Origin of the sequence: Brevundimonas basaltis (assembly GCF_014202075.1) — a bacterium.
Lineage (GTDB): Bacteria > Pseudomonadota > Alphaproteobacteria > Caulobacterales > Caulobacteraceae > Brevundimonas > Brevundimonas basaltis.
This window is the reverse complement of sequence record NZ_JACHFZ010000004.1, coordinates 223,150-333,669: the sequence shown is the minus strand read 5'-3', so window position 1 is coordinate 333,669 and position 110,520 is coordinate 223,150. Positions and strand designations below refer to the sequence as shown.

The following is a 110,520-nucleotide window of genomic DNA, read 5'->3' as shown; positions in this document are numbered from 1 at the left end:
GTATCAATGCGGTCAAGGCCGGCGATACGGGCGAGGCGCCGCGGGCGGAGATGCGGCGGCTGGCGGCGGCGCTGGTCGGGGCCGGGGCCGAGGTGGTCATCGCCGGCTGCACCGAGGTGCCGTTGCTGCTGGAGTCGGGCGACGTGTCGGTCCCGCTGGTGGATTCGGCCGAGGTGCTGGCGGCGGCGTGCGTGAAGGCGTGCGTTTGAGCGCGTGACGGAGCGCTTGCGGGCGGGCGCGGCGCGCGGCAGTGATGCCGGGTGAACAGACAGTCCCTCATCATCGATTGCGACCCCGGCGTGGACGACGCCGTGGGCTTGATGCTGGCCTTCGGCTCGCCGGAGCTGGAGTTGCTGGCGATCACCGCCGTGGGCGGCAATGTGCCCGTCGAGAAGACGGCGCGGAACGCGCGGATGCTGCGCCAGATCGCCGGGCGCGAGGACGTGCCGGTATTCATGGGAGCGGCGCGTCCGCTGCGGCGCGAGCCGGCGGGGGCTGGAGAGTTTCACGGGGCCGAGGGACTGGGCGACCTGACCCCGTTCGAGCCGGAGGCTCCGTGCGCGGAGGGGCATGCGGCCGACGCCATCGTCGCGTTGGTCATGGCGCGGCCGGAGCGGTCGGTGGCGCTGGCCGTGATGGGGCCGCTGACCAATGTGGCGCTGGCGCTGCGGCGGGAGCCGGGACTGGCGGAGCGGCTGGGGCCGGTGGCGGTGATGGGCGGGGCCCGCGCCGAGGGCGGCAACATCACGGCATCGGCGGAATTCAACATCTGGGCCGATCCGGAGGCGGCGGCCGAGGTGCTGGCCAGCGGCTGCGACGTGGTGCTGTTCGGGCTGGACGCGACGCATCAGGTGCGGGCGACGGAACAGCGGATCGCCGCGCTGGAGGCGATCGGCACGGCGCGGGCGGACACATCGGCGGCGATGATGCGCTTTTCGCAGCGGATCGAGCGCAAGATCGTCGGCTGGGACGCGCCGCCGGTGCATGATCCCTGCCCCGTGGCGTGGCTGCTCAAGCCAGGCCTGTTCGAACTGGCGCCGTGCCGGATCGCGGTGGAGACGGAGAGCGAGCTGACGCGGGGGCATACGGCGGTGGAGTTCCGCGAGGCCGTGGCCGGGAGGCTGCCGCATCGCTGGGCGACGACGGCGGATGCGGACGGGGTGTTCGCGCTGATCGGGGAGGCCTGCGCGTGAGGATCACTGTCATCGGCTCGATCAATCTCGATATCGTGGCCTCGGCGCCGAAGCTGCCGCGGGCGGGCGAAACGGTGACGGGGGCGGCGCTGGCGCGGCATCCGGGCGGCAAGGGGGCCAATCAGGCGCTGGCGGCGCGGCGGCTGGGGGCCGAGGTCTGTCTGATGGGGCGGGTCGGGGACGACGCCATGGCCGGGGAGGCGCTGGCCCTGCTGGACGTCGGCGGCGTGGATCTGTCGGCGGTCGAGATCGATCCGACGGCGCCGACCGGCGTGGCCCTGATCGCCGTCGATCCCGGGGGCGAGAACCAGATCGTGGTGGCGGCGGGAGCCAATCATCTGGTCACCCCCGAACAGCTGCCGGCGCGGATCGAGGGGCCGCTGATCGCCCAACTGGAGCTGCCGGTCGAGACGGTGGAAGCGGCGGTGGGCCGGGCCACGGACTTCGTCTGCGTCAACCTGGCCCCGGCGGCGCCGGTGTCGGACCAGTTGTTGCGGCGGGCCGATCTGATCGTCGTCAACGAGACCGAGGCGGCTTTCTACGGTGATCTGCTGCACCACGGCGGCGGCCGGGTGGTGGTGACCAAGGGCGCCAAGGGGGCGACCATGTACCAGCGCGGCGTGCAGATGGCGTGGGCCACGCCGCCCCACGTAACAGCGGTGGACGCCACGGGTGCGGGCGACACCTTCGTGGGGGCCATCACCGTGGCCCTGCTGGAGGGGATGGAGCCGGAGGCGGCGCTGACGTTCGCCTGTGCGGCCGGGGCGCTGGCGGCGACGAAGGCCGGGGCGCAGCCGTCCCTGCCGACGCGGGCCGAGGTCGAGGCGATCATTACAGGGCTGTAACTATCTCTCCCCCGATCGGCTGATAGGGTCACGGTTCCTGTTCAGACCTGATCCTTGGGGGATCCACGCCATGACCCGCACCGCCGCGCTTCTGGGGGCCTCGCTGCTGGCCTTCGCCCCGCTGGCCTCCGGGCCCGCCTTCGCCCAGACCGATCCGGCGTCGATCGTCGTGCCGCCGCTGGAATACACCCACCGGGAGCTGGCCAACGGGCTGGACGTCTACGCCATGCCGGACCCGAGCGCGGGCACGGTGACGGTGACCCTGTGGTACGACGTCGGCGGCAAGGACGATCCGGAAGGCCGCTCGGGCTTCGCCCACCTGTTCGAACACATCCTGAGCCGCAAGACGGTCAATCTGCCATACGGCCAGATCTCGACCATGGTCGAGAATGCGGGCGGCAGCCGCAACGCCTCGACCGGGCAGGATTTCACCAACTACTACGAGACGGTGCCGCCGCAGTATCTGGAGACGATGCTGTGGACCCATGCCGAGCGGATGGCGCGGCCGGTGGTCGACCAGGAGGTGTTCGACACCGAGCGTTCGATCGTCCAGGAGGAGCTGCGCCAGCGGGTTCTCGCCCCGCCCTACGGCCGCTTCCAGCGCTTCGTGATCGGCGACAACAGTTACGACGAAAGCATCTACCGGCGCAGCGTGATCGGCTCGCTGGAGGAGTTGAACTCGGCGCGGATAGAGGACGCGCGGGCCTTCCACGAGGCCTATTACCGTCCGGCCACGGCGACGATGATCGTGTCGGGCAATTTCGATCCGGCTGAGCTGGACCGGCTGGTCGACCAGTATTTCGCCGACATCCGCAATCCGGACCGCCCGGTGCCGGTGTTCGACCGGCCGGTGGAGACGCCGCGCACGGCGCCGCGTCTGGTCGACGCCTATGCGCCGAACGTACCTCTGCCGGCGGTCGGGGTGATCTATCCGGGCGTCCCGGCCAACCATCCGGACTCGTCGGCGCTGGAGGTGATGTCGGGAATCCTGTCCCGCGGCGACAGTTCCCGGCTGCACCAGGCGCTGGTCTATCGCACCCAGCTGGCCGCCAACGCCGGACTGGGCGTGGGCAGCAACGAGGAGGACGGCGTCATCGTGGCCACGGCGACCGTGGCGCGGGGCAAGGCCATGGCCGACGTCGAGGCGGCCCTGCACGCTGAACTGGCGCGGATGCGCGACGAGCCGGTGACGGCGGCGGAACTGGCCGAGGCCAAGATGGAGATTGTGGCCAGCGAGCTGCGCCAGCGCGAGACGGCCTCGGGCCGGGCCTTCATCCTCGGTCGGGCCATCGTCAGCGAGAACGATCCAGGGGCGCCGGACCGAAACCTGGCCGCCGTGCAGGCGGTGACGGCGGCGGACGTGCAGCGCGTGGCGCGGACGTATCTGAACGATCAGGCGCGGGTGTCGCTGCGCTATCAGGACGAGAGCGCGCGGCCGGAGGGCGTGCCGGAGGACAGCTGGCGCAATCCGGCCCCGGTCCCGACCTTCGTCACCGTGCCGCCGGCGATCCTGCCGCCGAACGAACTGCTGCCCGAAGGCCAGCGCATGGCGCCGCCGGCGCTGGGCGAGGCGCGGGCCATGGCGACGCCGCAGGTGGTCGAGCGCCGGCTGCCGAACGGCCTCAGGGTCATCGCGGCGAAGTCGACCGACCTGCCGATCATGAACGCGCGGCTGGTCATCGCCGGCGGCGCGGCGGCCGATCCGGAGGACCGGGCCGGTCTGGCCTCGATGACGGCCAATCTGGCGTCGCAGGGCGCCGGGGGTCGCTCGGCCCCGGAGATCGCCCGGACGTTGGAGGCGCTGGGCGCCAATGTCGGGGGCGGCGCCGACGCCGACGGCACGACCCTGTTCGTTTCCGCGCCGATCGCCTCGGCCGATGCGGTGGCCGAGGTGGTCGCCGACATCGTCATGTCGCCGGCCTTCGCGACCGAGGAGTTGGAGAGGGCCCGGACCCAGACGATCAACGGCCTGACCGTCAACCTGCGTCAGCCCGGGCCGCTGGCCTCGCTGGTTCTGAACCGGTTGGCCTATGGCGGCAGCGCTTACGGCCGCCCGTCAAGCGGTACGCCGGAGAGCGTGGCGCGTCTGACCCGGGACGATGTGGCCGGGTTCCACGAGCGCTGGTGGCGGCCGGACAACGCCACCCTGATCGTCACCGGCGGCATGGATCCCGAGGCGGCCTTCGCCTTCGCAGAGTCGATGTTCGATGGATGGACGGCCCCGGGCGGAGCCGTTCCGGCGTTGCCCGTGCGGGCGGGCGCCGTCCTGCCGCCGCGCGTGGTGGTGGTCGACCTGCCGGGCGCCGGTCAGGCGGCGGTGACGGCGGGGGTGCGCGGACCGCGCCGCTCGGACGACGCCTGGTATCCGCTGGCGGTGGCCAACAGCATCATGGGCTCGGGTCAGAACGGCCACCTGTTCCAGGAAATCCGGGCCAAGCGGGGCCTGTCCTACGGGGCCTATTCGTCGCTGGGGGCGCGGGTCGACGGCGGCCTGCTGAGCGCCACCACCCAGACCAAGAACGAGAGCGCCGCCGAGGTGGTCGGTCTGGTGCTGGCCGAGTTCGACCGGCTGCGCACCGAGGCCGTGCCGGACCAGGAGGTCACCGACCGGGAGACCTATCTGACCGGGGGCTTCTCGCGCTCGCTGGAGACCACCGGGGGGCTGGGCGGAGTGCTGGCCGACGCGGTGACCTACGGCCTGCCGCTGGGCGAGATCGAGGCCTATCCGGGCAAGATCCGCGCGACAACGCCGGAGACCCTGATGGCGGCGGCGCAGGCGGTCAGTTCGGAACAGGCCTATGTCGTGGTGGTCGGTCAGGCCGAGATGTTCATCGACGACCTGAGGGCGGCGCATCCGGACGTGGTGGTGATTCCGGCCGCGGAGCTGGACTTGAACAGCGCGACGCTGGGGCTTTCTTCCCCCGGAGCGTAGAGCGACGGGGAGCGGGACCACCAAGCGTTGGAGGGGGGCGGACCTAGACATTGGTGGACGGGGTTGGCCCCCTCCACCGCTTCGCGGTCCCCCTCCCCCAGCGGGGGAGGACTTAGTTCCTCCGGAACGCCGCGATGGCGTCGACGGTCTTCTTCACCTGCGCCTCGATGGCCGCCCAGTCGCCGGCCCTGACCGCCGCGTCGGTGATCAGCTTTGAGCCCATCCCGGCGGCGACGATGCCGGAGCCGAACCATTTGCCGATCGAGTCCTCGTCGGGGTCGACGCCGCCGGTGGGCATGATTTTCGTCCACGGCATGGGGCCGAGCACCGCCTTGACGAAGTCGGGACCGCCGACGCTGGCGCCGGGGAAGAGTTTGACGATGTCGCAGCCCAGTTCGTGGGCCTGGCCGATCTCGGTGACCGAACCGCAGCCGGGGAAATAGGCCGTTATGCGCCGGTTGCAGACGCGGGCCACCTCGGGGACGAGGCAGGGACTGACCACGAAGCGGGCACCGCGATTGAGGAACTGGGCGGCGGTCGGGGCGTCGATGACCGAGCCGATGCCCAGGATGATGTCGGGGTCGGTCGTCTGCAGTTCGCGGGCGAGGTCGCCAAACAGATCGACGGCGAAGTCGCCGCGGTTGGTGAACTCGATGGCCTTGGCGCCGCCGCGGGCGCAGGCGCGGATGATCTCAAGGCAAACGTCCGGATCGGCGTGATAGAAGACGGGGGCGACGCCCTGGGCCTCGAGGGCGGTGAGGACGGCGAGGCGGTCGTGACGCATGGGAGGCTCCGGGTTCGATCCTGACTGGAACCCCCGGGCGGGAGCGTCAAGAGAGCGGGACTTCAATCCGTGTGAACGGTTGACGGAACCGAACCGGCCCGCCGGCGCTTCTTCCGGCCATGATCGCCACCTTGTCGACACTTTTGCTGAGCCTGGCGCCGCAGGACGCGCCGGCTGCGGCGCCCCCGACCGAGCCCGACATCAGCCTGTCAATCACGGCGCGGGCCGACGAGGTGCGCTGGCGGCAGGTGGGCAGCGTATCGGTGCGGGCGTGGAGCGAGCCCGACGGCGCCGTCATCGAAGAGAATTTGAGCACCGGACTGCCGCGGCCGATTCCCGGTCAGCGGACGTTCCGCGATGTCGAATGGCGGCTGCGGGGAGAGGCGACCATCGCCGCTCCGACGCCGCAGATTGAAGTCGAGGCCGGCCCGGCCCCGGACACACCCGAGGGAGACCCAGAATGAAGTTGTTGTTGACGGGCGGCGCCGCCGCCGCGCTGTTGTTCGCCGCCAGCGGAGCCGCGGCCCAGTCGAGCGCGCCGTCGCAGGTCCCGCCGGTCGAGCCGGTCTCGAGCCAGTCCTATTCCGCTCCGAGTGATCCGTCGGCTGAGCCCGACGTGCTGCTGGACGTGCCCAATCTGTCGGTCGAGGAGATCACCGTCGAGGTCGAAAACCTCGAGGCGAGGCTCAATCTCGAGGCCCGGCTGGCCAATCTGCTGCACCTGAACGCCGGGGTCGACGTGTCGATCGACAAGGTCAAGATCACCATCAAGGGCGTCGAGGCCCAGGTTCTGCTCAAGGTCCGCCTCGACAATGTGAAGGAGATTATCGACCGCACCCTGACCACGATCGACCGCAATCCCGAGATCCTCGAGCGGCTGCTGACGACTGTCGACAACACGGTCGATACGGTTGGCGGGGTCGCCAACACCACGCTTCAGCCCGGCGGGGTGGTCGACAATACGGTCGGCACGGTCGGTCAGGTGGCCGGACAGGCGACGCGGCGCTAGGCGTCAACAAGCCGGTGACGCGGATCGGGCGTCGCCTCGGGCGAGGCCGACGATCCGCGTCACCATCGCGCTGTTCGCTTCGAACAGCGGATCCAGCACGGTGAAGTGGTTGAGGCCTGCGAGGGCGTCGTAGCGGGTGTCGACGCCCTTCGATCCCCAGAGCTCGGCCATCATTTTCGACTGGCGGCGGAATTCGGAGCTCTCGTCGGCGCCGACGAGGCAGTCGAGGATCGTGCCTCCGGGGGTAGAGCCGTCGGGGACGGGCCAGTGGATGGGCGACAGGGCGGCGGCCTCGGCGGCGTCGAGGCGCAGGGCGACGTTGAGCGAAGTCGGGATCAGGGGGGCGAGGTCGAAGACGCCGCTGATGGCGATGGCGGCGGAGGCGCGGGCCTCGGACAGCATGCAGGCCGCCATATGGCCGCCGGCGGAATGGCCGAGGACCACGGGGCGTCTTCCGCCGTTGCGATCGCGGACCAGGTCGACGGCAGCACGGACCTGTTTGAGGATGGTCCCGAGGCGGACGGCGGGGGCGAGGTCGTAGGAGGGGACGGCGAGGCTGACGCCATGGGCCAGGAGCGCCGGGGCAAGGCCGGAGAACCATCCCTTGTCCAGCGCCTGCCAGTAGCCGCCGTGCAGGAAGACAACGACGGGGGCGTCATCTCCGGCGGAGAACAGGTCCATGACCTCGCGCTCGCCGGGACCATAGGCGATCTCCGTCGGCGGATGGGCGACGCGGGCGGCGTCGGCGGTTTCGCGCCAACGCTGCATCACCGCCGGATGGTCGGGCACGCGGGCGCGGTTGTTGTATGCGGCTTCGAGATCCAAGGGCTTCGCTTGGGGCTTGGGGCTTGGGGCTTGGGGCTTGGGGCTTGGGAATTCGGGATCGGGTTGCGTCGGTGGTGGCTGGCTCGCGGTCGAACTAAGCCCTAAGACCTAAGCCCTAAGACCTCGAATCCGGAGCCGCCGCCATGATGACCGCCATCTTCGTCTTCATCAAATGCGAGCTGGGCCACGCCAACGACGTGGCGGCCGATGTAGTGGACAATGTCGAACACGTCTCGGAGGTCTATTCGACCTCGGGCCAGTACGACCTGCTGGCCAAGTTCCAGCTGCCCAAGGAAATGGACATCGGGACGTTCGTGACGAAGTCGGTGCAGACGCGGGCGCACATTCGCGACACCTTCACGGTGATCACCTTCTCGCCGTTCCTGCCGACGAAGTGAGCGTCGGCTGACGCTACGTCAGCGCTGAATCGCTGCTATCGTCCGGGGACGGAGGCGCGAATGACCGATCTGGAGACCTTCCGCGCGGAGACGCGGACGTGGCTGGAGGCGAACTGCCCGGCCGAATGCCGCGGGCCGGTGAAGAGCGACGAGGACCGGGTGTGGGGCGGGCGCAACGCCGTCTATCCCACGCCGGCGCACAAGACCTGGCTGGAACGGATGGGCGCGCGTGGCTGGACCGCGCCGGAGTGGCCCACCGAATACGGCGGCGGCGGGCTGAGCCGGGAACAGGCCAAGGTGCTGGCCTCGGAGATGCGCCGCATCGACGCCCAGGCGCCGCTGGCCAGTTTCGGCGTGTGGATGCTGGGGCCGGCGCTGCTGCAGTTCGGCACCGAGGAACAGAAGCAGCGCTTCCTGCCGGAGATCGTGCGGGGCGAGATCCGCTGGTGCCAGGGCTATTCCGAGCCGGGCGCGGGGTCGGACCTGGCCTCGATCCAGACCCGGGCCGAGGACCGCGGCGACCACTGGATCGTCAACGGCCAGAAGGTGTGGACCTCCTACGCCGACAAGGCGGATTGGATCTTCTGTCTGGTGCGCACCGACCCGGAGGCGCCCAAGCATCTGGGCATTTCCTTCGTGCTGTTCGACATGGCGACCAAGGGGGTCAGCACGCGGCCGATCACGCTGATCTCGGGCAAGAGCCCGTTCTGCGAGACCTTCTTCGACGACGTCCGGGTGGAGAAGGAAAACCTCGTCGGGACGCTGAACCGCGGCTGGGACGTGGCCAAGGCGCTGCTGGCGCATGAGCGGACCATGATCGGGGCCATGGGCGAGGTCGGCGGCGGGCGGCCGCTGGGCCAGGTGGCGACGGACTCGCTCGGGCTGGACGACGACGGGCGGCTGGACGAACCGATGCTCCGTGGACGGATCGCCGAACTGGAGGTCGACGCGGCGGCGTTCCGGCTGGCGATGGAGCGAACCGGCGACCTGCACAAGGCGGGGCAGGCGCATCCGGCCATCGCCTCGATGCTGAAATACTACGGGTCCGAACTGAACAAGCGGCGGCACGAGCTGCTGATGGCGGCGGGCGGTTCGGACGCGCTGGAGTGGGAGGGCGAGCGATCGCGCGACGGCGCCACGGCCCGCGACTGGCTGCGGACCAAGGCCAATTCCATCGAGGGCGGGACCTCGGAGGTCCAACTCAACATCATCGCCAAACATCTGCTGCAGCTGCCGGGGGCCTGACGAATGCCGCTGATCCTGACCGAAGAGCAGGCGATGCTGAAGGCGGCCGCGGACGGCTTCCTGAGCGAACACGCGCCGATCGCGCATCTGCGGAAGCTGCGGGACAGCCGCGACGCCGATGGGGTGTCGCGCGACCTGTGGCGGGCGTTCGGGGAGATGGGGTTCGCGGGGGTGGTGATCCCCGAGGCGCACGGCGGCTCGGGCCTCGGCGCGGTCGAGGCCGGGGTGGTGGCCGAGGCGCTGGGGCGGACGTTGACGCCGTCGCCCTTCATGGGCTCGGGGGTGCTGGCGGCGACGGTGCTGAAGGGCGGGTCGGGCGAGCAGCAGGCGGCCTGGCTGCCCCGGATCGCGGCGGGCGAGGCGATCGTTTCGCTGGCCGTGGACGAGGGGCCGAAGCATGCGCCGGCGCGGATGACGACCATGGCCGAGCGGTCGGGCAATGGCTTCAGGCTGAACGGGGCCAAGGGTTTCGTGCTCGACGGCCATGTGGCGGACGCGCTGATCGTTGCGGCACGGACGGACGAGGGGATCGGCCTGTTCCTGATCGATCCGTCCACGGACGGTGTCGCCGTCGAGCGAACGGTTATGGTCGATGCGCATAATGCGGCGCGGGTGACGCTGACCGATGTCGAGGTCGACGCCGACGCCCTGATCGGGTCGGTCGAGGGCGGCGAAGCGCTGCTGGAGGGGGCGCTGAATCTGGGCCGGGCCTGCGCGGCGGCGTCGCTGACCGGAGCGGGGGATCAGGCCTTCCAGACCACGCTGGAGTATCTGCGGACGCGCAAACAGTTCGGCAAGCTGATCGGCGAGTTCCAGGCCCTGCAGCACCGGGCGGCGCATCTGTTCAGCGAGATCGAGATCGCCCGGGCGGCGACGATGGGGGCGCTGCAGGCGCTGGACGCCGGCAAGGAGAGCGCGCCGCTGGCCGTCTCGGTGGCCAAGGCCAAGGCCGGGCGTGTGGCCGAGCTGGCGGTGCAGGAGGCGGTGCAGATGCACGGCGGCGTCGGCATGACCGACGATTTCGACGTCGGCCTGTTCATGAAGCGGGTGCGGGTGCTGAACGAACTGCTGGGCGACGCCGGGTTCCATCAGGAACGGATGGCGCGCGCGCAGGGATTCTAGCCCCGATCCTTCTCCCGCAGGGCGAGAAGGGTTAAGTCAGGGGCACGGGAGACGACGCACCATGACCACTCGCGCCAACGCGCCTGCCTATATGCCGGGGTTCGGCAATCATTTCTCGACCGAGGCCGTGGCCGGGGCTCTGCCCGAGGGGCGGAATTCGCCGCAGCGGGCGCCGATGGGGCTGTATGCGGAACAGCTGTCGGGGACGGCGTTCACCGCCCCGCGGACCGAGAACCGGCGGTCGTGGCTGTACCGGCTGAGACCGTCGGCGCAGCACCCGGCCTACAAGCCGTTCGATCAGGGAAGGGTGCGCTCGGGGCCGTTCCATGAGGCGCCGCCGTCGCCGAACCGGATGCGTTGGGATCCGCTGCCGATGCCGAAGCAGCCGACCGACTGGGTCGAGGGGCTGGTCACCTATGGGGGCAACGGCGATCCGGAGACACTGTCGGGGACCGGTATCCATCTGTACGCCGCCAACCGGTCTATGGTCGACCGGGTGTTTTACTGCGCCGACGGGGAGTTGCTGATCGTCCCGCAGGCGGGACAACAGGTTTTTGTCACGGAGATGGGACGGGTCGACGCACGGCCCGGCGAGGTCGTCCTGATCCCGCGGGGGGTGCGCTTCCGGGTCGAGTGCGACGGCGAGATCCGCGGCTATGTCTGCGAGAACTACGGGGCGCTGTTCCGCCTGCCGGACCTCGGGCCGATCGGCTCCAACGGCCTGGCCAATCCGCGCGATTTCGAGACACCGGTGGCGGCCTTCGAGGACGTCGACCGACCGACGGAGTGCGTGCAGAAATTCGGCGGGCGGCTGTACGCGACGACCTTCGATCACAGCCCGCTGGACGTGGTCGGCTGGCACGGCAACTACGCGCCCTGCAAGTACGACACGGCGAAATTCAATACGATCGGGACGGTCAGTTTCGACCATCCGGACCCGTCGATCTTCACGGTCCTGACCTCGCCCAGCGAGACGCCGGGGACGGCCAACTGCGATTTCGTGATCTTCCCGCCGCGCTGGATGGTGGCCGAGGACACCTTCCGCCCGCCGTGGTTCCACCGGAATGTGATGAGCGAGTTCATGGGGCTGGTGATCGGCGAATACGACGCCAAGGAGGGCGGGTTCGCGCCGGGCGGGGCCAGCCTGCACAACTGCATGAGCGGGCACGGGCCGGACCAGGCCAGCTACGACAAGGCGGTGGTGGCGGACCTCAAACCGGTGAAGATCGAGAACACCCTGGCCTTCATGTTCGAGACACGCATGCCGATCCGCACCACGCAATGGGCGCAAACCAGCCCGACCATGCAGCTGGACTACGACGACGTCTGGACCGGATTTGAAAAGGGCCGCGTAAAATGAAGCGTTTGATGATCATTGCGGCCCTTCTGGCCGCCGCGTGCCAACCGCTGCCGGCGGACGACAGCCCCACTGGTCCGGCGGAGCGGCCTGCGGATCGGGTCGTGGACGAGGTCGGTACGACCGACGTGCCGCCGCCGGTCCGGGTCCCGGAAAACGCCGCAGCTGCAGACTGCCTGGCCAGGGGCGGCAAGATGCTGCCGCAGGGGCGGATGCAGACGCTACAGTGCGTGATCTCCTATTCGGACGGCGGAACCCGCTGCACCGACGGCGATCAGTGCCAGGGCAGCTGCCGGATTCCGGACGCGGCCGCGGCACCGCGTGCAGGGGCAGCCGCGGTTGGCCAGTGCCAGCCGACCAGCAGCGCATTCGGCTGCTACACCACGGTCGAGGACGGCAAGGCCCAAGCCACGATCTGCGTCGACTGACGGGATGCATCCGGCTTCCGGCGGCGGCGGTCCCGCGACATGACCCTGGCCGAGACCAGCGGCCTGCTGGCGCTGAACCTTATCCTGTCGCTGGCGGCCATGGCCGGGCTGTGGGCGCTGTCGCGGCGCTGGACGGGGATCGGCTTCATCGACGCGGCCTGGCCGACGACGATGGCGGCGCTGGCGGGGGCGAGCTTTCTGCTCACCGACGGCGACCCGGTGCGCAAGGGCCTGCTGCTGTGGCTGGTGGTGATCTGGGCCGCGCCGCAGGCATGGCGTCGGCTGTCCGGCGGGGCGCGGCGCGAGGCTGACGGACGCTACAGCGCCGTGGCCCGCCGGGTCGCGACGGAGCGGGGCTGGAGCCGGGACAGGACTGAACTGCTGCTGTTCTTTCTGCCGCAGGGGGCGCTGGCATGGCTGGTGGCCCTGCCGGTGCAATTGGGTCCGGTCGCGTTTTCACCGGCGGTCGGCTGGCTCGGCTGGGCCGGGGCGGTGCTGGCGGTGGCGGGGATCGGCCTGGAGGGCGTGGGCAGCCTGAAGACCCATTCGCCGCTCGCGGCCGCTCCGGCCGGGAGGGTGCGCCGCTGGCTGAGGCGGCCGGAATACCTCGGTGATCTCGCCGTTTGGTGGGGTCTGTTCCTGATCGCCGCCGAAACTGGACCGGGGCGGGCCTCGCTCATGGGCCCGATCTTCCTGACGTTCGTACTGGCTCACTGGGCGCAGACGGAAAACCCCCGCCGCGAGCGCGACGGGGGCTGACCGTTCGAAGGTTCACGCGGGCGTCATGAGCGCCTGCGGTCGTCCGTCTTACTGACCCGGGTTCGCCATCGACGGCGAGGTGTTCGGGGTGTTCTCGGTGGTCAGGCCGCCGTCAGCGTTGCCGGCTTGCTGTTCGATGCGGTCGGCTTCGGCGTTGAGGGCGGTTTCCTCGGCCTCGGTCGGGGCGGCGGCGGCCTGTTCTTCCAGGGCGTCGGCCTTCTCCTCGGCGGCATTGTCGGCCGGGCTGTTGCAGGCGGCGAGGCCGGCCATGGCGAAGGTGGCGGCGGCGGCGATGATCAGTTTACGCATGGGTATGGCTTCCTTCCACAGTGGAGCCTCCATAACGCCGTCCCTCACGATGGGTTCACGCCCCCGTGATAGTTTTTTTGGAATTGGTCATCCGGCCTCGGCGAAGGCCACCCGGGCCGCGCCCAGAAGGGCCGCGTGTTTGTGCAGGATGACGTGGGTCGGAATGGCCGCCATGTAATCGGTGAACCGGCCCTTGCGCTCGAACCGCTCGCGGAAGGGGCTGGCCTGAAGGAAGGGCAGGATGCGCGGGGCGATGCCGCCGGCGATATAGACACCGCCGCGTGCGCCGGTGGTCAGGGCGATGTCGCCGGCCACGGCCCCGAGGATGGCGCAGAATCGGGCGAGGGTGGCGCCGCACGGACTGCGCGGATCGGCCATCGCCGCGTCGGTGATCTCGGCCGGGTCGTCGATATGGCTCTCGCGGCCGTCGATCTCGGCCAGGGCGCGGTGCATGTTGAGCAGGCCGGGGCCGCAGATCAGCCGCTCGATCGAAACGCGGTCGTAGCGGCGGCGCAGGATGCGCAGGATCTCGTCCTCGACCGGATCGCCGGGCGCGAAACAGGCGTGGCCGCCCTCGGACGGCATGGCCATTTCGTTGCCGTGGAAATCCCTGATCAGGGCCGAGACGCCGAAGCCGGTGCCGGGCCCAAGCACGGCGATGGCGGAGGCCGGGTCGCCCTCCCCGGGGCCGCCGAGCGACGCCAGCTCGTCACGGGGTACGACCGGCGCGCCCCAGGCGAGAGCCTCGAAATCGTTGATCAGGCGCACGGGATTGAGCCCAAGCGCGCCGAGCTCCGCTTCCGACACGCGCCAGGGCGAGTTGGTCAGGTCGATGGCGCCGTCGGTGACCGGGCCGGCGACGGCGATGACGCCGGAGGTGGGCTTGACCGCGCAGCCGTCGATGAAGGCCTTCACGCCGCCGAGGAAGGTCGGATGGTCCGCGCCCTTGAAGCTCTGGTGGTGTTCGAGCACCGGCTTGCCGTCGGCCATGTGGGCGATGGCGAAGCGGGCGTTGGTGCCGCCCACGTCTCCGACCAGCAGCGTCTTGTCCCAGGCGATGGTCATTGGGAGGTCTCCCTGTCGTTGGCCGCGCGGCGGCTTTCTGTCTGAGGGAGCGTCATGCATCGACCGCCCGGTCGAGGACATTCGGATCCGGCTGGGTGTCGCTCCAGGTGGCGCCGCCGCCGGCGGGGGCGGCGAAGCAGACGGAGGCGCCTTCCTCGGCCGTCGAGACGACGTGGCGGAAGGCGCCGAACAGTTCGCGGCCATAGCCCCACGACGAACCGCTGGCATGGTCGGGCGAGCGGCTCGCGGGCGCGCGGCTCGACAGGTCGACGCCGACCGTGGTCAGAACGCCCGCCTCGGGATCGAGGCGGATGATGTCGCCGTCCTGAACACGCGAGAGCAGACCACCAGCCAGGGCTTCGGGCGACACGTGGATGGCGGCGGGGGTCTTGCCGGAGGCGCCGGACATGCGGCCGTCGGTGACGAAGGCGACCTTGAAACCCTTGTCCTGCAGCACGCCCAGCGCCGGCGACAGGCTGTGCAGTTCGGGCATGCCGTTGGCCTTGGGGCCCTGGAAGCGCAGCACCACGATGACGTCGCGGTCGAGCCTGCCGTCCTTGAAGGCCTGCAGGGCGTCTTCCTGGGTTTCGAAAACGGCGGCGGGGGCCTCGACGATGCGGTTTTCCGGCTTGACGGCGGACACCTTGATGACGGCGCGGCCCAGATCGCCCTGGACGAGGCGCAGGCCGCCTTCGCGGTCGAACGGGTCGGAGGCGGGGCGGAGAATATCCGTGTCCAGACTGTCCACGACGCCGTCGCGCCAGACCAGTTCGCCGTCGACCAGCGACGGCTCCTGGAAATAGTGGTGGATGCCGGGGCCCATGATGGTCTGCACGTCGGCGTGGATGTTGCCGGCGTTCGCCAGCTCGCGGGCCACGAAGGCGACGCCGCCGGCGGCCTGGAAGGCGTTCACATCGGCCGAGCCGTTGGGATAGACGCGGGCCAGCAGCGGGGTGACCGAACTGAGCTGGTCCATGTCGGTCCAGTCGATCAGCACTCCGGCCGAGCGGGCCATGGCGACCAGATGGATGGCGTGATTGGTCGAGCCGCCGGTGGCCAGCAGGGCGACGATCATGTTGACGATGGACTTCTCGTCGATGACGTCGGCCATCCGACCCTGACCGGTGCGGGCCAGTTCGACGGCGCGCTTCGCCGCCGCCGCCGTCAGGGCGTCGCGCAGGCCGGTCTCTGGGTGGACGAAGGCGGTCGAGGGCATGTGCAGCCCGGCTATTTCCATCATCATCTGATTGGAGTTGGCGGTGCCGTAGAAGGTGCAGGTGCCTGGCGAATGATAGCTGCCGATCTCGCTCTCCAGCAGCTCGGCCCGCCCGATCCTGTTCTGGGCGTAGAGGGCGCGTACCCGGGCCTTCTCCGCGTTCGGTATGCCTGACGGCATGGGCCCCGCCGGGGCGAAGATCACCGGCAGGTGGCCGAAGGCCAGCGAGCCCATGAACAGGCCGGGAACGATCTTGTCGCAGACGCCGAGGCAGATGACCGAGTCGAAGGCGTCATGGGTCAGGGCGACGCCGGTGGACATGGCGATGACGTCGCGGCTGAACAGCGACAGCTCCATGCCGGGGCGGCCCTGAGTGACGCCGTCGCACATGGCGGGGGTTCCGCCGGCGACCTGGGCGGTGGCCCCGGCCTCGCGCGCGGCCTCGCGGATCACGGCGGGGAAGCGTTCAAACGGCTGATGGGCCGAGAGCATGTCATTGTAGGCGGTGACGATGCCGATGTTGGGCTGTTTGCCGCCCATGGCGGTCAGCTTGTCGGCGACGGTCTGGCCGGCGAAGGCGTGGGCCCAGTTGGCGCAGGAAAGTTTGGCCCGGGCGACGCCGTGGTCGCGGGCGGCGTCCATGCGGCGCAGATAGTCGGCGCGGGTCTCGCGCGACCGCTCGACGATGCGGGCGGTGACCTCGGCGACGACGGGATTGAGTTTGGGCATCAGGCCTTCTCCGTCCAGATGACTTCGAGCGGCACATTGTTGGCCAGCAGGGCGGCGATGGGCTGGACGGCCGGATCGCCCGCGGCCTCGCGCTCGAACACCGCCCGCTTCTTCGCGCCGGTGAGGGCGAGGACGACGCGGCGCGCGGCCATCACATACGGCAGGTTGATCGACAGGCGTTCAAGGGACGGGGCGCGGCCGTTGCGGCCGGCGGGGACGCCCAGAACGGTCGGCGGCAGGGTCGGGGTGAGCAGGGTTTTCAGGGTCGGACTATCGGGGAACATCGAACAGATATGGCCATCCTCCCCCATGCCGAGAAGAACCGCGTCGAGACGGGGCGCTACCGCCGCCAGGGCGTGGGCGGCGAGGGCGGCGGCGCGGTCGACCGTCACGGCGGGCCGGTAGAGGGGCACGAAGCGCGCGGCGGCGGCGGGGCCGGTCATAAGGGTGCGCCGGATCAGGGCGGCGTTGGACTCGGGCGAGGACTCGGGAACGTAGCGTTCGTCGATGAGGGTGACGGCCACCCTCGACCAGTCGAGCGGCGCGGCGGCCATGCGGGCGTAGATGGGCGAGGGCGTCGAGCCGCCCGATCCCGCGAAAACGGCCTTGCCGGTTTCGGCGAGGGCGTCGGCCAGCGCGGCAGTCAGGCGGGCGGCGCAGGCCTCGGCCCAACCGGCGGAATCGGTGAAGGTCTCAATCTCAGGCATCGCCGGAATTCCAGGCCCGACCGGTGCGGGAAAGCAGATAGTCGGCCTCCGGAGGGCCCCAGGTGCCCGCTGCATAGTCGTGCGGCTTGAAGGCCGCGCCCCGCCAGGCCTCGGAGACTTCGTCGACCCATTTCCAGGCTTGCTCGGCCTCGTCGCGGCGGACGAACAGGGTGGAGTCGCCGTGAAGCGCGTCGAGCAGGAGGCGCTCGTAGGCGATACGGCGGCGCGGCGGGCTGGCCGACTTGTCGTTCTGGCCCCATGACAGGGACATCTGGATCGGCTGAAGGCGCATGCGCTGATCCAGCCCGGGCCTCTTGTTCATCACCGACAGGGAGATGTCTTCCTCGGGCTGGAGCGCGATGACCAGACGATTGGCCTGGACGGCGCCCGGATCTCCCCCGTGGAAGATGGAGTGGGGCACCGGCTTGAACTGGATGACGATCTCGGTGCGCTTCTCGGGCAGGCGTTTGCCGGTGCGCATGAAGAAGGGGACCCCGGCCCAGCGCCAATTGTCGATGTCGGCGCGGACGGCGATGAAGGTCTCGGTGTCGGAATCCTCGCCGCGCTCCTCGTCATAGCCGGCGACGGATTTCCCCTCGACGGTTCCGGCGACGTACTGGCCGCGCACCGTGACCCGCCCGGCCTCCTCATGGGTGACCGGGCGAAGGCTGCGCAGGACCTTGACCTTCTCGTTGCGGACCGAGTCCGGATCGAGGTCGGACGGGGGCTCCATGGCCACGAGGCAGAGCAGCTGGAGCATGTGGTTCTGGAGCATGTCACGCAACGCTCCGTACTCGTCGTAATAGGGCCAGCGGTCGCCGACTCCGACGGTCTCGCCGACCGTGATCTGGACGTGGTCGATCGACAGGTTGTTCCATAGCGGCTCGAAGATGGTGTTGCCGAAGCGCAGGGCGATGAGGTTCTGGACCGTCTCCTTGCCGAGGTAGTGGTCGATGCGGAACACCTGAGGCTCGGAGAAGGCGTCGGCCACGGCATCGTCGATCTCGCGGAAGGTCTCGAGGTCGCGGCCGACCGGCTTCTCCAGCACGACCCGGTCATCCGCCTCGGCCAGACCGGCGGCCCGCATGGCGGTGACGATGCGGGCGTAGAGCGACGGTGAGACGGCGAGGAAGGAGGTGCAGGCGCCGTCGCCGACCTTGTCCTTGAGCGGCTTCAGGCTCTCGGCCGAGGTGGCGTCGACGGCGAGGTAGTCGAGCCGGGCGGCCATGCGGTCCCAGGATGCGGTGGACCAGGCCTCGTCGGCTTTGGCCTTCGCCTCGACCGACTGCCGGACCTTGGCGACATACTCTTCGCGGGTCTCATCCGAGCGGGCCGCGCCAATGACCTTCAGGCCGTCGGGCAGCAGACCGTCGTGCTCGAGAAAATAGAGCGAGGGCAGGAGCATCCTCATCGCGAGGTCGCCGCCTCCGCCGAACAGCACCAGAGCCGCCATACGCTCTCCTCAGGTTCAGGTCCCCGCTTGACCGGGATCTGGTCTGGCCGCTTCCGCCCGCCGCGCCAAGACGTCGAGGACGTCCTGAAACACCATGTGACGGGCGCGCAGCAACACCAGCAGATGGTAGATCAAATCCGCGGCCTCGGAGGCGAGTTCCGAGTCTGGTCCGGCGGCGCCGGCCAGAGCCGTCTCGACGCCCTCCTCGCCAACCTTCTGGGCGGCGCGCTTTGGACCCTCGGCGAGGAGGCGGGCGGTCCAGCTTTCGGCCGGGTCGGCGGCGGCGCGGGCGGCAATGGTCTGCTCCAGCCGGGCGAGGCGGCCGAGACCGGGCGCGTCCTCGTCGCCGAAACAGCTGACGCGGTTCAGGTGACAGGCGTTTCCGACCGGGCGGACCTTGAGCACCAGGGTGTCGGCGTCACAGTCGGGGGTCATGGAGACGACATTCAGGCGGTCGCCCGAGGTTTCGCCCTTGCGCCAGCGGCCGCCGCGCGAACGGGAGAAGAAGGTGGCCTCGCCGGACGCGAGGGTCTCGTCGAGGGCGGCGCGGTCCATCCAGGCGAGGGTGAGCACCTGCAGCGTGGCGGCGTCCTGGACGACGACGGGGAGCAGGCCGTCGCCCTTGGCGAAGTCGAGGATGGCGGGATCGAAATCCCCCCCGACGGGGGAGGACTGGTTGGGATCGATCATGGTCTCACCTCAACGCCGGAATCGGCCAGGAAGGTCTTGAGTTCGGGGATGGCGAGCACGCCGCTGTGGAAGACGCTGGCGGCAAGGGCGCCGGAAACGCCGGCCTGTTCGAAGACGCCGAGGAAATGCGAGGCCGCGCCCGCGCCGCCCGAGGCGACCAGCGGAATGGTCAGCCGCGCCCGGGCTGCGCTCAACTGGTCGATGTCATAGCCGTTGCGCACGCCGTCCTCGTCCATGCAGTTGAGCACGATCTCGCCGGCGCCGAGGGCCTGGGCTTCGACGATCCAGTCGAGGGTGCGGCGGCCGGAGCCGCGGCTGGCGGTCGGGTCGCCGGTGTACTGGTGCACGAGCCAATCGTCGCCGGACCGTTTTGAATCGACGCCGACGACCACGCACTGCGCCCCGAAGCGGTCCGCCATGTCGGAGATCAACTCGGGGCGTTCGAGGGCCGGAGAGTTGATCGAGACCTTGTCGGCGCCGTTGTCGAGACAGCGGCGGGCCTGTTCGACCGAGCGGATGCCGCCGGCGACGCTGAACGGAATGTCGAGCAGTCTCGCGATGTCGCGAACCCATCCGTAGTCGAGGGTGCGGCCCTCCGGGCTGGCGGTGATGTCGTAGAAGACCAGTTCGTCGGCGCCCTGATCGCGATAGCGGGCGGCGAGATCGGCGGCGTCGCCCATGTCGACGTGGCCTTCGAAGCGCACGCCCTTGACCACGCGACCGTCCTTGACGTCGAGACAGGGAATAATGCGGCGCGCCGTCATGAGCGGGCGGTTTCCAGCGCCTGCTTGAGTGTGAAGCGGCCTTCGTAGAGGGCGCGGCCGACGATGGCGCCGGACGCGCCCACCGAGCGGGCGCCGGTCAGGTCGGTCAGATCGGCGACGCCGCCCGAAGCCTGCAGCCACAGATCGGGGCGGCGCTGGTGAATCTCGGCCAGCAGGTCGAGGTTGGGGCCGGTAAGGGCGCCGTCGCGGCCCACGTCGGTGACCAGCAGGTGTCTGGCCGATCCGGGCGGGTAGCGATCCAGCGCCGACCACAGATCGATGTCCGCGGCCTCGGTCCAACCCTTCAGGGCGGGGATCCAGCGGTCGCCGTCGGCCTTTACGTCGATGGCCAGGGTGATGCAGTCGGGGCCGAACCGCTCGAGCCAGGTGGAGACGACGTCCGGGTCAGAGACAGCGAGCGAGCCGACGACGACGCGGCGGACCCCGGCGTCGAGCAGGTTCTGGATGTCGTCGGCCGAGCGGACGCCGCCGCCAGACTGGATGCGGATGTCGATGGCGGCGGCCAGCTCGCCGATCAGGGCGTGCTGGACCGCCCGGCCGGCTTCGGCGCCGTCCAGGTCGACGATGTGCGCCCAGGTCGCGCCGGCGGCGCGGAAAGCGGCGAGCCGGGCGGCGGGGGCATCATCATAGCGGGTCACGGCGTCGAACCGCCCATGCATCAGGCGGACGCAGACGCCGTCCTTCAGGTCGATGGCCGGGTAGACGATCATGCGGGCAGTTCCAGAAAATTCTTGAGGATGCGGGCGCCGGCGGCGGCCGAGCGTTCAGGGTGGAATTGGCAACCCCAGCGGTTGGCCCGGCGGACCACCGCGGGAACCGGGCCGCCGTAGTCGGCGCGGGCGAGCGTGGCGTCGCCATCGGGGCAGGCGTAGCTGTGCACGAAATAGGCCCAGGCCTCATCGCCGACCCCATCGAGGAGCGGGTCGGGCCGGACGGTCGAAAGCCGCGACCAACCCATGTGCGGGATCGGCCGGTCGGGACCGGGCTCCAGCCGATGAACCACGCCCGGGATCAGACCGAGCAGGGGCGTGCCGCTCCCTTCCTCGCTGTGTTCGAACAGCAGTTGCTGGCCGAGGCAGACGCCGAGCAGGGGGCGCGCGAAAGCGCGGATCGGCGCGACGAGGCCGAGGTCCGACAGCCGGGCCATGGCGTAGCCGGCGGCGCCGACGCCGGGAAGGATCAACCGGTCGGCGTCCGCGATTTCGCCGGGATCGGCGTTCAGGCGGACGGTCGCGCCGAGTCGCTCCAAGGCGAACTGGACCGAGGCGACATTGCCCGCGCCGTAGGAGACGACGGTGACTGCGGTCATTGGTCCTCCCCCGTCGGGGGAGGGGGACCGTCCGAAGGATGGTGGAGGGGGCGCGAAGGACGAGCGGTGCGTGGGGCGGGCCCCCTCCACCGCTTCGCGGTCCCCCTCCCCCTGTGGGGGAGGAATGCCATCACAGCATCCCCTTGGTGCTGGGCACGGCGTCGCCCTCGACGCGAATGGCCTGACGCAGGGCGCGGCCGAAGGCCTTGTACACGGCCTCGGTCTTGTGGTGGTCGTCGTCGCCGGTGACCGAGACGTGGATGGCCGCCCCGAGGTGCTCTGCCAGCGAGCGGAAGACGTGGGCCGTCAGGTCGGTGCGGTAGTCGCCGATGAAGGGCGTGCCGAAGCTCCCGTCAAACACCGGGTAGGGACGGCCGGACAGGTCGATGGACACCGTCGCATTGGCCTCGTCCATGGGCAGGACGAAGCCGTAGCGGGCGATGCCGCGCCGCTCGCCGAGCGCCTGTTTCAGGGCCTGACCGAGAGCGATGGCCGAGTCCTCGATGGTGTGGTGCGGGTCGGTGTGCAGGTCGCCCTCGCACGACAGGCGCAGGGAGAAGCCGCCGTGGGCCGCGACCTGCTCCAGCATGTGGTCGAAGAAGCCGACGCCAGTGTGGATCGCGACCGGACCGGGGGCGTCGAGGTCGACGGCGCAGACTATGCGGGTCTCCCGGGTGTCCCGCACCGCCAACCCGGTGCGGGACGGGCGGGCCGGCGCCGTAGCGAGACCAAGGGCGGTCAGCAGGCGGTCGTTGACCTCGACCCGGGCGGCCACCGGCAGACGCAGGCGCTCTCCGGCCCGTTCCGCCGCGACGCCATAGCGCGCCAGGGCTGCCAGAACGGCGTCGGGATCGGCCGGACGGACCATGATGACGGGACCGAGGCCGGGCTCGACGGCCATTTCACGGCCGAGCGCCTTGATCAGCCGTTCGCGCTCGCGGCGGACGCCGGCGAGACGCCCGGCGCTTTCCATCATCCGCGACGGATCGAGCGCCTGCTGAGCCAGCCGCACCGAAGTTTCGGGCAGGGCGTAGGGCTCAAGCAGGGCGGACAGGCGGGCCAGCGTCGTCGGCTGCCCCAGGGCGGCGCCCACACGCGCGCCGGCAAGACCATACGCCAGAGACAGGCTGCGCAGAACGATCAGATTGGGGTTGGCGGGGATGACGGTGGCGGCTGACTCTCTGTCAGAGAACTCGGCCATGCCTTCGTCCACAACCAGCAGGGTCGGGTTCAGGCGCGCCGCCATTTCTCCGACGGCTTCGGGGGAACCGAGCGCGCGGACGATGGTGGCGGCGGGCGTCGCGTCGGGGGCCGGGGCGGCGTAGAGGGCAGCGAGCGCGCGATAGGGCTCAGCGTCGGGGGCCTCGACAGACTGTCTCTCGCGCGCCGCCAGCCGAAACACGAGCTCGAGCCCGTGGGTCAGGCCGCGCACCGGCAGGACATGGTCCGTCGGCACGCCGTAGACCTCGGCCATGCGTGCGGCGAGGGCGCGGGGTTCGGCCGGATAGCAGTCGAGACCGTCGTTGCCGGAGACGAGTGGTGCGAACGGGGCGGGGAGGTTGCTCAGGGTCATGCGCCGCTCCTCAGATCGGCCGCGCGGGCGTGAGCCTCCAGCCCCTCCATGCGGGCGAGGGCGGCGGCGACGGGGGCGAGGGCGCCAGCGCCGGCTTCGGTAACCGACTGAACCGACATCGAGGTCATGAAACTGGCGGTGGTGATGCCGCCGATGGTGCGGGCGGCGCCGTCGGTGGGCAGGACGTGGCTGGGCCCGGCGGCGTAGTCGCCCAGGGTCTCGGCGGCGAATGCGCCGACGAAGATCGCGCCGGCGGCGCTGATGCGGTTGACCAGACCGTCCGCGTCGACCGTCTGCAGGGCGAGGTGTTCGGGGCCGTAGAGATTGGCTACCTCACAGGCCTCGGCCATGTCGCGGACGCGGATGGCGCGGGCGGCGGCGAGGGAGGCGCGGGCGATGTCGGCGCGGGGCAGGGTTTCGAGCTGGCGCTCGACCCCGGCGCGGATGGCGTCGATGTTGGCGCGGCTCTCGGAGACGAGGATGACCTGGGCGTCGGCGTCGTGCTCGGCCTGGCTGAGCAGGTCGGCGGCGGCGATCTCCGGGTCGGCGTCGCGGTCAGCGATGACCATCAGCTCGGACGGGCCGGCGGGCATGTCGACAGCGGGACCGCCTGGCAGGGCGGCAGCCTGTTTCTTGGCCTCGGCGACCCAGGCGTTGCCGGGGCCGAACAGCTTGTCGACCGGCGCGATCTCGCCGTCCTCGAAAGCGGCACCGAAGGTCAGGGCGGCGATGGCCTGGGCGCCGCCGATGAGCCAGAGAGCATTTAGCCCGGCCTCGCCCGCTGCGTAGATCATGGCGGGGTGAACGCCGCCGTCCCGGGCCGGCGGGGTGACCACGACGCGTTCGCCGACCCCGGCCACGGCGGCCGGTATGGCCTGCATCAACAGGGAGGAGAACAGGGGCGCCGTGCCGCCGGGGACGTAGAGGCCGGCGGCGCGGATCGGCCGCCAGACGAGGCGGGAGCGGACGCCCGGCGTGGTCTCTATCCACGGCGAGTCCTCGGGCCGGGTGGCCTGATGGAAGACGCGAACGTTGTCGGCGGCGATGCGCAGGGCGCGGGTGGCCGTCGGCGGCAGGGCGTCGCGGGCGGCCGCGACCGCGTCCGGGGTAACGGCGATGCGGCGCGGCGCAAAACCGTCGAGCTTCACGGCCCAGTCGGTGACGGCGGCGCCGCCGCGCGCCCGGACGTCGTCGAAGATGTCGCGCACCCCCCCGCCGACGCGGGTCCCGGTGCGACGCGACGGACGGGCGAGAGCTTCGCGGCGGCTGGCGGCGTCGAGGGTGGTCCAATCGATCAGGCGCATCACATCATCTTCTCGATAGGAAGGACCAGAATGGCCGAGGCGCCCGCGGCCTTGAGCTTCTCCAGCGTCTCCCAGAAGACGGCCTCCTGACAGACGGCGTGGACGGCGACGGCGTCGTCGCGGCCGGACAGGGGCATGACCGTAGGCGAGCCGGCGCCGGGCAGGATGGCGGTGATCTGGTCCAGCGCCGAGCGGGGGGCGTTGAGCATGACGTATTTGGCGCCCTGCGAGGACACCACGCCGGCCATGCGCTCGATGATGCTGTCGAGGAGGTGTTGCAGGCCCGGTTCGGGGGCGACCGGCGATTTGATCAGCACAGCCTGACTTTCGAGCACGGTCTCACGGGCGCCGAGGCCGTTGGCCTCGAGCGTGGCGCCGGTGGAGACGAGATCGCAGATCGCCGAGGCCAGCTTGAGACGGGGGGCGACCTCGACGGCGCCGCGCATGGTGACGATGTCGGCGCGGACGTTCCGCTCGTCGAGGAAGCGACGCAGGATCCGGGGGTAGGAGGTGGCGATGCGCAGGCCGTCGAGCGAGGCCGGGCCGTCGTAGGCCAGGGTCGGGGGGACGGCGATCTTCAGGGTGCAGCGGCCGAAGCCGAGCGGCATGATCACCCCGGCGACCGGGCCGCCGTTGCGCGCCTCCTCGAGCACGTTCTCGCCGACGATGCCCAGATCGCAGACGCCGTCGGCAACGAAGGTCGGGATGTCGTCGTCGCGCACCCGCAGCAGGTCGATCGGATAATTCTCGACCCGATAGAGCAGGTCGTTGTTGCCCTTGACCACGCGCAGGCCGGCGTCGCGGACGAGGTCGAGGCTGCGGTCGGCCAGACGGCCGGATTTCTGGACGGCGATGCGAAGCCGCCCCTGAACGGTGCTCATGATTTTGCTCAGTCTTTGAGGCGGTCCAGCACGAGGCGGTAGCCCTGGTGCGGCATTTCCTTGAGGAAGCGGGCGACCCGCACGACCGTGGTCGGGCTGGCCTGGGCCTCGGCGGCGATGTCCCGATACGAGCGGCCCCCGGCGTCCAGCAGGCGGGCGACCTCCCATCGCTCGGCGAAGGCGCGCACCTCGGCCGGGGTGCACAGGTCGGCGAGGAAGGCGTCGACCTCGTCACGCGACTTCAGCGACAGCAGGGCGTCGTAGAGAGCGACGCGGCTGCGCGCCGTGGCGGCGGCGTTGCGGGGGAGGGTGTCAGTCATGACCGTTCCACTATGCTGTAACAGTGGAACGGTCAAGGGGCTCTCGACCCTCGCCCCTCGCCCCTCTATCTGCATCCCATGAGCAAGGTTCTGATCATCGGCGCGGGACACGCGGGCGGGACGGCGGCGGCCTTGCTGCGCCAGTACGGGCACGAGGGGCCGATCGTGCTCGCGGGCGAGGAGCCGGCGCCGCCCTATCAGCGGCCGCCGCTGTCGAAGGCGTGGCTGAAGGGCGAGGCCGATCTGGAGGCGCTGTTGCTGCGCCCGGAGAGTTTCTACGCTGAACAGGAGATCGAACTGCGGCTCGGCGTGACGGCCAGGGCGATAGACCCCGCAGCCAAGACCGTGACGTTCGCGAACGGGACGGTCGAGACCTACGACGCCCTGATCCTGGCCACCGGATCGACGGCGCGGAAGCTGAGCCTTCCAGGGGCCAACCGGCCGGATCTGCTGGAGCTGCGCACGCTGGCCGATGCGGAGCGGCTGAAGGCGGCGCTGGGGCCGGGGAAGCGGCTGGCGGTGGTCGGCGGCGGCTATGTCGGGCTGGAGGCGGCGGCCTCGGCGCGGGCGCTGGGGGCTGAAGCCGTCATCATCGAGCGGATGGACCGGGTGCTGGCGCGCGTGGCGTCGGAGGCCCTGTCGGATTTCTTCACCCGCTATCACCGGGAGCACGGCGTCGAGGTGCTGACCTCGGCCGAGGTGACGGCCTTCGAGGACGGCGGGGTGCGGTTGGGCGATGGGCGGCTGATCGAGGCGGAGGCGGTGCTGGTCGGGGTGGGCGCCCAGGCCTGCGATCAGCTGGCCCGATCGGCGGGCCTGACCTGCGAAAACGGCGTGATCGTCGATGAGGCGGCGCGGACTTCGGACGCGTCCATCTGGGCCGTCGGCGACGTGACCTTCCGGCCGATCCCGGCGCATGGCGGGCTGAGGCAGCGGCTCGAGAGCGTCCCCAATGCGCTGGAGCAGGCCAAACAGGCGGCGGCGTCCATCGCCGGGCGGCCAGCGCCGGCGCCTGAGGTCCCGTGGTTCTGGTCGGATCAGTATGACGTCAAGCTGCAGATCGCCGGCCTGCCGGCGGGGGCCGACCGACAGGTGCTGCGCGGCGATCCGGCGGCGGGGTCGTTCGCAGTCTTCCATCTGGCGGGAGAGCGGATCGTCTGCGTCGAGGCGGTCAACGCCCCCGCCGAGTTCATGGCCGGTCGGCAGATGATCGGCCGGGGGACAGCCGTGAATCCGTGCCGGCTGGCCGATCCGGCGGTGACAATGAAGGCGGTGGCGGCGGGTTAGGCCTCGACGCGGGCGGACCCTATGTCGTGACCGCCGTCAAGGCCGGCGCCGTGCCCTTCGCGGGCGCGGGAATGTTTGAGGCGTTTCACGGACAGGCCGGCGTCGATGGCATGCTGGACCGGTCGGTCTCGGATCCGCGCATCGCGGGAATCTTCGCGGCGACGGACATGGTCCGGCTGCGCCGGACGCTGAAGGAGCAGTTCTGCTATCTGCTGAATGGTCCGTGCGCCTATACGGGCCGGTCGATGCGGGACGCCCACGCCGATATCGGCCTGCAGCCCGCCGACATGGGCGCGCTGGTCGAGCATCTGCAGGCCGCGATGGACGAGGAGGGCGTGCCCTTCCACACCCAGAACCGGTTCCTGGCAAAGCTGGCGCCGATGCGGCGGGACGTCGTCACCCGCTGACATCTCGGAGGTCGGGGCCGGCCCCGGAGAGCTAGTAAACGTCGCGGCGGTAGCGGCCGGTCTCCGACAGCTCCAGCACCCGTTCGGCGCCGAGTGCGGCTTCAAGCGCCGCGTGGACCCCGGCCGACATGCCTTCGAGACTGCCGCAGACGAGGATGACGGCGCCCCGGTCGATCCAGGCGGCGAGTTCGTCCGCGTTCTGTTCGATCAATTTCTGGACGTAGCGACCGTCGCCGGGATCACGCGAGAAGGCACGGTCGAGGCGGGTCAGTTCGCCAGAAGCGAGTGCGGTTCGAAGCTCCGCGTCGAGGAAGGCGTCGTGGGCCGAGGTGCGCTCCCCGAACATCAGCCAGGCGCCGCCGTGCGCCGCGCCGGCCCGGGCGCGCCAGTGGGCGCGGAGGCCGGCCAGGCCGGTGCCGTTGCCGACCAGGATCAGCGGCGTCTCCGGCGGCGGGCCGTGGAAGCTGCGATTGGTGCGGACGCGCATGTCGACCGGCTCACCAAGGGCGAGGTCGCGCGTCAGCCAGCCGGAGGCGAGGCCGGGCGAGCCGTCCGGCCGTGTCATCAGACGGACGATGAACTCGACCCGGCCGTCGGAGGGCAGGGAGGCGACAGAGTACTCCCGGCTGCCGGAGGAGGGCGCGCCGGGCAGGCCGATCTCGGCGATGTCGCCGGCGACCCAGTCCGGCGTGTGCCCGACCGGCTCGAAAGCCAGCAGCCACGCCGCGCCGCCGGGGCTGCCGGGGTTGAGATGTTTGCGGTGCACCAGACGCCAGCGGTCGAAAGCCGGCGGGGTCCAGTCGGCCTGCACGGCGTGGCCGGTGACCACGCCCAGCTGGTGCTGCCAGTGGCGGATGGCGCCGGGGTCGCTGTTGTCGACCTCGACCCTGTCGAACAGGGGCGTCGCGCCCGAGCGCTGGAGCCAGCTGTCGAGCGCCCGGCCGAAACCGCAGAAGTCGGCGTAGGTGCGGTCGCCGAGGGCGAGCAGGGCGAAGGACAGGCCAGCGAGGTCGGCGGGCGCGGTCATGTATTGGCGGGAGAACCACGAGACGGCGTCCGGCCCGTCGCCCTCGCCAGTGGTCGAGGCGATGATCAGCACCCGCCCAGCGGCCCTGAGCTGCGCCGGCTCGAGATCGCCGAGCGGAACGACGCGGGCGGGAACGCCGGCTTCCGACAGGCTGGAGGCGGTCATCCAGGCCAGTTCCTCGGCCTGGCCGGTCTGGCTGGCGAAGGCGACGAGCAGGGCGTTCGCATCCCCGGCCGGAACGAGGGCGGCGGCCTGCTCCCGGGCGGAGCGGCGGGACTGCTCGCGGCGCCAGGCGACGACCGCGACGATCAGCATCCAGAGCACCACGGCGGCGGCAGCCCACAGCCAGCGGATCGGATCGGCGGTCACGCGCCCTCTGACAACATGGCGGAGAAGGCGGGGGTGACGGTCTCGGTCAGGCCGCTCTCGCCGCGTACGACGAAGGCGGCGGCGATGTTCATGGCCTCGGCGAAGGCCGGACCTTCCTCGGCGCCCATGACGGTCAGGGCCGTGGCCATGGCGTCGGCGTACATGGCCGTCTCGGCGAGGACGGTGACCGAGGCGACGCCGTTGTCGACCGGACGGCCGGTGCGACCGTCGAGGGTGTGGCTGTAGCGCTTGCCATAGACCTCGTAGTTTCTGACCCAATCGCCCGAGGTGGCTACGGCCATGTCGAAGAGGGCGGCGACGGTGCGGGGGCCGGGGGCGCCGGGCGCCTGTTGCAGGTCGGTCCACCACGGACGGGCGTCAGGCTTGACCCCGGCGCCACGCAGTTCGCCGCCGATCTCGACCAGATGGTGGGTCGCGTCCATCGAGGTCAGCCGCTCCGAGACCTTGTCGACGGCGTGGCCCTTGGCGATGCCCGACAAGTCGAGCTTGACCCCGCCGAGCTGCTGGACCGCCCGTGCGTCGCGGTTGAGGCGCAGCCGACCCCAGCCGGACAGGGCCCTGGCGGCGGCGATCTCCTCCTCGAAGGGGACGGTGTACCCCTTGCCGAAGGCGTCCAGCGGGCGCGGCCCGGGCGGGCCGAAGCCCCACAGGTTGACCAGGGCGCCGAGGGTCGGATCGACCGCCCCATTGGTGTCGTCCGCGAGATCGAGGGCGGCGTTGAGCAGGGTCCAGAACGGCTCGGACACGGCCCAGAAGCCGGGCGGCGCGGCGTTGAGGCGCGACAGTTCCGAGCGCGGCTCCCAATGGCTGAACAGCAGGATGATCCGGTTCAGCTCGTCCTCGATGGCCGACTGGAAGGCGGCGCGGGTGACGCCGGGCGGCGGCACGAGGCGCACCGCCCAGGTCGTGCCCATGGTCTCGCCGGCGAAATCCCAGATGAAGTCCTGGGGCGGGCGGACCGGGACCCTGCCATGGGTCGGGATCAGCACCCGGTTGGCCGCGCGTGGTCCTGCCTCGCCGATCACCACGGGCGGCGGGCCGGACCGGTTCGGTGCGGAAGGGTTGTCGGTCAGGGGAGGACTTCCATGACGGCGACGTACTGGGCGCTGGCGGCGATGGTCGCGCCCTCGGCCGGGGTGCGGACCGTGGCGTTGAGCCAGTACATGCCGGGCTCGGGCCAGGCGACGGTGAAGGCGCCGTCGGCCCCGGTGGTGACGGTCATCTCGTCCGGATTGTCGCGGTAGCGCGTGCCGCCGCGGGCGATTGTGACCTCGACGTCGGAAGCGGCGGCTCCGTCGATCGACAGCTTGAACGTCGCCGCCTCGCCCGCCGCCAGGTCGTTCGGGTGGGTGATCGGGATCAGCGCCAGGCCGTCGGCCGGGTTGGTGAAGACGCTGTCGGTCGGTGCGCCGAGGGTGACGAAGGTCTCGATCCGGTTCGAGGTGCGGGTGGCGACCACATCGGTGGCCCCGGCCGGGATGGCGCCGGGGAATTCCGCGACCTGGCCGCGCCAGCGCTTCTCTTCGCCGTCGAGTTTGTAGGTGGCTGTGACGCCGCTCGAGACATTGGCGACCTTCCAGGTGCCGGGCTGGGTCAGGTGCAGGTCGAAGGTCGAGCGGTAGCGCGACCGCATCATGTTCTCGGCCTGGGCGGTCGAGCCGTCCGGGGCGGTGATGACGAGACCCGCAAGGTTCATCGCGGCGTGATCGGGAATGAAGACGCCGTTGGACATGCCGGCGTCGAAGCCGACCCAGGCGTCCGCGCCGGACAGCACGGTTGCGGTTGGGGCCAGCCAGGCGCGGTGAGCCTGGGCCGACATCGGCAGGGCAAGGGCCGCGACGGCCGCGATCAGGGCGAGGGATTTCTTCATGGCGACGATCCTTAGCGGGTGACGGCGACGCTGACGGCGCCGAGTTCACTGGAGCCCGAGGCCCGGGCGGTGTTGGCGGCGCCCCAGCGGAAGGGCACGCGGACCGTCTCGCGGCCGCCGAGTTCGCGGGCCGCCTCGACGACCATCACATAGTCGCCGGCGGGCAGGCTGGAGAGGCGCGCGCCGGGAATGCTGACGGTGTGACGGCCCGGGGCCTTGGTGGCGCTGGAGACGCCGTCGGCGGGCAGGGTCATCGAGCGGCCGCCGCGACGCCACCAGGTGCGCATGTCCTTGAGCCAGTCCTTGCCCTCGGCGACGTTTGAGACCTCGTACCAGACGGCGAGGGTGCGGACGGCGGTGCTGTCCGGCCGCTCGATCCACACCGCGACATAGGGGCGATGGTAGGCGGCGACCGACAGGCGCGGGATTTCGACCGAAACATTGATGTCGGCGGCGAGGGCGGGCCCGGCGACGGAACCGGCAAGGGCGGTGGCGGCGAGGGTGAGCTTACGCATGGAACACTCGGGCGGGATCAGTGGATGAAGAGCAGGGCGATGAGAACGGGGATCAGCAGGCCAAGACCGAGCAATGGCCAGGTCGAGGGGCGCTGGCGCGCGTGCATCCAGGTCAGGGCGAAGCCGGTGGCCGCGAAGACGATGCAGGCGACGGCGAAGACGTCGATGAACCAGTACCAGACCGGGCCGGTGTCGCGGCCCTTGTGCAGGTCGTTGAGCCAGGCGATCCAGCCGCGCGTGGTGCGTTCGCGCAGGGCCTCGCCGGTGGCCCGGTCGATGGTCAGCCAGCCGTCGCCGCCGGGCTCGGGCAGGGAGACGTAGATTTCCTCGGCGGTGGTCTCGGTGGGTCGGCCGGCGATCCGAACCTCGAGCGACCCAGAAGCCCAGCGGGCGACGGCGTCGGGGACCGGGTCGGTCGTCTCGTCGGGGAAGGCCGTCAGCCGCTCCAGCAACGGAGCGGGCAAGGTCGCGGTCCGCTCGACCGTGACCGGCTCTGCGGGGATGTCGGCGGCGTGGTTCAGGGTGATGCCGGTGACCGCGAACAGCAGCAGGCCGATCAGGCTCAGCGCGGCCGAAATCCAGTGCCACTGGTGCAGCTGTTTCAGCCAGAACGACCGTCTGGGGTTCAGGGCCTTGGGAGGCCGGGCGGGCGGGGCGGCGTCGGTCACCTCCGGCTTGTGCCGAACTTGCGAACGGTTTGCAATAGCGGTGGCGCCGGAGTCAGCGCGTCAGTCGGACGCCCACGCTGAGGGTTCGGGGCGGACCGTAGCCGGCGACGCCCGTGCCGGCCTCGGCCACCTCGACCTCCGCATCGAACAGGTTACGGGCGGCCAGCCAGGCGGTGGCCGAGGGCGTCAGACTCCAGTCGGCGCGAAGATCGACGGTGGCGGAGGCGGCGAGCACGCGGCTGTTCAGGTCGTCGTCGAAGCGGCGGCTTTCCCAACGTAGATCGGCGGCGAGGACCAGGCGGTCGAGGGGGCGCCAGTCCAGTCCGGCGACAGCGCTCCAGATCGGGGCCTGGGCGGGACGCAGGCCGGTCAACTGCGGGGCTGTAGCGCCGCCGTCGACCCGGGCGTCGGTTGCGGAGAGGGCGGCCCGGAGCGACAGGACCGGGGACAGGTCGAAGCGCCCGTCGATCTCCAGCCCGGTCGCCTCGATGGTCCCGGCGTTCATCCGCTGGCGCAGCACCCCGCCAGCCGGGACGAAGCCGGCGCGGGGAAAGACGCCGGGACCCTGGCCGATGGTGACGTTGACGATGGCGTCGTCGATCCGGTTCCAGAAGGCCGTGGCGGCCAGGGCGGCGCGGTCGCCGGTCCACGCCCAGCCGGTCTCGATCCCGGCGAGACGTTCCGGCTCCAGGGCGGCGTTGGCCTCGGTGATGTCGTTGCCGACGCGGAACGGGCGGTGCAGTTCGTTGAGGGTGGCGGGGCGGAAGCCGCTGTAGGCGGCGAGGCGCAGGGCCTGTCCGGCGGCGATCTCGTGGCGGACGGCGAGGCGGGCGCTGACCACCTCGTCCGATCGGTCGGGATCGCCTTCGTCGAGCGTCGGCAGGCCGGTGGCGAGATCGCGTTCAAGGCGGCGTCCCTCGCTGGTCGACCAGGCGTCCCAGCGCAGGCCGCCCGCGGCCAGCCACGAGCCGGAGCGCCAGGAGCCTTCCGCATAGACGCCCACAACCGAATTCTCGCCACCGGCGACGCGGCTTCGGGTGAAGCCGGCGCCAAGATTGCGAAAACGCTCGCGGGTCTCGCCCTCGTTGAAGCGGGCGTCTGCGCCCAGCTCCCATTCGAGGCGGGCGTCGCCGCGCGAGCTGACCCCGCGCACGGCGGCGTTGGCGCCCCAGCCGGTGGCCGGGGTCTCGTCCTGCGAGGCGGCGGGGCGGGCGGAAGACCGGTCGTCCGCCACGGCGACGAAGGTGTTGGACAGATCGCTCTCGCGTCGCCAGGTCTGAAGCCGCCAGCCGGGGCGTTCGGCACGCGGTCGAAGCGCGGCGGTCGCCGACAGGACGGCGCCGCTTGCCGAGGCGCGGCTGTTCTCCACGCCCGAGCCCCGCTCTTCCTCGAAAGCGGCGGCGCGGACGGACAGGGCGGCCTCGCCCAGCGGAACGTCGGCGCGCAGGGCGGCGGCGCGGACCTTCAGATCCAGAGGCTGGTCGGCGGCGCCGGCGTCGCGGCCACGCACGGGGACGTAGCCCTCGCTGGTCTCGTAGAGGCCTGAGGCGACGAGGCGGACGGGGCCGAAGTCTGTCACGCCGGACGCGCCGACGCGGGCGCCGCCGCGTTCCGAAACCGAGGCGTCCAGCACCGATCCCTGATCTCGTTCGCGCAGCTGGATGACCCCAGTCAGGGCTCCCGCACCGTAGGAGCCCGCGCCCGAGCCACGGATGAGGTCGAGGCCGGACAGGCTCTCGGTCGGAACCTGCGACCAGATCACCCAGCCGCCGAACGGATCGTTCAGAGGCACGCCGTCGAGGGTGACAAGCGTGCGGCCGGCGCCCGATGGCGCGATGGCGCGCAGGGATATCCCCTGCGTCGTCGGATTGGCTGCGAGGCTGGAGGTGCGGCGGAACAGGGAGACGGCGGGCACGGTCGCCAGGGCCTCGTCCAGGCGCTTCTGGTCTCGCAGGTCGGCGTCGTCGAGGCGGATGACGGAGAAGGCGGCCTCGCCGGCGGCGGGCGGCAGGCGAGCGCCGGTGACGACGACTTCGGGGAGGTCGGGCGGAACGTCCTGGATCATCCGGCCGAAGCGCGCAGACGCTCGATAAGCTCCGCCGCGAACTGCGACAGGGTGTCGTCCCTCGCGCCCATGACGACGATGCGGTCGCCGGGGCGGGCCAGTTCGATCAGGCGGTCGCCGCACGCCTCGCGCGTCGGGAGGGCTTCGGCGGCCCGGCCGGCGGCGCGCACGCCCGCGGCGATATCCTCGCTGCCGACGCTGCGGTCGGTGGTGCCGCCGAAGTATACGGGCTCGGGCATGAGCAGGACATCGTCGGCGCGGAGCAGGCCGGCGAAACCGTCGACGAACTCGCGCTTCATCAGCTTCAACGGGCCGAAGCCGTGCGGCTGGAACAGGACCAACAGGCGGCCGTCGAAGGCGTGCAGCGTCTTCAGGCTGGCGGCGATCTTGTCCGGGTTGTGGGCGAAGTCGTCGATGACGGTGACGCCGCTGGCCGTGCCGACCAGCTCCATCCGGCGTCGAATGCCGGAGAAGGTCTGGAGCGCCGCGACCGCCTGCTCGAGCGGGACGCCGACGGCGCCGACGGCGGCGAGGGCGGCGAGGGCGTTGGCGACATTGTGAGCGCCGGGGACCGGCAGGTTGGCCGAAAGAACTGTCCCAGAGGCGCGTTCGGTCAGCTGGAACTTCATTCCCGTCGGCAGCGGTTCGAGGTCGTGGGCGGACAGGTCGGCGGTCTCGTTTCCGAGGGCGAAGGTGACGACCGCGTCGCCGCGCCCCGCCTCGACCATCTGCTGGGCCAAGGCCGCTGTTTCAGCGTTGTCGAGATTGAGTACGGCGGTCGTCGCGCGGCCAGTGAAGCCGCCGAACAGGTCGCGCAGCTCCTCCATCGACTTGTGATCGAGCGAGATGTTGGAGACGACGGCGACGGTCGGGTCGTAGCGGGCGATGGAGCCGTCGGATTCGTCGACCTCGGAGACGAACAGGTCGCGCCCGCCGATCAGGGCGCTGGCGAAGGGGTGGTCGGCGTCAGCGAAATTCTTCATCACCGCACCGTTCATGACGGTCGGATCGCGGCCCGCCTGATGCAGGATCCACGCGATCATGCCGGTGATGGTCGACTTGCCGCTGGTGCCGGCGACGCCGATCGAGGTCGGGGCGGCGTTGAAGATCTGGCTGAGCAGTTCGGGCCGGGTGACGATGCGGGCGCCGCCGCGGCGGGCGGCGCCAATGTCGGGGACGGTGTCCTCGACGGCCCCGGTGGCGACGACGATCTGCTCGGGGCGGGTGACGCCGGATCCGTCCTGCGGATGCAGGGTGACGCCGTGGGCCTCCAGCCAGGCGAATTTCTCCGGTGTGCGGCCCTGATCGCGGGAGCGGTCGGAACCCTCGATGCGGTTCCCTTGCGCCTGCACGATCATCGCCAGCGGCAACATGCCGGAGCCGCCGATGCCGCAGAAGAAATAGTCGTTCGCCATGACGGTTGAGTAGTGGCAGGAGGCGGGAAGGGGAAGGGATTGGTTCACGCGCCCGGCGCAGACTATGAAGGGGGCGCACACTTCCGGGGACGCGTTTTGAAAATCGGCATCGTCAACGCCAGTTCGCGCTTCAGCCGGGAGCGGGCGGACGCCGTGCATGACTGGTTCGCGGCGAATGTTCCCGACGGCGCGGTCAAGGTCGTGTTCCACCCGGCCAGCTTCGGCAAGCATGGCCATTTCGGCGGCGACGACGCCAGCCGGGCGGCGGCCTTCGTCGAATACGCCAACGATCCGCGGCTGGACGCGGTGTGGTTCGCGCGGGGCGGTTACGGCTCGTGCCGGATCGCCGAGGCGGTGCTGCCGCAGCTCACCGACGTCGCGAGGAACAAGCGGTATCTCGGCTATTCCGACGCCGGGACCCTGCTGGCCGGGCTTTACAAGGCGGGTTTTCCGCAGGTGGCGCACGGGCCGATGGCCTCCGACGCGGTTCGCAATGACGCGACGGCGTGGCGGGCGCTGAACTGGCTGAAGCGGGGCGATCCGGCGTCGTGGGAGCCGTCCCTGAATGATGACCCGCGCCCGGCGGTGGCCTTCAACCTGAGCATCCTCGACGCCTTGGTCGGAACGGCGCTGGAGCCGGACCTGACCGGCCATGTGCTGATGCTGGAGGATGTGTCGGAGCCGCTGTACCGGGTTGACCGGATGATGTTCCACCTGACCGGCCAGGCCTCGATCCGCAAGGTGGCGGGTATCCGGCTGGGGCGGGTGTCGGACATTGTTGAGAACGACCCGGACTTCGGTCTGACCCCGGAGGAAATCGTCCGCTACTGGTGCCAGCGCTCGGGCATCCCCTACCTCGGCGCGGCCGACATCGGCCACGACCGCGAGAACAAGGTGGTGCCTTTCGGCGAGCGGTAGGGCCGCGACAGCGACGACGCTGGCGCCGGGGCGGGCGGCGCGCCATGTTCGAAGCGCATGAACCGTCGCAACCTCCTGATCCGGGCCGTGGGACTGGCCGCCGTCGTCGGCGGAGCCTGGTGGGCGCGCGAGACGCTGTTCTGGCCCGCGCCGGATCTGACCTTCGGCGAAGACGGGGCCACGCCCTGGCTGCCTTATGCACGGCAGGCCAATGTGCCGACGGTAAAACTGAGGGTCGAGGGACGCGAGGTCATCGCCCTGATTGACACCGGCGCCCAGTATTCCGTCATCGACCGGCGGCTGGTCGAGGCCCTGCCGCCGCAGCGGCGCTCGATCTTCGACATGCCGCTGATCGCCTATGGCGTCGGCGGCGGCAGCCAGATGGGGCGGGGCACGACGGTAGAGGCGAACCTGCCGGGTCTGGCCATCGGCAAGCTGAGGGCGGCGATCCTCGACCTGGGGCCGTTGGCCTCGGAAGAGGGGCTGAACACCCCGCTGATCCTCGGCCGCGACGTGCTGGAACATCTGGTGCTGGCGTTGGATCCGGCGCGGCGGCATGTGCGGCTGATCGCCCGCGACGCCTTCGTTCGCCCGCCCGATCTGGCTCCGGCCGAGGTGCGCCGCTCGGGCGGCGGCCTGATCGCCGAGGTCACGGTCGAGGGGGTGGTCGTCAAGGCGGTGGTCGACACCGGCGCCTCGTCCCTGCTGGCTCTCGACACGGCGACGGCGCAGGCGGCCGGCCTGCTGGACGGCCGTCCGCGGGAGAGCGGGACCAGTCTCGTCCTCGGGGGCGCCATGCAGGCGGCCGTGCTGGAAGCGCGCACGGTGACCTTCGCCGATCACCTGTACCGGCGGGTCCGGGTCGGCGTCTTCGACCAGCCGCCTCTGCCGAATTTCCCCGGGGCCCTCGTCGGGATGGAGGCGTTCGCCGGCCGCCGGGTGGCGCTCGATCTCGGGGCCGGTACCCTGCACCTGTCGCAGCCGCTCGACCTGACCGTCGGCTGAGCGTCAGAGCCCCGCGAAGGTGTCGCAGGCGGCCGGGTCGCCGGACTGGTAGCCGCGCCGCAGCCATTCCACGCGTTGCGCCGAGGAGCCGTGGGTGAAGCCCTCGGGGACCACACGGCCGCCCTGCCGGCGTTGCAGGGTATCGTCGCCGATGGCGGCGGCGGTGCGCATGCCTTCCTCGAGGTCTCCCGCCTCCAGCGCCACTGCGCCGTTGGAGACCGCCGCGGCGTTGGCGGCCCAGACGCCGGCGTAGCAGTCGGCCTGCAGCTCCAGGGCGACCGAATAGCGGTTGGCTTCGGCCTGGCCAGCGGCGCGCTGCTGGGCCCGCCGCACCTGCTGCGATGCGCCGGTCAAGGTCTGGACGTGGTGGCCGTATTCATGGGCGATGACGTAGGCGCGGGCGAAGTCGGCGGCCGAGGCGCCGAGTTGCGTCTCCATCTGCCGCCAGAACGAGAGGTCGAGATAAACGCTCTGGTCGCTGGGGCAGTAGAACGGCCCCATGGCGGCCTGGCCGAAGCCGCAGCCGGTCGATGTGCCTTGTTCGTAGAGGATGACGGTCGGCGGCTGATAGCCCTGAAGCCGGGTCATCCAGACGTCGTCGACGTTGGTGCCGATCACGTCGACGAAGGCGCCGGCCTGGTCCTCCGGGCTGCCTTGCGCGCCCTGCTCCGCGCTGCCGACGCCGCCGAGCTGGCTGGTGATCTGCTGGGTGGTTGAGGGGTCGATGCCGAAGAGGAAGTAGCCGATGGCCGCGAGGACCAGGGCGCCGATGCCGCCGCCCGCGATGCCCACACCACCTATGCCGCGGCGATCCTCGATGTTGCCGCCGCGTCGTCCGCCCTGCCAGCGCATGATCGGTTCCCTCGCCCCTCGGATTGAAGCCAAGCCGTAACGCGGCGCTCAGGGAAGGGATGCAGGCGAAGGGCCGCTAGCGGGCCGGGCGGTCGAGCCAGGCGTCAACTTGTTCGACGCCGGCGGTCGTGTCGCGGCGGCGTGCCGTGGCGGATTCCCGCAGCGCGCGCTCTTCCTCGGGCGATCGCAGCGCCCGGTACGGCGGCGGCAGGGCGAGGTCGGTCTGACGGGCGGCCTCGATCTCCAGCCGGCTCAGTCGCGTCTCGACCTCCAATCGCCGCGTGAAGGCCTCGCGCTGGTCCGCCCGGGCGCGCAGGCGGTCGATTTCCTGATGATGCTGGTCCGCCTGATAGCGAGGCGGATCGACGCCGGGTCCGACGTGCGGCGGCGCCACCTGGGCCTGCGCCGAAGCGGCGACCGCCGTGAAGGCGAGCGCCATAAGGGTCAGCCGTCGGATCATGCCTCCACGATGGGCCGTGACCGCATCGCCAGCAAGCGGAGCCGCAACTCCCGCCGCCCACGGCCGTTGTCGTGCTGACCCCCGAGACCGAGAGAGGCGCCGCCATGGAGCAGGCACTGTCCGGAACAGCCGTCGCCGCCCTAGCCACCGACGGCGTGGAGCAGGTGGAGCTGCGGCCAAACGCAATCCGCCGGCGAATGCCCGCGCCCGACCGCCAACTGAGGAGTTCCGACATGACCCGGCCTACCCCCGAAGATCCCGGCTACAGCCGTGATGAAGACCTCGAGGATACCCGTATCAAGGATCGGCCCGCCGAGGCCGATCTGGACGGTGACGCAGAGGCGGCGGCGGTGAAGCCGATCACCGTCTCGCCCGACCCGGACGATTCCGACGAGCGCTAGAGCGACCACACCCGGGTGCGTTTGACAGCGTCGTCTTCGAGTTCGCGCGTGGTCGGCACCGCGTATTCGGCCAGCAGATCGAGGCCGGATTTCGGGAAGTAGGTCCTGAGCGGATCGCCGACGAGGACGCGGGTTCCCCGGCTTGCGGCCGTCGTCAGCCATGCGAGGACCCGTCCGGCCATCGGTTGCTCATAGAAGACGTCGCCGGCGCAGATGACATCGACATCCGGCGGCGGGGCGTCGAGCAGATCGGCGTCTGTGAAGTCGAGTGCGACGGCGTTGGCTTCGGCGTTGAGGCTGACGGCGGCGGCGCAGAACGGGTCGATGTCGGCGCACAGGACAGAGGCGGCTCCGGCCTTCATCGCCGCGATCCCGACCAGGCCCGAGCCGGCGGCGAAGTCGAGCACCCGTCTGCCAGCGGCCTCGGCCGGGTTGTCCAGGAGCCAGCGCGCCAGCCCCTGCCCGCCCGCCCAGCCGAAGGCCCAGAAGGGCGGGGGCAGGCCGATCTCGCCGAGTTCCTCCTCCGTCAGCCGCCAGAGAGGGGTGATCTCGTCGGCCAGCCAGAGCGAAATCTCCGGCGCATGGGGGACGGGCTGGAGGCGGGTGTGGGCGAGGACGAAGGCGGCGGGGTCGTGGATCACGCGCGGCTGCTGGCCGATCGAAGCACCTCCATATAACCGCCGGCCACCTCCATCCGTTCGCCCTGCGGCTTGCCGCGGACCGCTCTGTGCAGGGCCGGCAGTTTCCAGCAGGGGACGTGCATGAAGAGGTGGTGCTCGGCGTGGAAATTGACCCAGTAGGGGGCGATGAAGGCGCGTTCCCACCACGCGGCGCGGGTGGTGCGGGCGGCCCTGAACGCGTCGGAAGCCGAGCCCGCGACGCAGGCGTGCTCGGCGATGTTGCGCAGACGGGTGACCATCGGGAACCACGTCGCCAGCGGCAGCAGCCAGAGCGCGAAATACGCCCACCAGACGTCGGCCAGGACCGCCGCCGTCAGCAGGCCGGCGTTGACCAGCAGGAAGGGGGCGACGCTCCGGCCCGTGACCGCCGCGCCTTCGGCCATGTCCTCGTCCCGGTCGCTTCGGAAGGCTCTGAAGAGATAGAGGATCCGCTGTTTGAAGAAGGTCTGGCCGGTCAGGTCGCGGACGATCTTGCGGCGCAGCGAGGCGCGGGTGACCGGGAAGGGGGCGGACAGGACGAGATCCGGATCCTCGACCTGCTGGGCGTATTTGTGGTGGCTGAGGTGGTAGGGCCGGTAGAGGGCCAGGGAGGCCCCGACGGGAACGGCGCACAGCCAGTGGCCGAGGAAGTCGTTGAGGCGGCGGTCGGGCGACAGGCCCCCGTGCGCCGCCTCGTGCATCAGGATGGCGAGGCCCAGCTGGCGCGTGCCGATGACGGCGACGCAGAGCGGGATCAGGATCGGCCACAGCACCCCGGCGCCGGCGGCGATCAGGATCACGCCCCAGCAGTGAAGCACCAGCAGCGGTCCGGCCCAGGCGCGGCGCGTCTGGAACGGCGCCCATTCCTCGGGGGTGAACAGATCGGCGGGTCGGGCGCGGGGCGCGGCGGGCATGGTCGCAGGATACGCCCGTCGCGCGAGGCTGCAACGCCGGCCGGCCTTGTCGCGACATCCTGACAAAAAGTCAGGTTGACATGACAAACACGCGGTGTAAGGTAAGCCTGACATCTCGTCAGGAGGACTTGTCATGCTGGATCTTGGAAAATCGAACTCGTCGGCGCACCGGCGCTATGTCGTTCGCACTTTGGCGTTCATGAGCGGCTATGTGGCGATCAATGTCGCCGCCATCTTCGGGGCCTTCGACGACATCGGCTCGCCGGTCGCCGCGTGGCTGCTGGCCCTGGCGGTTTCGGCCCCGGTGGTCGGCCAGATCTGGGCCACCCTGGCGCTGATGAATGAGTCGGACGAGTTCGTTCGGGCCCTGACCGCCAAACAGTTCATCCTGGCGGCGGGCGCGGCCATGGCCATCGCCAGCGTCTGGGGGTTCGGCGAGAGCTACGCCGGCGCCTATCACATTCCCGCCTGGATCATCTATCCGCTGTTTTGGGCCTGCTTCGGCGTCATCGCGCCCTTCGTCAGGAGCAGCCGATGAAGAACCGGCTGAAGCTGCTGCGCGTCGAGCGCGGCTGGACCCAGGAACAACTCGGTCAGGCGCTGGGCGTGTCCCGGCAGGCCGTGAATGCGCTGGAGACCGAGAAACACGATCCGTCTTTGGACCTCGCTTACCGGATCGCCGTGCTGTTCGCGCGGCCGGTGGAAGACATTTTCGACAACCCTCACGCCTGATCGATTCAGGACCTGCCAAAGGACATATCCCATGCTCCAACTTCGTCACTCCGTGGCGCGTTCGACCTTGCGCGCAGTTTGCCTCGCCTCTGCGTCATTATGGGTCGTAGGCTCCGGGGCCCTGACTGTCCGGGCCGAGGCGGCGCCGGTCCCGGTCGTTCAGGGCGCCTTCGCGTCGGACCGGCTGTCGGTCGAGGTCGTGGGCGACGGCCCCGACGTCGTCCTGATCCCGGGCCTGGCTTCGTCGCGGGAGGTGTGGCGGGCCGAGGCGGATCGGTTGCAGCCGACGCACCGCGTGCATCTGGTTCAGCTGGCCGGGTTCGCGGGCGCGCCGTGGACGCATGGCGACGGGCCGTTCGTTGAGCCGGTGGTCGGGGACCTGGCGCGCTACATCCGTGAGGCGGGGCTGGAGCGGCCGGCGGTGATCGGCCATTCGATGGGCGGGCTGAGCGCCCTGCTGCTGGCGCAGGGACATCCGGGTCTGGTCGGCAAGGTGATGAGCGTCGACAGCCTGCCCTTCTTCAGCGCCATGTTCGGGCCGCAGGTGACGCCGGAGAGCGCCCGGCCGTTCGCGGCCCAGGCGGCGGCGGGGATCCTCTCGGCGGACGAGGCCGGCTTCCGGACCCATCAGGCGCAGGGCGCGATCGGCCTGGCCCGCGATCCGGCGACGCGCGAGGCCATCGTCGACTGGTCGATGGCCACCGACCGGCGGGCGATGGCGACCGCCATGAGCGAGGTGATGACCACCGACGCCCGGCCGGGACTGGCGGCGATGACCACGCCGGTGTGGGCGGTCTACGCCTCGGACGCCGACGGCGGCGCGCCGGCGGCAATGGCCGACGCCGTGTGGGGCCGGGAGTATGCGGCCCTGCCGGGCGTCAGACTGATCCGCGTCGACGACGCCCGGCATTTCATCATGGCCGATCGGCCGGAGCGCTTCGCCGAACTGGTGGATCAGTTCCTGGCGGACTGAGCCGCCGGGGCCGCGGTCGGCGTCACGTCTCCGGTCCGGGTCGGCTGGCCGCCGAACTCCCCGGCATAGGCGGTGGCGAGCATCGACCGGAACGCGGTGGCGGGAACGGCGATCTCATAACCCCCTTCGGCATAGGAGCCGACCTGGTAGGGGCCGATCAGGAAGGTCAGGCCGGCCGCCTTGCCGGGGGCGTCGCCAGGGGTCAGGACGAAGGGGGTCGTCGCCACGCGCGGACAGGCGAACGGCTTGCTGTCGAAGGTGATCAAGGCGCCGTCGGGCACGCGGGCGCGCTTGGCGCTGTTGAGGGCGGAGCACAGGGCCTGGTCGAGCGCGGTCAGGTCAGCGCCTTTGCGGAACAGGTCGGCAAGGCCGATCTGGCGCTTCAACGCCTTGTCCCAGAGGATGCCGCTGGTCAGGGTGTTGGGGTGGGCGCCGCCCGAATAGTCGAACGACGTCCGCTTCAGGCTGAACAGCTTGGGCGTTTCCGCGGCGGCCTCGAGGGTGATGATGTTTTCGTATTTCGGGCGGTCGGTGGGGGCCCCGGCCTCGGTCAGCTCGCCCTGCGCCCCCTCGGCGAACTGGCGCAGCTTGCGCACCTCGTCGGCATAGAGGCGGGCGTGCAGGTCGGGGTGGGCCTTGAGCGCGTCGGGCAGGGTCAGCTTCACGTCAGCGTACTGCGTCTTCGCCTCATAGCCCGGAGGGGCGGCGGCGTCGGCCGGGGTGACGAGGGCCTCGGCGTCCGACGGGGCCGCCGGCGCCTTCGGCTCGTCCCGGTCGCGGTTGCAGGCGGCGAGGCTCGCGGCCGCGGCGGCGAAGATGACGAGGAGGCGGAGAGGGCGGGCCATGCGGGAGTCCTTCAAAGCGGAATCGGAACCGAGCCGAGAATGATGGCGACAAGCAGGATGAGTCCGGCGTCACGATTGGACCTGAACAGCCGGAGCGCAAGGGCGGGATCGTCGCGGCGGACGTCGCGGGCCTGGCGGAACAGGTGCGCCGCGAAGGGCAGCAGGGCGACGTAGAACAGCGGGCCGAGGCCGGCGGTCGCGCCGGCGCCGAAGGTCAGGATGACGGTCAGAAGGTAGAAGAAGGCGACGCCGTCCCGGACCTTGCCGCCGAGCCGGCGGGCCGAGGATCTGACCCCGACCATGGCGTCGTCCTCGATGTCCTGCAGGGCGTAGATTGTGTCGTAGCCGAGGGTCCAGAAGACGAGGGCGAGGTAGAGGAGGAGGGCGGGGAGACCTACCCCGGGAAAGACGGTCTCGAGCTGCGGATCGCAAGGTCCGATCGGTTGGCCCGACCCGGCGCAAACTTCCAGCGTCGTGGCGTCATGAAGCGCCGCAAAGAGGATCGGGCCGGCCAGCGCCGCCGCATAGCCCATCAGCGCGCCCCAGTTGAAGGTCAGGCCGAGCCAGGCCTGGGGCCACCAGGTGATCCGCTTCATGAAGGGATAGGCGGCGACGAGGGCGAGGGAGGCGAGGCCGAGCAGGACGGCGGTCAGGTTCAGGGTCAGCAGAACCAGCAGGCTGATCAGGCTGCAGCCGATGACGAAGGCCCAGGCCTGCTTGACCGAGATGCGGCCCGAGGGAATGGGGCGCAGGGCGGTGCGGGCCACCTTCGCGTCGATGTCGCGGTCGACGATGTCGTTGAAGGCGCAGCCGGCGGCGCGCATCAGACAGGCCCCGAGGGCGAAGCCGAGGACCAGCCAGGCGTCGTAGAGGTCTGGGGCTTTGCGGTATTGGCTCAGGGCCAGGGCGATGCCCTGCCAGCCGGGCAGGAGCAGCAGCCAGATGCCGATGGGGCGGTCGAAGCGGCCGAGCTTGAGCCACGGCTTGAGGCCCTCGGGCGCGTGACGGTCCACCCAGTTCGAACCGGCGTCGGGAAGCGGGGCGGAGGTCATGGCGGCGGTTGTATGCGGTCCGGGGTTGGGGGGGAAGGCGAGGGCGGGATAGCCCTTCTCCCCTCGGGGGAGAAGGCACGGCTCTTGGCCGCTTCCGGCGGAAGCGGTTGGGGAGGGCGCGGGACAGCCGGGCCTCGCCCGGTGCTGTTGTGTTGTTACCGTTTCGGCGGAGCAGACTGTCCCGCGCGGTCGTTTTCCACACGCCCTCCGACTGGCGGCCTTCCTGAGGGCCTTTGACGGATCGATCCGGCCGCATTGCTGAAACCGGATCGGGGCGGACATGGCGACCATTCGAGATGACGTCATCGGCCCGCCCACAAGGCGCGCGGCGAGCAAGGGGCGCCATCCATCGACGCCCGCGAGGACCCCCGAACTATCCTTCGCCCGGGCTTCATCGCTCGACCACAGCCCGCCGTCGTCGAGGAACGTGGATCCGACGCCCTCCCCACCGACGGGATGCCCCTATCCTAAACCCCCTCCGCCCTCAGGCGGGTTCAGAACGCTCAATCACGGATCGAGGGCAAGGAAAACAACGGGTTGGGCGTTTTCGATAGGCGGATTGCACATTAACTTGCAGCGCAGCAATTGGCGTTTTCCTTCTCCCCTCGAGGGAGAAGGTGGGCCGGAGGCCCGGATGAGGGGGCTGGGTCCGCCTTCCCGCCGCCGAAGGGTTGGCGACTTGCCGGACGGATGGGTGTCTCACCCCTCATCCGCCCCCTCCGGGGGCACCTTCTCCCTCAAGGGGAGAAGGGTGTTTAGTTGGGCCGCCCCACCACCGCATCGACGGAGTTGGTGGTGACCGGGTGATACCCCGGGCGGGCGCGGGCGTAGAGGGCGGTGGCGATGGGGCGGCCCCAGTCGCCTTCGGCCCACAGGCTGGTGAACAGCGGCAGGACGAATTTGCGCCGGCCCATGGTGGTGAGGAATTTCTCCAGCGTCGGCACGGCGGGCTGATAGCGGTGCTGCACGGCGATCTGCAGCCAGGCGAACAGCACCTCGGCGTTGCCCTCCTCGCGCAGGTTCAGGGTCGCCTCGAGATCGGCCAGCTGGGCGTCGGTCAGCCAGTCGGCCCCGCCGCTGTGATTGTCCGGCCGCCAGGCGAGGAAGCGCTGGCGCTCCTGCGTCGACCAGCCCGACCACGGGATGGCCGAGGCCGGACCCTTGTCCGCGAAGAAGGCGCGGGCGGCGGCGTCGACCGGGACGAAGGCGGTCGACACCGGCGGGACCCAGTTGGACGGCATGCCCGGCTGGTAGATCCAGGCGTCCATCATCAGCTGCCGCTCCAGGTCGGGCGTGGTCACCAGATGGGTGCGGATGTCCTCGAGGAAGCGTTCGGTGGTCATCGGCCGGAAGGCGTTGCGCTCGAAATAGCCCTTGAGCCAGGCGTCGAAACGTTCGCGGCCGACGATGCGCTCGATGGTGCGCAGGAAGGCGGCGCCCTTTTCGTAGGCGATGTCGGTGAGGCCCTCGTCCGGGTCGCGGCCGGCGAGGTCGAGCTTGAGCCGGGTGTCGGCGGGCGGCAGGTCGGCGAGGGTCGACTGCAGGTCGCCCCAGCCCAGCGACTGCAGCATCAGGGCGCGTTCGGGGCCGTAGACGGCCTCCATGATGCGGTTCTCGAAATAGACGGTGAAGCCCTCGTTGAGCCAGAAGTCGGCCCAGGTGGCGTTGGTCACCAGATTGCCGGACCAGCTGTGCGCCAGCTCATGCGCCACCAGCGAGACCAGCGAGCGGTCGCCGGCGATGATGGTCGGGGTGGCGAAGGTCAGGCGCGGGTTCTCCATGCCGCCGAACGGGAAGGAGGGCGGCAGGACGAGGATGTCGTAGCGGCCCCAGCGGTAGGGGCCGTACAGGCCCTCGGCCACGTCGACCATTTCGGCGGTGGGGATCAGTTCGTCGTGGGCGTCGTGCAGCATCGACGGCTCGGTCCAGACGCCGGTGCGCTCGTCGATGGCCCGGAAGGCGACGTCGCCGATGCCGATGGCGATCAGATAGGGCGGCACCGGATTGGGCTCGCGGAACGACCAGGCGCGCATGCCGCCGCCGACGTCTTCGCCGGTGGCGGTCAGGGCCTGGGCGCTCATCACCGGCTTGAGGCCGGACGGGGCGGTGATGCGGGCGTCCCAGGTCTGGCGGATGCCCGGGCTGTCCTGGGTCGGGATCCAGGTGCGGGTCAGGATCGCCTGGCCTTGGCTGAACATATAGGGCTTGTCGCCGCCGGCGGTCTGGGCCGGGTTGAGCCACTGCAGCGCCGCGGCGTCGGGGCGGGTGGCGTAGTGGATGACGATGCGGCGGCGCTCGCCGGCCGCGAGAGCCGGGAAATGGATGGTCAGGGGCTGGCCGAGAATCGGATCGGCGGCGCCGGTCTCGAACCGCAACGGCTGGCCGTCGCCGCCGCGGACGTCCTGGATGTCGAGGTTGCGGACGTCGAGGACGATCTCGTTGGCGCCCGGCTCGCCGGAGATGTCGAGAGCGGCGGCGCCCGACAGGGTCCGGGCCTCGAAGTCGGCGGCGAGGTCGAGCGAGACGTGGTTGACGCGGGCGATCTCGGGCCGGGCCCAGGAGTGAATGTCGCGGACGTAGTCGACGGGGGCGGTGGCGACGACGGGCGTGGCGGCGCCGTCGGAGCCCGGCAGGTTCAGGGCGGCGCAGCCTCCGAGGGCGGTCGTCAGGGCGAGGGCGGATACGAGGCCGAGCTTGCGGATCATCGGGAGCGTCCTTGTGCGAGTGTCGGCGGGAGAACGCCCCGGGCGGACGGAAAGATCAACCCCCGGCCCCTTCCTCCTCGTCATTCCGGGGCCGAGCGCAGCGAGGAACCCGGAACCCAGGGCCACGCCGCAGATGTCGCCGCACCTATGAGACCGATCTCCTGGGTTCCGGGTTCGCTCTTCGAGCGCCCCGGAATGACGAGGAAGCTCAGGCGCCGACTTCCGGGATCGCCGGGGCCGGCTTGACATGGCGCGCCCTGAACAGCCGTCCGTGCTCGGCGATCAGCACGAAGCCGAGGGCGGCGAGGCCCATGCCGGCCATGCCCAGCGCCATCGGCGTGGCCGTGCCGTTGAACTGCTGGCCGATCAGGAAGCCGAGGCTCGAGCCGATCGTGGTCGAGATGAAGCCCTGGGCCGAGGAGGCGGTGCCGGCGATATGGCCCATCGGCTCCATCGCCATTGAGCCGAAATTGCCGACGATCAGGCCGAAGCAGAACATGGTCAGCCCCTGCAGCAGGGCGAAGGTCCACAGGGTCTCGAGCCCGGCCAGGTTCACGGCGGAATGGATCGCGGCCATGACGATGAAGCCGAGCAGGGCGGTGTGGGAGATCAGCCGCGAGCCGAGTTTCTCGACCAGACGGGCGTTGAGCAGCGACGCCACGGCGATGCCGGCGGCGACCATGGCGAAGACGGTGGTGAACAGGCCGGGGGCCTCGAACACATCGAAGAAGATCTGCTGGCTGGAGTTGATGAAGCCGAACAGGGCCCCGGTCATGCAGGTCATGGCCAGGGTGTAGCCGATGGCCTGGCGGTGGGTGACGGCCTCGCGGAAGGCGGCGGCGATGCGGCCGACCCGGATCGGCATGCGGTTGTCCGGATGCAGGGTCTCGGGCAGGCGCAGGGCGGCCCACAGCATGAACGACCCGCCCGCGAGGGCGAGGACGCCGAAGATCCACGGCCACGGCGCGACGGTCAGCACCAGCTGGCCGAGGGTGGGGGCGACGATCGGCACGCCGAGGAAGACGAGGAAGCTGAGCGACATGACCCGCGCCATGGTCCGGCCGCTGTAGCGGTCGCGCACGATCGACACGGCCAGCACCCGAAGCGAGGCGGCGCCGAGGCCGGTTCCGACTCGGGCGGCGATCAGCAGGTCGAAGCTGGGGGCGAAGGCGGCCAGCACGCTGAACAGGACATAGAGCGACAGACCGATCATCAGGATCGGCTTGCGGCCGTAGCGGTCGGCGAGCGGGCCGTAGACGATCTGGGCCGCGCCGAAGCCGAGCAGATAGGCGGTGATGACCCACTGACGGCTGTTCTCCTCGATCACGCCGAGGGCGTCGCCGATGGCGGGCAGGGCCGGCAGCATGGCGTCGATGGCGAGCGCGTTCAGCGCCATCATCATGGCGATCAGGGCGACGAATTCAGGGAAACCGGGTCCCCTCCGGGCGGTCGGGACGGTATCGGCGGCGGGGGCGGTCATCGCGGCCAGATGCGGACGCGGGGGCGGCGGCGCAAGTTCCGGGGCTTGAAACGGCGCCGCTGAAACGCGAAGTGAGCGGCCAGCCCGAAGGAGCGAGCCATGTCCGACTTCCCCGTCACCGTGTTCCACAACCCGGCCTGCGGCACCTCGCGCAAGGTGGTGGGCATGGTCGAGGCGGCCGGCTATCGGCCCGAGGTGGTCGAATATCTGAAGGCCGGCTGGGGCGCGGAGCAGCTGCGGGACCTGTTCGCCCGGGCCGGGATCACGCCGCGGGAGGCGCTGAGGGAGCGGGGCTCGCCGGCGGCCGAACTGGGGCTGCTGGAGGCCGGCGTCAGCGACGAGGCCATCGTGGCGGCCATGGTCGAGCATCCGATCCTGGTCAACCGCCCGATCGTGTCGACGCCGAAGGGCGCGGCGCTGTGCCGGCCCGCGGAGAGGGCGTTTGATCTGCTGGAGCGGGGGGCCGAGGGGCGCCTGGCTACTTCGCCAGCGCCCTGAAGGACAGGCCGAGCACCAGGCCGAAGACGAGGTGCGAGACGATGGAGATGGTGTTCCGCGCCATGGCGAACCACGGGAAGACGGCGGTCATGCCGTAGAAGTTGACGACGTAGAGCGCCAGTCCGACGGCGCCGCCGACGGCGACGGCCATGATCCATCCGAGGCGTCGGGCGACCACGGCGAAGCCGACGCCGATGACGATCGACAGCAGGAAGTGAACGGCCATGGCGGCCATCATCACCATCAGGTCGAAGCTGGCCGGCGGCGGCAAGACGCCCTCGCCCATGACGATGGCGGCGATCATGCGCGGCGGCCCCCACGGGCTGTCTCCGGTCAGGGCGACGAGGCCCATCTCCATCATCATGAAGACGGCGCCGGCGATCAGGCCGGCCAGGGCTCCGGCCTTCAGGGGGGCGCGGCTCGGGGCGTCGGCGTGAGTCGGGGTGGCCATGGCATCCTCCAGGAGCGATCGGCGCAACGCCGATAGAACGCCATACGCCGCCACGGGGGCAGTGGTTACAGAGGCGTTCCGTTCCGATTCGACCGGGCACCCGCAGCCGCGGCCGTCTCGTCCGGGACAGGTTGATGGTGCGGGCGGTCGGGCTCGAACCGACACTCCTTTCGGAACCGGATTTTGAGTCCGGCGCGTCTACCAGTTCCACCACGCCCGCACAGGCCGTCAGGGATCATCCCGGCAGGCGCGACAGGTAGCGCGGGCGGGGCGGGGAGGCAATCGGGGAAGTCGGGCCCGCGGCCCCTCGAAGCCGGAACGGGCGCGAACCTGTCGAAAGCTTAATCGCCCGGGCGCATCCGCAGGGCGCCGGCGCCGCCTCCTGCCGGGCAAGGAGACGACGATGAAACTGCGACATCTGATGACGGCCGCTCTCGGGGCGCTGCTGCTGTCCTGCCAGGGGCCGGCCGCGGTGCTGGCCTGGGAGGCGGCGTCCCACGCGGCGATCACCGCGGCCCATCGCGAGCGGGCGCTGGACACCCTCGACCGGCGGCTGGCCCACTATGTGATGACGGAGCGGACGCCGGCGATCCGGGCGCGACTGGCGGAGCGGCGCGGGGCCTATATCGCGCTGACCGATCCGGAGGCGTTCCGGCAGGCGATCAACGCCGACCTGCTGGCCGTCTCGGGCGACAAACATCTGCAGGTCTGGATGGACGGACCTGGGGCCGTGGTTCACCGTCGTCATGCCGATCGGCGAGGCGCGGCATCCGGTGACGGGGACCAACTGGGAGGGCGTCGGCGTGCAGCCGGACGTGACCGTGCCGGTGGAGCGGGCGCTGGAGGCGGCGTTGCGACGGCTGGGCTAGTCGTGCCAGTTCAACGCTTGGTACCGCACCATGAAGGACACCCGCCGCCCGGCCATGTCGCCGGTCGAGCCGTCAACGAGAGCCACCTGTCCCGTGCGGTGGGCGCCGTAGGTCGCGGCGCGGCCAAACCCGCTGCCTTCCGGGAACTCGCTCTCGACCCGGCAATCTCGCAGCCGGCCGTTGTCGCGCACGCGACAGGTGATGCCGGCGAGACCGACGTCGTATGAGGCCCGGGACGGGAAGTCAGGTTCCGGCGTCCGGCGCCAGACGAGACCGCCGAGGTCCTCGCGGCTTGGCGCCGTGTCCGCGATCGCGGCCTCCAGATCGTGACCGCAGTTGCGGAAGACACGACTGATCGACGCGCCCGACGCCGGAAGGTCGACCGCATACTGCCGCGTCCCGTCCCCGTCGGGCACGCTCAAGGCAAGCCGACCGCCGCGGCTCATTCCCGCCGCGACGAAGCGCGGCCAGACGGTGAAGGCGGAGCTGCTGTCGCGCCCCGATATCCACTCGCCGTCGCTCTCTTCACCGTCGCCCATGCGATACCTGACCTTCCGCGTTCCCGTCGCCACCGGCAAGCCCGAGAGGACGACGCTCAGGTTCCCGTCCATGCAGCGCACGGCGACGCCGAAATTCTCGAAGCTGACGGCGGCGATCGAGAGCTTGCGTGCGGAGTCCTCGCCATAATCCCAGTCGTCGCCGGTGTCCTGGGCGAGGGCGGGCGCCGAGATCATGGCCAGAACGGCCGCGATGACGACGTCGCGCATCACGCAGGCGCCACCGTCTGTTCGATGGCGCCGAAGATGGAGTGGTGCTGGTCGTCGAGCATTTCGATGCGGACCGTGTCGCCGTGTTTGAGGAATTCGGTCTCGGCCTTGCCGTGCAGGATGGTCTCGACGGTGCGGACTTCGGCGATGCAGGAGTAGCCGAGGCCGCCTTCGCTGACCGGCTTGCCCGGACCGCCGTCGGCGTCGCGGTTGGAGACGGTGCCCGAGCCGATGATGGTGCCGGCGCACAGAGTCCGCGTCTTGGCCAGATGGGCGATCAGGGTGCCGAAGTCGAAGGTCATGTCGGTCCCGGCGTCGGCCTTGCCGAAGTCGGCGCCGTTCAGCTGGACGGTCAGTTCGCCCTTCAGCTTGCCGTCGGCCCAGCGGTCGCCGAGCGCATCCGGGGTGACGAAGACCGGCGACAGGGCCGAGGCCGGCTTGGACTGGACGAAGCCGAAGCCCTTGCCCAGCTCGGCCGGGATCAGGTTGCGCAGGCTGACGTCGTTGACGAGGCCGACGAGGCGGATGTGGGTCAAGGCCTCTTCGCGCGACACGCCCTGGGGCACATCGCCGGTGACCACCACGACCTCGGCCTCGAGGTCGCAGCCCCAGCTTTCGTCGGCCAGCGGGATCGGATCGCGCGGGGCGAGGAAGCCATCGGAGCCGCCCTGGTACATCAACGGGTCGGTCCAGAAGCTGGCGGGCATTTCGGCGCCGCGCGCCTTACGCACCAGTTCGACGTGGTTCACATAGGCCGAGCCGTCGGCCCACTGATAGGCGCGGGGCAGGGGCGAGGCGGCCTCGCGCTCGTGGAAGCGGCCGCGCGGCACGCCGCCGTGTTCGAGGCTTTCGGCCAGGGCGCGCAGGTCGGGCTCGACCCGCTCCCAGTCGTCCAGCGCCGCCTGCAGCGTCGGGGCGATCAGGAAGGCGTCGGTGAACCAGGCGAGGTCGTTGGAGACGAGGACGAGGCGGCCGTCGCGGCCGTGCTTGAGCGAGGCGAGTTTCATGCCTCTGGCTTAAGACGTTTCCGCGCCGGGGGGAACCGCCTGCGTCAGAGGTGGTCGCCGCCGTGGCTGAGGCGGGGGCGGGGCGGCCCGGGATGGCACAGTTCGGCGACGATGGCGCGCATGTCGTCCTCGCGGGCCGACCGGTGGCGCCAGTGGTCGTTGAAGTCCGCGACGGCGAGGCGCAGGGCGTCGTTGCGCTCCTTGGTCGTCATCGGTCGCTTGCCGTGGTCGGCCGGGTGCGACTGAGCGGCCCCCGGGGGGGCGTGGACGGAGACGATGGTCACGCTGGCGGCGTTGGAGGGGGCGGCCGCGTGATCGTCCTTGCCGGCGCCGTGGCCGTCGTGACCGTGTCCCGCCCCGGAATCGGGCGCGGGCGCGGCGGGGTGACGGGTCTTGTCCTCGCCCTCGCCGTCGAGGGCCTTGTCGAGCGCCGCCGCCCGTTTACCCAACTCGCCGCCGAAGGCGAGGGTCCGGCCGAGTCGCGCCCGCAGCACGCGACGCAGTTCCGAGGCGCGGGCCGGCAGGGCCTCGGTGTCCGCCTTCATGGCGGCCTTGGCGGCGTCGTCGACGGCCTGCCAGATGGCGTGGGCGGCGTCGTTCCGTCTCGACCGTGCGCCCTGTCCGATCAGCCAGCCCACCAGGGCCGCCACCACGAGGGCGAGCAGGATCGCGCCCCAAACCATCGGATCGGCGCCGATCATGATGGTCGGATCGAGGGGGGCGCCGGCCGTGTCGACGGCGGCGAAATCTTCGCTGTAGGACATGAGCGCCTCCGCCGGGCGACCGCCGTTCGCGGACGGCCCATCTTGCCCCGGCCATTCCGCTTGGCAACGGTAAAGGTTAACGGCGGCGCGGATTCGACCGCAGCGGCGCCCGGCTCAGTCGGGGGTGATCAGGGCCTTGGCCTCGGCCCCGGTGCGGGCCCCGACGTCGCGCACCTCGACCTCGACCGAGACGGCGCCTTCGGGGGCGTGGGCCCAGAGGTAGCGGCGCTCGACCTCGACCTCGCGGCCGGAGGGGGCGAAGCCGGTGAAGCTGTCGCCCCACGGCGTGATGGCCTTGATCTCGGGCCAGGCCAGGCCGCAGGCGGCGTCGAGCTCCTCCATCGCCATCAGGGAGAGCTCGTCGCGGGGGTCGGGGGCTACAGCCATCGCCGCACCCGGGCGCGGTAGGCCTCGTAATCGGCGCCGAATTTGGCGGTCAGATAGCGCTCCTCGCGCTGGATGACGAAGCGGTCGACGACGAACAGGCAGGGGATCAGAAGGAGGAGCGTCAGGACGCTGTCCATGGCGATGGCGAGACCGACATAGGTGATGGCGAAGCCCAGGTAGATCGGGTTGCGGCTGAAGCGAAAAAGGCCGTCGGTCGCCAGGACGGTGCTCGGCTTCCACGGCTCCACGGCGGTGCCGAGGCGGCGGAAATAGCCGGCGGCGGCGCCGTCCAGCAGCAGGCCGCCGATGATCAGCGCCAGGGAGACGTAGCGGCGCGTCTGGGTTTCCAGGCCGAAGCCGAGCTTCAGCCACAGGGCCGCCTCGCCCAGCACCTCGGGGTTGGCGAAGCGGAAGATCGCCCAGCCGACCAGCAGGAAGCCGATGTAGATCAGCGGCGGCGGCGCGATGACGCCGGGGATGTCGCGGTTGGCGATCACGGACGCAGCGCCTCGTCGCCGTAGATGGCCACGCGGGCGGGTTCATTCGCCGAGACGGCGCCGCGATACATGCCGGAGGTGTTCATGGCGAAGGCGGGCCGGCCGTCGCGGTTCATGACGATCACGCCGCCGCTGCCGCCCAATGCCTCGACCTGTTCGATCTCGGCTCTGGCCCATTGTGGGCCGGGACTAGCCGCGCAGATATCCGCAGGTTCGCCCCAAGCCTCGCACTCGATCGCGTCTGCTGCTCGCTCAGCAGAGTTCGGGAAATCCCAGTGGGCATAGGTTTGTCCCATGCCGGCGCAGATGTCCCGGGCGACCGAAGCGCGGATGAAATACTCGCCGTCGCCGGTGGCTGAGACGGCGCAACCGTCGCGGTTGGAGGCGTAGGTGCCGGCGCCGATCACCGGCACGTCGCCGACCCGGCCCCAGCGTTTGGCGGTCATGCCGCCGGTCGAGGTGCCGGCCGCGAGCCGGCCCTGGCTGTCGAGGGCCACGGCGCCGACGGTGCCGAATTTGCGCTCGTTGAGAGGCGGCTGGGGCAGGTCGGCTGAAGCCTGCGGGCCGGGCGCGCCGTCGGGACGAGCGGGGATCGGCTGGTTCTGACTGCGCAGGGCGCTTTCCAGCCCCCGCCAGCGACGCTCGGTGAAGAAGAAGGCGGGGTCGACCTGCTCCAGCCCGACCGAGGCGGCGAAGGTATCGGCGCCCTCGCCGATCAGCATGACGTGGGGCGACTGCTCCATCACGGCCCGGGCGGCGGCGATGGGGTGGCGGGTGACGGTGAGGCCGGCGACGGCTCCGGCCTGCAGGTTCGAGCCGTCCATGACGGCGGCGTCCAGTTCGTTGCGCCCGGCGGCGGTGAAGACGGCGCCGCGGCCGGCGTTGAACAGCGGATCGTCCTCCATCTGCTCGATGGCGGCCTGGATGGCGTCGAGGGCGGAGCCGCCGTCGGCGAGAACGGCCGAGCCGGCCTCAAGCGCCCGGTGCAGGGCGGCGCGGTAGGCGGCGTCCTGTTCGGGGGTCAGACTGTCGCGCTCGATCACCCCGGCCCCGCCGTGGATGGCGAAGGACCAGCGGGGGGCGTCCTGCGCGGCGGCGGGGCCGACTGTAAGGACCATCAGGGCGAGGGCAGCGAACCAGCGGTTCATTGGTGATTCTCCATTTTCACGCTATGTTCGCCCCATGTCCGAGGTGACCGAGATTGTCGTTCCGATGCTTCAGCGCATCCAGGAGGATATTTCAAACCTCAAGGAAGACATGCGCCATATGAGGACGCGCATGACCTCGATGGAAGAGAATTTCGTCTCGATGACCCGCCAGATGGATCATTTCGGTCAACGTCTCGATCGAATTGAGCGCCGACTGGATCTCGTCGAAGCCTGAATCCCACTCCTGATAATCAACTCAAGGCCTGACCGCAGCAGGGGCAGCCGGGAGTCTCGACGCCGAACAGGGCGCGGACGCGGTCGGGGCTGAGGGCGTGCGCCGGGGCGGCGGCCTCGATCCAGTCAGGGCCGATGGCCAGCACCCGGTCGGCGCGGGCGGCGAACGGGAGATGGTGGCTGGAGGCCAGCACGATGCGGCCCTCGGCGGCGAGGGCGCGGATGGCCGCCTCGACCGCCTGGGCGTGGGCCGGGTCGAGCAGGGCCAGCGGCTCGTCGAGCAGGCAGACGGCGGCGTCCTGGACAAACAGACGGGCGATCAGGACCAGCTGCTGCTGGCCGCTGGACAGGCGGTCGAACGGGCGGTCGGCGAGATCGGCGACCTCGAGCCGGGCGAGGGCGGCGCGGGCGGCTTCGATGTCCTCGGGGGCGAGCCCGGGTGACCAGCGACGGCGCCCGGCGCGGCCGAGCGCGGCCAGATGCAGGGCTGAGAAGCCGGCCGAGACGGCGCCGGGCGGCGGCAGGTAGGCGACCGGACCGGGGCGGCTGACGCGGCCGGCCAGCGGCGGGATCAGTCCGGCGACGGTCTTCAGCAGGGTGGTCTTGCCCGCGCCGTTGGGGCCGATCAGGGCGATGACCTCGCCGGGCCGGGCGGCCAGATCGAGCGGCGGCAGGCGGAAATCGGCGCCTCCGCGCGCGACGCGGCCGGCGACAAGGGCTTCGAGGACGAGCCCGCTCACGCCCGCCTCGAGGTGACGACGAACAGGATCAGGAAGGCGGGGGCGCCGACGGCGGCGGACAGCAGGCCGACGGGAATTTCGACCGGGCCGAAGGCGGTGGACAGCCGGTCGATGAGCAGGGCGAACAGGGCGCCGACGGCCATCGAGGCGGGGATCAGGGCGCCAGCCCGCTCGCCGACCACGCGCCGGGCGGCGTGTGGGGCAAGCAGGCCGATCCAGCCCACCACCCCGGCCACGGCGACCGCGGCCGAGGTCATCAGGGCGGCGGCGGCGAGGGCGAGCAGGCGCAGGGGCGTGGCGCGCAGGCCCAGCGAACGAGCCTGTTCGTCGCCGAGCGAGAGCACGTCGAGCCGGAAGCCGAGGGCGAGCAGGATCGCCGCGCCGAGGGCGACCGGGGCGAGGGCGAGGACGGCCTCGGCCCCCGTGGCGCGGGTGAAGGATCCGAGCAGCCACCAGGTGATCGAGGGCAGTTGCGAATAGGGCTCGGCGGCGATGACGACCACGCCGAGACCCGCCGTGGCCAGCGCCCCGACGACGATGCCGCACAGGATCAGGGCGAGGCGGCCGTCGCCGCTGCGGGTCAGGGCGGCGCAGGCCACGGCGAGGGCTCCGGCGTGGAGGCCGCCGGCGAAGGCGGCGCTCTGGGTCAGGAAGACGCCGGCGCCGAGCAGCAGGGCGAGGGCGGCGCCGAAGCCCGCCCCGGACGTCACGCCCAGCAGGTCGGGCGAGGCCAGCGGATTGCGGAACAGGATCTGAAAGCCGGCTCCGGCCCCGGCCAGGGCGGCGCCGCAGGTCATGGCGGCGAGCAGGCGCGGACCGCGCAGGGCCAGGGCCAGTTCGGCCTCGGGCGGGCCCTCGCCGAACAGGGCCGCGATCAGGGCTTCCGGCGGTGCGGCGAGGGGACCGGTGGCGAGCACCGTCGCCGCGCCGGCCAGCGCCAGCAAGGCAAGGACCAGCGAAGCGGCCGGGCCGCGCTGCCGGGTCAGGGGATCCACCGCGGTCGCGGGACTTCGCCTGGAGCGAGGCCGTAAAGGCTCCGGCTGAGGCGGGCCAACGCCATCCAGGCCGCCTCGGGATCCGCCAGCCAGGCGCAGCCGAGCAGGCGGTTGACCGAGGGTGGACGGTCGATCCAACCGAACGGAATTTCGGGCAGCAGCAGCAGACGGCGTCGGCTGCCGTCGCGCCGGCGGCGCCACAGGGGATCGTCGGCGGCGGCTCTGGCGAACGCCGGATCGAGGGTGACGATCGCCTCCGGGTCCCAGGCGACGACCTGTTCGCGGGTGACCCGCCCGATGTCGCGCGAGCCCTCGGCGACATTGGTCCAGCCGGCGCCCTCGAGGACTTCCGTGGCGAGCGCGCCGCGGAAGCCGGTCTCCAGCCCGTCGGCTCCGCGGGCATAGTAGAAGGCGGGCCCGGGCGGGGCTTGGCGCCAGCGTTCGATGACTTCGGCGGCCGCATCGGCCAGGTTCGCTCCCCGATCGACGGCGCCCAGCAGCCGGCCCGCCTCGCGGAAGGCGTCGGGGATGCGGGGCAGGGCGCCGTCGATCAATCGCCACTCGACGCCGAGTCGGGTCCGCATTCGCGCGGCGAGCCCCCGATGTTCGGAATCGGCGTCGCCATAGTCGATGATCAGTCGCGGTTTCAGGGCGGCGATGACCTCGGGCGAGGCGGGTCGGCCGCCGCCGCCGGCGAGAGCGCCGGTCTCGGGCAGGCCGGCGGCCGGCGCGGGCAGGGCGGCGAGGCAGGCGGCGTCAGGCTTGCGCGGCCATGCGGCCAGCCGCTCGCGCGCGACGGCCCAGATCAGCAAGGCGGCGGGCTGGCCGGCCGCGACGGCGTCGCCGGCCGGGGATCGCAGCGCGGGGGCGCAGGCCTGCGGGCCCAGACCGGCGGCCGCGGCGGACCCCAATCCCAGCAGCACGGACCGGCGCGGCGGCGTCCTCATGACCCGAATCCCCTGTTCCAGCCCATCCTGCCGTGTGCGGTCGTCCACCGCCACTCACGGCCAATTTACCCTTAACTCTTGTCCGGTCTTGCGCGCCGTGCTGCTTATGCGGCCTGGCGCGCCAGGTGGGGCGCAGCAATTCGGGAGTGAGCCGTTGATTAGAACGGATGGAGGGGGCGCCCTTGGCGTCTTTGTCGGGCTTCAAGCCTGGCGAGCGGTGGGAGAAACCGCATGAGTCTCAACATCGTAATCATGGCGGGGTTGATCGTCACCCTGCTGACGGGCGTGCCCGTCCTGATCCAGATCCTGAAGAACCACCCGAAAGGGCTGATCATCCTGTTCTTCGCCGAGATGTGGGAACGGTTCTCCTACTACGGGATGCGCGGCATCCTGATCTTCTTCCTGACCCAGCATTTCCTGTTCGATGACGCCATGGCGTCGTCGACCTACGGCTCCTACACCTCGCTGGTCTATCTGCTGCCGCTGATCGGCGGCATCATGGCCGACCGCTACATCGGCACCCGCAAGGCCATCGCCTTCGGGGCCGTCTTGCTGGTGGCCGGCCACGGCATGATGGCCTTCGAAGGCCGGCCCGCGACCGAGACCCTGACCTACGCCGGCGCCCAGTATGAAGTCGTCAGCGAGGGCCGTGGCGCGGCGCGCGATGTCGGCATCATGATCGACGGCGAACGCTACGGCTTCACGCCCGCCGAGGGCGGAGGCCTGGCGCTGACGGACCTGCCGGCCGGCGCCAGCCTGCCGCCGGTTCTCGCGGAAGGCTCCTACACTCTGGAGCAGACCCGCGACCAGAATGGCGTCAACGTCTTCTACCTCGCCATCTCGCTGATCATCATGGGGGTCGGCTTCTTGAAGCCGAACATTTCGACGATCGTCGGCCAGTTGTATCCGCAAGGTGATCCGCGCCGGGACTCCGGTTTCACCCTCTATTACTACGGCATCAACCTCGGGGCCTTCTGGGCCGCGGTGCTGTGCGGCCTTCTGGGGCAGACGGTGGGTTGGTGGGCCGGATTCGGCCTGGCCGGCGTCGGCATGCTGGCGGGCCTGATCGTCTTCGTGCTCGGCAAGCCGCTGCTGCAGGGCAACGGCGAGCCGCCGAACCCGGAGCTGATCAAGCGTCCGGTGTTCGGGCCGATCAACCGCGAGTGGCTGATCTATATCGCCGCCATCCTCGGGGTCGGAATCGTGTGGTTCATGGTCCAGCGCAACGCCCTCGTGGGCTGGGTTCTGGGCATCTCGACCGTGCTGTCCCTGGCGGCGATCATCTGGGTCATCGCCGGCGTCTGCAAGACCTGGGTTGAGCGCCAACGGATGATGCTGGCGCTGGTGCTGATCTTCGGCGCGGTGGTCTTCTTCACCCTGTTCGAACAGGCCGGCACCTCGCTGAACCTGTTCGCCGACCGGAACGTGGACCTGACCATCACCCCCGTGGCGATGCAGTTCCTCGGCCTCACCGTCGGCACGCCGGCCCAGCTGGCGGCGGCGGGCATCACGCCCTCCGGCTTCTGGATCGACGCCACCATCACGGCGGCGCAGGTACAGTCGTTCAACGCCGGCTTCATCCTGATCTTCGCCCCGATCTTCGCGGCGATGTGGGCCTTCCTCGCCTCGAAGAAGATGGATCCCAATCCGACGATGAAGTTCGGTCTCGGCCTCGTGCAGGTCGGTCTCGGCTTCCTGGTCGTGGTCTGGGCCGCCGGTTCGGGCATGGTCGACAGCGCCTTCCAGATGCCGTTGATCATGCTGGCCATGCTCTACATGCTGCACACGACGGGTGAGCTGTTCCTGTCGCCGGTCGGCCTGTCCGAAATCACCAAGTTGTCGCTGCCCTCCGTGGTCAGCTTCATGATGGCGGTGTGGTTCCTGGCCAGCTCGATCGCCCAGTTCGTCGGCGGCCAGATCGCCGGTCTGATGGGCACCGAAACGGTCGGCGGTCAGGTGCTGGACCCGCAGGGGGCTCTGGCCACCTCGCTGGACGGCTTCGGCAAGCTGGGTTGGTGGGGCGTCGGCATCGGCGTCGCCTTCATCCTGATCAGCTTCCTGATCAAGGGCTGGTCGCACGGCGCCAACGACGCCGGCAACCATCCGGGACCGACGGTCACGGATCGCGGCCAGGAGGACGGCAACGTCGCCCGGCCGGGAGCCAGCACCCCCGCCTGATCGGGCGACGGGATCCAGGAAAGAAGGGCGGGGCCTCGCGGCTCCGCCCTTTTTCTTGCCCGACTGTGGGGAGAGGACGTATCGCACGTCTCTGCTGTCCCACTCCGGTGTCCTCGAATTCGTCCTCGCGGCGTCTTCGAATTCCCTGCGCCCGCTCAGAAGGTCTTTCTGATCTGCAGGAACAGCCACGGGCTCATCTTCGAGCGCCGCACCTCGCGGAAGGCCAGCGGGGCGGTGTCGCGCGGGCCGGCGTAGATGTCGCGGTCATAGCCGCGCTCCCGGTCGGTGGCGTTGCCGACATCGAGGCGGACCGTCAGGTCCGACGAGGGCTTCCACTGGCCGTACAGGGTGACGAAGGGCTCGGCGTAGAGGGCGCGGACCTCGCGCACCCGGAAGATGCGGCCCTTGTCGACATTGCAGCCGTGGTCGAAGCCGTAGGCGTATTTGCCGCCCTGAAGGTCGTGGTTGAAGCTGACGCCGCAGCCGAAGGCCTGGTTGCCCTGGAAGCGGCGGGTCTCGCCGGTGACGGGGTCGACCACCTCGGTATGGACCCAGGTCGTCCGCGCCTCAAGGCGGGCGTTGGAGACGCCCAGCTTGTCCAGCGGCAGGGTCAGACGAACCTGGTAGACGTCGAACGAACCGTCGCCGACATTGCCGACGCCGTCGAAGCCGCCGGTCAGGGGGATGACGTCGATGACGTCCTCGACCTCGCCGTGTTCGTAGCTCAGGGTCAGCGCGCCCTCGCCCCAGAAGCGGCGTTCATAGACCGCTTCGAAGACCGTGGTCTTGTCCGGCTCGAGTTCGGGATTGCCGCCCTCGACCTGGCCGATGTCGATATCGGCCGAGGCGACGAAGTCGCCAAAGTCCAGCTGCCCAACCTCCCGCTCCGCCCGGAAGCGGAACTGATGGCCTTCCCACGGGGTCCAGGTCAGTTGCAGGCGTGGCTTGGGATAGACGAAGGACTTGGTCTCGTCGCTGTCGCCGGACTGGCTGATCTCGGAGACCTCGACGCGCAGGCCGCCCTCGATGGTCAGCTTGGGGCTCGGCCGCCAGGTGGCTTGGCTGAAAATCTCGCCGCGCAGCTCCTCGACCTTGACCGAAGAGGACGGCAGCGGAATGGGGACGCCGTTTTCCTCAAAGGCGGTGGCGCTGTCGAGGAAGTTGTAGGCGATCTCGCCGCCGCCCTCGAAGGCCCAGCGGTCATTCGGCCGGAAGCGCAGCACGGCGCGGGCGATCGACTCGCCCTGGGTCCCTTCGGCCGAGAAGGTGGCGGTGTTGCCGCCACCGCTGCTGGCGACGCCGACGTAATCCTCGGTTCCGTAGCGCTGCAAACCGACCAGTTCGAGACCCAAACGGGGCGAAAGGTCTCTGCTCCAGTTGAAGCCGAGTTCGCCGCTGACCGAGTCCGATTCTTCCTCGTTGAAATTGTCCGGACCGGGGCCGGAAACGATGCGAAGATCCTGGGTGCTTTCGCGGCCGAACCAGCCGAGCACGCCGTTCACGCGCAGCTTGCCGCCCGCGACCGGTCGCTGAATGGCGCCGGTGGCGCGCACGTTGCGGAAGCGATCCCACAGGATCAGGTCGGCGTCCTGAACAAGGGCGCCCGAGGCGTCATAGCGGCGGCGGAAGCCCTCGCCGGTGCCGTCGGTGCGGTCCGTGGTCGCGCTGATCGAACCCTCGATCGAGTTGTCGCCTTCGCGGCGGGAATACTGGCCGGCCAGGATCGGGCCCATATAGCCGTCGGGGTACATGTAGTTGCTGAACTCCAGCACCCGCTCGACGGTGACCGCGCGGCTCAGGACGACATTGGCGACGACCGACTGGCCCTGCATGTCGATGCCCGGCGCGCCGCCGCGGATCAGCTCGATGCGCTCGACGCTGTCGGCGGAAATACGGCGCAGCACCTGGTCGAGGCTGTCGCTCTTGGAGGAGGGGCGGTCGCCGTCGATCAGCACATTGCCGGCGGCGCCGGCGAAGCCGCGCGTGCCGCTGTTGCCGGTATTGAGGCCGAAGCCGGGCAGGCGGGCGATCATGTCAAGCGCCGTGTCCGGTCGCGAATCGGCGAAGAAGGCCGGTTCGAAGATCAGCACGCCCTGCTGCGCGGCGTCGACCTCGGGGGCGGACTGAAGCGGGCCGGTCGGCACCGGGGTCCGGGCGGCGCTGTCCGGGGTCGGAGACTGGCCCGGCGTGGTCTGCGCGAAGACGGGTCCCGCAAGCATGGAAACGGCGGCGGTCGCCAGCCAGATGGTCTTGGTCATGGTCCCTCTCCCTGTCGCGGGGACCCTGCGCGCACCGTTGGAGGGGCTCCAGTTACAAGCGGGACAGGTGGATTAATTCGCCGCAAGGCTGGGGGCCCCGGCGTGTCCGCTTTGAGGCGGGAATGGAGCGGCCGGCGGGAATCGAACCCGCGACATTCAGCTTGGGAAGCTGACGTTCTACCTCTGAACTACGGCCGCGACCGGGTCGCCGATCGGACGCGGACCATAGCCTCGCGCGGGCAAAAGGAAAGGCCCGGCGGGGCGGCCGGGCCTTCCAGTTCGTCACGGGGCGACGTCGACCTCGACGCCGCGCGCCTCGAGGATTTCCTGGACGCTGTCGTCGCCGACGAGGTGGGCGGAGCCGACGGCGATGAAGGCGGTGCCGGAGCCCTCCAGCATGGTCTGGATCTGGTCGGCCCAGTTGGTGTTCCGGCGGACCAGCAGCGCCTGGTAGAGTTCCTCGCCGCTCTCGCGCATCGGCTCGACGCCGAGGCTCTCGATGGCGTCGACGTCGCCGGCGGCCCAGGCGTCGACCAGCTTGTCCAGCTCGACGGTGGCGGTCTCATAGCCCTCGAGCGTGCTGCGCAGGAAGGCCAACTGATCCTCTTCGGGGAAGCCGGCGAGGATGCGGATCTGCTCGTCGATGGTCTCGAAGCCGGTGACCGGCTTGCCGGCAGCCTCGGCGCGGGCCTTGAGGATCAGCTCGACGCCGGAGGCCGGATCGTAGCCGGCCTTCTGCAGCGGCGCGACCGACAGGGTCAGGGCCGCTAACCACGGACGGAACGGGTCCATCTGGGCGGCGCTAAGGCCGATTTCCTTTGCAGCCGCGTCGAGAGCGGCCGCCTCGTCGGCGGTCAGCAGGCTGGAGAGAGGTGTGGCCGGGGACATGCCGTGCTGCATGACCAGCGGAACGAGAGCGGCCTGATCGTCGGGGTTGGAAATCTCCAGCACCAGCTGGTCGGCGCTGTTGAAGGCGTTGTCGATGCGGGCCGTGCCCCAGCCGGTGGTCGGGCGAAGCAGGTGGACGGTGCCGAACAGATAGAGGGTCGAGTCCTCGTCCTTGATCACCCACAGGGCCGGGCCGCGGCCCTCTGCGGGCGGGATGGCGCGGATGGCGGGGGTCTCGTCGGCGACCGGCGGGGTCACCATCTGGGCGTGGACCGGCGAGATGACGGCGGCGGCGAGGCCGAGGCCCAGCACGGCGCCGAGGGTGGCGCGGCCGAGGGTGGAGACGGTGGTCTTGAGGCGTTTCTTGAGCGTCATTTCAGGTCCTTGGGTCGGGAAGGGTTGGATGAGAGTCATTCGGCGTCGATGAAGATGGCTTCGATCGGCTGGCCGAAGACCCGGGCGATCTTGAAGGCGAGGGGCAGGGAGGGGTCGTAGCGACCGGTCTCCAGGGCGTTGACGGTCTGGCGCGAGACGCCGAGCTGTTCGGCCAGATGAGCCTGGCTCCAGTCGCGCTCGGCGCGCAGCACCTTGAGGCGGTTGTTCATCTGTCTGCCCTCACCGCGTCCGCAGCCACCAGACGGCCCAGGCGATGGCGTAGCCGGCGATCTGGAACAGCAGAATGGTCAGCATTCCGGCGGTGACCAGCTCCGGGACCGTCAGCCCGACCTGCAGCGGCGTGGCCTCGGCGTCGCGGAGGCTGAGAGTGGTCAGCAGGATGGCGCCGAGCGCCGTCCCGCCGGTCCCGCCCCACCACCACGCCCATTTGTGAGCTTCGCGGGCCGCTTCGTCGATTCCGCGCCACCACCAGATGCAGGCGGCGAAGGCGGCGGCCATGGTCGCGGTCATGGCGACGGCCGACACGACGGGGCCGATCGGATCCGGCGCCTCTTCGACGACGGCGGTGATCCCGCCCATGACGCCGGCGATAAGGCTGACACCGCCGATCAGGAGGAGATAGGCCCCGAGGCCGAACGGGCGTTTGGGCTTCTGGCCGGGGGTCATCGAAAGGCTCCGTATCGCGGTGACAAGGGTGTTTTACATCGCGACGGGGCTGTGTCAAGCAGCCTTGTCTAAATGTCCGCGAGTCTTGACCGACCTATTCGGCCGCGACGTCGTCGGCCGGGTCCTTGGGCGCGGCGATGAGCTCGGGCCGGGACAGGGAGCGGGGCGAGCCCTCGACCGGCGGCAGTTCGGGCAGGTCCTTGCCTTCGTGGTCGACGTGCAGATCCTCGAAGCGGCGCGCCGAGACCATGACCTGGCTCTCCAGCGAGCCGACGAACTGGTTGTATTTTCCGACGGCGGTGTCGAGGGCGCGGCCGACGGCGGCGGCGTGGCCGCCCATGACGGACAGGCGCTTGTACAGCTCCTTGCCCAGCTTCGCGACATGCTCGGCGTTCCTGGACTGCTCCTCGGCGCGCCAGCCGTAGGCGACCGCCTTGCACAGGGCGAACAGGGTGGTGGGGGTGGCGATCAGCACCCGGGCGTCCATGGCCTGGGTGATCAGGTCGGGCTCATGGTCGAGGGCGGCGGACAGGAAGGATTCGCCGGGCACGAACATGACCACCACGTCGGGGCTGGGCTTGAACTGGTCCTGATAGGCCTTGGACGACAGCTGGCGGACGTGGGTCTTCATGCTGGCGGCTGTGCGCATCGAGGCGGCGCGGCCCTGCGCTTCCTCGTCGCCGTCGGCGGCGTCGGGGAAGGCCAGCGGCACCTTGGCGTCGATGACGAACATACCGCCGCCGGGCATGCGGACGACGAAGTCGGGGCGTTGCTGGCGGCCCTGGTCGTCGGCGGTCGAGGTCTGTTCGGTGAAGTCGAAGCGCCCCGCCATGCCGGCGGCCTCGAGCACATTGCGGCAGGTCTGTTCGCCCCAGCGGCCGCGGCGTCCGGTGTTGCCCTTCAGCGCCTCGGTGAGGCGGCGCGCCTCGTCCCGGGTGGCGGTCGAAGCGGTCATCAGCAGCTGCAGCTGTTCCCTGAGCCCGCCGGTCTCCTCGGCGCGAACCTTTTCCAGCGCGGCGACGTGTTCCTGGAATTTGGCGAGAGTGTCGGCGACCGGCCTGAGCTGGGCCTCCATCCGCTCGCGGGCCATCAGCTCGCGGTTGCGGAAGGTCTCGTCGGTCCGTTTGAGAAGTTCCTCGGCGACCGTCGAAGCCGACTCCCTCGCCTGGGCGCGGAGCAGCTCCGCCGAGGTTGCCGCCTGATCCTCGAACAGCTTCATCCGCGCCTCGGTCTCTACGTGGCGTTCGCGGAGCTCCCAGTTTCGCGCCTCGGCCGCCGCGGCGCGACGGCGCTCCATCAGGGCCCAGCCGAGGGCGAGGACGGCGACGATAGCGGCGGCGAAAAAGGCGACGAGAGAAGCGTTCATGCTCCGTTCTTTAGAGAGAGTCGTGCGCCTTAGCCACGGGCCTCGCTGGCGCCTGACGCCCATTTCTGACCAGCCTTGACCCCTCGCCGGCCCGCTGCACGATCAGCGAATCGAAAGGACGCCCCATGACCCGACGACTGCTGATCGACCAGAAGCAGAACTATGCGGCCGCTTTCGGCCTGATTTTTCGGTCAGCCGCGATCTTTTGGGCGACAGCGCGAGATCATGAGACGACCACCCTCAGCTTTATGAACTACTGGCGGATCAAGCGGGGATTGGAGGTCGCCGTGGTCATCACCACCCGGCGCATGGACGGCTCTGTACTGGCGCGGCAAGCGATCGATTGGGCAGGTCGCGCGGTAATAAATCACCTTGTAGACCTGGGCGATGAGACCGAGGGGTCCGTCGAGGTCGAGGTCTTCTCCAACCGCAATCTCGTCATCCCCTACCCCGCCATCATGGCCATCTACGAGACTGCTGACGGCCTTTCCATGGTGCACAGCTACGGTCGCATCTACAGCCCGATGGAGGTCGAGAACGGCAAGACCATCGAGAGGGGCCGGGAGAGCGGCTTCACCCTGCGCGACCGGCCCGGCGTCCGATCGTTCTGCGTCTTTCACAATGGGTACGAGATCCAGCCGGCCCAGACGGTGAAGGTACGGATCGTCAACGCCGCCGGTGATGTTCGTCACGCCGACCTGCCTCTGGGCGAACTGCGCCCCTACCAAAGCGTCCGGTTGATGCCGGCTAATGTTTTTCCGGAGCTCGAGGCCTTCCTGGGAGGGCAACCCGGTAACGCCGCGCTGGAGTTCGTTCTGGCGCGGGCCTTCACCCGGATGCTGGTGGGCAATGAAACCACCGACGGCCGGGACCGTCAGGTCACCCACTCAAATTTCGACTATGCGGCGCACCAGACGGACATGGTCGAGGGCGCGCGCGATGCGGTGATGGCGCTGGCGCCGATGCCCGGTCGCCGACGGTCGGTGATCGTTTATCCGGACAGCGAACCGGGCGATTATCAGCTGGAGTTGCCAGCGGGCGTTCGGCCCTTCCGGTCGGGCGAGCGCGTTGAGGCGCCGGTCGACGGTATAGAGACCCTGCGGGTTTCGCGGACCGACGGGCCGATGCCCAGCCGGATCGTCACCGCTCAGGGCGTCGAGGTGCGCGGAGGCGCTAGCCTGCCGATCGAATGCTCGCTTGGGGTGATGCATCAGGGCCGGCCCGGCAAACACAGTCACTGGATGGTGCTGTCGGCCCGTGCCGGTGACCGGTCGACGGTTTATGGGACAGCCATGGAAAGCCTTTACGGACCGGCCCGGGGCGGTGGGACCCTTTCGCTGCACAGCCCCCTGTCGGCGGACGCGGTTTCAATATCCCTGGACGCGGCGGCGGTTGCGAGCCTGCTGTCGGGGGGAGATCCGCTGGCGCTGGCTGAAGGAGCGGGTTTCCAACCCGGCGAGGACTGGTTCTGGGCCTATCTGAACCTGGACTATCCGGGCTGGATGGTTTTTTCGGCGATCGAGACCGGCAGCGGCGCCGCAACGCTCGAGCACGCCTTTTAGGCCGGTCGTCTCTGCCGCAACGCCTGGATGATCGTCCCGTCGTCGAGCCAGTCGAGTTCGCCGCCGACGGGGACGCCGCGGGCGAGGGAGGTGATCTCGACGTCCGAGCCGGCGAGGCGTTCGGCAAGGTAGTGGGCGGTGGTCTGGCCGTCGACGGTGGCGGGCAGGGCCAGGACGACCTCCTTCGCCTCGCCGCCGCGCACCCGGCCGGTCAGTTCGGCGACCCGGAGCGCATCGGGGCCGACGCCGTCGAGGGCCGAAAGCAGGCCGCCGAGGACGTGGTATTTGCCGCGGAAGGCGCCGGAGCGCTCCATGGCCCACAGGGCGCCGGCCTCCTCGACCACGCAGATCAGCCCGTTGTCGCGAGCGGGATCGGAGCAGATCGAGCAGGGATCGCGGGTGTCGGGCGCGCCGCAGACGCTGCACGAGACGACCTTGTCGGCGGTCTCCTGCAGGGAGGCGGCGAGGGGGACCAGCAACTGATCGCGCTTCTTGAGCAGGGCGAGGGCGGCGCGCCGGGCCGAGCGCGGACCCATGCCGGGCAGTTTGGCGAGGAGCGAGATCAGCCGCTCGATTTCGGGCCCGGCGGAGGCGGCCACCTAGAACAGCTTGGGCATGCCGGGGATGTTCATCCCGGCCATGGGGCCGGCGGCCTCGCGCATCAGGGCGGAATTGGCCTCGTCCAGCTTGCGCTTGGCGTCGGCGTGGGCGGCGACGATCAGGTCGGCTAGGATTTCGGTCTCGCCGGGGACCATCAGGCTGTCGTCGATGACCACGCGGGTGACCTCGCCGGGACCCTTGAGGTCCAGGGTGACGAGGCCGCCGCCGGAGCTGCCGGAGGCGGTGGTTTCGGCCATTTTCGCCTGGGCGTCCTGCAGCTTCTGCTGCATCGCCTGGGCCTGCTGCATCAGGGCGTTGAGGTCTTTCATGGGCCCTAGATAGGCCTCGCGGTCGGGAGGCCGCAAGGGCGCGGCGGACGGTCGCGGGCGAAAATAGTAACAGAGGGTGTTCTTGAATGATCCGCCCGACCTCCTAATTCGTATTCGTAACTGTTGCGAATATAGATCAGGAGACTTCCCATGGCTTTCGACGCCGCCCCCGTCCGCGACCGTCCGCTGTCCGACGCCGCCCTCGCCCAGCTGTTCACCGAGGCGCGCACCCGCAACGCCTGGTCGGACCGACCGGTGCCGGAAGCGCTGCTGCACCAGCTGTACGACCTGACCAAATTCGGACCGACGGCGGTCAACGCGACGCCGGCGCGCTTCCTGTTCGTCACCTCGCCCGAGGCCAGGGCGCGGCTGATCCCGCTGATGGGCGAGGGCAACAGGGCCAAGACCGCGCAGGCGCCGGTGACGGTGATCATCGGCCAGGACATCGACTTCCACGACCAGCTGCCGAAGCTGTTTCCGCATGCGCCGGGCGCCAGGGACTGGTTCGCCGACGAGGCCGGACGGCGCGAGACGGCCTTCCGCAACGCCTCGCTGCAGGGCGGCTATTTCCTGCTGGCGGCGCGGGCGTTGGGGCTGGACGTCGGGCCGATGTCGGGCTTCGACGCCGAGGGGGTGAAGGCGGAATTCTTCGCCGGCACGACGGTGGAGCCGAACTTCATCGTCAACCTGGGCTACGGCACCGACGAGAACCTGTTCCCGCGGTCGCCGCGGCTGGCGTTCGAGGAGGCGGCGCGGATTCTGTAGGGCGCGGGATCGGGCGATTCCGGCGCCGGTCTGACGGAAAATGATTTCCGACGGAATCAGGCGTGGCGTGGTGGTCGCCATCCCTTCACGCCTTATCTTCCAAGTCGCGACACGCGGGAGGGACGGGCATGGAAGCGGCGGATATCGGGATCCTGGGTATCGCCGGGATTCTTCTGGCGGCGGCGGCCGCGTCGGCAGCGGTCCTGTCCGGCTGCCGCCGACGCCAAAAGCTGCTGAGCATTCTCCGTTCCGAGACACTCGGGCTGAGCCGAGAGGTGGCGGAACTGGCGGAAGCGATCTGCAGCCGCCAGGCCGACGGTCGAATCATCGATCAGGACGTACTTGACCGCTATTCGCTGACGGAACCCCAGACCTATCCGGGCCTCATCCCGTCACTGTGGCGATTGCCGACGGACCTCGCCGGGCGCGCGGTCGAATTCCACGGTCAATTGTGCCTGGCGCGGTCGCGGTTGGCCGCCTGGCGCCGGGGCGAGCGAGGCTCGATCAGCACCTACCTTCTCGTTTCGGCCTTGACGCGTTCGGCCAACAGCGGTGACGGAATCCTTCGGGAAAGCACCCGTCGGTTGGGTTGGCCGACCGGATGGAAGCCCGAAATGCCGTTGGCGAGCGCTCTTGTCGAAGGGATCGAGCGCACAAATCCGGAGCTCCTGGACGGGGGCTACTGGAGCCCGCCCGCCTAGCGATCCGACCAGCGCCGGGGTCCCCGGGACGAGCGGGCCGCCCTAGTCCTCCGCCGCCTCGTCCGGGATGACCGGCAGTTCGACCGGCGCGGCGACCGTCTTGATCTCGCCGATTTTCGCGCCCGGGAAGGCCTCCATGACGGCGACGATGAAGGGGTCGGCCTCGACCTGGGCGCGTTCTTCGGCGCGCTTGCGGCGGTCGATCTCGATCATGGTCTCGCCGCCGCCCTGGCCGTTGGCGGCGATCAGCCAGGTGCGGCCGGTCCATTCCCGCAGCCGCGAGGCGAGCCGGCGGGCGAGGTCGATCGGCGCGCCCTCGATGCTTTCGTAGGTGATGGCGCCGGGCTTGAAGGCGACGGGGCGGACGTAGCGTTGGACGTCCATCTGCAGGCCGACCTCGCGCTTCTCGCCGATGAGGGCGACGACCTGTTCGAAGGACTGGGGGTCGGGCAGGGCAGGCGCGGCGACCGGGCGGGCCGCGAGCTGGGCCGAGGCGCCGCCGCCGCCGCCGGACGGGCCGCGCGGGGCCGAGCCGCCGCCGGGCATGGGTTCGCCGTCGCGCAGGGCCTTGAGCGCCTCTTCCGGCCCGGGCAGGTCGGCGGCGTAGGCGAGGCGGACGATGGCCATTTCGACGGCGTCGGCCGGATTGGGCGCACGGCGGACCTCGTCGAGGGCCTTGAGCAGCATCTGCCAGACGCGGGCCAGGGTGCCGGCCGAGATGACGGCGCCGAGGGCGGTGAGCTTCTGGGCCTGGTCGTTGGGCAGGCGGGTGGCCTGGGGGCCGAGCATCTTGGCCACCGAGGCGGCGTGGCAGTGTTCGAGCAGGTCGTTGGTCACCTGCACGGGATCGGCGCCATAGCCGTAGAGGGTGCGGAACAGTTCGAGCGCCTCGGGGGTGCGGCCGGCCATGACCGCTTCGAACAGGGCGATGGTCTGGCTGCGGTCGGCGAGGCCGAGCATGTCGCGGACGACGGTGGTCGGGACGGTCTCGCCTTTTTCACCCTGGACCAGGGCCTGATCCAGCAGCGACAGGCCGTCGCGGACCGAGCCCTCGGCGGCGCGGGCGATCAGGGCGAGGGCGTCCTGCTCGATCTTCATGCCCTCGCGGTCGGCGATGCGGGCGAGGTGTTCGACGAGGATCTCGGGCTCGACGCGGCGCAGGTCGAAGCGCTGGCAGCGGCTGAGGATGGTCACCGGCACCTTGCGGATCTCGGTGGTGGCGAAGATGAATTTGGCGTGGGGCGGCGGCTCTTCCAGCGTCTTCAGCAGGGCGTTGAAGGCCTGGTTCGACAGCATGTGCACTTCGTCGAGGACATAGACCTTGTAGCGCGCCTCGACCGGGGCGTAGCGGACGCTGTCGATGATGTCGCGGATGCCGTCGATGCCGGTGTGGGACGCGGCGTCCATCTCGACCACGTCCATGTGCTGGCCGGCCATGATGGCGGCGTCGTGCCGGCCGTGGGCGGTGAGCTCGAGCGACGGCCGGTCGATGACGTCGGTCTCGTTGTTGAGGGCGCGGGCCAGCAAACGGGCGGTGGTGGTCTTGCCGACGCCGCGGACGCCGGTGAGCATGAAGGCGTGGGCGATGCGGCCGGTCGAGAAGGCGTTGGTCAGGGTGCGGACCATGGCCTCCTGACCGATCAGGTCGCCGAAGGTGCGCGGCCGGTATTTGCGGGCCAGGACGGTGTAGGCTTCGCCGTCGTCGGCGTGGGCGGCGGGACCGTCGTCGGCGGGCGCGGTTTTCGCGGCTTTCGGCCCGGGCTTCGCCGGGGCCTTGTCAGCGGGCGGGGCTTCGGGTCCGGGCGCGGCGGCGGCTTCGGCCTCGCGCATGCCGGCGGGCTCGGGCGCACCGAACATGTCGTCGGTGTTGGGGTCGCGCTCCTCCGCTTCGGGCGCGTCCTCCTCCCACGGAGGCCCTTCGAGACTCGGTTCCACGTCGCTCATGGAATGGTCATAGCGCGGGGGCGCGCAGGGGCGAAGGGGTTGAGGGAAGGGAGTTGTGGGTGGGTCTGTCGGACGCCGGTGCGGCCGCTTCGCCCCTCCACCCCTTCGGGGTCCCCCTCCCCACTGCGTGGGGAGGAGACAGGCGCGCACCCGCTCAAGCAGCGAGCGACCGCGTCGCGAGCGTTAGCGCACGAAAGAGGGAGGAGGGTGGAGACCGCGACCCGAAGGGGAATTCGTTGTGGCTGCTGCCTTCCGGCCCTGACCAGGTTGGCGAAGCCTTCGCCCGCGATCTCCGAGACCGGATATGACGATTCCGGGTCGCGGATGCAAGCGGCGCCTTGCTAGACAGGCCCCATGCCCCTCCCCGCCCTGAACACCTTCGCCGGCAATCCGCTCGATCGGGCGGGGGAGCGGCGGAACGATCCGGACTGGCTGGCGGCGCAGGGGGCGAACCCGGAGGCGCTGGCGATGGTGCTGTGGGAAGGGCGGCCGCTGCTGGAGGCGGGGGGCGAGCCCCGGCTGGCCTGGCTGCCGATGGCGCAGGCAAGGGCGACGGCGCTGGACCGGGAGCTGTTCCTCGGGCTGTGGAAGGGCGCGCCGGTGTTCGCGGTCGAGATCGAGGGCTCGGTCGATCCGACGGCGGGACCGCTGCGGGGCGTCGGACAGTTTCACGAGATGCGCGAGGCGGCGATGCTGCTGCCGGGCCCGGACGCGGCCATGGCGGGGACGGCCAAGTCGCTGTTCGACTGGCGGCGGCGGCACGGCTTCTGCGCGGCGTGCGGGATCGAGAGCCAGGACGCCTGCGGCGGCTGGAAACGGGTCTGCCCGGCCTGCGGGAGCGAGCATTTCCCGCGCGTCGATCCGGTGACTATCATGCTGGCGGTCTATCTGGGCGGAAACGAGCCGCGCTGCCTGCTGGGGCGGCAGGCGAGCTGGCCCGAGGGGCGGATGTCAGCGCTGGCGGGATTTCTCGAGCCGGGCGAGACCATCGAGGAGGCCTGCGCGCGCGAGATCGCGGAGGAGGCGGGGCTGACGGTGACGGCGGTGCGCTACCACTCCAGTCAGCCTTGGCCGTTCCCGTCGCAGCTGATGATCGGCCTGGTCTGCGAGGTCGATTCGGAGGACGCCGCGCCGGACCAGACGGAGCTGGAGGCGGTAGCGTGGCTGACGCGGGACGAGGCCCGGGCCTGTCTGGCGGGGACGCATCCGACCATCAAGGCGCCGCCGCCGATCGCCATCGCGCGGACGCTGATGCAGGCGTGGGCGGACGGGTTCGAGGTCTAGCGGAAGACGCCGACGCCCCAGTCGCATTGCCCGGTGCAGGCCTCCATCAAGACCTCCACGGAGTAGCGCCCGGCCGCCGCTTCCTCGATCACCACCATGGGTATGTCGTCCATTTCGACATCCCGACCGAGTTCACGGCCCGAGGCGTCGCGAACGATGAGGTCGAGATCGCTGCAGCCGCCATCGCACACGCCGACGAATATGGCCTGGCCGCCGGACACGTCGAGACGGGCCGTATGCTTGCCGCCCGTAGCGAGCCGGCCCGCGAGCCGCGGGACGACTTCCGAGACCCCGAACTCGCCGGGAATGGCGTCAAGCTGGGCCTTCACCAAGCCGCCGCCCGATCTGTCCTGCGCGACAGCGGGGGCGCCGAGCATCGCCAAGGTGACGGTCGCGACCGCAAGGAATTTCATCATCGGAGCCCCCCATTGGGCGAAAAGGTTCGGGAAATCGGATGGATATCGGTTCTGGCCGATGCCTGTCGCCGACAATGTCGCAGAGACCAATGCCCCGCAACTGACAAAACCTCGCGGCGGAGGCGAGGTCAGGTCCGGGCCCGCGCCGCCACCAGATCGGCCGGATTGTCGATCGACAGGGGGGCTTCGTCGATAACGGCGGCCCAGATCTGCAGGCCCATTTCGAGGGCGCGGAGTTGCTCCAGCTTCTCGCGGCGCTCGAGCGGCGAGGGCGGGGCGGCGCAGAAGCGTTCGAGGGCGGCCCGGCGATAGCCGTAGAGGCCCACGTGGCGCCAGACGGGGCCGTCGCCGTACAGGGTCGAGCGGGTGAAATAGAGGGCGCGGCCGTGGCGGGCGCCCTCGGGCAGGGCCAGCACCGCCTTGACCACGTCAGGATTGGCCCGGTCGGACAGGTCGGCTTCCGAAGCGACGAGGGTGGCGATGTCGCAGTCCGGTTCGGCCTCGAGCAGTCCGGCGCAGGCGACGGCGAGGTCGGGGTCCGCGAAGGGCATGTCGCCCTGCAGGTTGATGACCGCGTCGTGGCGGCCGTCCGGATCGAGGGCGTCCAAGGCCGCGCGGATGCGGTCCGACCCGGACGGCAGATCGGGATCGGTGAGGACGGCGACGCCCCCTGCGGCCTCGACGGCCTCGACGATCTCGGGGTCGCCGGCGGCGACGGCGACGGGCAGGCCGGAGGCCGCGGCCTGGCGCCAGGCGCGGACGATCATCGGCTGCCCGCCGATGTCGGCCAGAGGCTTGCCGGGCAGGCGGGTCGCGGCCATCCGCGCGGGGATCAGAACAAGGGGGTTCATCGATGCATTCCTGCCTGCGACGCCCCGACGCCGCCACGGGCGTTCGGGGCCGGTTGCGAAGGCCGCGCTAGCGTGTAAGAGACGCCCACGCAAGAATTCGCCCGACCGCCCTCGTGGCCGGGCCTCAGGAACGGGATGCGACGACGCGCATGAGCGGCGATCTGAACGGAAACAAGATTCTGGGCGCCGTGCTGGCCACCGCCTTCGTCATCGTCGGCGTGCAGCAGGTCACGGGCGCGATTTATCATAGCGAAGCGCCTGAAAAGATGGGCTATTTCGTCGACGCGCCGGAAGAGGCCGCCGGCGGAGCCGCCGAGGCCGTGCTGCCGCCCGACTGGGGCACGGTGCTGCCGACCGCCGATCTGGCCGCGGGCGAGGCTGCCTTCGCGCGCTGCGTGGCCTGCCACACCATCAACGCCGGCGGCGCCAGCGGCACCGGACCGAATCTGAATGGCATCGTTGGCGGGGCCGTCGCCGCGCGAGGCGGATTCGCCTATTCCGACGCGATGAAGACCCACGCGGCCGAAGCGCCGACCTGGACCTACGACCAGCTGGACCAGTTCCTGACCGCCCCGGGCCGCCACGTGCCGGGTACCAAGATGTCGTTCGCCGGCATCCGCGACACCCAGACCCGGGTCAATCTGATCGCCTGGCTGCGTTCGCAGGGCTCGGGCGGCTACGCCGTGCCGGCGCCCGACCCGGCCCGTCAGCCGGGCGCGGCTCCGGCTGAAGGCGAGACGCCGGAGGGCGCGGCCGTCGAGGCCGGCACGCCGACCAGCGGCCTCGGTCCGCAGGTTCCGGTCACCGGCGCGGCCGGACAGTCGACCGTCCAGGAGTCGCCCGCGGCCCCATCGGCGGCGACCAGCGGAACCGCCAGCCCGCGCTGAGCGCGAAAGCAAGGCTGAAAGACGTCCAGCGGGGGCCCGTGATCGCGGGCCCCCGTTTTTTGTCGGTGGTCGCCTCTGCGCCCCGCTGCCGCCGCCTCCAGACGCTCGGGCCGTCGTCGTATTTCAACGCCGCTTCATCCAGGCCGCGGCACGGGCGGAACGGCGCTGCAGCGGGCAAGGCATGCCGCGCTTCTCATATATCCCGCCAGCCAGGCTGATGAGCGGAGGTGGAGAGACGCTAATTGCGCAAGGAAATTCCGCGAGTCTTCGCAGCTGCGAAGCCGCGCGGCGTCCGGCTGCGTCGATCCGGTCTGATTCCGCCCTTGCCAAGTCACCGCCGGGCGCCGCCACTATGCGGTTCGCGCCGCCGGGCGCCGGTCCTTCAAGGGGGTTTTCTCATGCGCACCAATCGTCTCGCCTTGCTCGGAGGGGTGGCCTCGGCCGTCCTGCTGGCCACCGGGGCACAGGCCCAGACCCCGGCCCTCGCCGGCGAGGTCGCGGCCGCGCCGGCCGTGGCCGCGCCGCAGTCGCGTCAGCAGCTGGCGCCGCTGCCCGACGTCGACATCCCCTTCACGAAATTCACCCTCGACAACGGCCTGACCGTGATCGTCCACGAGGACCACAAGGCTCCGATCGTGGCGGTGAATATCTGGTACCACGTCGGCTCGAAGAACGAGCCCGCGGGCCGCTCCGGCTTCGCCCACCTGTTCGAGCACCTGATGTTCAACGGGTCGGAGAACTACAACACCGACTTCTTCAAGGGCACGGAACTGCTCGGCGCGACCGACCTGAACGGCACCACCAACAGCGACCGCACCAACTATTTCCAGAACGTGCCGACCACGGCGCTGGATTCCATCCTGTGGCTGGAAAGCGACCGCATGGGCCACCTGCTCGGGGCCATCGACCAGGCCCGGCTGGATGAGCAGCGCGGCGTCGTCCAGAACGAGAAGCGCCAGGGCGAAAACCAGCCCTATGGCCGCGTCTTCAACGCCGTCACCGCCGCCACCTGGCCCGATGAGCACCCCTACGGCCACACCGTCATCGGCTCGATGGAGGATCTGAACGCCGCTGACCTGGAGACGGTGCAGCAGTGGTTCCGCGACTACTACGGCGCGGCCAACGCCGTCATCGTGCTCGCCGGCGACATCACCCCGGAGGTGGCGCGCGAGAAGGTTCAGCGCTATTTCGGCGACATTCCTTCGGGACCGCCGGTGACCCAGCCGCGCCGCATGGTGCACCGGATGCAGGGCGAGCAGCGCGAGGTCATGTACGACCGCGTCGGCCAGCCGCGTCTCTACAAGGTGTGGAACATAACACCGACCGGCGAGGCGGACACCGACTACCTTGGCATGGTGGCGGACGTGCTGTCCTCGGGCCGCTCGTCGCGCCTCTACAAGCGGCTGGTCATCGACGAACAACTGGCGACCTCGGTTCAGGCCAGCGCCAGCGGCCGCGAGCTCGCCGGCCAGTTCTTCGTGATCGCGACGGCCAAGGCGGGCGGCGACCTGGGCCGCATCGAAGCCATCGTCGACGAGGAGATGGCGCGCCTGCTGCGCGACGGGCCGACGGCCGAGGAGCTCGAGCGGGTTCGCACCCAGACGGCGGCCGGCTATATCCGCGGCCTGGAGCGCATCGGCGGCTTCGGCGGCAAGTCGGACCGGCTGGCGGCGTCGGAGGTGTTCCTCGGCGACCCCGGCGCGTGGCGCGAGAGCTATCAGCGCGTGGTGGCGGCGACGCCCCGTAACCTGACCGACGCCGGCCGCCGTTGGCTGACCGACGGCAGCTACAGCCTCGAGGTGCTGCCCTTCCCCGACTACACCACCACGGCGGGCGTCGACCGCAGCGCGGGTCTGCCGGCGCCCGGTCCCGCCCCGCTGGCCGAATTCCCGGCGATCCAGAGCGGCACGCTGTCCAACGGAATGAAGGTGATGCTGGTCCAACGCGAAAGCGTGCCGACCGTCTCGATGAATCTGATCCTCGACGCCGGGGCGGTGGTCGATCCGGACGACAAGGCCGGCCTCGGCCAGCTGGCGCCGCAGGTGATGACCAACGGTACGGACAGCCTCAACGCGCTCCAGATCAGCGACCGGTTGCAGCTGCTGGGCGCCACCCTTGGGGCCGGGTCGGGGACAAACTCCACCAGCGTTTCGATGACCGCCCTGACGGCTCGGCTCGACCCATCGCTCGACCTCTACGCCGATGTGATCCTGAACCCGGCCTTCCGGGCCGATGACTTCCAGCGAGTCCAGGCCCAGCAGATCGCCGGCATCCAGCAGGCGCGGCGCAACCCGGGGGCCATCGCCCGGATGACGCTGAACCGCGAACTCTACGGGCCGGGCAATCCCTATGGCCGTCCGAGCTCGGGCACCGAGGCGACGGTGAGCTCGATCACGCCCGCCGACGCCGAAGCCTGGCACAGCACCTGGTTCCGGCCCGACAACGCCACCCTGGTGGTGGTCGGCGACGTCAGCCTGGCCGAACTGACGCCCCGGCTCGAGCGGGCCTTCTCACGCTGGCAGGCCCCGTCGACGCCGATGCCCGCGAAACCGGGACCGGCCGACGCGCCGGACGCGGCCGGGCCGCCGCGCATCCTGATCGTGGATCGCGCGGGACCGCAGTCGACCATCCTCGGCGGCCGGGTGGTCGATGCCTTCGATCCGGCCCGCGAGCCGGCCATTGAGACCATGAACACGGCGCTCGGCGGTTCCTTCACCAGCCGCATCAACATGAACCTGCGCGAGGACAAGGGCTGGTCCTACGGTGCCGGCGGCGGCGTACCCTTCGGCCGGGGCGAGCGGATCTATTCCGTCAGCGCCGGAGTCCAGTCGGACAAGACGGCCGAGAGCCTGGCCGAACTGCGCCGGGAGTTGACCGAGGTGGTCGGCTCTCGCCCGCTGACCGGCGAGGAGATCGCGGCGGCCCGCGCCAATATGGTGCAGGGCATGGCCGGCAACTGGGAAACCAACGCCGCCATCGCCGGAGAGCTTCAGAACATGGTCGTCTGGGGCGTGCCGCAAAACTACTACGACAGCTACGCCGAAATCGTCTCGGCCATGGACGCGCAGCGGGCGACCGAGGCGGCGCGGGAAATCGTCGGGACGGGGCCGACAACCTGGGTCGTGGTCGGCGACCGCGCCACTATCGAGCCGAAGATCCGGGCCCTGAACATCGGCGAGGTGCAGGTCGTCGACGTGGACGGCAATCCCGTCCCCTAGGCCGGCATGGACGACATGGACGGGCGGGGCCGGCGACGGCTCCGCCCTTTCGTGTGCCTAGACGCCGTAGAAGTCGCGGTACCAGTCCACGAAACGCTTCACCCCGACCTCGATCGAGGTCGAGGGGGCGTAGCCGAGGGCGGCCCGGGTCTCGGTCACGTCTGCCTCTGTGCGGGCGACGTCGCCGTCCTGGACCGGCATCAGATTCAGCTCGGCCTTCATGCCCAGCGCCTCCTCCAGTACGGCGATGTAGCGCATCAGCTGTTCGCGGCGACCGGCGCCGAGATTGAGGATGCGCCACGGGGCGACGCCGCTGGTCGAGGGGTCGGGCATGGCCGCGTCCCAGTCGGGGTCGGCCGCGGCGGGACGATCCAGCGCGGCGATCACGCCATCGACGATGTCGTCGACATAGGTGAAGTCGCGCTCCATTTCGCCATGGCCGTAGACGTCGATGGGACGGCCTTCGAGGATGGCCCTGGTGAACTTGAACAGGGCCATGTCGGGCCGGCCCCACGGCCCGTAGACGGTGAAGAAGCGCAGGCCCGTCGAGGGGAAGCCGAACAGGTGGGAGTAGCTGTGCGCCATCGCCTCGTTGGCGATCTTGGTGGCGGCGTAGACGGTCATCGGATGGGCCACGCCCTGACGCACCGAGAAGGGCAGGGCGCCGTTAGCCCCAAAGGCGGAGCTGGTCGAGGCGAAGACCAGATGCTCGGCCTGCACCGCCCGCGCGCCCTCGAGCACAGTCAGGAAGCCGACAACGTTCGAATCGACGTAGCTCTCCGGATGTTCGAGGCTGTAGCGCACGCCGGCCTGGGCCCCGAGATGGACGATGCGGCGCGGCGCGTGTCCGGCGAACACGGCCGTCATGCCCGGGCGGTCGGCGAGATCGAGGGTGTGGTGGATGTAGCCGGGCTCGGCCTGCAGCCGCTCGAGCCGGGCCTGTTTAAGCGCCGGGTCGTAGTAGCTGTTCAGATTGTCAACGCCGATGACGGTCTCGCCGCGGGCCAGCAGGCGCCGGGCGGTGTGGAAGCCGATGAAGCCGGCCGAACCGGTAAGGAGGACGGGGCCCTTGCTCATCCGTCCTCGTTACCGCCCGCGGCGAAGAACTGCCAGCGCCGGCGCGTTTCGATTCAGCGCCGCACCCGGCCGAGCGGGACGAAGCGGATGGCCTGGCCGCCGCCGGGGGCGAGGCGCAGGGTCAGGACGTCGGCCGAGGTCACCTCGCGGGTCGAGATGTCGATGGCCGTGCGGTGGGTGGTGTAGTTCGCGCCCGGTCCGTCGGCATAGATCTCGGCCCGGTAGCGGCGGCCCGGGTCGAGGAAGGCCAAGGGGGCGGTGAGGATGCGCGGGTTCTCGTCGGTGATGGAGCCGAGGAACCATGCGTCGGAGTTCCGGTCCTTGCGGACGATGGTGACGAAGTCGCCGACCTCGCCGCTCAGCACCCGGGTCTCGTGCCAGTCGACGGCCACGTCCTTGATGAACTGGAACGGGGCGGGGTTGGCCTCGTAATTCTCCAGCAGGTCGGCGGCCATCTGGATCGGACTGTAGATGACGACATAGAGGGCCAGTTGCTTGGCCCAGGTGGTGGCGACGCCGGCGGGGACCCGGGTCTCCATGCCGAAGATTCCGGGGGTGAAGTCCATCGGCCCGGCCAGCAGGCGGGTGAAGACGAGGTTGGGCTCGTGCTCCGGCGGATTGGCCGGCTGGCCCCAGGCGGCGTACTCCATGCCGCGCGCGCCCTCGCGGGTGATGGTGTTGGGCCAGGTGCGGCGCAGGCCGGTGTCCTTGATCGGCTCGTGGGCGTTGACCGCCACCTGGTATTTCGCCGCCGTCTCGACGACCGTCTGATGATGCCGGGCCATGGCCTGGCTCTCGTGCCAGGCGAGGGCGGACTGACCGTCAGCGGTGGCGACTCGGGCCCCGCCGGCGTCGGCGACATAGCCTGTCTTGACCGTGTGCCAGCCGAAGCGCCGCATCAGGGCGAAGGCGTCCTCGAGCTGCTGTTCGTAGAAGAAGGCGTTGCCGCCAGTCTCGTGGTGGCCGACGATCTCGACGCCCTTCGAGCGGGCGTAGGCGGCGACGCGCTCGATGTCGAAGTCGGGGTAGGGCTGGGTGAAGCTGTAGCCCCAGCCGGTTCCGAACCATTCGCCGTCCCAGCCCACGTTCCAGCCCTCGACCAGCACCCCGCCGAAGCCGTGCTCGGCTGCGAAGTCGATGTGGCGCAGGGTGTATTCGGTGGTGGCGCCGTGCTTCGGACCCGAGTTCCAGCTGCGGGTGTCGAGGTGCATGTCCCACCAGATGCCGATGTATTTCATCGGCTTGAACCAGCTGACGTCGCCCAGTCTGTTGGGCTCGTTGAGGTTCAGGATCAGGCTGGATTCGACGAGGCCGCCGGCCTGGTCGGCGATCTGGAGCGTGCGCCACGGCGTGTGGAACGGCGCCTCGCGCACCACGGCGGCGCTGGTCAGACCGGGGGTCAACATGGCGCGGAACTTGCCGCCCTCGACCCGGCGCAGGTTCATGCCGGAATAGTCGACCAGCGCCGCCTCGTGGATCGACAGATGCGTGCCGTCCTCGAGCCGCATGGTCAGCGGCGTTTGGCTGACCCCGACCGCCGAGATCGGGGTCTTGTTGTACAGATATTCCGCGCGGTTGTACTCGAAGGCGGGCAGCCACCAGGCCGTGCCGGCGTCGACGATGTTGAACTCGGTCAGCTCGGCGCCGATGCGGACGGTCTCCAGATTGTCCTGCTCGGGGAATTCGTAGCGGAAGCTGAGGCCGTCGTCGTACAGGCGGAAGACTACGTCCATCCGCCGCATCAGGCCCCAGCGCTCCTGAAACTGGAGGCGCAACTCGGTGTAGCGGTTGCGGATGAAGCGCCGTTCGCCCCACGGCTGCTCCCAGGTGTCGTCGTGACCGGTGACGGTCTGGTCGAGGATGCCGAAGGCGCGCTCGAGCTTGCGGGCGTCGGTGAGCAGGAAGCCCAACCGCGAGGGCGCGATAACAGGCTTGCCGAGGCGGTTGACGGAATAGGCGACGAAGCCGTCCTTGTCGGCCGTCACCTCGACGGAGAGGACGCCCCCGGGTGAGGCGGCGGTGGCGGAGCCCGGCTGGGGCCCGGCCGTGGCGGCGTCCTGGGCGGCGGCGGGGGCGGGAAGAGCGGCCACGGCCGCGCCGGCTGTGATCAGTGAACGACGGTCCAGCATCGGGGGCGAACTCCACGCAAACGGTCTGGCCGGACGCCGCGAAGCGGCGCGGGCGGCCATCGTTTGGCGGATATTCCCCGGCCTTGCCATGCGCGGGAAACCAAACGTGAGAGGATCAGGGCGCGCCGGAGAGGACCAGGCCGGCCATCGGCGGCGTGGCGGCGGCGCCCGCGGCCTCGACATTCACCGCCTCTACGAAGCGCCAGCCGGCCGGGGGCTTCCAGTCGACAGGCCGGTCGCCCAGGTTGAACACGCACAGAAGGCGTTCGCCGCCGAGGGTGCGCTCGAAAGCCAGCAGGCCGGGCGCCGCATCCACCAGCCGCATCTCGCCACGGGTCAGGGCCGGATGAGCCTTGCGCAGGGCGATGAGCCGTCGGGTCAGCTGCAGCATCGAGGCCGGGTCGGCCTCCTGCCGGTCGACGGCAAGGGGGAGGTGACGCGGATCGACCGGCAGCCACGGATCGGCGGTCGAAAAGCCGGCATGGGGCCGGTCGCCGCTCCAGGGCATTGGTGTGCGCGCGCCGTCGCGTCCCAGCGTCTCCGGCCAGTTGGCGATGGCCTCCGGATCCTTGAGCCGTTCGAACGGCACCTCGGCCTGGGGCAGGGCCAGCTCCTCGCCCTGGTAGATGAAGACGTTGCCGCGCAGGCACATCAGCAGCAGCATGGCCATGCCGGCGAAGGCGGCTGGATCGCGATCCCCTGCCCAACGCGAGACGGCCCTGGGCGCGTCGTGATTGGAGAAGGCCCAGGAGGGCCAGCCCTGCCCGTCGCGGCCATCCCAGGTGTCCGCAGCGTCGCGCACAAGCCGGGCCTCGAGCGCCGGGGCGTAGAGGTAGAGGAAGCCGTAGGCGGTGTTCAGATGGTCGTCGCCGGCGGTGAAGGCCTGCATTTCGGCGTCGGGCCGATCGCCCGGCACCTCCGCCACGGTAAAGCGGCCGCCGTATTCGTCGGTCAGGGCGCGGACCCGCTTGAGGAAGTCGACGATCCGAGGGTGCGACTGGTTGAAGATCTTGTCCTGAAAGTCGAACGGCCGGGTCCGTTTTCCGCCCGGCGGCAGAGGCGGGTTGTCGCGCAGCAGGGGATCGTGCATCGCGAAATTAAGGGCGTCGAAGCGGAAGCCGTCGACGCCGCGGTCCAACCAGAACCGCGCCACGTCGAGCAGGGCGTCCTGCACCGCCGGCCGGTGCAGGTTCAGCTGCGGCTGCTCCGGCAGGAAATTGTGCATGTAGTACTGGCCACGCCGGGCGTCCCAGGTCCAGGCCGGGCCGCCGAACACCGACTGCCAGTTCGACGGTGGCGTGCCGTCCGGCCGGGCGTCGGCCCAGACGTACCAGTCGGCCTTCGGGTTGCTGCGTGACTGGCGGCTTTCCCGGAACCAGGCGTGCAGGTCGGAGGTGTGGGCGACGACCAGATCGGTGATGACGCGCAGACCCAGCCGGTGCGCCTTGTCGACCAGGGCGTCGAAATCGGCCAGCCTCCCGAAGATTGGATCGACGTCGCAGTAGTCGGCCACGTCGTAGCCGAAATCCTTCATCGGCGAGGTGAAGAAGGGCGACAGCCAAACGGCGTCGACGCCCAGCGAGGCGATATGGTCGAGATGATCGACGATCCCCTTGAGGTCGCCGACGCCGTCGCCATTCGAGTCGGCGAAACTGCGCGGATAGACCTGGTAGATGACCGCGCCGCGCCACCAGTCAGCGGCGTCGGACTCTGTGTGCGGTGCTTCGGGATTCCGGACGGTCAAGCATTCCTCTCCACGGCCCGGCGACGGACCACCGATGTTGAACACCACGCGGGCGCCGCCGTCATCCCCTCAAACCGAGGGATGGACCGCCCGCGACAGGAGATCGCGCGGCCACTTTTCGTTACGGCGCCCGAAAACGGCTGGACGCGGACCATTCGATGATGAAACCGTTTCCACCAAACACTGCGCGCGTGGGACGCACGGCCACCTTGGGGAGAGAGATGACCGATACGCAAACGCCGGCGGGCCGCGGGACCACCCTCGCCTTCGCCTATGTGACCACCCTGTTCTTCGCTTGGGGCTTCGCCACCTCGTTGATCGACCCGTTGATCGCGGCGGTGCGCAAGGTGTTCGATCTCAGCACCGCCGAGGCCATGCTGACCGCCTCCGCCTGGTTCATCGCCTATGCCGTGGTGTCCGTGCCGGCGGCCGCCGTGCTCAGCAAGCTGGGCTACAGCCGCTCCATCATTTCCGCCCTCGCCGTGATGGTGCTGGGCTGCCTGATCGTCCCGGTGGCGACGATCATGGACTGGTACCCCGGCGTGCTGATCGCCCTGTTCGTCATCGCCTCGGGGGTGACGCTGCTGCAGGTGGCGGCCAATCCGCTGGTCGCGGCGCTTGGCTCCAGGAAGAGCTCGCACGCGCGGCTGAATTTCTCGCAGTTCTTCAACTCGCTCGGCACCACGGTGGGACCCTATCTCGGCTCGACCGTGCTGCTGACCGGCGGCGTCTTCGCCGCCGGTGCGGTGGTCACCACCGCGACCCGCGCCGAGTCGCTGCGCAGCATCGACATCGCCTTCCTCGGTCTCGGCGCATTTTTCGCCGTGGTCGCCTTCTTCATCTTCACCGCCCGCAAGAAGATCAATGCGGCGGCCGCAGGCGCCGAAGAGGCCGGCGGCGTGGCCTCGCCGCTGAAGGCCTTCACCTCGCCCTGGGCCCTGTTCGGAGCGCTGGCGATCTTCATCTATGTGGGATCCGAGGTGACGATCGGCGGCCTGCTGACCAACTTCCTCGCCAGCCCGACCATCCTCGACATCCCGGAGGCGGACGCCGGGCGCATGGTCAGCCTCTACTGGGGCGGCGCCATGGTCGGCCGGTTCATCGGGGCCCTGCTTCTGACGCGCGTCCGCGCCGGGGTGCTGCTGACGGTCAACACCGCCGCGGCCGCCATCCTGTGCCTGGTCGTGACGCAGACTTCGGGCGAGACGGCCGCCTATGCGGCGATCGCCGTGGGCTTCTTCAACTCGATCATGTTCCCGACCATCTTCACCCTGACGCTGGAGCGTTCGGGAGCTCCTGCGTCCGCGACGTCGGGCCTGCTGTGCACCGCCATCGTCGGCGGGGCCGTGCTGCCCTATATCGCTGGCCGGATCGTCGACGACGCAGCCGCCTACTTCAACCCGGCCTTTTATGTGCCGCTGATCGGCTACGTCCTTCTGACGGTGTTCGCCATCGCCTGCGCCCGTTCCCGTACGTCGGAAGCCGATGTGGTGGCCAAACCTGCGCCGCACTGATCTTCAACGATCAAGCGTTGTGAGGGCCGTCGGGGCATCCCCGGCGGCCCTTGCACGTTCAGCCCGGCGCGTTCCACAGTGCGCCTGTCCGGAGACCACATGACCCGCAGCCTGTTCCGCTCGCTCGCTCCCGCCCTGTTGCTGGCTCTGATCGCTGGCCACGCCTGGGCCGAGGTGACCGTCACCTTCTACGCCCACCCCGGGGCGCGAATCCGCGGCGGCGATCTGCTGTTCCCGCACGCCTATGTGCATGCCGAAGGGACGGTCGACGCTACGGGCGAGCCGGTCGACTGGGCGGCCGGTTTCACGGCGAAGAGTCCCGGACCGCAACTGCTGTTCACTCGCGGCGACGGCGTGGTGGCCAGCCCGGACGCCCGCTACGTCGACGAGGGCCGGCCGTTCCTGACCCTGACCCTCGATGACGCCACATGGTACGCCCTGAAGGCTCGCGCCGAGTGGTGGAACACGCCCGAGGGGTCGGTCTACGATCTGAGGCGGCGCAACTGCATCACCTTCATCGCCGACCTGGCGCGGTTGGTCGGGCTGCGCACCGCGCCCGAGCCGTCGATGAAGCCGGGGACGTTTCTGGAGGCCACGGCGGCCCTGAACCCCGCGGCGGCGTGGCGACCTGAGCCGGTCGGCCCCGTTCAGGCTCCCGCCACGCCGGGCGTCGGCGCCTCCGGGTGAGGCGCGCCGTGCCCGGCGACCCGCGCGAAAGCCTGCCCGTCGGCGATCTCATGAAAATGATTGCAGATTTCACGTCTGCGCCCCTAGAGTTTTGGAACAGGGCGTGGATTTGAGGTGTGGTTCGATGCGTAGTCGTCGTTTGGGGTCTGTTTCGGGATTGCTGTTGCTCGCCGCACTGGCCTTGCCTCTCACGGCTTGCGGCGGCGGTGGCGGCGGCGGTAGCGGAACTGTGGTCACGCCGGTTCCTCCGCCTCCTCCGCCGCCGCCGCCGCCTCCTCCTCCTCCTCCTCCTCCTCCTCCTCCGCCTCCGCCCCCGCCCCCGCCCCCGCCCCCTCCGCCGCCGCCCTCGGCGACCTCGGCCGAGTATCTACGGAACTATGGGTCGGCGAATTCAGGGGCCATCACCGCCTGGAACGCCGGCGCAACCGGCGCAGGAATCAACATCGCCGTGGTCGATTCCGGCATCGACTTCGCCCAGGCCGATCTCCAGGGCCGCATCTCATCGCTGTCGACCGACGTTGTCGTGGGCCGCAACACGCCGGCAGGCCCTCCGACGGCCAACGGCGCCCCCTCGCACGGGACCTTGGTCTCGGGGATCATCGCGTCGAATTTCAACGGTTTCGGCACCATCGGAATCGCCTATGAATCGACCATTGTGTCGATCCGGGCGGATGTCAGCACCTGCAGCAAACCGGAAGACACCGTCTGTTTCCAATCGGCAGACCTGGTGCGGGCGATCGACTACGCCATCGCAAACAACCTGCGGATCGTGAACATGTCGCTGGGGGGCGAAGGCCCGCTCGGTGCGGCGTTCGAGGCGGCCTTGCAACGCGCCGTCAACGCCGGCATCGTGTTCACCATCGCCGCCGGGAACGCGGGTGAGGAAGCGACGGGCGGAAACCCCGAATGGCCCGGGCGGTACGCCACCGACCCAAGGTTCGCCGGCAGCATCATCGTCGTCGGCGCGCACGACGCCACCAACACGCTCGCCGGCTTCTCGAACAGGGCCGGGGTCTCCGCCGCAAGTTATATCAGCGCCGCAGGTGCTGACGTCATCACCGGATGTAACGGAACTTCCTGCTGGCGGATAAACGGGACCTCCTTCTCGGCCCCTGCGGTGGCCGGCGCCTTGGCCCTCCTGCTTGACGCCTTCCCTAACCTGACCGGCCGGGAGGCCGTCCAGATATTGCTGACGACGGCCCGCGAGGCGGGCGACCCGGGCGTGGACGTGGTCTACGGACGCGGCCTGCTCGACATCGCGCGCGCCTTCCAGCCCGTCGGCTCGACCAGTGTGCCGATGGGGTCGGGATCCACCGTGACGGTGACCAGCCAGAGGTTCGCCTGGTCCAGCGCCGCCTTCGGCGACGCCTTCCGCAACTCGGCTGGACTGCAGACGGTCGGGCACGACTCCTTCGACCGGCTGTTCCGCGTCAATCTCGCAGCCGCCTTCGCGCAGGCTCCGGCGGGAGATCGGAACCGGATGCCCCGGTTGGAACGGCAGCAGGCGACCCTGACCGTCGATGCGCCGATCGGCGGACAGCTGTCGCTCACGAGCAGCGCGGCCGTCGACGACAGCGCCTCCGATCCCGCGGCTCTTTCCCGCGCCCTGACGCCGTGGCTCGACGAGGAACGGCGCGAGGACGTCATGGTCCAGTTCTCCACGGACCGCGGCGGCGTTGCGATGTGGCAGGGGCGGAACGGCGCGCGCTCGCCGTTCGAATTGGGCGCCGGGGACGGGTTCGCCTCGCTGGCGCAGGTGGATCGCGCCTGGCTGGGCGCGGTCAAGGTGGGGGCCCTGACCTTCACCGCCGACGCAGGCGCCGGGGACCGGGCCATGCCCTTCCAGGCCACGGAAGAGGATGTGTCGCGCTACACCCGCTTCGCCATGAAGTGGGAGGCCTCGCCCGCGGCGCAGCTCACCTTCGCCGCCGGCGGCCTGAGTGAACGGATGGGACCGCTGGGGTCCTATGTGCCGATCGGCTCCGGGTTTGAAATGCCGAGCGAGAGCAGCTTCGCCGGCGTTTCGGGCCTGTTCGACCTCGGCTCCGGCCTCTGGCTGGACGCGGAGGCGGGCTGGGCCCGCACCGACCTGACAGGCCAGTTCCTCAACCTGTCGGAAACCGCGCTGAGCTCAAGCTGGCGGCTGGGCCTGACCTCGGTCTGCGAGGTCCTCGGTTTCGGCTGTCGCTCCCTGACCTGGTCAATCTCGCAGCCGCTGCGGGTCGAGAGCGGCGAGTTCAGCGCCTGGCTGGCGGACGCGCCGCTGGAGTATTTCGATCCGCTCACCTTCTCGGAGCGCCGCTTCTCGGCGACGCCGTCGGGTCGGCAGATCGACATGGCGCTGGGGACTCTGCACGCCCTGTCCGACGGCTCCGAGCTGGCGCTGCGCGCCGTGGTGACCCGGGACGACCGGCACGTGCGGACGGCGGCTCCTGTCTACGGGCTGATGGGCAATTGGCGCACGAGATTCTAGTGGGGTAAGCCCCGGGTGGGGCCCGACGCCGAAGACGGTGCGGGGCTCGGCGAGTAGCGGGGGGCGGTCATGGCGATCTATCCGGTGATCCTGTGCGGCGGCGCCGGGACGCGGCTCTGGCCCGCCTCGCGGGATCACCGGCCGAAGCAGTTCCTCAGCCTGGCCGGCGATCTGTCGCTGTTCCAGGAGACAATCGCGCGGGTGGCGCCGTTGACAGGTGCGCACGGCCGGATCGTCGTCGTGGCCGGCCGCGATCACGCCTCATCGATCGCCGATCAGCTGGACGACGCCGACGCGGTTCTGCTGATCGAGCCGGTCGGCCGGGATTCGGCGCCGGCCGTGACTGCGGCGGCGGAATGGATCGCCCGGCAGGACCCGGACGCCGTCGCCCTGTTCGTCGCTTCGGATCACCACATCCCCGACGCGGCGGGGTTCAGGGCCGCGGTGCTGGAGGGCGCGAAGGCGGCGGAGGAGGGACGGATCGTCACCTTCGGCGTGCGGCCCAGCGAGCCCTCTTCGGCCTATGGCTATATTCAGCCTGACGGTCCTGGCCTGGCGCCGGTCAAACGGTTCGTCGAAAAGCCGGATCGTCGTCGGGCGGAAACCTATGTGAAGGAGGGCTACCTCTGGAACAGTGGCAATTTCGTCGTGCGCGCGGACGTCCTGCTCACGGAACTGGAAGCCCATGCGCCCGAAGTCCTGCGGACCGTCAGACAGGCCTTCCCGGCTGGCGATGGCGGCTCCACCGCGCTGGACGAGACTTTCAGCGAAGCGCCGCGCATCTCGATCGACTACGCCGTAATGGAGAAGAGCGACCGCGTGTCCGTACTGCCGGTCGGTTTTGGTTGGTCGGACCTCGGCGCCTGGGACGCTGTCGCGGCTACGGGTGAGGCGGATCGCGGCCTGTGGATCGGCGGCGGCGGCGACGGGGCGAACCTCGTGCGCGCGGCCGAAGGCATGGTCATCGCCACCGCCGGCGTGAGCGATCTGGCCATCATCGCCGAACCCGACGCGGTCTTGGTCTGCCATCTCAGTCGGTCGCAGGAGGTCAAGGGACTGGTCGAGCGGCTCCGCAAGATTTCACCGCGGCATGTGCATGGGGCGGCCTCCGAAGAAGACGTGCTGGAAATTCGCGCGCGCGCGTTCGACGACTGGGTGCGGTTCAACGCCCTGCCGCTCTGGGCCACGACGGGCGTCGCCGGCGACGGCGGCTTTTACGAGGCCATCGACCGTACGGGCGCGCCCGTTGGCGACTTCCGCCGGGCGCGCGTGCAAGCGCGGCAGGCATATGTGTACAGCGCGGCGGGGCAGGCAGGCTGGGCGGGACCATGGCGCCGGCTGGTCACGGAGGGTCTCGAACGGTTCGAAACGACCAACCGGCGGCCGGACGGTCTCTATCGCACGCGGGTGTCGGTCCGGGGCGAGGTGCTGAACGACACGGCGTCACTCTACGATCAGGCCTTCGTTCTGCTTGCCATGGCGGCGGCGGCCTCGGCCGGCATCGAGCCCGGGCTGATGGGGTCGCGAGCACAGGCTCTTCGGGAGGCGCTTGAGGGGCTGGCCCATCCCGGAGGGGGCTGGCGCGAAGACGCCAGCCATCCCCACCAGGCCAATGCGCATATGCACCTGCTCGAAGCATGCCTGGCGTGGGAAGCGATAGAGCCGGGGGGCGCCTGGGCGGGCATGGCCGATACCATCGTTGGTTTGGCGGAGCGGGCGTTCATCGACCCCGACGGCGGATTCCTGCGCGAGTTCTTCGATGCCGACTGGCGCCCCGCGGCAGGGGAAGCCGGACGGTTGGTCGAGCCGGGTCACCAGTTCGAGTGGGCTTGGCTGCTGACGCGCTGGGGGCGGGCGAGGTCCGACGATTGGTCAGCCGGAGCGGCGCGCCGCCTGTATGATGCGGGCTTGCGTGGAATCAACAGCGCACGGGGCGTGGCCGTTGACGAGATGGACGACGGGCTGGCGGTACGCTCGGGCCGCGCGCGCCTGTGGCCCCAGACCGAGCGGCTGAAAGCGGCGCTGATCCTGGCGGAGGATCTGCCCGGGGGTCATGCCGGTCATGCGCTGAAAGGGTTGCAGGCCTATCTGGAGCCGACCGGCTTGTGGCGTGACAAACAGGAGCCGGATGGCTCCTTTGTCATCGAACCTGCCCCGGCCAGTTCCCTGTATCACATCGCGGCGGCCTGGCTTCAGCTGCGGGAGACGCTGAAGCTATGATGATCAGAGGAAGGTTTTAGGCTCGCCCAGCGGCGCCGTAGATGCCGGGCGCCCACTCGGCAGCACGACCACCTCGCCATACAGACCCGCGGACCGCGACCGGTCGACCGGGCTCATCGGCACGCGTTGGATCGGCTGCTCGCTTCGCTTCATCCCATCCTCCCCAGGAGCGGTGTGGACTTAACCCCCTGTTAGTTAGTCCGGTCAAGCTTGGCTATTATCAACCTGATCTGAGGCTTGACCTGATTCAGGGCACGAGGTTCTCGCCGGCGCGTTGCTTCAACTCGATTTCGTGACGAACCGCCTCGAGACTCCTCGCACGGGATTCGGCCGAGGCATGCACGATTTGCGGAAATCGCACCCGCCAGTTCGACGCGCCGAAACGGCGCCAGAACGGCGCGGCGACGGCGGGATCGTAACCGGCCCGGGCAGCCAGATAGAGCCCCACCCGATCCGCCTGCTGTTCCGCGCCGCCCTCTCCCCCCTCGGCACGCCAAACGCTCTCGTTCTCCCGCCGCGCCGCGCCGCCGGACTCGTTCCAGACCCGGTGGCGCAACACATGATGCGCCAGCTCGTGGCCGAGGATCACCGCCAGTTCGTCGTCCGTCTCCGCGAACCCGGCCAAGGCTGTGCTGATGAACAGCCGTCGACCATCGGCCCGGGCGTTCAGTTCGTCCGACGGGTTCAACTGCACCTCATAGCCGCAGGCGCGGCGGGGCGTGACGGTGATAGGTATTTCGGCGCCATTCCTGCGAACGGTCAGCTGCGTAGAGCCATTGGCCAGCGACCGGTCGATCACGGCGATGTTGGCAGCCAACCCCTCGAACGCAGCCTCTCTTCGGTCAGGTCCCCTCGCAAGCGCTCGGCCGTTCACGGCGAGGACAAGATCGCCCTCCTGGAGACCAGCGATGGCGGCCGGCGAACCGGCCGGCACCGTGAGCAAGCCCGGAAGATCGCCGTCCAGCCCGAAACGAGCTTGAGCGTAGGGTCGCAATTCTTCGCTATACTGTGAGGCCGCATGCAGCGCCCACCCGGCTGATTGCCGGATTGCAGGGCAAAGGGCGGCGTTCGCGTCCGACAAGCGGAACGCAACCCGGGCGACCCGGGCGTCGAGCGCGTTCAGGGCCGCTAACCGGAGAGGGGCCGCCGATCGGGGGGCGTCGGTGATCGCCGTTGAGATGGGGCCGCCGCAGCCGGCCAGAATCACCGCGCAGGCCGCCAGACCGATCTGGGCCGGCAGCCGATGCAACCAGGATGCCAAGAGATTTCTGTCCAAGCCGTTATTCGTTCAGCGGATCATAAACGCCGAAAGGGCCAACCGGAAATCCGATTGGCCCCTACAGCACAGTTAGACGAGAACCGAACAGAAGGCCGGTTGTCGTCGATCAGATTAGTCGCTCTCGCTGTCGTCGTCGCTGGCGACCACGACGGCGGCCACGAGAACGGCGGTGCCGATCAGCAGAACAGGAAGCGGCACGCCGGCGAATTCCGAAGATTCTCCGGCGACGGCGCCGACGCGATCGCCAACGCGAGTCACAGCGGAGTTGGAACCGGCAGCGGCCGCTTGGCCAGCAACCAGAAGCAGGCCGGCCGTAACGGCGGCGATGGTCTTGCGCATAATAATCCCCTTCAAAAAGCTTTTATCCCAAGGCGCAGTGGCCCCAGTCGGGGACTTCATAGCGTCGGACAGGGCCGGCAGGCAAGTAAAAACTCCACTTTGGGCTATTTCGCCGTCGCCGGCATCGCGGTGAAGCGATCCGGCTGCAGCGTATCTGACGGCGCGCGAATCGACCGATGATGGCGCGCGGCCGCCTTGGAGGCGGGCACATTTGACAGCCTTGACGGCGATGGCGGAATCTCCAATGCGACTGGATGGCAAACGCGTACTGGTCACCGGCGCGGACGGCTTCATCGGCTCGCACCTCACCGAGCGACTGGTCCGTCGCGGCTGCGAGGTCCGCGCCTTCGTTCAGTACAACAGCCTCGGGTCGTGGGGCTGGCTGGACGAGGCGCCGGCCGATCTCCGCCGGGACCTCGATGTCTTCGCCGGCGACATCCGCGACCCGCATGGCGTGCGCACGGCGATGACCGGCTGCGACGTGGCGCTGCATCTCGCCGCCCTGATCGCTATTCCCTACAGCTACCATTCGCCCCAGACCTACGTCGAAACCAATGTCATCGGCACGCTGAACGTTGTGCAGGCGGCGCGGGATCTGGGTGTCGAGCGGGTGGTCCACACCTCGACCAGCGAGGTCTATGGCACCGCCCGCTTCGTGCCGATCACCGAGGCCCACCCGCTACAGGGCCAGTCGCCCTATTCGGCGTCAAAGATCGGCGCTGACCAGATCGCCCTGAGCTTCCACGCCGCCTTCGGCACGCCGGTGACGGTGATCCGGCCGTTCAACACCTATGGGCCGCGCCAGTCCGCCCGCGCCGTCATCCCCACGGTGATCAGCCAGCTGGCCGCCGGCGCGCGCGAGATCAAGCTGGGCGCGGTGCATCCCACGCGGGACTTCACATTCGTCAGCGACACTGCCCGCGCCTTCGAGGCGCTGGCCGAATGCGACACGGCCATTGGCCAGACGGTCAACGCCGGCAGCGAGTTCGAAATCTCGATCGGCGACACCGCGCGGGCGATCATCGAGCTGATGGGGCGCGACGCGGCCATCGTCACCGACGAGGAGCGCCTGCGCCCCGAGGCCAGCGAGGTCGAGCGCCTGTGGGCGGACAGCGGTTTCATGCGGTCCCTGACCGGCTGGACGCCGGACTATGGGGGCGGAGACGGCTTCCGCCGCGGCCTTCAGCAGACCATCGACTGGTTCAGCGACCCGGTGAACCTGGGCCGCTACAAGACCGACCGGTACGTTCTGTGAGCGGCGATCTGCCCGGCCGGATCCTTGCTGCGGTCCGCGCCGCGCTCCCCGACGCCGCCTTGCCCGCCCCCCTCCACGCCCCGGAGTTCCGGGGTCGAGAATGGGACTATCTGAAGGACTGCCTCGACGCCGGCTGGGTCTCGTCGGTGGGCGGCTACGTCGACCGGATCGAGCGCGATCTGGAGCGTTTCACCGGAGTCCGGCATGCGGTCGCCGTGTCGAACGGCACGGCGGCGCTGGAGGTCTGTTTCCGCTTGGCGGGTGTCGAGCCCGGCGACGAGGTTCTGGCGCCGACCCTGACGTTCATCGCCACCATCAACGCCATCACCTACCGCGGCGCCACGCCTCATTTCGTCGACGCCGAAGAACGTACCCTGGGCGTCGATCCGGCCCGTCTGGACGCCTATCTGCAGTCGACGGCGAAGATTGAGGACGGCGTCTGCGTCAACACCCGCACCGGCCGGCCGATCCGGGCGTTGACGATCGTGCATGTTTTTGGCCATCCCGCCGATGTCGACGGCCTTGCCGAGGTCGCGGCGCGCTGGCGCCTGGCGCTGGTCGAGGACGCCGCCGAGGCGTTGGGGTCGCGCTGGAAGGGCCGGCACATGGGCGGCTTCGGCCGGCTGGCGGCGCTGAGCTTCAATGGCAACAAGATCGTCACCACGGGCGGCGGCGGGGCGGTCCTGACCGACGATCCCGAACTGGCCAGGCGGGCCAAGCACCTGACGACAACGGCCAAGGTCCCGCACCGCTGGGCCTTCGAGCACGACGAGGTCGGCTGGAACTACCGGATGCCCAACCTGAACGCCGCCCTCGGCTGCGCGCAGCTGGAACGGCTGCCCGACATGATGGCGCGCAAGGCGGCGCTGGCGGAGCGATATCGGCGGGCCTTTGACGGGATGGATGGCGTCCGGCTGCTGGAGCCGCGCGACGGCGCCGAAGTGAACCATTGGCTCAATGCCCTGATCCTGGACCGGCCCGACCGAGCGGCGCGTGACGCGGTGCTGGAAGCCCTCAATGAGGCCGGCTATCAGGCACGCCCGCTGTGGACGCTGATGCACCGCCTGCCGATGTACGCCGATGGCCCGCGCGACGCCCTGCGGATGGCCGAGGGGCTGGAGGATCGCGTGATCAACCTGCCCAGCAGCGCCGCCCTCGCGGACTAACGTTCCAGCGGTTTCGCCGGGTTGCCGACCACCACCGCGCCGGCCGGCACGTCCTTGGTGACCACCGCCCCCATGCCGATGACCGCGCCCTTGCCGATGCGCAGCGGCCTGTCCGGCGTGCCCTGTTTCAAAACCGCGCCGGTCCCGACATAGACGTCGTCCTCGATCACCGTATTGCCATTGACGCAGACGCGGGGGGCCAGGGTGACGAAGTCGCCGATGACGCAGTCGTGGGCCACATAGCTGTAGAGGTTGGCTTGGAAATGCCGGCCGATCACGACATTGGCGGTGATCACCACATGGTCGCACAGGATGGCGCCCTCGCCGATCCGGGAGGGACCCCGGAAGACGCAGGTGGGCGCCACGATGGAGACGAACGGCCGGCCCGCGGCCTGGAGTTCGGCGTCGATCCGGCGCCGTTGTCCGGCGTCGGCGATGGCGATGGCCATGGCGACGCCGGCGTCCGCCTCGTCCTGGACAAGGACCGGCAGACCGTTCACAGCAGGACCCCCGCCTTCCCGCGTCAGGAAGCAGACATCGTCCGCTCCGGCCTGGGCCATGGCCAGGGGCGCCACTTCCCGGGCGAAGCCGCCGGTTCCGCACAATCCGATTCGCATGCGATCCTCCCCGGACATGGTAGCAGGTTGCTAAGGCGCACGGCCTAGAGCTTCATCATGGAGGCGCGGTTGGCGAACAGGCGGATCTGTGTGGCGACCAGCGGACGGGCCGACTACGGCCTGCTGTGCTGGCCGATGCGGGATATCGCCGCCGCCGCCGGCCTGTCGCTGCAACTGCTGGTGACGGGAACCCACCTGGAACCGCGCTTTGGGACGACCGTCGAGCGGATCGAGGCCGACGGCTTCGTCATCGACGCCCGCGTGCCCATGGCCCTGACCGGCGACGATCCCGCCACCCTGGCCCGCGCCTCGGGCCTTGCGCTGACCGGAACCGTCGAGGCCCTGCAGCGGCTGCGTCCCGACGTCCTGTTGCTGCTCGGCGACCGGTTCGAGACCCTCGCCCTCGCCCAGGCGGCGATGCTCGTCGGCGTGCCCGTCGCCCACATCGGGGGAGGCGACGTCACCGAGGGAGCCTTCGATGAAGGCATTCGCCACGCCATCACCAAGCTCTCGCACCTCCACCTCGTCACCCACGCCGACGCGGCGCGGCGCGTGGTCCGGCTGGGCGAGCCGCCCGAGCGGGTTCACGTCGTCGGCAACCCCGGCCTCGACGCGCTGACGCGGGCGCCGACCCTGACGCGCGATGTGCTGGAGGCGACGCTTGGACGCCCCCTGGGGGCGAGGAATCTGCTGGTCACCTTCCACCCGGTGACCGTGCTGCCGGACGGCGGATGGGCGGAGTTCCAGGCCCTGCTGGGCGCGCTGGAGCCGCTGACCGACGTCACCCTGTGGATGACGAAGGCGAACGCCGACCCGGGCGGAGGGGCGATGAACGCCGCGCTCGAGGCCTTCGCCGACGGCCGGTCCAATGTCAGCCTGCACGACGCCCTCGGCCCCGCCTATCTGCCCCTGATGGCTGCCTGCGACGCGGTGGTCGGCAATTCGTCCAGCGGTCTGGCCGAGGCGCCGTCCGTGCGGACGCCGACCGTCGACATCGGCCTGCGCCAGCGCGGGCGGCTCGCCGGCCCCTCGGTTCTGCACTGCGCCGCCGAACCGGCCGCCATTTCGCAGGCGATCGGGAGGGCCATGGCCGGCGAGGCGGCGGACTTCGAAAATCCCTACGGCGACGGGCGCAGCTCGGCCCGCATCGTCCAGGCCCTCATCGCCGCGCCGTCGCGCGACCTCCTGCTGCGCAAGCGCTTCTTCGAAGACGAGCAACCTGATGACTGAGCCGGTCCTGATCATCGCCGAGGCGGGCGTGAACCACGACGGGTCGCTGGAAGACGCCGGCCGGATGATCGACGTCGCGGCCGAGGCCGGGGCGGACGTGGTCAAATTCCAGACCTTCGAGCCCGAGGCGGTGCTGACCGTCCGGGCCATGAAGGCGGCCTACCAGGCGACCAATACCGGCGAGGGCGGCACCCAGCTTGACATGGTCCGCCGGCTGGCGCTGAGCCGCGACGATCACCGTGCCCTGGCCGACCGCTGCGAGAAGCGGGGGGTGCGGTTCATGTCGACCGCCTTCGATATGGGCAGCCTGGAATTCCTGTCCGGGCTCGACATGCCCGCCGTCAAGATTCCGTCCGGCGATCTGACCTGGGGCGCCATGCTGCTGGCCGCCGCCCGGGTCGGCCCGCCGCTGATCGTCTCGACCGGAATGGCGACGCTGGCCGAGGTGCGGGCCGCGCTGGCGGTCATCGCCTTCGGCCTCACGCGGGACGGCGACCCCGGGGGAGCGGACGATCTGGATCAGGCGTTCGCCGACGGCCAGGCCGCCCTGCGCGAGCGGGTCACCCTGCTGCACTGCACGACCGAATACCCGGCCCCGCTGGAGGCGATCAACCTTCGCGCCATGACGACCATGGCCGAGACCTTCGGCCTGAGGGTCGGCTATTCCGACCACAGCCTCGGCCAGACCGTGGCGATCGCCGCCGTCGCGCGCGGCGCCTGCGTCATCGAAAAGCATTTCACCCTCAGCCGCGGCCGGCCGGGGCCGGATCATCCGGCCTCGCTGGAACCGGACGAACTGGCCGCCATGGTCCGGTCGATCCGCGACGTGGAGACCGCCCTCGGGCGGGCGGAGAAGCAGCCTGCGCCCGCCGAGCTGGGCAATCTCGCGATCGCCCGACGCGCCCTCGTCGCCGCCCGGTCCATCCGCAAGGGCGAGGTTCTGACCCCCGACGCCGTCACGGCGAAACGCCCAGCTGACGGACTGTCGCCCATGGATCAATGGCGCTTGATCGGTACGGTGGCGCAGCGCGACTATGCGCCGAACAACGCGCTGGAAGAGCCGGGCGAAGGGCAGGGAAGACCGTAATGCGGCAGTGGGAGAAGGCTCTGATAGGCCCGGGAGCGACGTTCCGCGACGCCTTGGTGTCGATCGATTCGACCGGCGCGGGTATCGCTTTGATTGTCGACTCCGAGCGGCGCCTCTTGGGAGCTCTGTCCGATGGTGATGTACGCCGCGCGCTGATCAAGGGGGCGGGCCTTGAAGATAGCGCCAGCGGGGCCGCCAATGCCAATCCTGTATGCGCCGACCTAGGCCAGGACAGGGCTACCACGTTGGCCACCCTGCGCGCTCACAGCCTCCGTCAACTGCCTGTCCTTGATGGCGAGCGGCGGGTGGTTGGCCTCGTCACCCCCGCAGACTTCCTTGACATTCCCGTGCGAACCAACTGGGTGGTTATCATGGCAGGCGGGAAGGGTGAGCGACTCGCCGAGCTGACGCGAGACACGCCCAAACCGATGCTCAAGGTCGGGCCTCGGCCGATCTTGGATACCATCGTCGGCAATCTGGCGGGGCAGGGATTCCGAAAATTCTGGCTGGCTGTAAATTACAAGGCCGAGCAGATCGAGAGACATTTCGGCGACGGCTCGAACCTGGAGCTCGACATCGGCTATCTCAGAGAGGCCAAACCGCTCGGCACCTGCGGTGCATTGGCGCTTATGCCTCGGCCTGAAGAGCCTTTCGTCGTCACCAATGGCGACGTTCTTGCGAAGGTGGACTACAGTCATGTGCTTGACTCCCACCTTCAAACGGATGCGGACGCAACCGTGGTGGTGCGCGACTACCAGATGCAGGTGCCGTTCGGCGTGGTTAACGCCGAGGGCGCACAGGTGACCCGCATCGATGAGAAGCCGACCCAGAATTACACCATCAGCGCCGGGGCCTACATCCTGTCGCCGTCGGTGCTCGATCTTGTACCGGCGGATACCTTTCTGGACATGCCAAGCCTTATTAGCGGGATGATCGCCGGGGGGCTGCGCGTTCGTCTGCAACGCGCCGAGGGGTATTGGATGGATATCGGGCGGATCAGCGACTATGAGCGTGCGAACGCTGATTTCAGCAGCACCTTCCAGTAGAGGTTGAGCCGTGGACTCGCGGCCCTACGGGGATTGTTTCGAGGGTCGCGGCAGGATCGCGCGGCTCTATCCGGCACTTGCCGCTCACTGTCCATAGGAACGCGGCCGATCCTCCAATGGACGGTCACTGATGGGCGAGGTAAGGTCAAAACGGTCGAAACCGACCGGTTATTCGTTTGAATTCATGATTCTGAAGCTGCTGAAATCCCGGCCCCGGACAGTCCTCACCCCGCCCGCTGTTCCTGTGGTCCCGCCGGGAATGCTGATATGGGCCATCGGCGACGTTCATGGCCGTCTGGACCTTCTCAAGCCGTTGGTCGAGGCGATCTTGATCGACGCGAGTGAAACACCCGCAGATCGCAAGATGGTGATCTTTCTCGGCGATTACGTCGATCGAGGCCCTGACAGCCGAGGCGTGCTGCAGTATCTCGTCGATCTCACCAGTTTTTCAGGAATAGAGTGGCGCTTCCTCAAAGGTAACCATGAGGAGGCCATGTTGAACTTCCTCGTCGATCCGACCACCGGCGGGCGCTGGTGTGAATACGGAGGTGATGCGACTCTCTTGTCGTACGGATTGCGGCCGCCCAACCTGAGACACCGAGCTGAGGGCTGGGCTCGCGTTTCTGCGGACCTGCATCATAAGATGACTGCTTCAGAGAGAGAGTTCTTGGAAAACCTGGAACTCAGTGTCTCTATAGGAGACTATTTCTTCGCCCATGCAGGAGCGCGACCGGGCCAGCCGCTTGATCGCCAGAGTCAGCGGGACCTGATGTGGATTAGAGGTAGCTTTCTCGATAGCGATGTTGCTTTCAATAAGGTGGTCGTCCACGGCCATACTCCCACCCCTGCTGTTTACGTGGATCAACGGCGCATCGGAGTGGACACCAAGGCGTATGACTCTGACATGCTGACCGCACTTAGATTGAAGGGCGAAAACCGGTCTGTCGTGCAGGCGATCCTGGAGGACAAAATCGTGCATACCCGCCGACAGATGCTGGCGGAGAAGACAGAGGCGGGAGCCGGGCGCTGAACGTCGACTCAAGACCTTATTCCCCAAATGGCACGCCGAAACACGACGCTTCGGGCTTGGAAGCGTAGGTACAATCTCCCGTACAAGGCGGTCCCGAACACAGGTGTGGACGTTTGCGACTGGCTATGCCCGCGCATCATACGGTCCAGGAATCGACAGGAACGAGCTGTGTAAGCCGCGGGATCTCCCATCCTCACAGCCCCCGGACCATTCAAGCACCAGCCGGTGTTATGCCTGCCGTCTATATGTCAGACCCGCATCCGCCTGCGCTGATCTCCGGCGTCCGACTCCGCTAGGCTCGCCATTTCGAGAAGTGCGCAACACATCGCAAAAGCGGTCGTAATCGCTACCGTTCGTAGCGGATAGTCACCGACAGAATGGACCAAGACCGTTCCGATTGCCACCGTAGCAGCTCGCTGTAAGTCTCTGGCGCCAGAGACCTTTCCGCGCCATGCGGCCCACGCTCGGCGCGCGAACCATACGAGGAACAGGGCAAGAGCGATTGCCCCAAGCCATCCGGCCTCAAGCCAGATCTCAAGGTAGTCGTTGTGCGCTTGGTTGAAGAACGTGTTGTCGAGCGTGGCCAAGGGTTCCACCGATCGGTAGACGGGGTCGAAGCTCCCTAGTCCAGCACCTGTGGGAAGGTAGCTTTCTGCGGCTTGGGCAACGATCGGCCAACGATCAAATCGACCCTCTGCTGCGGAAGTGCTGTCGAACCGAGCCAAGATGGGCGGCAGGGCGAGATACGCGATGGCAGCCAAGGCGCCGCCTGTGACGCCGATCATCATCAGAAATGCCGGAGCAATCCGTTTGCGACCGGTGGCAATCCAGGCGGCGACCAGACTGGCCAGAATGACCGGAGGAAAAAGGACGATGCCGGCCCGGGACCGGATCGCGCCGAGTGCGACAACGACCAGGCCGACGAAGATAGCCCCCAGCCAGATTGGCAAGGGGTTCGATCTGCTGCGCCGAAGACTGGCGGCAGACAGCACCAGTGCAAATGGCAACATGGCCAGCACAAAGGTCGCCAAGTGGTTTCGATTGGCGAAGAAGCCGTTCACGGAGCCGGCGCTTGTTGTCGCCCACGGATAGAGCTGCTCACCGCCACTCGCGAGCTGCGCTGCGCCCAAAAGAATACTTGTGACGGAAGCGATGAGGTAAAGGCCGACCAACCGTACCGCTAGTTTTTGGGGTGAACTCAACACCGCCAAAAACATCGCCACTGGTGGCAGGAGCGCCAACGCCGCGCCCAAGGTACGGTCTGGCGTCAAGCTAAGCGTTGCCCAGCCAGGCTGCAGACCGGCGAGCTGCAAGGCCAGGACCAGCGGTTCCCGGCCAGGTAGGTTGGTCCAGATCATCGGCGGCACGGGAGCGAGCTGAAGCAATGGAATCAACACCACAATGCTCAGGATCGCGAGTACGAACTGATGAGATCGCCACACACCGTTCTGGATCAAACGGCCACCAGCAATGACGAGGAGCGGCAGAGCGGTGAGCTCGACGAGCGCGAGCCGAACTTCATGCTGGCGACTTGCGCCCCCGAACAGGATGGAAACCACCAGCAGGACGGCCGCCGCAACGACGATCGTATCCCACTTGGTCGTCGAGACAATTTTTAGTGACCGTTCCAACGTACGGGCTCCATTCTAAGTCAGGGCTAGCCCGGGGCCTTGCCGACGGGAACAACTGATACCCGATCAAACCAGACGATCATCGGAGTGCGCCGATCTGCGGGTCGCCCCTCAAGCGCCAGCCATTGGCTGGAGCAACCTTGCGGGACAGAAAACTCCGCCGCGACAGTCTCCCAGCCTCGCTTACCCCTTTCCGGGACGGACAGAGTGGAAAGCAGTGGCTCCTGCCCATCACATCTGATGGTCCAAGACATGCGTCCGACTGCGTCGCCTTCTGCAATCTTGTAGTCGGCCTGGAAGCGGTAGCGGCCGGGTTCCAGCAACGTCAATTGCTTCGCAATCTCAGCAGAATTGTAGCCGTCATAGTCGACAAAGAGAGCGGCATCCCCTCGATCGTCGTCGTCATTGATGATTGACGCGACAGCGCCAGCCTTTTGGATCAGATCCCACTGGAAGGGTGCGGGGATCGTCAGATCATCGAACTCACCATTCGCAACAAAGCGGTTGCCCGGCGGACGGTTCAAACGGTTTCGGACGGCCTTGATCGCGTCGATCTGGCGATGGCTGAGCAAAGCCGCATAAAGTTGGTGAAGTTCGTTGTTCTTGAGCGGTGTACTAGTATCTTCGAGCAACACCGCCAAATTCAATGCAACCCTCAAACCTTTCAAGTCACCGTACAGACTGTTGAGATAATAGAGGCGCCATGGCGCGTCGCCGGCAAGAAGGTTGGCAATGACCGGCAGAGCCCGTGGCGGATCTTCTGTTGCGGCAACCGTAAACAGCTCGAACAATTGCGGCCAGAGGTCCTGGCGGCGTCGGGCTAGAGTGTCGGCGTGGGCAAACGCGGACACGTATTCGCCTCGCCGAAGGCGACGCTCAATCAGCCAGGCATGCGCCGGATCATCACGCAGGCTCCAGTTTCCCGCTAACGTAAGGAGATCGTTCGCCTGATCGGTACGGCCGGCCTGGGCCTCGGAGAGGCCGACAGTCCGCAGAGCGCGAACATCGAATGGTGCGCGCGCCAACGCCTCGCGTGCAAGCGCGGCCGCGTTGTCATTTCGTCCGGCAGCCAGCTCGGACTCGGCCGCGCGGCTGATTGCAAGCGGCGATCCAGGTGCTACCCGGATCGCTATTTCTACCGGTGCCCGCTTCACTAGCGGCTGGATGAGGATCTGCCACGCAAGAAACACAGCTCCGACGGTAAGGGCATGAGGCGCGAGGCTCACGAAATCGAACCGTCTGCCTTGGCTACCGCCACGAACCGCCTTGTTGCTCAAGGTCGCTTACTCTTCTTTGTCGCGCTCACCTCTTCCGGCTGCGCGGCACCGTAGTGATAGTCGTAGGCGTAGTCATAACCGCCGTAGGACGTGCTCTTGGCATTGAACTTGGTAAGGACAACCCCGAGAAGATGGGCGCGACCGACTTGGAGACGACGCAGAGCACCCCGCGCTTGGCCTCGGCGCGTACCGCGCGATTCAACCACGAACACTACGCCGCCCACTACCGCTGCGAGCAGGGGTGAGTCCGCGAAGCCCAATACGGGCGGGCCATCGATCACAACGTGATCGAAGCTTTCACCCGCTTCGCCCAGAAGAACTCTAACCCGGTCCCCGCCCCACAGCTCCGCCGGGTTGGGCGGCAGAGGACCGCAAGGCACGAACGAGAGATTTTCCTGTTTAGTCTCCTGAACGACCGATTTCAGATCCAAGGAGCCGGAAAGCACATTGCTCATGCCGCGTTCATTTTCGACGCCAATGACCCGGTGCATGGACGGGTTGCGAAGATCTCCGTCGATGAGAAGTACGCGTCGTCCGATGCGAGCGAGATTCAACGCCACAGCAAAGGCGGTTGTGGATTTGCCCTCCGCCGGACGGGCGCTTGAGACGAGAATGCTGTCCGGAGCACCGTTTGGGGTCGAAAACTGTAGCGCTGTAATAAGGGAGTAATACGCCTCCGAGAAGGCAGATCTCACATCGGCGAGTGCTGCAGCGGTCGTCTGACCCTTGTCCAGAAGCGGCACTACCCCGAGAACCGGTACGCCCAACTTGCTCTCGGCATCCTCTGGAGTAGCGACGGTTTCGTCCAACGCTTCAAGCACCACAGCGGCCACCACCCCCAACCCCAAGCCGAGAAGCGCCGCTAGCAGCACGTTCAGCATAAGATCCGGCTTTGAGGGCTCCTCCGGAGGGCTGGCCAGGTCCACGATCGAGATGTTGTTGGATGCGACTCCACCCGTGACGCTCACTTCCTTATAGCGCTGAAGGAGCCCTTCATAGAGGGTGCGGGTCGTATCGAGTTCGCGCTGGAGAATATTATACTGAATCGAGCGATCCCGGAGATCGAGGACATCGCCTTTCAACGCGTTGACCTGTGCCAGCAACGAGCGCTCTTGGTTGGCAGCGATCTGGTACTGGCGTTGAATGGAAGTGCGAACGTTGTTCGCGATAGCTTGAATTTGCCTGTCAGCCTCTTCGATCTGAGCGCTTAACCGAACCATCTCCGGATAGTCTGGCTTATAGAGGCCAAGCTTTTGCTGATACTCCGCGTCCAAAAGTGCGCGCTGTTCAGTAAGTCGCTGAATGCTTTGGTTTTGCAGGACTTCCGGCAGAGCCATCAGCGAGGAGCTGCGTGCCGACCGCCAGCGCTCCTCGGCGGCTACGCGCTCCGCACGAACGCTGGCGAGAGAGGCGTTCAGTGCCACGAGGTTGTTAGATGTGAGAGACTGCGATGAACCCGGTGCATCGCTGCCCTCGCTGGGCTCCCCCACATTGATGATCTGCTGATTGACCGCGTAGGCAACGAGTTGACGCTCGGTGTCTTCAAGTCTCAGCTTGGTCTGGGCGATGCGCTCTTCCAGAAATTGCCGCGCGTATTTGGAGCTTTCAAATTTCCGATCGAGATTAGCTTGAATAAAATTCTCGGCGAACCCGTTCGCAATTCTGGCCGCCACTACCGGGTCGGGATTGTCATAGCCCACGGCGACCAGGCGAGAACCGCGCACCGGAGAAACGCTCAGGTTCTCCTGAAGGGCATCAAGCGCAGCGGCGCGCCGCCGCGCCGCCCGTTCCACGGCGGTGCCTTCGGCAGGCGGCGGCTTGATGCCGACAGCTTGGAGAGAAGCGTCAGAGTTCGCGAGCCCAAGGCTCTGGATCACTCGCTCAGTCAGAGAGCGGCTGCGCAAGAGCCCATACTGGGTCTGGAAGAATTCCTCGCCTTGAACCAATCCCTCGTTCGGCAAGACCTCCTCGGTATTGAAGACCCGCGCCGCCTCGCGATCGATCTGCAGCGTTGCTTGCGCCGTATAGACCGGCGTCATCAGGAGCGTGAGGGCTATCCCAATTACGAGAACACCGAAGAAGCAACCGAGGATCAGAAAGCGGTGCTTGAGCGCGATCCGCCAGTATACTGCAAGATCCAGAACGGGCTGATCACCCCGATCGCTTCCCCAATTGGCAGCCGGGGGCTCATATGAGGTCTCGCGTGAAGCGCCAAGGGTTGTTCCTCGACCCGAGTTCCGATCCTCAACAAAATTGTCGCCCAGCATCTATGGCATCCGTCACGCTCGCGGCAAAAGCCGCATGAAAACCCTCTGGGCAGATATCGCAAAGCCCATCTCTACGCACATAAAATCGGTCTCGAACCTGTTGTGGTCTGGTTACCGGCGAATGAACGAACTCGTCCCCTCGGCGGCTGGATCAGTGGTTCGACAATCGCCAGTGCTCAATATGGCCTGAAGACCGAAAGAGCAGGCAAGGCACCAACGACGTCTCGCAAGATCGAGTTGAACCTCGAGGTATCGACCACGATGATGTCGTCGCCCAGAACTGCGGGATCCGCTGCCCGGCCTTGTCGGATAGCGGCGAGGTCGAACAGTGCTACAGAGCGCTGGCCCTCGATCGTCCTGAACACAGCCACCTTGGTCAAATCTGCGACGGCGTTAGGCCCTTCGGCCATCGCGATGGCCTGCAGCAATGAGGTCGAACCCCGCATCACATAAACACCAGGCTTGGAGACCGCCCCATCAACGGTGATCTTCTGATTGGCTGCCTCAACCACCGTTACGGTGACTTGGGGATTACGCAGGTATTGCCGCGCCAGGCGCTGGGCAATGTCAGCCGCGGCTTCCGCGGCGGTCCGATCCGCGACTGTAACCGACCCGATCAACGGCAGTTGGATGTTGCCGGACGAATCCACCACCATTTCCTTGAAGGACAGGTCCTCCACCTGAAACACGACCACGTTGATCTTGTCGCTAACGCCAATGCGATATTCCCCTTGGGTCGAGCTAGAGGTCTGGATCGACTGCAGATCCACCGTGCGAGCGGCCGTGACCTCGGCCAGGTCCATTCGCGGCCCTCCACAGCCGGAGAGCGCAGCGACCGCCAGGATAAGCAGGAGAGAAGGAGCGCGCATCATAGGTAGCAATACCTCGGAAAAATCGGGCCGCCGAAGGGCCGGGCGACAAGGAGGGCGCAATGGTTGAACTTTTCCGGCGGGTTGCCGGATCGGGTGACTTGTCGAGCACTACACGGGAGAGGTCAACATCGCCGACTATATTCCCTGCAGAGGCCGGCTTGGAAGGTACGGGCGTGGGTTTGCGGGAGCCGCCTTAGCGATGGTTCGCGGCCTCACCCGTCCGGCTCGCCTAGGTTCTTAGCAGATCAAAATACGACCGACCAACGATCTCCCAAGTATAGTGATCCGAGGCGATGCGCTTCATGATCGCTCCGCTTCCGAACCTCGAATCCGCGGCAGCCTGCGCAGTGAGGTTTTTTAGATCCGCGCCGTCGCGGAAATACAGGGCCTGATCGTGCGTTGTTCGACGATTGAACACGCAATCGAAAGCTGCGATCGGTTTGCCGAAATGCATCATCTCCACAAGCGAAGGGTTTGTGCCACCCGCTGAATGTCCATGGACATAGAGTGTGGCGCCTTCACGGATCGTCCTGAGCCGAGCAACGTCATAGATCGGATCGAGAAGATGCAGTGAATTTCCCCCTTCATAGCGCGCCTTGAGATCGCGTCCATATTCGCTGCGGGCCCAGTTACCGATAAACACCAGTGGAAGCGCAGGATTGTGCGAGAAGGCCTCGAGAATCGTATGCACATTGTTTTCGGGTTCGATGCGGCACAATGCCAGCGCGTATCGGGACGGCAGGCCGGCGTGGGGAGCGCCATTGACGGAGAGGGCGTGATCTCCGCCGTAGGTGATCAACGCACTGTCCACACTGTAGGTCTCCCGCACGTAGTCAACGATGGCGCTGTTGTCGGCGACGACGTGATGAGACCAGCGTACCGCAAGCCGTTCCGACAGCCGGAGGACGATCTTCGCAAGCCCCTGCCATTTGTCGCGGCGCCACTCGATGCCGTCGATATTCGTCACGATCTTGGCCCGGGAAAACAGCCGGACGAACGGCAGGGCGATCGCTCCCGAAACCCCGAGAAGCAAAATTGCGTCAACGCCGTGCTTCAAAGCGGACGCCATGGACACGGCGTCGTACAGGATGCTGGAGGCGTTGTTGGCGTCCAGCTCGAGATAGCGGAGTTCGGCGCCTCGATAGGAGGCTGGCCGTTCCTTGAAATGTCGTGCGCTGCAATAGACGACCAATTCAACGGGACAGCTAAGGCCCTCATTGTAGCGGACAAGGTGCTCGACCAAGGTTTCGAAGCCGCTGTAGGCAGCCGGCACGCCGAGGGTGCCGACGATCGCCACGCGGAGCTTTTTGCTTCTCTCAGCCACGAACGGCCTCGATCACGCTGAGAATGCCGCGGCGAAAATCTTCACGGCCGAATTGTGCGGCCCTGGCGCGGGCCGCCGCAGACATCTCGAGGCAGCGCGCCTCATCGTCCGCAAGTTGGCCAACGGCGGCCGCGAGCGCCGCTCCATTCCTGCTGTCGATCAAGAGGCCTTCCTTTCCATCTGTAACCAGTTCGGCCGGCCCTCCGACGGGCGGGGCGATCACCGGAATCCCGAAAGCCATCGCCTCGAGCAATGTGAGGCCAAAGGTTTCAACGCACAGGTCGGGTCGCGACAAGTTCAGCACGAGACTGGCCTGAGCATATTGATGTTCCGGGTTGTCGGTGGGCGGAAGCAGGGTCAAGTTTGATGGCTCGACCTGCTCCAAGCTGCCTCCATCGCTAACGACCAGGTTGAACCGAATATCCTTCCGATTCGAGAAGTGCCGCGCCAAAGAAAGCAGCTCAGAAATGCCTTTGTAGGAGCGCGCGTACGACAGCATCAGGACCGTGAATACGCCGCCTGTTCGATGCCGGTAGACGTGGTCCCGCGAGGGTTCAGCCAACGCGACGTCGATCGAATTGTAGACAGTTACAGCCTTCTCCGGCGCGATCGGCAGCAGAGTTCGATGCGCGTCGGACACATAGATCAATCGCGTCGCGGTGTACCGGGCGATTGCAACGAGGAAGCGCTGAAGGGCGGGTGGCGAGAGGGACATCTCGTGTATGTGATAGATGACTGGCCGGTTCGTCAGGCGGCCAAATAACCCGGCGCCAAACGGCAGCAGCGTGTTGACGTAGACGACCGCGTCCCTGGGGATGCCCGGACTGCACAGCAGGGACCAGAGCAGGTGAACCTGACTGGCGCAGAAGGTCAGCATGGTCAGGAGGCGATTGGGGGTCCTACGGTACCAGAATTTGCGCGTGTCGACCTCGACCGCTGCGAGGATACCGTCGCCATCGGACCCGATGTAGAGCCGCTTCTGTTCGTCGAAACCCAGGTCCTCGATGACCGATTTTAATACGCGTGGGCTGCCGCTCCGGTCGTTGAGCAGGTGGGCGAAAATGATCATCGAAGGTTTTTTATCTTCCTTGCCGGTACCCCCGCCAGCAAGGAGCCGGCCTCATAATCGCCAGCCAGCACGACGGCCCCCGCTGCGACGATTGAGTGATCGCCGATATTGGCGCCGTCGAGAATGGTCGCCTTGGCACCGATCCAACAGTTCCGACCGACACGGATTCCCCGGTGACTCACGCCCTGCAGACGGATGGGCAGATCCGCGTCCTCGAAATTATGGTTTTCCGAATGCATGCTGACGAGATTTCCCAAGATCGTGTCGCTGCCGATCGAGATACCACCCGCGCAACCGAGGAAGCTCGAAGAACCGATGCCGACATTGTCGCCTGCGGTGAAGCCGGCCCCCAAGGTCTTGAGTGACCCCGTGCATTCGATCGAGGCACCGCGGCCTAGAGAAAACCCCCGCCCCACCACAACGCCGTTTCGTGAGAGGGCATCGACGTAGCAATCCGCATTGAAGTTGGCGAAGCCGGAGATACGAATTTTGTCTGTGCATTTCAGACGCGCACCCTTGCCGATGAAGACCGTGGGGAAGGCGCCGAACCGGAGAATACCGCGCAGTCTGGCGAGCAGCTTCGCGGTCGCAAAAGCCAGCAGATAACCGGACGGAATGGCGGGGTCGATGTCGAATCGCTCTCCACGAAACCGGCTCGCAAGCAATGAGATGAGTCGGTTCATCGCACTGCCCGGCCAGACACTCGGGTGGCCGGAATGGGTCCGGCGGTCTCTCCGGTGATCCGGGTTCGGTCCTGTGCGACGTGCGCCGGCTGCCAGCGTGGTTCATGCGCCGCCTTGCCCAGCAACGCGCAGGCGATCCCAAGGAACGTCAGGTGACTCCATTCGGTCATTCCTTGAAGCGTGACGGCGGTGCCCAAAACAAAGAGCAGAATCCAAGTCCCACCGGTCAAAAGGGCGGGCACGCCTCCTCGGACGAGGTGAGCTCTCGTGAGTAGGACCCCGATGCTGACCAGGACCCAAGTAAGACCGACTGCGCCGAACTTCACCAAATAGGTCCAATAACTGTTGTGCAGGTGGGGAATCGTCGGGTTACCGGCGAAATCCACGATGCCGATAGGCAGAGGGACGCGAGCCCCCAGACCAAAACCGAACAGCCAGCGACGCCACCCGCCATCGCTCAGGTAGTTGGTCGCGGCGGTCTCTTCCATCGCCCGCCAGCCGAGCGACAGGTCGCCGGGACCCACGCCCGCCTGCACGCGTTGCTGCACTACGTCGAGCTGCCACAACTGCGGCAGTACGACCGCAGCTGCCACAGCTGCTGTGATAACCATCGCCATGCCGCGGGCGCTCAGCAACCAGTGCCGCGCATTAATCAGCAGTATGACCACACCGAACGTCCCCACCAGAAGAATGCCGGTCCGCGACAGCGAGAGCAGGAGCGCCAGAACGCACAGCCCGATCCGGAATGCGCTGACCCGGAAGTCCGCTCCACTTCGGCTACGGATGTACTCCGCGACAATCAGGTAGGGGAGCCACCCGTGAGCGAACGGGACGTAAACGCCGCGCCACTCATATGAGCCTGCGCCGGCGAGATAGGCAGCGACAGCGCCCAAAATTGTCCAGACTGAAATGACCATTGCCAACGCAGACAGGCCGGCGAAAAGAGGCCTTTCCCAGTCCTTCCCTAGGGCGCGGGGGATCACCACCAAGCCGAACAGAAACGACGCGATCGCGCCGCAGTCCCGGAACAGATCACGGAATGCGGGCTTGGCTAGAAGAGTGGTCAACAGAACCAGAGCGGCGAAAACGGCCCAGCCGAGCAGCACCGGACCCGATAAGGGGGGAGCGTTCTTGCGCGTGAGCAACTGGGTGCCGTATCCGGCGATGAAGACGCCGAAGGCAATGATGTAGCCGAAGTAGGCGGGTTCAAATATCCGGGTTGATGCGGCCATCGCGAGATAGAGCGCCACAAGCGGCAACGCGCGTTTGGTCAATCGGATCGCACTGCTCATTGAGCTGACGCAGCGTGATTGGTGTTCATGAGAGACTTCTGCGTACTCAACCGCCTGGCAATGATGTCAGCGAGATTAACGAGGGCTTCAGTATCGCCAAGAGAGCCGGTGAAACTGAAGCTGCCCGCATCGGTGAACTCAACGTAGGCCGTCATAGCGCTCAAGATGTCATCCGGATCGACGGCCTCATAATTCATCGCCCAATCGATCGCGCCTCGCAGATCGCCATAGTGGGTGATCATTCGCACATTCGGGAAATAGCCGTAAAGAACGTCTCCCAGACAGACGACGGGTTTGTTCAGGGCCGCAGCCTCGAACCCGAGCGTGCTGGTAACGCAAATGACGCCAATAGCCTGCCGCGCCAGTCGCTTGGCATTGGCTCCGGGCCCGATCAGTTCCACATTCGGCAGGGCGTCGAGCTGGCGATAGAATTCCAGAGGCTGCAGCGCCACCGCCGAGGGGTGTTCCTTCACCACCAGTTTGACGTGGGCCGGAAGACGGAAGGCGATGGCCTTGATCACTGTCAATTCGTCGATGAAATCTGGGGCCAGGACCGAGGTGCTCGCTTCCGGATGGAAATGCAGGGGATAGAGGAAATAGGACCCTCCTGACGGCCCTTCCCGATACAGTTTCGAGACCTGTTTAACCCGCAGCCTGCGCCGCCAGGAGCGCCGGAAGAGCGACCAGGAAATGACCAGGGGATCGCCAAACTGGTAGTTGAGCAACAGTTCGTCACGATGTTTGCGCCGATAGGCAAGAATGCGCTGAATGTGCCGGAGCTTTCCGAGATTGGCGTATTTGCTCCAGAGACCTGTGCGGGCGAGAATCTCACCATCTCCGCCGGCGCGCATATAGTCTGGCACCTGCTCTTCGACCGTCCGGATGTAGTGTGCCGCGATGGCGCGTGCTTCGACGCCTCCGCCTTCGCGCTTCACCCTGTCCCATATGCGGGCCACGGTGACGTGATCCCGCAGAGCGCCGGTGGGGCTGATCTCCACGCGCCCGGCGACGCGGGCCGGAGCAAGGCTGAAGAAGGGGACGTTCCGCGCCTTCGCAATCTCGTTGGCGGCCAGCGCGAAACTGTTGCTGGCTTGCTCGTAGAGGACGGCGACGGGCGCGACGGCGTCGAAGATGTCGGTGAAGAACCGTTCCAGCAAAACCGGAATCTGAGCGTAGGAGAGACGGTTGCTTTTTGCCAACGGCACCGGGATGTCGATCGTTAGCAGGCGGTCGAAATCAGACAGCATCAGATCCCAGCGCAGGTCGTTCCGGGCCAGATCCTCCGAGGTGGGCGGGGTCTGCGTAGCGCAGAAATCCGTGAAGTACCAAGCGTCCGCCAGGGCCTCTCCCTTTGCGTAGAGAATATCCGACAAGTGCGAATCTAGTGCGAACGCGACGTTGAAGCCCAGACCGATCAGGTGCGGTCGCAGCTCTTCAAAAAATGTGCGGCTGTAGGCTGCCGAATTGGCCAGGCAGAGGATGGTGGGACGTGGCGACGCCATCAGTTTTCAATGTGCTCGCAGCAGCCCGCATGAACCCGAACCATATTTTGTATCGTCCCTAGTCTCGAAGCGGAGGAAGAGAGCCTCGCCACTAACTTGCCGGTCGCAACTATGCGAGGAAAATTCCGCGCCTTGGCGTCCTCAGTCCTCAGCCGCGCCGACGGCGGAGATGAAGCAGGGAGTCCGCGCCGCAGGCTGCGACGGGTGCAGGGCGGTCGA

At 68.8% G+C, this 110,520-nt stretch carries 107 protein-coding genes, 2 tRNA genes, 1 other RNA gene and 1 pseudogene (2 of these 111 cut by a window edge); 41 read left to right on the top strand and 70 right to left on the bottom strand.

The features are described 5' to 3' along the window. The 4 genes from cuyB to HNQ67_RS11275 form a co-directional block, all read left to right on the top strand. A protein-coding gene (gene cuyB, locus HNQ67_RS11290) for a cysteate racemase (RefSeq protein WP_183255395.1) crosses the window boundary here: on the top strand, positions 1–209 show its 3' end. Its footprint begins 457 nt before the window's first position; only the last 209 of its 666 coding nucleotides appear in the window; the start codon falls outside the window, past its left edge; its stop codon occupies positions 207–209. 51 nt (positions 210–260) lie between these two features. Next, positions 261–1,193: a nucleoside hydrolase gene (locus HNQ67_RS11285; RefSeq protein ID WP_183255393.1), complete on the top strand. Its 933-nt coding sequence runs from the start codon at positions 261–263 to the stop codon at positions 1,191–1,193. Continuing rightward, positions 1,190–2,038 carry a PfkB family carbohydrate kinase gene (locus tag HNQ67_RS11280; protein ID WP_183255390.1) on the top strand — a complete coding sequence of 283 codons (849 nt, stop codon included), beginning with the start codon at positions 1,190–1,192 and terminating at the stop codon, positions 2,036–2,038. The genes HNQ67_RS11285 and HNQ67_RS11280 overlap by 4 nt, the downstream gene beginning before the upstream one ends. Positions 2,039–2,108: 70 nt before the next feature. Further along, positions 2,109–4,970 (top strand): M16 family metallopeptidase, encoded by a 2,862-nt coding sequence (locus HNQ67_RS11275; protein ID WP_183255388.1) that lies wholly within the window; start codon positions 2,109–2,111, stop codon positions 4,968–4,970. A gap of 112 nt (positions 4,971–5,082) precedes the next feature. Here the strand turns inward: HNQ67_RS11275 and HNQ67_RS11270 are convergent, their stop codons facing one another. Beyond that, the gene (locus HNQ67_RS11270; protein ID WP_183255386.1) at positions 5,083–5,754 is read right to left on the bottom strand and encodes a bifunctional 4-hydroxy-2-oxoglutarate aldolase/2-dehydro-3-deoxy-phosphogluconate aldolase; all 672 of its coding nucleotides are present in this window, start codon (positions 5,752–5,754) and stop codon (positions 5,083–5,085) included. Between the two features lie 119 nt (positions 5,755–5,873). Between HNQ67_RS11270 and HNQ67_RS11265 the strand changes: the two genes are divergently transcribed. Both HNQ67_RS11265 and HNQ67_RS11260 read left to right on the top strand, forming a co-directional pair. Then, a complete protein-coding gene (locus HNQ67_RS11265) occupies positions 5,874–6,218 on the top strand; it encodes a hypothetical protein (RefSeq protein WP_183255385.1) in 345 nt (114 codons plus the stop codon). After that, positions 6,215–6,763 (top strand): hypothetical protein, encoded by a 549-nt coding sequence (locus HNQ67_RS11260; RefSeq protein ID WP_221247859.1) that lies wholly within the window; start codon positions 6,215–6,217, stop codon positions 6,761–6,763. The genes HNQ67_RS11265 and HNQ67_RS11260 overlap by 4 nt, the downstream gene beginning before the upstream one ends. A 3-nt stretch (positions 6,764–6,766) precedes the next feature. Here HNQ67_RS11260 and HNQ67_RS11255 read toward each other — a convergent pair whose 3' ends face one another. After that, complete coding sequence (locus HNQ67_RS11255; RefSeq protein WP_246347556.1) at positions 6,767–7,588, bottom strand: alpha/beta hydrolase; 822 nt, start codon at positions 7,586–7,588, stop codon at positions 6,767–6,769. A gap of 143 nt (positions 7,589–7,731) precedes the next feature. Between HNQ67_RS11255 and HNQ67_RS11250 the strand changes: the two genes are divergently transcribed. The 6 genes from HNQ67_RS11250 to HNQ67_RS11225 all read left to right on the top strand — a co-directional run bounded on the left by HNQ67_RS11250 (position 7,732) and on the right by HNQ67_RS11225 (position 12,897). Then, positions 7,732–7,986: an Lrp/AsnC family transcriptional regulator gene (locus tag HNQ67_RS11250; protein WP_183255383.1), complete on the top strand. Its 255-nt coding sequence runs from the start codon at positions 7,732–7,734 to the stop codon at positions 7,984–7,986. 60 nt (positions 7,987–8,046) lie between these two features. Continuing rightward, positions 8,047–9,231, top strand: coding sequence for an acyl-CoA dehydrogenase family protein (locus tag HNQ67_RS11245; protein WP_183255382.1), 1,185 nt, complete (start codon positions 8,047–8,049; stop codon positions 9,229–9,231). Between the two features lie 3 nt (positions 9,232–9,234). Continuing rightward, on the top strand, positions 9,235–10,353 hold the full coding sequence (locus HNQ67_RS11240; RefSeq protein ID WP_183255380.1) for an acyl-CoA dehydrogenase family protein: 1,119 nt from the start codon (positions 9,235–9,237) through the stop codon (positions 10,351–10,353). Positions 10,354–10,414: 61 nt separating this feature from the next. Further along, positions 10,415–11,713: a homogentisate 1,2-dioxygenase gene (hmgA, locus tag HNQ67_RS11235; RefSeq protein WP_221247858.1), complete on the top strand. Its 1,299-nt coding sequence runs from the start codon at positions 10,415–10,417 to the stop codon at positions 11,711–11,713. Beyond that, on the top strand, positions 11,710–12,138 hold the full coding sequence (locus HNQ67_RS11230; RefSeq protein WP_183255378.1) for a hypothetical protein: 429 nt from the start codon (positions 11,710–11,712) through the stop codon (positions 12,136–12,138). The genes hmgA and HNQ67_RS11230 overlap by 4 nt, the downstream gene beginning before the upstream one ends. Positions 12,139–12,177: 39 nt before the next feature. Then, a complete protein-coding gene (locus HNQ67_RS11225) occupies positions 12,178–12,897 on the top strand; it encodes a DUF1295 domain-containing protein (RefSeq protein ID WP_183255376.1) in 720 nt (239 codons plus the stop codon). A gap of 48 nt (positions 12,898–12,945) precedes the next feature. Here the strand turns inward: HNQ67_RS11225 and HNQ67_RS11220 are convergent, their stop codons facing one another. From HNQ67_RS11220 to HNQ67_RS11160, 13 genes are all read right to left on the bottom strand, one after another. Beyond that, the gene (locus HNQ67_RS11220) at positions 12,946–13,206 is read right to left on the bottom strand and encodes a hypothetical protein (protein WP_183255375.1); all 261 of its coding nucleotides are present in this window, start codon (positions 13,204–13,206) and stop codon (positions 12,946–12,948) included. Positions 13,207–13,293: 87 nt separating this feature from the next. Next, positions 13,294–14,271 (bottom strand): glucokinase, encoded by a 978-nt coding sequence (gene glk / locus HNQ67_RS11215; protein WP_183255373.1) that lies wholly within the window; start codon positions 14,269–14,271, stop codon positions 13,294–13,296. 52 nt (positions 14,272–14,323) lie between these two features. Then, a complete protein-coding gene (edd, locus tag HNQ67_RS11210) occupies positions 14,324–16,216 on the bottom strand; it encodes a phosphogluconate dehydratase (protein WP_183255371.1) in 1,893 nt (630 codons plus the stop codon). Then, positions 16,216–16,923 (bottom strand): 6-phosphogluconolactonase, encoded by a 708-nt coding sequence (gene pgl, locus HNQ67_RS11205; protein WP_183255369.1) that lies wholly within the window; start codon positions 16,921–16,923, stop codon positions 16,216–16,218. Before pgl ends, edd begins: the two co-directional genes overlap by 1 nt. Next, on the bottom strand, positions 16,916–18,376 hold the full coding sequence (gene zwf, locus HNQ67_RS11200; protein WP_183255367.1) for a glucose-6-phosphate dehydrogenase: 1,461 nt from the start codon (positions 18,374–18,376) through the stop codon (positions 16,916–16,918). Before zwf ends, pgl begins: the two co-directional genes overlap by 8 nt. Before the next feature lie 15 nt (positions 18,377–18,391). Further along, on the bottom strand, positions 18,392–19,066 hold the full coding sequence (gene hisIE, locus HNQ67_RS11195) for a bifunctional phosphoribosyl-AMP cyclohydrolase/phosphoribosyl-ATP diphosphatase HisIE (RefSeq protein WP_183255364.1): 675 nt from the start codon (positions 19,064–19,066) through the stop codon (positions 18,392–18,394). Beyond that, entirely contained in the window at positions 19,063–19,830 is a 768-nt protein-coding gene (hisF, locus tag HNQ67_RS11190) for an imidazole glycerol phosphate synthase subunit HisF (RefSeq protein ID WP_183255362.1), read from the bottom strand. The genes hisIE and hisF overlap by 4 nt, the downstream gene beginning before the upstream one ends. After that, positions 19,827–20,561 carry a 1-(5-phosphoribosyl)-5-[(5-phosphoribosylamino)methylideneamino]imidazole-4-carboxamide isomerase gene (hisA, locus tag HNQ67_RS11185; protein ID WP_183255360.1) on the bottom strand — a complete coding sequence of 245 codons (735 nt, stop codon included), beginning with the start codon at positions 20,559–20,561 and terminating at the stop codon, positions 19,827–19,829. The genes hisF and hisA overlap by 4 nt, the downstream gene beginning before the upstream one ends. After that, positions 20,558–21,160: an imidazole glycerol phosphate synthase subunit HisH gene (gene hisH / locus HNQ67_RS11180; RefSeq protein WP_183255358.1), complete on the bottom strand. Its 603-nt coding sequence runs from the start codon at positions 21,158–21,160 to the stop codon at positions 20,558–20,560. Before hisH ends, hisA begins: the two co-directional genes overlap by 4 nt. 130 nt (positions 21,161–21,290) lie before the next feature. Continuing rightward, positions 21,291–22,733 (bottom strand): imidazoleglycerol-phosphate dehydratase HisB, encoded by a 1,443-nt coding sequence (hisB, locus tag HNQ67_RS11175; protein ID WP_183255356.1) that lies wholly within the window; start codon positions 22,731–22,733, stop codon positions 21,291–21,293. Further along, the gene (hisD, locus tag HNQ67_RS11170) at positions 22,730–24,037 is read right to left on the bottom strand and encodes a histidinol dehydrogenase (protein ID WP_183255354.1); all 1,308 of its coding nucleotides are present in this window, start codon (positions 24,035–24,037) and stop codon (positions 22,730–22,732) included. Before hisD ends, hisB begins: the two co-directional genes overlap by 4 nt. After that, positions 24,037–24,918 carry an ATP phosphoribosyltransferase gene (gene hisG / locus HNQ67_RS11165; RefSeq protein WP_183255352.1) on the bottom strand — a complete coding sequence of 294 codons (882 nt, stop codon included), beginning with the start codon at positions 24,916–24,918 and terminating at the stop codon, positions 24,037–24,039. The genes hisD and hisG overlap by 1 nt, the downstream gene beginning before the upstream one ends. A gap of 8 nt (positions 24,919–24,926) precedes the next feature. Then, positions 24,927–25,238: a YerC/YecD family TrpR-related protein gene (locus HNQ67_RS11160; protein ID WP_183255350.1), complete on the bottom strand. Its 312-nt coding sequence runs from the start codon at positions 25,236–25,238 to the stop codon at positions 24,927–24,929. Positions 25,239–25,316: 78 nt separating this feature from the next. Between HNQ67_RS11160 and HNQ67_RS11155 the strand changes: the two genes are divergently transcribed. Both HNQ67_RS11155 and HNQ67_RS11150 read left to right on the top strand, forming a co-directional pair. Next, entirely contained in the window at positions 25,317–26,525 is a 1,209-nt protein-coding gene (locus HNQ67_RS11155) for an NAD(P)/FAD-dependent oxidoreductase (RefSeq protein ID WP_183255348.1), read from the top strand. Positions 26,526–26,551: 26 nt separating this feature from the next. Beyond that, positions 26,552–26,932, top strand: coding sequence for a group I truncated hemoglobin (locus tag HNQ67_RS11150; protein ID WP_343054898.1), 381 nt, complete (start codon positions 26,552–26,554; stop codon positions 26,930–26,932). A 31-nt stretch (positions 26,933–26,963) separates the two neighbouring features. On the opposite strand, the gene HNQ67_RS11145 is transcribed toward HNQ67_RS11150, so the two are convergent. The 7 genes from HNQ67_RS11145 to HNQ67_RS11115 are packed head-to-tail and all read right to left on the bottom strand — an operon-like array spanning position 26,964 to position 34,882. Next, on the bottom strand, positions 26,964–28,328 hold the full coding sequence (locus tag HNQ67_RS11145) for a flavodoxin domain-containing protein (protein ID WP_183255346.1): 1,365 nt from the start codon (positions 28,326–28,328) through the stop codon (positions 26,964–26,966). Then, on the bottom strand, positions 28,325–29,374 hold the full coding sequence (locus tag HNQ67_RS11140; RefSeq protein WP_343054897.1) for an FAD:protein FMN transferase: 1,050 nt from the start codon (positions 29,372–29,374) through the stop codon (positions 28,325–28,327). Before HNQ67_RS11140 ends, HNQ67_RS11145 begins: the two co-directional genes overlap by 4 nt. Positions 29,375–29,418: 44 nt before the next feature. Beyond that, positions 29,419–30,219: a DUF4198 domain-containing protein gene (locus HNQ67_RS11135; protein WP_183255343.1), complete on the bottom strand. Its 801-nt coding sequence runs from the start codon at positions 30,217–30,219 to the stop codon at positions 29,419–29,421. An 11-nt stretch (positions 30,220–30,230) separates the two neighbouring features. Then, positions 30,231–30,734: a DUF2271 domain-containing protein gene (locus tag HNQ67_RS11130; RefSeq protein ID WP_183255341.1), complete on the bottom strand. Its 504-nt coding sequence runs from the start codon at positions 30,732–30,734 to the stop codon at positions 30,231–30,233. A 17-nt stretch (positions 30,735–30,751) separates the two neighbouring features. Beyond that, the gene (locus HNQ67_RS11125) at positions 30,752–31,402 is read right to left on the bottom strand and encodes a PepSY-associated TM helix domain-containing protein (RefSeq protein ID WP_183255340.1); all 651 of its coding nucleotides are present in this window, start codon (positions 31,400–31,402) and stop codon (positions 30,752–30,754) included. A 52-nt stretch (positions 31,403–31,454) separates the two neighbouring features. Next, a complete protein-coding gene (locus HNQ67_RS11120) occupies positions 31,455–33,467 on the bottom strand; it encodes a TonB-dependent receptor (protein WP_183255337.1) in 2,013 nt (670 codons plus the stop codon). After that, positions 33,464–34,882, bottom strand: a complete 1,419-nt coding sequence (locus tag HNQ67_RS11115; protein ID WP_183255336.1) for a glutamate ligase domain-containing protein — start codon at positions 34,880–34,882, stop codon at positions 33,464–33,466. Before HNQ67_RS11115 ends, HNQ67_RS11120 begins: the two co-directional genes overlap by 4 nt. Positions 34,883–34,978: 96 nt before the next feature. Here HNQ67_RS11115 and HNQ67_RS11110 point away from each other — a divergent pair, with 96 nt between their 5' ends. Together HNQ67_RS11110 and HNQ67_RS11105 are read left to right on the top strand one after the other, a co-directional pair. After that, positions 34,979–35,800, top strand: coding sequence for an LD-carboxypeptidase (locus HNQ67_RS11110; protein WP_183255334.1), 822 nt, complete (start codon positions 34,979–34,981; stop codon positions 35,798–35,800). A 57-nt stretch (positions 35,801–35,857) separates the two neighbouring features. Continuing rightward, on the top strand, positions 35,858–36,805 hold the full coding sequence (locus HNQ67_RS11105; RefSeq protein WP_183255332.1) for a pepsin/retropepsin-like aspartic protease family protein: 948 nt from the start codon (positions 35,858–35,860) through the stop codon (positions 36,803–36,805). A 3-nt stretch (positions 36,806–36,808) separates the two neighbouring features. On the opposite strand, the gene ypfJ is transcribed toward HNQ67_RS11105, so the two are convergent. Further along, positions 36,809–37,657: a KPN_02809 family neutral zinc metallopeptidase gene (gene ypfJ / locus HNQ67_RS11100; RefSeq protein WP_183255330.1), complete on the bottom strand. Its 849-nt coding sequence runs from the start codon at positions 37,655–37,657 to the stop codon at positions 36,809–36,811. Positions 37,658–37,733: 76 nt separating this feature from the next. Next, complete coding sequence (locus tag HNQ67_RS11095; protein WP_183255329.1) at positions 37,734–38,117, bottom strand: hypothetical protein; 384 nt, start codon at positions 38,115–38,117, stop codon at positions 37,734–37,736. A 233-nt stretch (positions 38,118–38,350) separates the two neighbouring features. Here HNQ67_RS11095 and HNQ67_RS11090 point away from each other — a divergent pair, with 233 nt between their 5' ends. Continuing rightward, positions 38,351–38,518, top strand: coding sequence for a hypothetical protein (locus tag HNQ67_RS11090; protein WP_183255328.1), 168 nt, complete (start codon positions 38,351–38,353; stop codon positions 38,516–38,518). On the opposite strand, the gene HNQ67_RS13670 is transcribed toward HNQ67_RS11090, so the two are convergent. Both HNQ67_RS13670 and HNQ67_RS13665 read right to left on the bottom strand, forming a co-directional pair. Then, positions 38,515–39,159: a class I SAM-dependent methyltransferase gene (locus HNQ67_RS13670; RefSeq protein WP_183255326.1), complete on the bottom strand. Its 645-nt coding sequence runs from the start codon at positions 39,157–39,159 to the stop codon at positions 38,515–38,517. The genes HNQ67_RS11090 and HNQ67_RS13670 overlap by 4 nt on opposite strands. Next, positions 39,156–40,091 (bottom strand): fatty acid desaturase family protein, encoded by a 936-nt coding sequence (locus HNQ67_RS13665; RefSeq protein ID WP_183255324.1) that lies wholly within the window; start codon positions 40,089–40,091, stop codon positions 39,156–39,158. The genes HNQ67_RS13670 and HNQ67_RS13665 overlap by 4 nt, the downstream gene beginning before the upstream one ends. A 133-nt stretch (positions 40,092–40,224) precedes the next feature. Between HNQ67_RS13665 and HNQ67_RS11075 the strand changes: the two genes are divergently transcribed. The 3 genes from HNQ67_RS11075 to HNQ67_RS11065 are packed head-to-tail and all read left to right on the top strand — an operon-like array spanning position 40,225 to position 41,796. After that, positions 40,225–40,629, top strand: coding sequence for a hypothetical protein (locus tag HNQ67_RS11075; protein ID WP_183255322.1), 405 nt, complete (start codon positions 40,225–40,227; stop codon positions 40,627–40,629). After that, a complete protein-coding gene (locus HNQ67_RS11070; protein ID WP_183255320.1) occupies positions 40,626–40,823 on the top strand; it encodes a helix-turn-helix transcriptional regulator in 198 nt (65 codons plus the stop codon). Before HNQ67_RS11075 ends, HNQ67_RS11070 begins: the two co-directional genes overlap by 4 nt. Positions 40,824–40,854: 31 nt before the next feature. Continuing rightward, positions 40,855–41,796 carry an alpha/beta hydrolase gene (locus HNQ67_RS11065; RefSeq protein WP_183255318.1) on the top strand — a complete coding sequence of 314 codons (942 nt, stop codon included), beginning with the start codon at positions 40,855–40,857 and terminating at the stop codon, positions 41,794–41,796. Here HNQ67_RS11065 and HNQ67_RS11060 read toward each other — a convergent pair. The 4 genes from HNQ67_RS11060 to HNQ67_RS11045 form a co-directional block, all read right to left on the bottom strand. Then, positions 41,778–42,641: a DUF3298 and DUF4163 domain-containing protein gene (locus tag HNQ67_RS11060; protein WP_183255316.1), complete on the bottom strand. Its 864-nt coding sequence runs from the start codon at positions 42,639–42,641 to the stop codon at positions 41,778–41,780. The genes HNQ67_RS11065 and HNQ67_RS11060 overlap by 19 nt on opposite strands. A gap of 11 nt (positions 42,642–42,652) precedes the next feature. Beyond that, positions 42,653–43,693, bottom strand: coding sequence for a UbiA family prenyltransferase (locus tag HNQ67_RS11055; protein WP_183255314.1), 1,041 nt, complete (start codon positions 43,691–43,693; stop codon positions 42,653–42,655). A 755-nt stretch (positions 43,694–44,448) separates the two neighbouring features. Beyond that, on the bottom strand, positions 44,449–46,398 hold the full coding sequence (locus HNQ67_RS11050; protein ID WP_183255311.1) for a M1 family metallopeptidase: 1,950 nt from the start codon (positions 46,396–46,398) through the stop codon (positions 44,449–44,451). A 208-nt stretch (positions 46,399–46,606) separates the two neighbouring features. After that, positions 46,607–47,878 (bottom strand): multidrug effflux MFS transporter, encoded by a 1,272-nt coding sequence (locus HNQ67_RS11045; RefSeq protein ID WP_183255309.1) that lies wholly within the window; start codon positions 47,876–47,878, stop codon positions 46,607–46,609. A gap of 99 nt (positions 47,879–47,977) precedes the next feature. Here HNQ67_RS11045 and arsC point away from each other — a divergent pair, with 99 nt between their 5' ends. Next, positions 47,978–48,376 (top strand): arsenate reductase (glutaredoxin), encoded by a 399-nt coding sequence (arsC, locus tag HNQ67_RS11040; protein WP_183255307.1) that lies wholly within the window; start codon positions 47,978–47,980, stop codon positions 48,374–48,376. Here the strand turns inward: arsC and HNQ67_RS11035 are convergent. Together HNQ67_RS11035 and HNQ67_RS11030 are read right to left on the bottom strand one after the other, a co-directional pair. Further along, a complete protein-coding gene (locus tag HNQ67_RS11035; RefSeq protein WP_183255305.1) occupies positions 48,357–48,827 on the bottom strand; it encodes a hypothetical protein in 471 nt (156 codons plus the stop codon). The genes arsC and HNQ67_RS11035 overlap by 20 nt on opposite strands. A 135-nt stretch (positions 48,828–48,962) precedes the next feature. Further along, a tRNA-Leu gene (locus tag HNQ67_RS11030) sits at positions 48,963–49,047 on the bottom strand. 183 nt (positions 49,048–49,230) lie between these two features. Between HNQ67_RS11030 and HNQ67_RS13870 the strand changes: the two are divergent. Together HNQ67_RS13870 and HNQ67_RS13775 are read left to right on the top strand one after the other, a co-directional pair. Further along, positions 49,231–49,533 (top strand): annotated as a pseudogene (locus HNQ67_RS13870) (hypothetical protein); the annotation flags it as partial. Positions 49,534–49,573: 40 nt separating this feature from the next. Further along, positions 49,574–49,696 carry a hypothetical protein gene (locus tag HNQ67_RS13775; protein WP_281380687.1) on the top strand — a complete coding sequence of 41 codons (123 nt, stop codon included), beginning with the start codon at positions 49,574–49,576 and terminating at the stop codon, positions 49,694–49,696. Here HNQ67_RS13775 and HNQ67_RS13660 read toward each other — a convergent pair. From HNQ67_RS13660 to HNQ67_RS10995, 6 genes are all read right to left on the bottom strand, one after another. Then, complete coding sequence (locus tag HNQ67_RS13660) at positions 49,693–50,463, bottom strand: hypothetical protein (RefSeq protein WP_246347555.1); 771 nt, start codon at positions 50,461–50,463, stop codon at positions 49,693–49,695. The genes HNQ67_RS13775 and HNQ67_RS13660 overlap by 4 nt on opposite strands. Further along, positions 50,463–51,470, bottom strand: a complete 1,008-nt coding sequence (locus HNQ67_RS11015; RefSeq protein WP_183255299.1) for a fumarylacetoacetate hydrolase family protein — start codon at positions 51,468–51,470, stop codon at positions 50,463–50,465. Before HNQ67_RS11015 ends, HNQ67_RS13660 begins: the two co-directional genes overlap by 1 nt. Before the next feature lie 44 nt (positions 51,471–51,514). Further along, complete coding sequence (locus HNQ67_RS11010; RefSeq protein WP_183255297.1) at positions 51,515–52,234, bottom strand: hypothetical protein; 720 nt, start codon at positions 52,232–52,234, stop codon at positions 51,515–51,517. 114 nt (positions 52,235–52,348) lie between these two features. Continuing rightward, positions 52,349–52,621, bottom strand: a complete 273-nt coding sequence (locus HNQ67_RS11005) for a hypothetical protein (protein ID WP_183255295.1) — start codon at positions 52,619–52,621, stop codon at positions 52,349–52,351. Then, complete coding sequence (locus tag HNQ67_RS11000) at positions 52,612–53,118, bottom strand: methyltransferase (RefSeq protein ID WP_183255293.1); 507 nt, start codon at positions 53,116–53,118, stop codon at positions 52,612–52,614. Before HNQ67_RS11000 ends, HNQ67_RS11005 begins: the two co-directional genes overlap by 10 nt. Beyond that, positions 53,115–54,266, bottom strand: a complete 1,152-nt coding sequence (locus HNQ67_RS10995; RefSeq protein WP_183255291.1) for an isoaspartyl peptidase/L-asparaginase family protein — start codon at positions 54,264–54,266, stop codon at positions 53,115–53,117. Before HNQ67_RS10995 ends, HNQ67_RS11000 begins: the two co-directional genes overlap by 4 nt. Before the next feature lie 34 nt (positions 54,267–54,300). On the opposite strand from HNQ67_RS10995, the gene HNQ67_RS10990 reads away from it, so the two are divergent. Beyond that, on the top strand, positions 54,301–54,501 hold the full coding sequence (locus tag HNQ67_RS10990; RefSeq protein ID WP_183255289.1) for a hypothetical protein: 201 nt from the start codon (positions 54,301–54,303) through the stop codon (positions 54,499–54,501). A 16-nt stretch (positions 54,502–54,517) separates the two neighbouring features. Here HNQ67_RS10990 and HNQ67_RS10985 read toward each other — a convergent pair whose 3' ends face one another. The 3 genes from HNQ67_RS10985 to HNQ67_RS10975 are packed head-to-tail and all read right to left on the bottom strand — an operon-like array spanning position 54,518 to position 57,182. Continuing rightward, positions 54,518–55,240: an ATP-binding cassette domain-containing protein gene (locus tag HNQ67_RS10985; RefSeq protein ID WP_183255287.1), complete on the bottom strand. Its 723-nt coding sequence runs from the start codon at positions 55,238–55,240 to the stop codon at positions 54,518–54,520. Next, a complete protein-coding gene (locus tag HNQ67_RS10980) occupies positions 55,237–56,235 on the bottom strand; it encodes an iron chelate uptake ABC transporter family permease subunit (RefSeq protein ID WP_183255285.1) in 999 nt (332 codons plus the stop codon). Before HNQ67_RS10980 ends, HNQ67_RS10985 begins: the two co-directional genes overlap by 4 nt. After that, entirely contained in the window at positions 56,223–57,182 is a 960-nt protein-coding gene (locus HNQ67_RS10975) for a TroA family protein (RefSeq protein ID WP_183255283.1), read from the bottom strand. The genes HNQ67_RS10980 and HNQ67_RS10975 overlap by 13 nt, the downstream gene beginning before the upstream one ends. A 231-nt stretch (positions 57,183–57,413) precedes the next feature. Here HNQ67_RS10975 and HNQ67_RS10970 point away from each other — a divergent pair, with 231 nt between their 5' ends. Next, positions 57,414–59,360 (top strand): peptide MFS transporter, encoded by a 1,947-nt coding sequence (locus HNQ67_RS10970; RefSeq protein WP_183255282.1) that lies wholly within the window; start codon positions 57,414–57,416, stop codon positions 59,358–59,360. Between the two features lie 155 nt (positions 59,361–59,515). Here HNQ67_RS10970 and HNQ67_RS10965 read toward each other — a convergent pair whose 3' ends face one another. The 6 genes from HNQ67_RS10965 to HNQ67_RS10940 all read right to left on the bottom strand — a co-directional run bounded on the left by HNQ67_RS10965 (position 59,516) and on the right by HNQ67_RS10940 (position 64,934). Further along, positions 59,516–61,618, bottom strand: a complete 2,103-nt coding sequence (locus HNQ67_RS10965; RefSeq protein ID WP_183255279.1) for a TonB-dependent receptor plug domain-containing protein — start codon at positions 61,616–61,618, stop codon at positions 59,516–59,518. Positions 61,619–61,741: 123 nt separating this feature from the next. Next, a tRNA-Gly gene (locus tag HNQ67_RS10960) sits at positions 61,742–61,816 on the bottom strand. A gap of 84 nt (positions 61,817–61,900) precedes the next feature. Then, positions 61,901–62,881 (bottom strand): TraB/GumN family protein, encoded by a 981-nt coding sequence (locus HNQ67_RS10955; RefSeq protein ID WP_183255278.1) that lies wholly within the window; start codon positions 62,879–62,881, stop codon positions 61,901–61,903. Between the two features lie 35 nt (positions 62,882–62,916). Then, on the bottom strand, positions 62,917–63,111 hold the full coding sequence (locus HNQ67_RS10950) for a helix-turn-helix transcriptional regulator (RefSeq protein WP_183255277.1): 195 nt from the start codon (positions 63,109–63,111) through the stop codon (positions 62,917–62,919). 10 nt (positions 63,112–63,121) lie between these two features. Then, positions 63,122–63,568 carry a hypothetical protein gene (locus HNQ67_RS10945; protein WP_221247857.1) on the bottom strand — a complete coding sequence of 149 codons (447 nt, stop codon included), beginning with the start codon at positions 63,566–63,568 and terminating at the stop codon, positions 63,122–63,124. A gap of 94 nt (positions 63,569–63,662) precedes the next feature. Further along, a complete protein-coding gene (locus HNQ67_RS10940; RefSeq protein WP_183255276.1) occupies positions 63,663–64,934 on the bottom strand; it encodes a DNA recombination protein RmuC in 1,272 nt (423 codons plus the stop codon). Between the two features lie 125 nt (positions 64,935–65,059). Between HNQ67_RS10940 and HNQ67_RS10935 the strand changes: the two genes are divergently transcribed. Beyond that, positions 65,060–66,496 (top strand): hypothetical protein, encoded by a 1,437-nt coding sequence (locus HNQ67_RS10935; protein ID WP_183255275.1) that lies wholly within the window; start codon positions 65,060–65,062, stop codon positions 66,494–66,496. Here HNQ67_RS10935 and recR read toward each other — a convergent pair. Next, positions 66,493–67,095 (bottom strand): recombination mediator RecR, encoded by a 603-nt coding sequence (gene recR, locus HNQ67_RS10930; protein ID WP_183255274.1) that lies wholly within the window; start codon positions 67,093–67,095, stop codon positions 66,493–66,495. The genes HNQ67_RS10935 and recR overlap by 4 nt on opposite strands. After that, the gene (locus tag HNQ67_RS10925) at positions 67,096–67,425 is read right to left on the bottom strand and encodes a YbaB/EbfC family nucleoid-associated protein (RefSeq protein WP_183255273.1); all 330 of its coding nucleotides are present in this window, start codon (positions 67,423–67,425) and stop codon (positions 67,096–67,098) included. 150 nt (positions 67,426–67,575) lie between these two features. On the opposite strand from HNQ67_RS10925, the gene HNQ67_RS10920 reads away from it, so the two are divergent. Together HNQ67_RS10920 and HNQ67_RS10915 are read left to right on the top strand one after the other, a co-directional pair. Then, on the top strand, positions 67,576–68,190 hold the full coding sequence (locus HNQ67_RS10920; RefSeq protein WP_183255272.1) for a malonic semialdehyde reductase: 615 nt from the start codon (positions 67,576–67,578) through the stop codon (positions 68,188–68,190). 128 nt (positions 68,191–68,318) lie between these two features. Beyond that, positions 68,319–68,891 carry a hypothetical protein gene (locus HNQ67_RS10915; protein ID WP_183255271.1) on the top strand — a complete coding sequence of 191 codons (573 nt, stop codon included), beginning with the start codon at positions 68,319–68,321 and terminating at the stop codon, positions 68,889–68,891. Positions 68,892–68,933: 42 nt separating this feature from the next. Here the strand turns inward: HNQ67_RS10915 and HNQ67_RS10910 are convergent, their stop codons facing one another. Then, entirely contained in the window at positions 68,934–70,835 is a 1,902-nt protein-coding gene (locus HNQ67_RS10910; protein ID WP_183255270.1) for a DNA polymerase III subunit gamma/tau, read from the bottom strand. 203 nt (positions 70,836–71,038) lie between these two features. Then, an RNA gene (gene ffs, locus HNQ67_RS10905) (signal recognition particle sRNA small type) lies at positions 71,039–71,132 on the bottom strand. A 57-nt stretch (positions 71,133–71,189) separates the two neighbouring features. Between ffs and nudC the strand changes: the two genes are divergently transcribed. Continuing rightward, the gene (gene nudC / locus HNQ67_RS10900) at positions 71,190–72,119 is read left to right on the top strand and encodes an NAD(+) diphosphatase (protein WP_183255268.1); all 930 of its coding nucleotides are present in this window, start codon (positions 71,190–71,192) and stop codon (positions 72,117–72,119) included. Here the strand turns inward: nudC and HNQ67_RS10895 are convergent. Together HNQ67_RS10895 and HNQ67_RS10890 are read right to left on the bottom strand one after the other, a co-directional pair. Next, complete coding sequence (locus HNQ67_RS10895) at positions 72,116–72,535, bottom strand: hypothetical protein (RefSeq protein ID WP_183255267.1); 420 nt, start codon at positions 72,533–72,535, stop codon at positions 72,116–72,118. The genes nudC and HNQ67_RS10895 overlap by 4 nt on opposite strands. Before the next feature lie 128 nt (positions 72,536–72,663). Beyond that, positions 72,664–73,386 carry a 3-deoxy-manno-octulosonate cytidylyltransferase gene (locus HNQ67_RS10890; RefSeq protein WP_183255265.1) on the bottom strand — a complete coding sequence of 241 codons (723 nt, stop codon included), beginning with the start codon at positions 73,384–73,386 and terminating at the stop codon, positions 72,664–72,666. A gap of 149 nt (positions 73,387–73,535) precedes the next feature. On the opposite strand from HNQ67_RS10890, the gene HNQ67_RS10885 reads away from it, so the two are divergent. Then, positions 73,536–74,273: a c-type cytochrome gene (locus HNQ67_RS10885; RefSeq protein WP_183255263.1), complete on the top strand. Its 738-nt coding sequence runs from the start codon at positions 73,536–73,538 to the stop codon at positions 74,271–74,273. A gap of 398 nt (positions 74,274–74,671) precedes the next feature. After that, the gene (locus tag HNQ67_RS10880) at positions 74,672–77,491 is read left to right on the top strand and encodes a M16 family metallopeptidase (protein ID WP_183255261.1); all 2,820 of its coding nucleotides are present in this window, start codon (positions 74,672–74,674) and stop codon (positions 77,489–77,491) included. Between the two features lie 57 nt (positions 77,492–77,548). On the opposite strand, the gene HNQ67_RS10875 is transcribed toward HNQ67_RS10880, so the two are convergent. From HNQ67_RS10875 to HNQ67_RS10865, 3 genes are all read right to left on the bottom strand, one after another. After that, complete coding sequence (locus HNQ67_RS10875) at positions 77,549–78,568, bottom strand: NAD-dependent epimerase/dehydratase family protein (RefSeq protein WP_183255259.1); 1,020 nt, start codon at positions 78,566–78,568, stop codon at positions 77,549–77,551. A 53-nt stretch (positions 78,569–78,621) separates the two neighbouring features. After that, complete coding sequence (locus HNQ67_RS10870; protein WP_221247856.1) at positions 78,622–80,697, bottom strand: glycoside hydrolase family 97 protein; 2,076 nt, start codon at positions 80,695–80,697, stop codon at positions 78,622–78,624. 115 nt (positions 80,698–80,812) lie between these two features. Further along, entirely contained in the window at positions 80,813–82,441 is a 1,629-nt protein-coding gene (locus HNQ67_RS10865) for an alpha-glucosidase family protein (protein WP_183255255.1), read from the bottom strand. 221 nt (positions 82,442–82,662) lie between these two features. Here HNQ67_RS10865 and HNQ67_RS10860 point away from each other — a divergent pair, with 221 nt between their 5' ends. From HNQ67_RS10860 to HNQ67_RS10845, 4 genes are all read left to right on the top strand, one after another. After that, positions 82,663–83,955 carry a sugar MFS transporter gene (locus tag HNQ67_RS10860; RefSeq protein WP_183255253.1) on the top strand — a complete coding sequence of 431 codons (1,293 nt, stop codon included), beginning with the start codon at positions 82,663–82,665 and terminating at the stop codon, positions 83,953–83,955. A 99-nt stretch (positions 83,956–84,054) separates the two neighbouring features. Further along, the gene (locus HNQ67_RS10855) at positions 84,055–84,642 is read left to right on the top strand and encodes a hypothetical protein (protein WP_183255251.1); all 588 of its coding nucleotides are present in this window, start codon (positions 84,055–84,057) and stop codon (positions 84,640–84,642) included. A gap of 400 nt (positions 84,643–85,042) precedes the next feature. Continuing rightward, on the top strand, positions 85,043–87,115 hold the full coding sequence (locus tag HNQ67_RS10850) for a S8 family serine peptidase (RefSeq protein ID WP_183255602.1): 2,073 nt from the start codon (positions 85,043–85,045) through the stop codon (positions 87,113–87,115). 69 nt (positions 87,116–87,184) lie between these two features. Next, positions 87,185–89,335 carry an AGE family epimerase/isomerase gene (locus HNQ67_RS10845; protein ID WP_183255249.1) on the top strand — a complete coding sequence of 717 codons (2,151 nt, stop codon included), beginning with the start codon at positions 87,185–87,187 and terminating at the stop codon, positions 89,333–89,335. 3 nt (positions 89,336–89,338) lie between these two features. On the opposite strand, the gene HNQ67_RS10840 is transcribed toward HNQ67_RS10845, so the two are convergent. The 3 genes from HNQ67_RS10840 to HNQ67_RS10830 form a co-directional block, all read right to left on the bottom strand. Then, entirely contained in the window at positions 89,339–89,488 is a 150-nt protein-coding gene (locus tag HNQ67_RS10840) for a hypothetical protein (RefSeq protein ID WP_183255248.1), read from the bottom strand. A gap of 94 nt (positions 89,489–89,582) precedes the next feature. Next, positions 89,583–90,542 (bottom strand): M48 family metalloprotease, encoded by a 960-nt coding sequence (locus tag HNQ67_RS10835; protein WP_183255246.1) that lies wholly within the window; start codon positions 90,540–90,542, stop codon positions 89,583–89,585. Positions 90,543–90,725: 183 nt separating this feature from the next. After that, complete coding sequence (locus HNQ67_RS10830; RefSeq protein ID WP_183255244.1) at positions 90,726–90,953, bottom strand: hypothetical protein; 228 nt, start codon at positions 90,951–90,953, stop codon at positions 90,726–90,728. A 244-nt stretch (positions 90,954–91,197) separates the two neighbouring features. Between HNQ67_RS10830 and HNQ67_RS10825 the strand changes: the two genes are divergently transcribed. Next, a complete protein-coding gene (locus tag HNQ67_RS10825; RefSeq protein ID WP_183255242.1) occupies positions 91,198–92,208 on the top strand; it encodes an NAD-dependent 4,6-dehydratase LegB in 1,011 nt (336 codons plus the stop codon). A 59-nt stretch (positions 92,209–92,267) separates the two neighbouring features. Further along, complete coding sequence (locus HNQ67_RS10820; protein WP_221247855.1) at positions 92,268–93,374, top strand: LegC family aminotransferase; 1,107 nt, start codon at positions 92,268–92,270, stop codon at positions 93,372–93,374. Here the strand turns inward: HNQ67_RS10820 and HNQ67_RS10815 are convergent. Then, positions 93,371–93,991 carry a NeuD/PglB/VioB family sugar acetyltransferase gene (locus HNQ67_RS10815; RefSeq protein ID WP_183255239.1) on the bottom strand — a complete coding sequence of 207 codons (621 nt, stop codon included), beginning with the start codon at positions 93,989–93,991 and terminating at the stop codon, positions 93,371–93,373. The genes HNQ67_RS10820 and HNQ67_RS10815 overlap by 4 nt on opposite strands. A gap of 90 nt (positions 93,992–94,081) precedes the next feature. Between HNQ67_RS10815 and neuC the strand changes: the two genes are divergently transcribed. From neuC to HNQ67_RS10795, 4 genes are all read left to right on the top strand, one after another. After that, positions 94,082–95,221: a UDP-N-acetylglucosamine 2-epimerase gene (gene neuC / locus HNQ67_RS10810; protein WP_221247854.1), complete on the top strand. Its 1,140-nt coding sequence runs from the start codon at positions 94,082–94,084 to the stop codon at positions 95,219–95,221. Further along, a complete protein-coding gene (gene neuB / locus HNQ67_RS10805; protein WP_183255235.1) occupies positions 95,214–96,308 on the top strand; it encodes an N-acetylneuraminate synthase in 1,095 nt (364 codons plus the stop codon). Before neuC ends, neuB begins: the two co-directional genes overlap by 8 nt. After that, on the top strand, positions 96,308–97,354 hold the full coding sequence (locus tag HNQ67_RS10800) for a nucleotidyltransferase family protein (RefSeq protein WP_183255233.1): 1,047 nt from the start codon (positions 96,308–96,310) through the stop codon (positions 97,352–97,354). The genes neuB and HNQ67_RS10800 overlap by 1 nt, the downstream gene beginning before the upstream one ends. A 184-nt stretch (positions 97,355–97,538) precedes the next feature. After that, on the top strand, positions 97,539–98,384 hold the full coding sequence (locus tag HNQ67_RS10795; RefSeq protein WP_246347554.1) for a metallophosphoesterase family protein: 846 nt from the start codon (positions 97,539–97,541) through the stop codon (positions 98,382–98,384). Positions 98,385–98,632: 248 nt separating this feature from the next. On the opposite strand, the gene HNQ67_RS10790 is transcribed toward HNQ67_RS10795, so the two are convergent. The 10 genes from HNQ67_RS10790 to HNQ67_RS10745 all read right to left on the bottom strand — a co-directional run. Beyond that, positions 98,633–100,015 (bottom strand): O-antigen ligase family protein, encoded by a 1,383-nt coding sequence (locus HNQ67_RS10790; protein ID WP_183255231.1) that lies wholly within the window; start codon positions 100,013–100,015, stop codon positions 98,633–98,635. A gap of 26 nt (positions 100,016–100,041) precedes the next feature. Further along, the gene (locus HNQ67_RS10785) at positions 100,042–101,292 is read right to left on the bottom strand and encodes a hypothetical protein (protein ID WP_183255229.1); all 1,251 of its coding nucleotides are present in this window, start codon (positions 101,290–101,292) and stop codon (positions 100,042–100,044) included. Continuing rightward, positions 101,289–103,559 (bottom strand): GumC family protein, encoded by a 2,271-nt coding sequence (locus HNQ67_RS10780; protein ID WP_183255227.1) that lies wholly within the window; start codon positions 103,557–103,559, stop codon positions 101,289–101,291. The genes HNQ67_RS10785 and HNQ67_RS10780 overlap by 4 nt, the downstream gene beginning before the upstream one ends. Before the next feature lie 176 nt (positions 103,560–103,735). Further along, positions 103,736–104,362, bottom strand: coding sequence for a polysaccharide biosynthesis/export family protein (locus HNQ67_RS10775; RefSeq protein ID WP_183255225.1), 627 nt, complete (start codon positions 104,360–104,362; stop codon positions 103,736–103,738). Between the two features lie 298 nt (positions 104,363–104,660). Next, the gene (locus tag HNQ67_RS13835; RefSeq protein WP_343054896.1) at positions 104,661–105,728 is read right to left on the bottom strand and encodes a DUF1972 domain-containing protein; all 1,068 of its coding nucleotides are present in this window, start codon (positions 105,726–105,728) and stop codon (positions 104,661–104,663) included. A 19-nt stretch (positions 105,729–105,747) separates the two neighbouring features. Further along, the gene (locus tag HNQ67_RS10765; protein ID WP_183255221.1) at positions 105,748–106,824 is read right to left on the bottom strand and encodes a glycosyltransferase family 4 protein; all 1,077 of its coding nucleotides are present in this window, start codon (positions 106,822–106,824) and stop codon (positions 105,748–105,750) included. Continuing rightward, positions 106,821–107,507 (bottom strand): acyltransferase, encoded by a 687-nt coding sequence (locus HNQ67_RS10760; protein WP_183255219.1) that lies wholly within the window; start codon positions 107,505–107,507, stop codon positions 106,821–106,823. Before HNQ67_RS10760 ends, HNQ67_RS10765 begins: the two co-directional genes overlap by 4 nt. Beyond that, the gene (locus tag HNQ67_RS10755) at positions 107,504–108,781 is read right to left on the bottom strand and encodes a hypothetical protein (protein WP_183255217.1); all 1,278 of its coding nucleotides are present in this window, start codon (positions 108,779–108,781) and stop codon (positions 107,504–107,506) included. Before HNQ67_RS10755 ends, HNQ67_RS10760 begins: the two co-directional genes overlap by 4 nt. Before the next feature lie 14 nt (positions 108,782–108,795). After that, the gene (locus HNQ67_RS10750) at positions 108,796–110,301 is read right to left on the bottom strand and encodes a capsular polysaccharide export protein, LipB/KpsS family (protein ID WP_183255215.1); all 1,506 of its coding nucleotides are present in this window, start codon (positions 110,299–110,301) and stop codon (positions 108,796–108,798) included. A 148-nt stretch (positions 110,302–110,449) separates the two neighbouring features. After that, positions 110,450–110,520 carry the 3' portion of a phytanoyl-CoA dioxygenase family protein gene (locus HNQ67_RS10745; RefSeq protein ID WP_183255212.1) on the bottom strand. It continues 748 nt past the right edge of the window, so 71 of the gene's 819 nt are visible here — the last part of the coding sequence; its start codon lies off the right edge, out of view — the gene reads right to left on this strand; the stop codon is at positions 110,450–110,452.

Bases quoted from the DNA above. Each gene is read 5' to 3' on its own strand.
- HNQ67_RS11045 (WP_183255309.1), bottom strand. From the start codon at position 47,878: ATGACCGCCCCCGCCGCCGATACCGTCCCGACCGCCCGGAGGGGACCC.
- HNQ67_RS10750 (WP_183255215.1), bottom strand. From the start codon at position 110,301: ATGGCGTCGCCACGTCCCACCATCCTCTGCCTGGCCAATTCGGCAGCC.
- HNQ67_RS10940 (WP_183255276.1), bottom strand. From the start codon at position 64,934: ATGAACGCTTCTCTCGTCGCCTTTTTCGCCGCCGCTATCGTCGCCGTC.
- HNQ67_RS10885 (WP_183255263.1), top strand. From the start codon at position 73,536: ATGAGCGGCGATCTGAACGGAAACAAGATTCTGGGCGCCGTGCTGGCC.
- HNQ67_RS10950 (WP_183255277.1), bottom strand. From the start codon at position 63,111: ATGAACAACCGCCTCAAGGTGCTGCGCGCCGAGCGCGACTGGAGCCAG.
- HNQ67_RS11060 (WP_183255316.1), bottom strand. From the start codon at position 42,641: ATGGCCCGCCCTCTCCGCCTCCTCGTCATCTTCGCCGCCGCGGCCGCG.
- zwf (WP_183255367.1), bottom strand. From the start codon at position 18,376: ATGGCGGCTCTGGTGCTGTTCGGCGGAGGCGGCGACCTCGCGATGAGG.
- HNQ67_RS11055 (WP_183255314.1), bottom strand. From the start codon at position 43,693: ATGACCTCCGCCCCGCTTCCCGACGCCGGTTCGAACTGGGTGGACCGT.
- HNQ67_RS10840 (WP_183255248.1), bottom strand. From the start codon at position 89,488: ATGAAGCGAAGCGAGCAGCCGATCCAACGCGTGCCGATGAGCCCGGTC.
- arsC (WP_183255307.1), top strand. From the start codon at position 47,978: ATGTCCGACTTCCCCGTCACCGTGTTCCACAACCCGGCCTGCGGCACC.
- HNQ67_RS10795 (WP_246347554.1), top strand. From the start codon at position 97,539: ATGATTCTGAAGCTGCTGAAATCCCGGCCCCGGACAGTCCTCACCCCG.
- HNQ67_RS10855 (WP_183255251.1), top strand. From the start codon at position 84,055: ATGACCCGCAGCCTGTTCCGCTCGCTCGCTCCCGCCCTGTTGCTGGCT.
- HNQ67_RS10875 (WP_183255259.1), bottom strand. From the start codon at position 78,568: ATGAGCAAGGGCCCCGTCCTCCTTACCGGTTCGGCCGGCTTCATCGGC.
- HNQ67_RS11050 (WP_183255311.1), bottom strand. From the start codon at position 46,398: ATGATCCGCAAGCTCGGCCTCGTATCCGCCCTCGCCCTGACGACCGCC.
- pgl (WP_183255369.1), bottom strand. From the start codon at position 16,923: ATGCCTGAGATTGAGACCTTCACCGATTCCGCCGGTTGGGCCGAGGCC.
- HNQ67_RS10800 (WP_183255233.1), top strand. From the start codon at position 96,308: ATGCGGCAGTGGGAGAAGGCTCTGATAGGCCCGGGAGCGACGTTCCGC.
- nudC (WP_183255268.1), top strand. From the start codon at position 71,190: ATGCCCCTCCCCGCCCTGAACACCTTCGCCGGCAATCCGCTCGATCGG.
- HNQ67_RS11005 (WP_183255295.1), bottom strand. From the start codon at position 52,621: ATGGCTGTAGCCCCCGACCCCCGCGACGAGCTCTCCCTGATGGCGATG.
- hisF (WP_183255362.1), bottom strand. From the start codon at position 19,830: ATGACGGCGCGCCGCATTATTCCCTGTCTCGACGTCAAGGACGGTCGC.
- HNQ67_RS10880 (WP_183255261.1), top strand. From the start codon at position 74,672: ATGCGCACCAATCGTCTCGCCTTGCTCGGAGGGGTGGCCTCGGCCGTC.
- hisB (WP_183255356.1), bottom strand. From the start codon at position 22,733: ATGACCCTGAGCAACCTCCCCGCCCCGTTCGCACCACTCGTCTCCGGC.
- HNQ67_RS11065 (WP_183255318.1), top strand. From the start codon at position 40,855: ATGCTCCAACTTCGTCACTCCGTGGCGCGTTCGACCTTGCGCGCAGTT.
- HNQ67_RS11070 (WP_183255320.1), top strand. From the start codon at position 40,626: ATGAAGAACCGGCTGAAGCTGCTGCGCGTCGAGCGCGGCTGGACCCAG.
- edd (WP_183255371.1), bottom strand. From the start codon at position 16,216: ATGCCCAAACTCAATCCCGTCGTCGCCGAGGTCACCGCCCGCATCGTC.
- HNQ67_RS10915 (WP_183255271.1), top strand. From the start codon at position 68,319: ATGGAAGCGGCGGATATCGGGATCCTGGGTATCGCCGGGATTCTTCTG.
- HNQ67_RS11240 (WP_183255380.1), top strand. From the start codon at position 9,235: ATGCCGCTGATCCTGACCGAAGAGCAGGCGATGCTGAAGGCGGCCGCG.
- HNQ67_RS10780 (WP_183255227.1), bottom strand. From the start codon at position 103,559: ATGCTGGGCGACAATTTTGTTGAGGATCGGAACTCGGGTCGAGGAACA.
- HNQ67_RS11160 (WP_183255350.1), bottom strand. From the start codon at position 25,238: ATGACTGACACCCTCCCCCGCAACGCCGCCGCCACGGCGCGCAGCCGC.
- HNQ67_RS11135 (WP_183255343.1), bottom strand. From the start codon at position 30,219: ATGAAGAAATCCCTCGCCCTGATCGCGGCCGTCGCGGCCCTTGCCCTG.
- hisG (WP_183255352.1), bottom strand. From the start codon at position 24,918: ATGAGCACCGTTCAGGGGCGGCTTCGCATCGCCGTCCAGAAATCCGGC.
- HNQ67_RS10935 (WP_183255275.1), top strand. From the start codon at position 65,060: ATGACCCGACGACTGCTGATCGACCAGAAGCAGAACTATGCGGCCGCT.
- HNQ67_RS11035 (WP_183255305.1), bottom strand. From the start codon at position 48,827: ATGGCCACCCCGACTCACGCCGACGCCCCGAGCCGCGCCCCCCTGAAG.
- HNQ67_RS11275 (WP_183255388.1), top strand. From the start codon at position 2,109: ATGACCCGCACCGCCGCGCTTCTGGGGGCCTCGCTGCTGGCCTTCGCC.
- HNQ67_RS10895 (WP_183255267.1), bottom strand. From the start codon at position 72,535: ATGATGAAATTCCTTGCGGTCGCGACCGTCACCTTGGCGATGCTCGGC.
- HNQ67_RS11130 (WP_183255341.1), bottom strand. From the start codon at position 30,734: ATGCGTAAGCTCACCCTCGCCGCCACCGCCCTTGCCGGTTCCGTCGCC.
- ypfJ (WP_183255330.1), bottom strand. From the start codon at position 37,657: ATGCGCTGGCAGGGCGGACGACGCGGCGGCAACATCGAGGATCGCCGC.
- HNQ67_RS10925 (WP_183255273.1), bottom strand. From the start codon at position 67,425: ATGAAAGACCTCAACGCCCTGATGCAGCAGGCCCAGGCGATGCAGCAG.
- HNQ67_RS10890 (WP_183255265.1), bottom strand. From the start codon at position 73,386: ATGAACCCCCTTGTTCTGATCCCCGCGCGGATGGCCGCGACCCGCCTG.
- HNQ67_RS11225 (WP_183255376.1), top strand. From the start codon at position 12,178: ATGACCCTGGCCGAGACCAGCGGCCTGCTGGCGCTGAACCTTATCCTG.
- HNQ67_RS11115 (WP_183255336.1), bottom strand. From the start codon at position 34,882: ATGGCGAACGACTATTTCTTCTGCGGCATCGGCGGCTCCGGCATGTTG.
- HNQ67_RS11220 (WP_183255375.1), bottom strand. From the start codon at position 13,206: ATGCGTAAACTGATCATCGCCGCCGCCGCCACCTTCGCCATGGCCGGC.
- HNQ67_RS11155 (WP_183255348.1), top strand. From the start codon at position 25,317: ATGAGCAAGGTTCTGATCATCGGCGCGGGACACGCGGGCGGGACGGCG.
- hisA (WP_183255360.1), bottom strand. From the start codon at position 20,561: ATGATCGTCTACCCGGCCATCGACCTGAAGGACGGCGTCTGCGTCCGC.
- HNQ67_RS11105 (WP_183255332.1), top strand. From the start codon at position 35,858: ATGAACCGTCGCAACCTCCTGATCCGGGCCGTGGGACTGGCCGCCGTC.
- hisH (WP_183255358.1), bottom strand. From the start codon at position 21,160: ATGACCGCAGTCACCGTCGTCTCCTACGGCGCGGGCAATGTCGCCTCG.
- HNQ67_RS10955 (WP_183255278.1), bottom strand. From the start codon at position 62,881: ATGACGCTCAAGAAACGCCTCAAGACCACCGTCTCCACCCTCGGCCGC.
- HNQ67_RS10945 (WP_221247857.1), bottom strand. From the start codon at position 63,568: ATGACCCCCGGCCAGAAGCCCAAACGCCCGTTCGGCCTCGGGGCCTAT.
- HNQ67_RS10990 (WP_183255289.1), top strand. From the start codon at position 54,301: ATGTCCGAGGTGACCGAGATTGTCGTTCCGATGCTTCAGCGCATCCAG.
- HNQ67_RS10830 (WP_183255244.1), bottom strand. From the start codon at position 90,953: ATGCGCAAGACCATCGCCGCCGTTACGGCCGGCCTGCTTCTGGTTGCT.
- HNQ67_RS13665 (WP_183255324.1), bottom strand. From the start codon at position 40,091: ATGCCCGCCGCGCCCCGCGCCCGACCCGCCGATCTGTTCACCCCCGAG.
- HNQ67_RS13775 (WP_281380687.1), top strand. From the start codon at position 49,574: ATGCCGATCGGCGAGGCGCGGCATCCGGTGACGGGGACCAACTGGGAG.
- HNQ67_RS11090 (WP_183255328.1), top strand. From the start codon at position 38,351: ATGACCCGGCCTACCCCCGAAGATCCCGGCTACAGCCGTGATGAAGAC.
- HNQ67_RS10825 (WP_183255242.1), top strand. From the start codon at position 91,198: ATGCGACTGGATGGCAAACGCGTACTGGTCACCGGCGCGGACGGCTTC.
- HNQ67_RS10975 (WP_183255283.1), bottom strand. From the start codon at position 57,182: ATGAGGACGCCGCCGCGCCGGTCCGTGCTGCTGGGATTGGGGTCCGCC.
- HNQ67_RS10760 (WP_183255219.1), bottom strand. From the start codon at position 107,507: ATGAACCGACTCATCTCATTGCTTGCGAGCCGGTTTCGTGGAGAGCGA.
- HNQ67_RS11270 (WP_183255386.1), bottom strand. From the start codon at position 5,754: ATGCGTCACGACCGCCTCGCCGTCCTCACCGCCCTCGAGGCCCAGGGC.
- neuB (WP_183255235.1), top strand. From the start codon at position 95,214: ATGACTGAGCCGGTCCTGATCATCGCCGAGGCGGGCGTGAACCACGAC.
- HNQ67_RS10765 (WP_183255221.1), bottom strand. From the start codon at position 106,824: ATGATCATTTTCGCCCACCTGCTCAACGACCGGAGCGGCAGCCCACGC.
- HNQ67_RS10965 (WP_183255279.1), bottom strand. From the start codon at position 61,618: ATGACCAAGACCATCTGGCTGGCGACCGCCGCCGTTTCCATGCTTGCG.
- glk (WP_183255373.1), bottom strand. From the start codon at position 14,271: ATGACCATCGCCTGGGACAAGACGCTGCTGGTCGGAGACGTGGGCGGC.
- HNQ67_RS10815 (WP_183255239.1), bottom strand. From the start codon at position 93,991: ATGCGAATCGGATTGTGCGGAACCGGCGGCTTCGCCCGGGAAGTGGCG.
- hisIE (WP_183255364.1), bottom strand. From the start codon at position 19,066: ATGATCGATCCCAACCAGTCCTCCCCCGTCGGGGGGGATTTCGATCCC.
- HNQ67_RS10860 (WP_183255253.1), top strand. From the start codon at position 82,663: ATGACCGATACGCAAACGCCGGCGGGCCGCGGGACCACCCTCGCCTTC.
- hisD (WP_183255354.1), bottom strand. From the start codon at position 24,037: ATGCGCCTGATCGATTGGACCACCCTCGACGCCGCCAGCCGCCGCGAA.
- HNQ67_RS10970 (WP_183255282.1), top strand. From the start codon at position 57,414: ATGAGTCTCAACATCGTAATCATGGCGGGGTTGATCGTCACCCTGCTG.
- HNQ67_RS10845 (WP_183255249.1), top strand. From the start codon at position 87,185: ATGGCGATCTATCCGGTGATCCTGTGCGGCGGCGCCGGGACGCGGCTC.
- HNQ67_RS13660 (WP_246347555.1), bottom strand. From the start codon at position 50,463: ATGCGCGACGTCGTCATCGCGGCCGTTCTGGCCATGATCTCGGCGCCC.
- HNQ67_RS10775 (WP_183255225.1), bottom strand. From the start codon at position 104,362: ATGGACCTGGCCGAGGTCACGGCCGCTCGCACGGTGGATCTGCAGTCG.
- HNQ67_RS11015 (WP_183255299.1), bottom strand. From the start codon at position 51,470: ATGAAACTCGCCTCGCTCAAGCACGGCCGCGACGGCCGCCTCGTCCTC.
- HNQ67_RS11245 (WP_183255382.1), top strand. From the start codon at position 8,047: ATGACCGATCTGGAGACCTTCCGCGCGGAGACGCGGACGTGGCTGGAG.
- HNQ67_RS11075 (WP_183255322.1), top strand. From the start codon at position 40,225: ATGCTGGATCTTGGAAAATCGAACTCGTCGGCGCACCGGCGCTATGTC.
- HNQ67_RS11010 (WP_183255297.1), bottom strand. From the start codon at position 52,234: ATGTCCTACAGCGAAGATTTCGCCGCCGTCGACACGGCCGGCGCCCCC.
- HNQ67_RS11260 (WP_221247859.1), top strand. From the start codon at position 6,215: ATGAAGTTGTTGTTGACGGGCGGCGCCGCCGCCGCGCTGTTGTTCGCC.
- HNQ67_RS10995 (WP_183255291.1), bottom strand. From the start codon at position 54,266: ATGAACCGCTGGTTCGCTGCCCTCGCCCTGATGGTCCTTACAGTCGGC.
- HNQ67_RS10910 (WP_183255270.1), bottom strand. From the start codon at position 70,835: ATGAGCGACGTGGAACCGAGTCTCGAAGGGCCTCCGTGGGAGGAGGAC.
- HNQ67_RS11230 (WP_183255378.1), top strand. From the start codon at position 11,710: ATGAAGCGTTTGATGATCATTGCGGCCCTTCTGGCCGCCGCGTGCCAA.
- HNQ67_RS11095 (WP_183255329.1), bottom strand. From the start codon at position 38,117: ATGATCCGACGGCTGACCCTTATGGCGCTCGCCTTCACGGCGGTCGCC.
- HNQ67_RS11265 (WP_183255385.1), top strand. From the start codon at position 5,874: ATGATCGCCACCTTGTCGACACTTTTGCTGAGCCTGGCGCCGCAGGAC.
- HNQ67_RS11120 (WP_183255337.1), bottom strand. From the start codon at position 33,467: ATGATCCAGGACGTTCCGCCCGACCTCCCCGAAGTCGTCGTCACCGGC.
- hmgA (WP_221247858.1), top strand. From the start codon at position 10,415: ATGACCACTCGCGCCAACGCGCCTGCCTATATGCCGGGGTTCGGCAAT.
- HNQ67_RS10920 (WP_183255272.1), top strand. From the start codon at position 67,576: ATGGCTTTCGACGCCGCCCCCGTCCGCGACCGTCCGCTGTCCGACGCC.
- HNQ67_RS10870 (WP_221247856.1), bottom strand. From the start codon at position 80,697: ATGCTGGACCGTCGTTCACTGATCACAGCCGGCGCGGCCGTGGCCGCT.
- HNQ67_RS11250 (WP_183255383.1), top strand. From the start codon at position 7,732: ATGATGACCGCCATCTTCGTCTTCATCAAATGCGAGCTGGGCCACGCC.